We start from the raw sequence: 115,343 nt of genomic DNA, 5'->3' as shown, positions 1-115,343 counted from the left end.
TTAATTACAACAGCGGCTATTTGGGCAAATTGTTCAAAAGTCATACAGGCGAAGCCTTTAACGCTTACCTGGATAAGGTGAGGATCGAGCGGGCAAGGGAACTGCTTGCACAGGGAATCAGGGTGCATCAGGTGGCAGGACGGGTCGGATATGCCAATGCCGATTATTTTCATGGCAAATTCAAAAAATATGCGGGGATGTCGCCTTCCTCCTACCGTAATCGGGTTCAGAAGAACGAAGGGACGGATGGCAGTTGATGGGCTCCCATAGGTTAAATTGATGAAGTCTCTCTTACACATGTCGGAGCAAAAGTCTCCGAACGAAGAGAGGCTTTTTTTCATGGAAAAAATTTGGATAGATCAATCGAAAATGTCACACTAACTAGAAGATTTGAGTTGTTTTCATAAATTTGTCATCATTACGACACAGCTTTGACACGATGTTCACACTTTCGATTCTATTTCCTTCAAAGCGATTCTATATAATGATGATATTCTTAAGCCGGGTCATGAGATTCCGTAATGAAGATGCCTGAGGGGGCTATTCATAAAAAGTGATTGTTCCATATGTAATAATGTGAATACTATCACAAGGATGAAGGAAGGCTTCAGAACCTAATTATTAACATTCATTTTGAAGAGAAGCGCAGGGGGAGGAATAACATCATGGACGTATTAGAATTGGCACGGTTGCAGTTTGCAACCACCACAATTCTTCACTTTGTTTATGTGCCGATCTCCATTGGATTGTCGTTGTTGGTGGCAATTATGGAGACCATGTATGTAATCAAAAAAAATGATTTGTACAAAAAAATGGCTCAATTCTGGGGAACTTTTTTGCTGATTAACTTTGCAGTAGGCGTGGTCACCGGGATTTTGCAGGAGTTCCAGTTTGGGATGAACTGGTCTGACTTCTCCCGTTTTGTCGGAGATGTGTTCGGTACGCCGCTGGCGATTGAGGCACTGCTTGCCTTTTTCCTGGAATCAACCTTTATCGGATTGTGGGTATTCGGCTGGGAACGGCTGTCCAAAGCAGTCCATTTAACCTGTATGTGGCTGGTATCCATCGGTACGATGCTGTCCGCCCTGTGGATTTTGGCAGCCAACTCATTCATGCAGCGTCCGGTAGGATACGAGATTCATAACGGTCGCGCAGAAATGAAAGATTTTTTCGCTCTGTTGACGAACGAACAACTGTTATGGGAGTTTCCACATACGCTGTTTGCAGCTTTTGCGACAGGTGCTTTTCTCGTTGCGGGTATTAGCGCATGGAAGCTGATGCACAAGAAGAATCTGGACTTTTTCAAGCCTTCTTTCAAAGTAAGTATTATTGTCGCATTGATTAGTTCGATGCTGATTCCGATGTTTGGTCATGGACAGGCTCAATATTTGGTGGAAACACAACCAATGAAGATGGCTGCCAGTGAAGGGCTATGGGAAAACAGTAGTGACCCGGCCCCTTGGACGGTTATCGCAGGTATTGACCCTGAAAAGAAGGAAAACAGCTTTGAAATTAAGCTTCCTTATCTCCTGAGTTTGTTGTCCTATAACAAACTGTCCGGCTCGGTACTGGGGATGAATGAGCTTCAGGCACAATATGAACAAGCTTACGGACCGGGCAACTATATCCCACCGGTACGTACTACATTTTGGAGCTTCCGCATTATGATTGCAGCCGGATGTGCCATGATTGTGCTTGCTTTGTACGGAGCTTATCTGACATTCCGTAAAAAATTGGAGGGCTCGCATCGTTGGTTCTTCCGTTTGATGATGCTCGGCATATCTCTTCCATTCATTGGAAATACCGCGGGTTGGATCATGACAGAAGTGGGGCGTCAGCCTTGGACGGTCTTTGGTTTACTTCAAACCAAGGATTCCGTTTCACCTACCGTTGTGGCAGGGGAAGTGCTGTTCTCACTGATCTCGTTTACCGCATTGTATTTAATTTTAACCGGTGTGCTGGCGTTCCTGTTTGTCCGTACGGCTCGCAAAGGTCCGGATATCGAACCACATCAGGAAACGGTAATCCATGATCCATTTGCTCAAGGGGGTGACACCAATGTCGTTAAATGATTTGTGGTTCTTATTAATTGCTGTGCTGTTCACCGGCTTCTTCTTCCTGGAGGGCTTCGATTTTGGCGTGGGTATGGCTACAGGTCTGGTACCGCGTAATGATCAACAAAAACGTTTGATGATCAATACGATTGGTCCATTCTGGGATGCTAACGAAGTATGGCTGATCACAGCAGCAGGTGCGATGTTCGCGGCTTTCCCGCACTGGTATGCGACCATGTTCAGCGGATATTATCTAGTATTTGTACTTATTCTGCTTGGTTTGATTTTACGCGGAGTTTCCTTTGAGTTCCGGGGTAAGGCAGAAGGAAAATGGTGGACAGGGACGTGGGATGCATGCATTCTGATGGGCAGCTTTCTGCCGCCGATGCTGTTCGGTATGGCTTTTGCGGCTTTGATAAAGGGTGTACCTATTCAGCAAAACATGGACTTAAAAGCCGGATTCTCCGATGTGTTTAACGGATATACGGTATGGATTGGACTGACTGTAGTTGGGATGTGCCTGATGCATGGGCTGACGTTTATTTCCCTGCGTACGATTGGAGAAGTGCGGGATCGTGCTCGTGTGATTGCGTCAAAATTCCTTCCGATATTAGGTGTTTTGCTCGCGGGTATGGTGATGTGGACTTATTTTGCAACAGATGTATTCGCACGTCGTGGCCCTTATATGTATGCCGCAGTTGCAGTGGGGATCGTCGCCTATGTGCTGGCATGGTATTTCCTGAAGCAGCGCCGCGAAGGCTGGGCCTTCGGGATGACGGGAGCTATCATTTTGCTGACATTCGTTTCGTTGTTCGTCGGCTTGTTCCCAAGATTTATGGTGAGTTCGATCAACAGTGCATTTGATTTGACGATATATAATGCAAGCTCCAGTCATTACACACTGAAAGCCATGACGATTGTTGCAGCAACGCTTTTACCCTTTGTGCTGGCTTATCAGGCGTGGAGCTACTTTGTTTTCCATAAGCGTCTCAGTGAAAAGGATCATTTGGAATACTAATGGATAAAGCATGGTTTGGATTAAAGGGCATTCGGCCGGTAATGCTGCTGCTGGCCGCCCTTTCCCTGGCCCAGGGGGCCGCTGTGATTGCACAAGCGATTTTTTTGGCAAAGGCTGTTACGATTTTATTTGATAAAAATCTGCTGGTGATGGCTTGGCCGCCACTGGCGTTGTTTTTCGCGGCTTTTGCTGCGAGGCATACGATGATCTGGCTGCAACGCCGGACAGCAGGCCGTTTTGCCGAAGCATCAGGCGCTTCCTTGCGGGAGCGTCTGCTTGCTCGTTTGTTCGAGCGAGGGCCTGTTTTTGCTGCAAAGGAAGGTAGCGGGAAGCTGGTGACGTTGGCGCTGGATGGAGTGGATCGTTTTCGCACGTATTTGGAGTTGTCCATTCCGCGTATGATTGACATGATGTGTGTGACGATACTTGTGCTTGTGTCTGTTTTCACATTGGATATAATTTCAGGTGTGATTTTGACGGCTACGATGCCCATCCTGATTGGCTTCTTTATCCTGCTGGGCTTGGCAGCGCGGAAGCAGGCAGATAAACAGTGGCGCTCCTATCGTCTATTGTCGCATCATTTCACGGATTCGTTGCGCGGCCTGCAGACGCTGCGTTTTTTGGGCCGTAGCCGGGAGCATGGAGAAACGGTCGGGAAGGTCAGCGACCAGTACCGCACGGCTACGATGCGTACACTGCGGGTCGCGTTTCTGTCCTCTTTTGCTCTCGATTTTTTTAGTATGCTATCGGTGGCTTTTGTGGCGGTAGGCTTGGGCTTGCGACTGATTACCGGATCGGTGGGACTGGAAGCGGCACTTGCGGTACTCATTCTGGCCCCGGAATATTTTATGCCTGTACGCCAGTTGGGATCGGACTATCATGCCTCGCTGGATGGCAAGGAGGCTTGGGGTGCAATGCGATCCATTCTCGGTACAGAGGATGAAGCGGCTCAACAAACAGATTCCGTGGATATCCTTACGGGGAGTGGCAGCACAGAACATGCTAAGGGTGACGGCAATGCCCTAAATATCACGGGACAGGATACGATCAGGTTGTCGGATATATGCCTTCTCAACGAGGACGGTTCCGCACGGCTTGACCACATATCCGCGAGTGTTGAGCCGCATATGAATATGATCGGCATCGTCGGAGCCAGCGGTGCAGGTAAAACAACGCTGCTCAGTTTGCTTGGCGGCCTCGCTGAACCGACCTCGGGCGAGCTGAACGTGAATGGATGGGCATTGGCTGGTGATGCCAAAGCCGAATGGCAGCGTCATATTGCCTATATTCCGCAGCATCCGTACCTGTTCAGCGCTTCCTTGGCGGATAATATCCGGTTTTATGAACCGGAGGCATCCAACGAGCAAGTGGAATGGGCGATTGACGCGGTTGGACTGCGTGAGCTGGTGGATGGTCTTCCGAATGGATTGGATGAGCCGATTGGTGAAGCGGGCCGGACGCTGAGTGGAGGACAGGCGCAACGGATAGCGTTGGCGCGTGCTTTACTGAGTAATCGTCCAGTGATTTTGCTGGATGAGCCGACGGCACATTTGGATATTGAGACGGAATGGGAGCTAAAACAGACGATTTTATCTGTTTTGCAACATAAAAGAGTGTTTCTCGCGACCCATCGACTCCATTGGATGCCGGATATGGACTGTGTCTGGATGATGAATCAAGGCCGTCTGGAAGAAGCAGGATCACATAAGCAATTGGTTGCCCGAAAGGGAGGATATTACCGTTTGCTGACGGGAATGACGGAAGGAGGGGACGGACGATATGCGAGCCACGGACAATAGCGGCCAAGGCTGGTTTATATTTTATCTGAGACAATATTTCTGGGCCTTTCTGGCAGCGGCGCTTTTGGGCGCTCTGGCGATTGGCTGTGCAGGCGCATTGCTCTTTACGTCCGGTCATCTGATTACCCGTTCGGCTTTAAAACCGGAAAATATATTGATGGTGTACGTTCCGATTGTGCTTGTACGGACGTTCGGCTTTAGTAAAGCAGTCATTCAGTATCTGGAACGCTTGGTGGGGCATGATGCCGCTCTGCGTCTCGTGTCCCGTATGCGGGTACGGCTGTATCGGGCAGTAGAACCGCAAGCGCTTATGATTCGCAGCAAGTTTCGCACAGGGGATCTGTTGGGTTTGCTGGCCGAGGATATTGAGCAGCTTCAAAACATATATTTGAAGCTGGTTCTGCCCGCGATATCGGCGTTGCTCATCTATGCGCTGGGGATTTCAGCACTCGGGTGGATGGACGGAACCTTTGCCCTGATGATGGCACTGTATGGCGGATTTTTACTTTTTGTCGCCCCGGCCATCTCGCTGTGGACCTCGCTCGCCAAACGGCGAACGTTCAAGCAGGAACGGAGTACAGCCTATCAGGAGCTGACTGATGCATTGTTTGGCATGAGTGATCTGATGCTGAGTGGCCGGACTGGACATTTTCTGGCTTCCTTTACCCAACGGCAAAACAAGGCTGCTGTAGTAGAAAATTCACTTCGGCGAAGAGAATGGCGCTCTCATTGGATCGCACAATGCGTCGTAGGTGGCGGAATTGTGATGATGACCGTATGGGCTGGAGGGCTGGTAGCAGAGAACCGCATAGAGGCAACATGGCTGGCATCTTTTGCGCTTGTTGCTTTTCCACTGTTGGATGCTTTTGTCCGCGCTGGAGAAGCGGTGGTCCATGCGCCGGAATATCAGGATTCGCTTCGGCGCCTGAAAGAGTCAGAGAAGAATACACCTACACATGCTACATCTACATCGTCTTCGGCATCGGCTTCTGTGAAAGCAGGGCAGCAAGCAGCAGGTGGCACAGTAGATAAAACAGAGGTAGAACATGTGACCGCCCAGCTATCTGGCAACTCAAACGAGCTACTGCTGAACAATGTGAGCTACCGCTATACAGCAACGCAAGAATGGAGCGTGCGCGACATTTCCCTGCGTGTGCCGCAAGGAGGAAAGGTTTCACTGCTTGGTCGCAGCGGCGCGGGCAAGTCCACGCTGCTGAATCTGATTCAGGGGGCATTGCAACCGGATGAAGGGAGCGTCACTGTCGCAGGTGCGCCCGTGTATACAGGCGGGGCGTATTCCAGCCTGTTTGCAGTGTTAAACCAGCAACCGTATTTGTTCGATACAACGGTAGCAAACAATATTCGGTTGGGACGGCCCGATGCTACGTTGGAAGAGGTTCGTGCAGTAACCGAGCAGGTAGGACTGGGAACACTGATTGATTCCTTGCCGGATGGCTACGACACCCGGATGCAGGAAACGGGCCTGCGCTTTTCCGGTGGAGAAAGACAACGAATTGCACTGGCGCGGATTTTGCTTCAAAATCACCCCATTGTTCTACTGGATGAGCCAACGGTGGGACTCGATCCGCTGACAGAGCATGAACTAATGCAGACGATGTTTCGTGTGCTGGAGGGCAAAACGCTCATCTGGATTACACATCATCTGACCGGAATGGAGCATATGGACGAGGTGATCTTTATGGAGCAAGGCGGCATTTCGATGCGAGGCAGTCATGAGCGACTTTGGCAGGAGCAGCCCCGATACCGCAACCTGTATGAACTGGATCATCCCGGTCTGTAAAGAAATAGAGAAGATCAAGCCTCGGTAAAAAGATCCTTAACATTGGAGTCGGCATGGATATATGCCGGCTTTTTTCCTTCTCTATCCGCTGTAGGAACGACCTTGTTCCGAATCAGCAAAAAAGTTATGCTTGGAAGGCATAAAGACACTCGGAACGGTTGGTATCACTGATCTGATCTGTTCAGTTCGTTCGTGCAAGTTTCGTGGCGCTGCAAGGAGGACGGTATGACGTATAAACAAATTAAATGGATTATCCTATTTGTACCTACACTAACGGTTGGAGCCTGGGAATATGTGAGACACCAGTTCTTGCTCCCCTATATATCCATGGACCTGGGAAACTGGCTGACTCCGGTCATCTTGTATTTAATCAGTGTGACGCTGTTAACCAAGCTTTTTCATATGCTGGAACGTATTCAGATGGAGTTGCAATACGAACGCGCGGCCAAGGCAGCCCTTGAAGCCAGAGAGGATCTTGCCAGGGAGCTGCATGACGGGATTGCCCAATCACTTTTTTTATTGTCCGTCAAAATGGACCGGCTGGAGCACAACGGCGATCAGGAGCAGTATCATCAGGATATTTATAAAGTCAGGAAGACCGTCCACGAAGTGAACCGTTATGTTCGCCAGGCGATTGCCAATTTAAGATTTGATCCGACCACCGATGAGATGCTGGCAACCAACGAATCACTGGACTACAAGGTGCAGCAAATGATTCACGAAATTCCTGTATATGTAGATATTCAGTGGACCATTCCTGATGATGCGCTGACTCCCAAAGAGAAAGTAGAGCTTCTGGCCTGCATTCGCGAGGCAGTTGTCAATATTGAAAAGCACGCTGGGGCCTCCAAAGGCTGGATTATTGGAGAAGGTGACCACGATCAATGGAAAGTCATCGTCAAGGACAACGGCAAAGGCTTTACGACCGATCCTTTTCAGTTTAAAGACCGATACGGCCTAAATATCATGAAGGAAAGAGCGGAAGATATGAACTGGACGTTGCAGCTTCTGTCGGATTCTTCGTATACCATCGTGGAAATATCCAAAGAGGGAGAACACAAATGACACATACCCGTGTACTGGTCGTAGATGATTCTGTTCATGCTCGCGAGGCTATCTGTGAAATATTGTCTATGGATCAAAGCTTTAAAATCATCGGTGTGGTGGACAATGGCGAAAAAGCAATTGAATTTACCGAGCAATGGCTTCCAGATTTGATTCTGATGGATATTTCGATGCCTGGAATGGACGGGCTGGAGGCTACACAGCGGATTAAGCTCATGTTTCCATATGTCAAAATAGTGATGATTACCGTGTCGGATGACATGATTCATCTACTTGAGGCTTTGAAACGGGGTGCCCAAGGCTACCTGTTAAAAAATATAGCGCCCTCCACATGGCTGGAATACTTGCATTCTATTGTGAATGAGGAAGCGCCGCTGAGCCGGGAACTGGCTTTTCAAATCTTGAAAGACGTCACCATAACAGCGAAAAAGGAACCGCAGGTCCGTCTTACCTCAAGAGAGCAGGATATTTTATATGGGGTGGCGGCAGGGTGGACGAACAAGGAGATCGCCGAAAAATACGGTATTTCCGAGTACACGGTAAAAAACCATTTAAAAAATATTTTGCAGAAGCTGCATGTTCAGAACCGTGTACAACTGACGAGATATGCATTGGAAATGGGGCTTGTTCCTGATGATCCTAAATTCAGGCCATAAGCCTTTTTGTTTTTTTGACACCATTTAGTTCAAAATATAGCTCGAATGAGGTATTTTAAATTTTGATTAACTTTTATATACTGGTTAGAGTTGATGTGTCACATGTGAACGATCAACTGGAGGGGATTGACTTGAATGAAAACATTCATCTCTAAAAATTGGCACTTGATGCTGATTGGTTTTGTAGCGCTGATCGTAGGCGGATTTGTCTTGTTTTATTTTCAGGGGAGCGTGTCGTCGTTTCCGGCTAGCCAACCTAAAACCGTTCAAGAAGAGCCGGACAAAGCCAAGTATGAAATTGTTACGGTAAATGTAGAGGGGGACGGTTTTTATCCTAAAAATATTGAAATAAAAGCTGGTATCCCGACTAAAATTAATTTTAAGAGATCGACATCCTTTACTTGCATAGACGAAGTACAATCGTTGAAGCTTGGAATGGACGTTTTTATGGACCACGAAAATAACTATTTTACCATCAAAGACCTGAAACCGGGTGTATATGAGTATAATTGCGGCATGTACATGTACTATGGGACCATCACGGTGAAATAAATCAATAGTAGCCCTCCAACACATTTTGTGCTGAGGGGCTATTTTTTTGCCTTAATACAAGGGATCTATAATAAAAGTCACAAAATGTTCAAGATTAGTAGGCTGATATAGCTCAAGTGGGTCAGGTCATGACAAGTGACAGGTAAGTATGATGGAAGGAAATGATAGAGAAATGAAGGGGAAGCATGAAAAAAAGAAGATTCACCCAAATGATATGTATGTTTCTGACCGTAGTCTTACTGGCTGCTTGTTCTGGCCCGCAAGAAAGTTCAATGCCAGCAACGCAGCAGCCAAAGAAAGAGCTAACCTTCCTGTTTAACTTCGCCAGTCAGACTGTTGATCCCAGTCTGGATTACACTCCGCTAAGAGCAGGAGTCGTAGAAACGTTGGTCAAACTGGATGAGAACGTAAAGATCCAGCCATGGCTGGCCACCAAATGGTCGAGTAAAGACGGGCAAAACTGGGAGTTTCAGATTCGTGACGGGGTAACCTTTCAAAACGGAAAAAAACTGACGGCAGAGACAGTTAAGCAATCGCTGGAACGCTCGATAGAGCTGAATCCGGGGATTAAGCAGGTATTACGAATTAAATCCATGAAAGCCTCCGGGCAAACGCTGCATGTGGTGACGGAAGAACCATTCCCTCAGTTCCCATCCGAACTGGTTCATCCCAACACAGCCATTCTGGATACAGAAGCAGTCGATCCGGATAAAAAACCAATCGGTACAGGGCCTTTTCAAGTGGAGTCCTTCACCGCAGGCACGTCATTGAAGCTTACCCGCTATGATGGATATTGGAGTGGGGCGGCCAAGCTGGATCGGGCGGTTTTTGCTTTTAACGAGGATGCGAATGCGCGTTTATCCGCCATTTTATCCGGTGACGCAGATATCGTTTATCGCCCGCCTGTTGAAAGCATGGACAAAATGAAGCAAGATGCTCAGCTCAAACTGGATTCAGTGGTTAGTTTGCGCACACATGAATTGATTTTTAACACGAAAAAGTCTTTGTTCCAAAATGCGAATTTGCGCAAAGCATTTGATGCCTTGGTCAATCGTGAGGAGCTGAGGGACGCTATTATGGGTGGACAGGCTACAGTGGCGCAAGGTCCATTTTTGCCGAATTTCCCGTTTGTACCGGAATATCCAACCCGCAAAACCGGGACTGAAGAAGCGCTCAAGTGGTTTAAGGAAGCCGGATTTCAGGTGGAAAACGGCAAAATAACGCAAAACGGGAAGCCACTATCCTTAAAACTGGTGACTTATGCGTCCAGAGCCGAGTTCCCAATCTTCTCACAAGCGTTGCAATCGGAAGCCAAGCAATTGGGCATTACTCTGCAAATTGAGCAGGTTGAAAATTACGAAGACTATTTGATGAACGATACGACTTGGGATCTGGGCATGTACAGTCCGTTGATTGCGCCTCGCGGTGATGCCAGCTACTTTTTGAATGTATCGTTTTTACCAGATGGAACGCTGAATTATGGAAAAATAAACGATGAGTCGTTGAATAAATTGATTTACCAGTTAGATCAAACCGTAGATATAGCAAAACGGAATGAACTGATATCTCAAGTGCTCACGCGAATTAATGACCAGACGTACTATTCCTATCTGGTGCATCCGAACACGCTGGTTGTTTACAAAGACAGTGTGAAAAACTGGGTAACCAGTAAAAGCGAATATTATATGCTCACTAACCAGTTGGATGTTGAAGCAAAGTGATTCCCTTGCTTGGAAAAAGACTAATTGAGTTTTTTCTGTTTATTTTTCTTCTGTCGCTTATCAGCTTCGCGGGAATCAAGCTTGCTCCGGGAGACGCGGTGCGACAACTGCTGCGCGTGGATGATGTGGCGGTTACGAACGAGCAAGTGGAAATCCAAAGGGAGATCATGGGCCTGAATGAGCCGGTTATCGTGCAATATGGGGAATGGCTTTCCAAATTCATTCGTTTGGATTTGGGGGCTTCCTACATGACACATCGCCCGGTAACAGAAGAAATATGGACGAGGATGCCTGCGACGCTTCTTCTGACATTTACCTCCATTGTGGTGTTGATCGGAGTTGCGGTACCGTTGGGCGCTTGTTCAGCTTTATATCCCAAGAAGTGGATTGATCGAGTCAGCCGGGTGCTTTCAATTATGGGAGCATCCATCCCCAGCTTTTGGTTAGGAATTTTACTTATTGAGGGATTTTCGGTGCGCTGGTCGGTCTTTCCATCTATGGGGAACGGCACTTTGATGCATCTGGTGCTGCCTTCGCTGACATTGGGACTGACAATGGCTGCGGTATATGTACGGCTTATTCGTTCCAGCCTGTTAAACAGCTTGAGTCAGGAATTTATCCAGGGTGCGAGGTCCAGAGGGATTGGAAGGAACCGTATTTTTTGGTTACATGCATGTCGCCATAGTTTGACTCCAGTAGTGACCATGTTTGGTATCAGTGTGGGAAGCTTGCTGGGCGGGAGTGTCGTGGTAGAAACGATATTCGCTTATCCAGGGCTAGGAAAATTTATTGTAGAAGCCATTCATAACCGGGATTATCCGATGATTCAGGGATACATTTTATTTATGGGTGCTATCATTACGCTGCTTCACGTGATGACGGATGTAATGGTAGGATGCGTGAACCCTGAAATCCGCCTGAAGGGGGGAGGACATTGAGTAAAACCCGACTTCCTTTATTGTTGTTCATCAGCGGAATAGCTGCACTGTTCATCCTGCCTGAGTTTATGAAAAATGATCCGTTGCTCGTTTCGCTCACTCGAAGACTTCAATCCCCAAGCAGCGAACATTGGCTGGGTACGGATGGTTTGGGCAGAGATTTAATGTCTCGGTTGGTATATGGGGGCAGAAATACGGTTGGTACGAGTTTTTTGATTCTCATTCTCTCTTTGAGCATCGGCATTCCGGCGGGGGTAATCGCAGGGTATGTGGGCAAAGGGATAGACCGATTGTTCATGCGGGTGTCAGATTCCTTTTTGGCTTTTCCCGATTACTTGATTGCCATCGTACTGACAGGCTTGCTTGGGCCGGGTGTCGTCAACTTGATGATTGCGATTGTATCGGTAAAATGGGTGGCATATGCCCGTCTGGTAAGAAGCAGCCTGATGGCTGAAAAAGAGAGGGATTACATCTACAGTGCCCGCTTGAGCGGAGTGCCGACAACTCGATTGGTCATCCGGCATTTGCTGCCTGCTGCTTTCAGAGAAGTTGTGGTCGTAGCCACACTGGATTTGGGCAAAATCATTTTAATGATCGCGGCTCTATCCTATATCGGACTCGGACTACAGCCGCCTACTCCCGAATGGGGAGCGATGCTGAATGAGGGACGGGCCTATTTTCACAGTTCTCCGCTGGCGATGGTCATTCCGGGTGTAGCCATTATGCTGTTCGTTCTTTTATCCAATCTGATCGGGGATCAGCTACGGGATAGTCTGGATCTTCGGCCACGGGGGAAATGAAATGATGAACATTCTTGAAATAACAGGACTGCATTTGAAGTCTGAGCAAGGCATGATTTTGCGTGATTTTCATATATCCATTGGTGCAGGACAGTGCCATGCGCTAATTGGTGAAAGTGGCAGTGGAAAAAGCATGACCTCGCTGTCCATTGGTGATCTGCTTCCTGCAACGGTTTGGGTAGAATCCGGTAAGATCGAATTGTGCGGAAGCTCGTTACTCACTCTGTCCAAGAGAGAAAGAGAACGCCTTCGTGGGCAGGAAATTGCTTATGTTTTTCAAGACTATGCAGGTGTGTTTACTCCGTTTATAACCCTGGGTAAGCAAATGGATGAAACGCTAAAAGCACATCATGTGTTGGAACGAAAAAATCGAAAAGAGCGCATCCAGCAAGTTCTCGAATACGTCCGATTAACGAAAGAAATATACAACCAGTATCCATTTCAGCTCAGTGGCGGGCAGCTACAAAGGGTATCGCTTGCGGTAGCGATCATGCTGGAACCCAAGCTGCTGATTATGGACGAGCCTACGACAGCATTGGATCAAACGAATGCCAACGAAATTTTACGCATTATTTCAGAACTGAAAGAACGTACCCAATGCGGCATTTTGTTCATCTCGCATGATCTGAGAAACGTCAAGCGCTACGCCGATCAAGTCACCGTAATGCGAGAAGGGCAGCTTATGGAGTCGGGGAACACATTACCATTGTTGAACAACCCGAAACAGCCCTACACCCGAAGGCTGATTGAAGCTATTCCATCCTTGCGCCCATCAATGAAATCCGTGCATGAGTCCATATAGAGAGGGCGGTAACATCTTTATGAACCAGAAACTTGTACCTGAACTTTTAGTCGTGCAGGACATTCATAAATCTTACCGCAAAAAAAGACAAGTGCTCGGCGGGGTATCGTTGACGATTCGAGCGGGTGAATGTGTGGGACTGATTGGAGAAAGCGGCTGTGGAAAAAGCACATTGGCACGCTGCATCATGCTCATGCAAGGTATAGATGCAGGAACAATCTGGTTTCAGGGAACGCCCGTTCAAGCAGAAAAAAAGGAATCGTTAAAACGTTATAAAGGACAGATACAGGCTGTATTTCAAAATCCCTCTGCGGCGCTAAATCCAAGGTTTCGTTTACTGGAATCGGTCATGGAGCCACTGGATCAACTGGAACAAAAGATTCCATCCTTTTTGAAAGATTGTGGTTCGGACAGAAGAGAAATAGCAGGAAAATTGCTGGAATATGTGGGCCTATCACCTGAATTGCTGGATAGATACCCTCATGAAATCAGCGGTGGACAAAAGCAACGGCTTTGCATGGCAAGAGCTATCAGCGTGGAGCCTGCACTCATTATTATGGATGAACCAACATCCAATCTGGATACCTTAATCCAGTCAGAAATGTTGAACTTACTCAAGGAGTTACAGAGCAGACTGAGATTTTCGTATTTGTTTATTTCCCACGACTTACCTGTGGTGCAGTATATGTGTGACCGGGTGCTAGTCATGCACGAAGGACATTTGGTGGACGAGTTTGTAAAGGAGGAACTTTTTGCTCCTGACAGACATCCGTACACCCGCCAATTAGTTGCAGAATATGATTGAGAGGTTTGACCAGCTTACATTGCTGGTCTTTTTTGTATCTATAATTTTCAACTCCCTCCCCATATATCTAATTTTGAACTGATTTTTCTCCTAATTCGTTGGGTATCCGCTTTGAAGTCAGCCAAGTATGATAATAGTAACTACATACAAGGAGGAGCTTGTTATGGAATCTTCAACTGAAACCGCTTCCAATGCTGGTGCAATGATTCCTGAACCCAATCGGGGAAGACCGCGCAAGGTACGCGGGCCGAAGCGCGGGCGTGAAGAAAAAGGCTTGTGGGACAGTGTAAAGCAACAAAAGTACCTTTATTTTATGTCCATTCCTTTCGTCATATGGGTGTTTGTTTTCAGTTATCTTCCGCTGTGGGGCTGGACGATGGCGTTTCAAAATTATAAGCCGGCCAAATCTTTTTCGGACCAGAAATGGGTAGGGCTGAATAACTTTATTGAGCTATTTCAGGATGAACGATTTTATCTGGTATTACGCAATACGCTGGCGATGAGCCTGATGGGGATTATCTTTGGTTTTGTTGTGCCAATCTTTTTTGCTATTCTGCTAAATGAGCTACGGGGGATGCTGTTCAAACGATTTGTGCAGACGATATCCTACCTCCCGCATTTTGTATCCTGGGTTGTTGTCGCCGGATTGGTTACGAAAATGCTGTCCATTGACGGAGGGATTGTCAACGATATATTGATAGCGCTTCATATTGTGGATGAGCCGATTCAATTTATGGCGAAGGGTAGCTGGTTCTGGTATATTGTAACCGCTTCAGATATATGGAAAGAGACGGGCTGGAACACGATTATTTATTTAGCCGCAATCACCGGGATTGACCAGGAACAGTATGAAGCTTCTCGTGTGGACGGGGCAAGTCGCTGGAGACAGATGTGGCATATTACGCTACCGGGTATCCGTTCGACCATTGCCGTTCTGTTCATTATGGCGATTGGGCATCTGGTGAGCAACGGTTTTGAAAAGCAGTTCTTGCTCGGCAACAGTCTGGTGACGGATTATTCCGAGGTGCTGGATTTGTATGCGCTGAATTACGGGATTAATTTGGGCCGCTTCTCTTACGGGACAGCGATTGGTATTTTCAATTCGTTGGTCAGCATCCTGCTGTTGTTTACGGCAAATGGCATATTCAAAAAACTGACCAAAGAAAGCATCATGTAGGGAGGGAGAAGCAAAATGACGAATAAGGCATTTAATGCTACTCGGTCTGAAAAGCTGTTTGACCTGTTCAACTATATCCTCATGGCTCTAATCGTGGTGGTGACGCTGTACCCGTTTCTGAACGTACTTGCGATTTCCCTGAACAATTCAACGGACACGGTTCGCGGCGGTATTTATATATGGCCCCGCCAATTTACGCTCGAAAATTACAAAACAATTTTCCAGTACGATGGCCTTCTTCAGGGTCTGCAAATATCTATTCTTCGTACTTTGGTCGGGACAGTACTCGGATTGATATGCGCGTCTATGCTTGCTTTTACATTAAGTCGGGTCGAGTTTCGCGCTCGTAAGTTTATTTCTACGTTTTTGGCGTTGACGATGTATTTTTCCGGCGGGATGGTGCCCGTGTTTATTTTGATGCGGGATCTGCATCTGCTAGGTTCATTTTGGGTGTACATTTTTCCAGGCTTAATTAGCGCATTTAATGTGTTTGTCATTCGTTCCTTTATGGACGGTTTGCCGTATGCGCTACAGGAGTCTGCCAAACTGGATGGGGCGAATGATTTTACGATTTACTGGAAAATTATTTTGCCGCTGTGCAAACCAGTATTGGCAACGATTGCTCTTTTTTTGGCAGTAGGTCAGTGGAATGCTTGGTTTGATACGTATTTGTATAATGGTGGGGCGCCACAATGGACGACGCTGCAGTATGAGCTGATGAAGATACTGCAAAGTACGCAGCAAGGCGGCTCCAGTATGACGAATAGTAACGATATGGCTAAGCAAATGGCTCAAATTTCACCAGAGTCGATCAAAATGGCAATTACGATTACGGTCACGCTCCCCATCCTGCTGGTGTATCCGTTCCTGCAAAAGTATTTTGTAGGCGGCATGACACTGGGTGCGGTGAAATCATAATGCGGTGAAATCATAAAAACCGGGCTTCCGGCGGTAAAGTAACTGCGATTTGCAGGTTAAGTCATCATAAGAATATAGGAGGTTTTGTTCATGAAAAAGGTTTGGTCCAGATTTGCACTCATTCCCCTGCTCGCGGTATCACTTGCTGCACTGGCAGGCTGCGGTGGAGGTGAGAAAGCAGCCAAGGAAGGCTCATCCAGCGGAACCGATCCGATTACGTTTAGCTTCTTCGGAGCAGATACAAGCCCACAATGGAATGGAATGAAGGATGAGATAGGCAAGGAAATCACCAAGAAAACAGGTGTAACCTTGAATGCGGAATTTGATGTCAGCGGCGGAGGTGGAGATGACCGAATTGCTTTGATGGCAGCAAGTGGAGAATACCCGGACTTGGTTTCTCCTAAAGCGAATATTAGCAAGCTCGTGGATGCGGGGGCCATGATTGATCTGACAGATCTGATCAATGATCACGCACCCAATCTCAAAAAGCTATACGGACCCTATATGGATCGTTTGAAATACAGTAATAAAGATCAATCCATCTATGTCCTTCCTACGTATGCAGGTGTGGGACAGGAGAGCTTTGACGCGACGGGGGGATTTGAAATTCAGCATAAGGTGCTCAAGGAATTAGGTTATCCAAAGGTAAAAACGCTACAGGATTATGAAAACGTACTCAAAACCTATGTAGCCAAGCATCCGACGATCAATGGCAAAAAAACGATCCCACTCACGCTGGATGCAGACGACTGGAGAATTATGATTACCGTAACGAATCCTGCCTTCCAGACGACTGGAGCGCCGGATGATGGTGAATATTTTATTGATCCCAAAACATTTGAAGCCAAGCTTCATTACAAACGTCCGGAAGAAAAGGAATATTTCCGCTGGTTGAACCACATGTACAATGAAGGGCTGCTGGATAAGGATTCGTTTGTACAAAAAAGTGATCAATACAAATCGAAAATTGCCAGTGGTCGTGTCCTCGGCCTGATCGACCAGGAGTGGGGTTATCAGGATGCTGAAAATGCGTTAAAAGCGTCAGGTAAATCCGAAGCCAGCTACGCGCATTTTCCAGTTACACTTTCGGAGGAATACAAGGATCGTTCCTTTCAGGATACGGGTTTCACGTCCGGTTATGGAGTAGGTATTACAGAAAATTGCAAGGACCCGGTGCGGGCTATTAAATTCCTTGATTATTTAGCTTCCGATGAAGGACAGGTGCTAGTGAACTGGGGGATCGAAGGCAAGCATTATGAAATTAAAGACGGCAAACGCGTTATTCCTGCTGATGTGCTGGAGCAAAAAACGAACAATACAACCAACTTCAATAAATCCACGGGTATAGATTTATACACGCTCATCAGCGGACACTATGGTGATGGCGTGAAGGATCCTACAGATAACTACTATACTGCCAAATTCCCGGAGCAAATTATCGCGGCTTATTCGGAGCCGGAGAGAGAATCACTTAAAGCGTATGGTGTAAAAACGTGGAAAGAACTGTTCCCGGACAAGAAAGAATTTGATGTAAAGCCTTGGGGTGCCGCCTATAACCTGACAACAGACAATGAATCAAATTATAACGTTACGTTCAAAAAAACGACGGATATTATCCGTAAGCGTATACCGGAGGCTATCTTGGCCCCAACATCCAATTTTGACACCGTATACGACAACATGCTTAAAGAGCTGGATGCTGCCGGAGCGGTACAAATGGAGCAACAATATACTCAATTGGTGAAGGACAGAGTGGAATTGTGGAGCGGCAAGGCTTCTAAATAGCGAGCTGACTTAACGAGGCGCAACAAAATGATGGGTTGTCGGAATGACGGAGCGCTTGTCCTTGTGGTTCATACGGGATTGGCGCTCTGTTTAATCTCAATGGGGGGAGGGTTTGATGTGAGACAACGCGAAAAGCAGAAATCCCTGCGTTTATGGTATCGCCAGCCTGCTAAGGTGTGGGAGGAAGCATTGCCTATCGGCAATGGGAGGCTGGGCGCGATAGTTTTTGGCGGGATCGGGGAGGAGCGTTTGCAATTAAACGAGGATACGCTCTGGTCCGGATTTCCCAGGGATGGCGTTCAGTATGATGCATTGAGATATTTGAAGCCCGTTAGGGGGCTGATTGCGGACGGAAAATACAAGGACGCTGAGCATCTGATCAATAGGAACATGCTGGGTCGAGATACGGAGGCTTATCAGCCTTTGGGAGATTTGTGGATTACACAGCAGGGACTTGGGGAAATTGTGGAGTATGAACGCGAATTGGATTTGACCACCGGAACGGCTGCGGTCATTTTTCATAGCGGGGGTATCCGTTATACCCGTGAAGTCATCGCCAGTGCACCAGATGGAATTATTATGGTATCGCTTACTGCGGATAGGCCTGGAAAGATCAATGCAATCGTGCGTATAACTACACCGCATCCTTGTGAAACCGAGGCTGCCGAGGATGCACATTTTGGTGATTCATCCCCGTGGGATAGTGACAAGGAAGATGGCCCATCTAATGAATCAACGAGGGACGTAATTACGTTAACCGGACGAGCGCCCAGCCATGTGGAGTCAAATTATCGCGGGGATCATCCGCAGTCGGTTGTTTACGAGGATGAATTGGGGATGGCCTTTGCGGTTCAGGCGCGGGCTATCCCTGAGGGGGGAACGCTGACAGAGGATGCTGACGGAGTGCTGAGTGTATCGGGTGCGGATAAACTCACGGTGTATTTGGCCGCAGCTACCGGATTCCGGGGATTTGATACTAGACCGGACAGTGATGCAGCGGAACCGACAGGCGTATGCCAAGCAACTCTGGATAAAGCAGTCTCGCTTGGATACGAGCAGGTGAAGCGACGGCATGAGCAAGATCATCGGGAACTATTTGGCCGCGTTGAGCTAGAGCTTGGGAATGATATCGGGACGGATCGAATGACAAAAAGACAAATTCCGACTGACTTGCGATTGGAGCAGTACCGCGAAGGTCAGACGGACCCGGATTTGGAGGTGCTGTTGTTTCAGTATGGACGCTACTTACTGATAGCCAGTTCGCGTCCGGGCAGTCAGCCCGCCAATCTTCAGGGTATCTGGAATGACCGGGTGCAGCCACCGTGGAACAGTGATTATACAACGAATATTAATACCCAGATGAACTATTGGCCGGTGGAGATATGCAATCTTGCCGAGTGCCATGAACCCTTGCTGCACATGATTGGTGAAGTTAGCCGTACGGGACGCAGAGTTGCTTCGATCCATTATGGCGCTCAAGGCTGGACGGCCCACCATAATGTAGATGTCTGGAGGTATGCCGGACCGTCAGGAGGTCATGCCAGTTGGGCCTTTTGGCCGCTCGGGGGTGTCTGGCTAACCGCCCATCTATGGGAACGGTATCTGTTTACTCAGGATACGGCTTATTTGGCGGAACAAGCTTATCCGCTGATGAAGGGAGCGGCCGCCTTTTGTATGGATTGGCTCGTGGAAGGCCCGGACGGCTGGCTTGTGACCTCGCCTTCTACATCACCTGAAAACAAATTTAAAACCCTGGACGGAGAGGATTGCAGTATATCCATGGGTTCCACGATGGATATGACGCTAATTCGAGAGTTGCTGGGCAACTGCATCCAGGCTGCGGATCTGCTGGAATTAGACCGTGAATTCCGCAACCGCTGTGAAGAGACACTGCAACGCCTGCTGCCCTACCAGATTGGTCGTCACGGACAGTTACAGGAATGGTTTGCCGATTTTGAGGAAGCGGAGCCGGGACATCGACATGTTTCACATCTGTATGGTTTGTATCCCGGACGAGAAATCCATGTTCGTGATACCCCGGAGCTGGCAGAAGCGGCCCGCATATCGCTGCGCCGACGGCTTGATCATGGCGGTGGTCATACCGGATGGAGCTGTGCATGGTTGATTAACCTGTACGCTCGGTTGGAGGATGGCGAAGCAGCACATCGGTATGTGCGCACATTGCTGTCGCGTTCGACCTATCCGAATTTATTCGACGCTCATCCGCCTTTTCAGATCGACGGCAACTTCGGCGCGACGGCGGGGATTGCGGAAATGCTGCTGCAAAGTCGTCCGGGTGAGCTGACCTTACTGCCCGCTCTGCCTTCGGCATGGTCGGAGGGGCGGGTCAGCGGATTGCGGGGACAAGGCGGGATGACGGTCAGCATGGAATGGTCCAGTGCCCGACTCGTTCGCGCGGAACTTGCCGCATACGTCCCGACTGGACGCTGCACGATTCGCAGTGCCCATCCGTTCAGTGCAGATGCTCGGAAGGCTCAGCCTGATCCAGAGCATGGAGGATTCATTTTGTCATGGAATTTTACCAAAGAGCAGGAAACTACGGACAGACATTCGATTATTATTGAGGGAGAGGAAGAAAAAATATGACCATTTTTCAATTTCCGCAGGACTTTATGTGGGGGACGGCAACGGCAGCCTATCAAATCGAGGGGGCCTATGAGGAGGATGGAAGAGGTTTGTCCATCTGGGATACCTTTGCCCATACGCCCGGCAAGGTGTTCAACGGAGATAACGGGAATGTAGCCTGTGACAGCTATCATCGCTACGAAGAAGATATCCGGCTGATGAAGGAGCTGGGCATCCGTACATATCGTTTTTCGGTGTCATGGCCGCGTATATTCCCCAATGGTGACGGTGAAGTCAATCAGGAAGGGCTGGACTATTATCATCGTGTAGTGGATATGTTGAACGAAAATGGAATTGAGCCGTTTTGTACGCTGTATCACTGGGATCTGCCGCAGGTACTTCAAGATGCCGGAGGATGGGAAAACCGTCGCACGATTCAGGCATTCGTCCAGTATGCAGAGACGATGTTCCGTGAGTTCCATGGGAAAATACACCATTGGCTGACGTTCAACGAGCCGTGGTGCATCGCCTTTTTATCCAATATGCTGGGAGTTCATGCCCCTGGTCTGACCAATCTCCAGACAGCCATCAACGTTGGGCACAATCTACTGGTTGCGCATGGCCTATCCGTACGCCGTTTCCGCGAGTTGGGTACCAGTGGCCAGATCGGCATAGCGCCGAATGTCTCCTGGGCTGTACCCTATAGCACTTCCGAGGAAGACAAAGCGGCGTGTGCGCGTACGGTTTCCCTGCATAGTGACTGGTTTCTCCAGCCCATCTATCAGGGTTCGTATCCTCAGTTTCTGGTAGAATGGTTCGCCGGGCAAGGAGCTACCGTACCGATTCAAGAAGGAGATATGGGCATTATTAGCGAACCTATTGATCTGATCGGTATAAACTACTACGCTATGTCCGTCAATCGTTTTAATCCCGAAGCTGGATTCCTTCAATCCGAAGAGATTAATATGGGGCTGCCTGTGACAGATATCGGCTGGCCGGTGGAATCGCGCGGGCTGTATGAGGTCCTGCATTATTTGCAAAAGTACGGCAACATCGATATTTATATTACAGAAAACGGGGCTTGTATTAACGATGAGATTGTGAATGGCAAGGTTCAGGATGATCGCCGTATTTCCTATATGCAGCAGCATTTGGTGCAGGTGCATCGGGCGATTCATGACGGCCTTCATGTGAAAGGCTATATGGCATGGTCGCTCATGGACAATTTTGAATGGGCGGAAGGGTATAATATGAGATTCGGTATGATTCATGTCGATTTTCGTACTCTGACCCGCACCCCCAAGGAAAGCTACTACTGGTATCGAAATGTGGTAAGTAACAACTGGCTGGAGACCAGACGCTAAAAGAGCATGCACTTTGAGATTAAAGCGTACATGGGCCTGTCTCCGCTCCCTTTTGTTTGAACAACAAGCCCTCCGGGGTAATAATACTCAGGATGAATTGCAGGTTGCTAAAAGTATGGTGAGGCTATCAAGAATAAAATCACAGTGATTGTGCATACTGACAAAAATACCTGAAGAGGGCGTTTCAACAATTTTAGACCAAAGGGAGTGGAGGATATGGCTTCGAATTTTAGAAAATCAGGATCGAACGAAAAGCAAATGAGCCGCTCGGTGTCTGTCATCGCCTGGATCGCTTGGATTGTGGGCATTATTCTTATTTTGTTCAATTTAGGTAATCTAAGTGATCGTAATATATATTTAATGGTGGGTATTGGATGTGTCGTTGGCGGATTTTTTATTTATATGATCGGAAAAGGGCTGGTCATTGCCCGCAAGAAGGATGACCAAGAAAACGGACATCGTTAAAACAATTGAAAAAATACTTTAAGAAAACATATAATGAAAACAACAACATGGGGCTTCGAGCAGTGTAGCATGATAACTGTAAGGAGTCCCGTTTTTTGCTTTAATATAGCTTCTTCAAGATACACAATAACGTTTTTAATATGTCATCTTTGAATTAATAAGAAATTTTGAATTTGCAAGAGAAATTTTATTTTAAGAGAGGTTTTTCACAAAAAACGGACAAATAATCGACAATTCTGTTAACAATAAAAAAAGTCCCCGCTTTTCTGATATCTTATATAGGGGCAACATTACAGGAGTTCGTTAGTTTTGAGTAATTTATTATTTAAGGAGAGGGGAACAACATGAACAAAAAACCAAAAGCGATTATTGCGTTGGTTTTGACCGTGCTCACGGTAGCATTGCTCATTTGGACGTGTTTTTATGCTGGCGGAAAATACGTTGTTTTCGATCCGAAAGGACCTATTGGGCAAGCACAAAAAGAGCTGATCATTCTTTCAACGTCTATGGCTGCACTTCTGATTGTACCGGTCATGATTTTGACTTTTTTCATCATTTGGCGATATCGCGACGCACCGGATAACAAAGCCAAGTACCAACCCCACTGGGATGACAGTAAAAAGCTGGAGACCGTATGGTGGGCTATTCCAATCGTAGTGATCTTGATTCTTGCGGTTATAACCGCGAGGTATACCTACTTGCTGGAGCCTTCCAAGCCGTTGGCAAGTACACAAAAGCCAGTAACCATTCAAGTGACTTCACTGGACTGGAAATGGCTCTTCATGTACCCGGAAGAAGGTATTGCTACAGTCAATGAAATTCACATTCCTAAAGGTGTTCCGGTCCGTTTTGAACTGACTGCCGACGCCCCGATGAACTCGTTCTGGATTCCGCAATTGGGCGGTCAGATCTACACCATGTCAGGCATGGCTATGAAACTGCATTTGCAGGCCGACCACGAAGGAACTTACTTTGGTTCGGGTGCAAACTTTAGCGGTGAGCATTTTGGACAAATGCGCTTTGATGTAGAGGTTCAGTCGGATGAAGAGTACAAAAACTGGGTCGCTAACATCAAAAAGCAGTCTAAGCCGCTGACGAAGGACGGCTATTTGGCGCTTGCAAAACCAGGTTTGTCCCAGCCTGATGAGTATTCTTCGATTCCCGACGGCTTGTTCCAAGAAATTGTAACCAAGTACGTAGTAGACGGTGCTTCTAACCCGCATGCAGGACATGGTGAAGGGGCATCCACAGAAGGTTCTTCCAAGTCCGGCACAGAGGATAAAGCTGCAATGGACATGAGTCATATGAATATGAGCGGACACAATTAAATGATTACAGGGAAGGAGGCCCCCAATGCTTGACAAAATAAAAGAGTTTGCATCCACTTTCTTCGTTACTGGAGACCCGATGATCTATGGAGCGGACGTTTCCATCGCACTAGCAACGATCGGGATCGTGTTTGTGCTCACTTATTTCAAAAAATGGGGCTGGCTTTGGAAAAACTGGTTGACTACCGTTGACCATAAAAAAGTCGGTATTATGTATATTCTTGCGGCCATCTTGATGTTATTCCGCGGAGGCGTGGATGCATTGTTGATGCGCCTGCAGCTTGCTACACCGGATGTTACACTTTTGCATCCTGAGCATTACAACCAGATTTTCACAACACATGGCACGATCATGATCTTGTTTATGGCGATGCCGTTGATGTTTGGTTTGTTTAACATCGCCGTACCACTTCAAATTGGTGCGCGTGACGTTGCGTTTCCTTTCCTGAACGCATTGAGCTTCTGGCTTTTCTTTATGGGAGCGATGTTGTTCAACCTGTCCTTCGTTATCGGTGGCTCGCCAGACGCAGGCTGGTTGAGTTATCCACCGCTTTCAGAACTGCAATTTAGTCCCGGCGTCGGTCAGAACTTTTATATCTGGGGTATTCAGATTTCTGGTATAGGTTCATTGGCTACGGGTATCAACTTTATTGTTACCATTATTAAAATGCGTGCACCTGGTATGACCTGGATGAAAATTCCTATCTTTACGTGGTCCGTATTTTCATCATGTGTTATTATCATTTTCGCGTTTCCAATTCTGACGGTTACTTTAGCTTTGCTATTCCTTGACCGCTTTGGAGGAGGACACTTCTTTACCCTTGACTTCGGCGGTAACCCGATGATGTATATCAACTTGATCTGGATGTGGGGTCACCCTGAGGTTTACATTGTAGTTTTGCCTGCCTTCGGTATTTATTCCGAGGTCATCAGCGTATTCTCCAAAAAGAAATTGTTTGGATACAAGTCCATGGTTTACGCCATGTTCATTATTGCTATCTTGTCCTTCTTCACCTGGGCGCATCACTTCTTCACGATGGGATCAGGCGCAGATGTTAATGCATTCTTTGCCATTTCGACGATGGTTATCGCAATACCGACAGGGGTTAAAGTATTTAACTGGCTGTTCACGATGTATCGGGGTAAGATCACATTTAAGACCCCTATGATGTGGTCAATTGCTTTTATTCCGAACTTCCTGATTGCAGGTTTGACGGGCGTCATGTTGTCTGTAGCGCCTGCAGACTTCCAGTTCCATAACAGTTACTTCCTGATCGCTCACTTTCACTCCGCTCTGATTGGTGGTGTAGTGTTCGGTTACTTGGCAGGTCTGTACTATTGGTGGCCTAAAATGTTTGGTTTCACATTGCCTGAAACGCCTGGTAAATGGGCTTTCTGGTTCTGGAATATCGGTTTCTATGTATGCTTTATTCCGCAATATTCTCTCGGTCTGATGGGGATGACGCGTCGTCTGAGCACTTATGGCTGGGATACCGGCTGGCAGCCGCTTAACCTCGTATCCACTGTTGGGGCATTCCTGATGGGAATTGGTTTCTTGTTCCAGGTTCTTCAAATTCTTCTTGGTATCAAGAATTACCGCAAGCTGAAGGATACAACAGGCGACCCTTGGGGTGGTCATACGTTGGAATGGTCGATTCCTTCACCTGCCCCTGAATACAATTTTGCTACCATTCCGCAAGTGGAAGAACGCGATGACTGGTGGGCAGAAAAAGATAAACGTGCAAAAGGTATTTTCAGAAAGCAACCGCCAATTGAAGCGATTCATATGCCGAAAAACTCGGCGATTCCATTCATCATGTCGGTATTCTTTTTCATTGCAGGTTTCGGGTTCGTATTCGGATGGTCGTTCTTCTATATTCCAGGGCTGATCGGTGTGGCAATTTGTATGATTTGCCGTTCGTTCTTCTCCTATGATGGCGACTACTATATCCCTGCGGATGAAGTAAAACGCACGGAAGCGGCAATAAGGGGGTCTGTATAATGGCACAAGCTGCAGCACATCAAAGCCATGATCATGACCACGGGCATCACGATCCGCAAGAGTTGAAGATGCTTGGTTTTTGGATCTTCCTCGTAACGGACGTGATCCTGTTCAGTACCTTGTTCGCAACCTTCGTCGTCCTTCGGAACAACACAGCCGGAGGACCGGGTGGCGCAGAGCTGTTTAACATGACGGGCGTTATTATTGAAACGTTCCTCTTGCTCACGAGCAGCTTCACAAGTGGTCTGGCTGTGTTGGCCATGAACAAAGGTAGCATGAAGGGATTAATCAGCTGGTTAATCGTGACGGCGATCCTGGGTCTTGGTTTTATCGGTTTTGAGGTTTACGAGTTTGTTGAGTTGGTACACGAAGGAGCCAATTTTGGAACCAGTGCGTTCTTGTCGGCATTCTTCACTTTGGTCGGAACGCACGGACTTCACGTTTCGTTAGGTCTGGTTTGGATGATTGGACTCATGTTCCAGTTGAAAAAGCGCGGGCTTACACCAGAGACAAAGGGCAAAGTTTCAGCATTGAGCTTGTACTGGCACTTTTTGGACGCTGTCTGGATCTTCTTGCTGACAGTCGTCTATTTGATGGGGGTGATGTAGATGGCACAGCATCAATCAGGAGCGGGTTCGCATGGTCATGATGATTCTCACGGTTCAGTGAAATCCTATGTTATCGGGTTTATTCTGTCCATCGTACTGACCATCATTCCTCTCGGTGTGGTTATGAATCACATGTTGAGCCGCACTTCGACTATGGTTGTTATTTTAGTCGCGGCAGTGCTGCAATTTCTGGTTCAGCTTTTCTTCTTCATGCACATCCGTGAAAGCAATGGACCACGCTGGAATGTCATGACTTTGATTTTCGGTGTAGTTATCCTGTTGACCGTCGTTGGTGGTTCTGTATGGATTATGGAATACAACATGGTAGCACACTAATAAGTACAAATTAATTAGGTAAGAGGAAGCGGACATAGAGCTGCTTCCTCTTTTTTGTGTGTAGCATATTGGAAATTATAAACTGTGGCTGCTTGAACTTAAGTTTACATATGTGTAAAATGGAATTGTATAACAGTAGAGTGAAGACGATAACACTAGTTGAGAGCGGAGGATGAAAATAATGAATACAGATATCCTATTTAAACCTTTTAAGGTAGGCAATTTATCTCTTCCCAATCGGATCGTTATGGCTCCAATGACACGGAATTTTTCTCCTCAAGGTATCCCAGGCCCTGAGGTTGCCGCGTATTATCGTCGCCGTGCGGAAAATGCAGTCGGGTTGATTATTACGGAGGGGACTGCTATTAATCATCCTGCAGCCGTGGAGCATACGAGCATTCCTAATTTTTATGGTGAGGGATTAAAGGGGTGGGCGAAGGTCGTCGAGGAGGTCCATACGGCGGGTGGCAAGATTATACCCCAGCTCTGGCATGTGGGTGCTGCCCGGAAAATAGGCGCGGCTAACCAACCGAATCCCGAAGCATTACCCGTTGGTCCGTCCGGTATCTCTCCTGCTGGTGAAAAGGTAGTTGAGCCGTTGAAGGAGGCCGAGATTACCAATATTATCGAAGCCTATGCCCAGGCAGCAGCCGATGCTCAGCGGGTAGGTTTCGATGGCATTGAGCTTCATGGTGCGCACGGCTATTTAATTGATCAGTTTTTCTGGGACAAAACCAACAAGCGTACCGATCAATACGGAGGCAATTTGGCCCAGCGTACTCGGTTTGCAGTGGAGGTCATTGAGGCTTGTCGTCGTGCAGTGGGGCCGAATTTCCCAATTGTATTGCGATTCTCCCAGTGGAAGATGTACCATTATGAAGAAAAACTGGCACAGACACCACAGGAACTGGAGCAGTTTCTGGCTCCATTAGTGAAGGCCGGGGTGGATGTTTTCCATTGCTCAAGCCGCCGTTTTTGGGAACCGGAATTTGAAGGGTCTGATCTAAACCTGGCAGCTTGGACCAAAAAGATAACAGGCAAGCCAGTTATTACTGTGGGCTCCATTGGTTTGGAGAAGGCCTTTTTGAGTGATTTGGAAAAAAATAATAATCGTCAGACCGATCAATCAAGTAGTGTACAGGCAAGATTAGAACAACTCGTGGGGCAAGTAGAACGTGAGGAAGCTGATCTGGTAGCGGTTGGACGGGCTTTGCTGGTTGATCCGGCATTTGCGGTGAAGTTACGTGATAAACGGATAGAAGAAATTATCCCTTACAGTGATGAAGTATTAAAAACGTTGAATTAAGCTTTATTTAGTGTAACGCTATATAGAGCGGAGTGCGGATAGCCAGGCATTGAGACTTGAAAATTCTCCGTTACAGGGCAAGCTGTAATATAAGCTATTCGTAAATTCTACGAATTTGCTATAATAGGAGCATCAAGTCGAAATACACGGGGTGAAAAGGATGAATTCTGAAACGGAAGCTTTGGATTGCGAGCCGGCTTGTCACGGTTCAGACAAAGAAATCGAGCACATAAAATCTTCCCTTGTTGAGGATTCCATCGCATACAAAATGTCGGAGCTGTTCAAAGCCTTGGGTGATCCGACACGGATCAAGCTAATCTACGCTTTGGCTCAGAAGGAGCTGTGTGTACATGATCTGACCCAGGTATTGAATATGGGGCAGTCTGCCGTATCTCACCAGCTTCGTTATTTGCGTAATTTGCGGATTGTCAAACGCCGCAAGGAAGGCAAGGCGGTGTTTTATTCGCTAGATGATAATCATGTGGAGCAGATATTTTTGCAAACCCACCAGCACATTTCACATCAATGATTTTTGGATCAAAAAACACCAAAAGAGCGCCAGCGCATGGCGCTCTTTTGGTGTTTGTCTGGGGAATCGGAGCTTTTTTTGGCGAAAAGAGGCTATTGTCATTGACTTTTGACCCTGATCCTGAATATAATGACCTTAATAAATAATATATGAACAGTTGCTCATATATAGTTAATTGGAGGCCAATGATTATGGATGCTCTGAAAAGAACGGAACGGCACGAATGGATTTTGGAAGGCTTGGATTGCGCCAACTGTGCTCTGAAGATTGAAAATGGAGTCAGTAAAATAGAAGGTGTACTCGATTGCTCGGTCAATTTTGTGACGAAAACATTGACGATGACAGCAAGCCCGGATCAAAAAGAGGAGATCCTTCGTCAAACGGAACAGAAGGTTCACAGACTGGAGCCTCACGTCCGTATGATCGAAAAAAGCGCACGTGGACGCTCGAGTGAGATCCATCGCAGTGTGGCGGGTGCCGCACAGGCAGGCAGTTCAGGGGAGCGCACCCATAGTCATCAGCATGGTGAAGGACTTACGCACGAGGACGGCCAACAATATGGAGCTCACAGCCACACGGGTCATACTCATAGCCATGAAGCGCATGCTGAGGAAGTCCATGCCTATGATGGGCACCACGATGGCGAACATGCACATGATCATGGTGATGCTACACATACTCATTCACATTCGCACGGGGATGACAGCCACGCAGGGCATACCCACGATCATGGTACGGCCGGTATGCGCCGGATGATTGCACGCTTGGCTATCGGTGCAGTCGTTGCGGCAGTTGCCTGGTGGTTGCCTGTAGAGGGCCTAGGCAAGCTGGCACTGTTTTTACTGGCATATATCATTGTTGGCGGAGATGTAGTCTTGCAGGCTGTTCGCAGTCTGGTGCGGGGAATGGCTTTTGACGAGTATTTCCTGATGACGGTGGCAACGGTTGGCGCATTTGCAATAGGGCAATATCCGGAAGGCGTAGCCGTCATGTTCTTTTATCAAATCGGTGAGCTATTCCAGGGGATTGCGGTCAATCGTTCGCGCAAATCCATCAGCGACCTTATGGATATTCGACCGGACTATGCCAACCTGAAGACAGCTAATTCCGTAAGTCGTGTGTCACCCGAGGATGTGCGCGTAGGTGATCTGATTGTAATCAAGCCGGGCGAGAAGATTCCGCTGGATGGTAAAGTTGTAGACGGAAAATCGCATGTGGATACCTCAGCGTTGACGGGTGAATCCGTGCCTCGTACCGTGGAGCCGGGAAGCAGTGTGATGAGCGGATTTATCAATACGAACGGACTTTTAACTGTAGAGGTTAGCAAGGAATTCAGCGAATCGGCGGTCTCCAAAATTTTGGAGCTGGTGCAAAATGCGAGCGCCAAAAAAGCGCCGACTGAAAAGTTTATCACCAAGTTTTCCAGATACTATACTCCTGTTGTGGTTATCGTTGCGTTGCTGCTGGCAGTCGTTCCACCGCTCTTCGTACCGGGGGCACTGTTTGCAGATTGGGTATATCGTGCACTTGTTTTCCTCGTCATTTCTTGCCCATGTGCGCTGGTCGTATCCATTCCGTTGGGCTTCTTTGGCGGAATCGGGGCAGCCTCTCGTTCAGGTGTACTGATTAAAGGCGGGAACTATCTTGAAGCACTGAACCATGTAAAATATGCTGTTTTTGATAAAACAGGTACACTCACCAAAGGGGTTTTCCGTGTAACAGGAATTTATCCTGCCGGGGAATTTACGAAGGAAAGCTTACTGGAAACGGCCGCTTTGGCTGAGCTGCACTCCACACATCCTATTGCCACTTCCCTGCGTGAATCCTATGGTGAGGAGCTTCGAGCCGAGCGGGTTCAGCAATATAGTGAAATTTCCGGTCATGGGATTCAGGCACACATAGATGGTCGTCTGGTGTTGGCAGGGAATGCGAAGCTGATGGAGCGGGAACAAGTTGCTTTTAACGATGCACAACGTGCAGGAACAATGGATGAAGGAACGGTCGTTCATGTAGCTGTAGACGGAACGTATGCCGGATGTATCCTGATTTCGGATGAGGTCAAAGAGGATTCGGCACGAACGATTGCTTCACTGAAAAAGCTGGGTATAGTGAAAACGATCATGCTGACAGGTGACAACCGGACGGTTGGAGAGGCCGTAGGACGACAGTTGGGTCTGGACGAAGTACGTGCAGAGCTTTTACCCCAACATAAAGCCGAAGCGATTGAACAACTGTCTGTAAGTAAAAAAGCGGGCGACAAGATTTTGTTCGTGGGCGACGGGATTAATGATACCCCTGTGCTGGCGCTGGCAGATGTAGGGGTAGCGATGGGCGGTTTGGGTTCAGATGCCGCGATTGAGGCGGCGGATATCGTGATCATGAATGACGAGCCTTCGAGACTGGTTACAGCGATTCATATCGCCAAACGTACGCGTCGCATCGTGTGGCAGAATATTATATTTGCGCTCGGTGTCAAAGTCGTGTTTCTCACGTTGGGTGCCTTCGGTATTGCTACCATGTGGGAGGCTGTATTTTCCGATGTGGGCGTAACACTGCTTGCCGTACTAAATGTTATGCGTGTACTGAAAGTACGTTCTTTCGAATAAAAAAATCAGTGCCCTCGGGTTATCATCGGATGTATTCATCCTGTGAGATCCGGGGGCTTTTTTGCGCTCAATGCTGCGGTTTAATCTATGTTTTCCGATCGTTCTACAGATATGTATAAATGTGGGGTGCGCCTAATACGTTAAGGTAGGGACCTTACATGTAAGTCTCATTTGAATTCTGTTTGCCGTCTAATAAGTAAGCGTTCTCTTTTATGGTGGGATACTCGAATTCGTGTGTGCCAACTTGCTGACGGAAGAAAGGATGGATTTGTAGCATGGAGGCTAAACTGATGCATGTATTCGCAGAACTATTGAGTGAAAAAAACAGCCGGGATTGCGAAGATCCCGAGTCGGGGAGTGAGGCTGCTGCTGCACAGAGACTGGCTATCGAGTCGGTGCTCGCAGGGTGCAGTGAAGTATCTGCCTCTCAGGAGGAAGACCCGCTGGGCTGGCTGGTCGGATTAGCCGAACAGGGCATAATCAGTCAAGAGGAGGCGTTGCTGGCTGCGGATTCCGAGCTAATTGGGGAAACGCTGCTGAATAAGGGCAACGATGACAGGGAAGCGATGATCAGACTGCTGGAATGGAGCGATGAATACAGGCGTACATTTATACGTATCTATGCCGATGATCCTGCCCATGTGAATTATACAAACAAAGAGTCAGCGATAGGAGTAAGTATGGGCAACCTTGATGGCTATAGTCTTCTGCACGGCCCTTTGTCGCAGTCGTCCAGCCGTGTGGCTGAATTATGCCGTGCCTATCTGGACGCGGCGGAGTCCGGGCATACGATTCATGGTCCTGACGGGGAGCAAGCCCCCCTCCTTATTCCAGGCTCCCGTGCATCAGACACGTACAAAGCCTTTAATCAGGCATCTGGCTTACCCGGATTGTGTGAGCATCTATCCCGGCGAATTATTGGGCTACTGGAAACAGAGTATGAAGGGTTATTCGAGTCTCTGAACGGATTGCCACTCACGATCGCCCTGATTGAACAGAACAACGCGGTGGGCATTGGAAGCTTGCAAGATATGCAGTTGGAGGCGTTGCTGCGTGCAGCGTTGCGAAGTGTGCAGCAGGGGGGAGAACCGCAGCTGGAGATTATGGTACGCAATCCGGCTGACGTGAACCAATTTCGGGCCACACGGGACTGGATCGACGGCGTTGCGGAGCAGACCTTATGCGGCCGCCTGCGGTGCATTCCATATCGGGTAGGCGTGCTTTTAACAATCGATGCGTCCTCGAAGCTCAACGTAAGCCTAACATGGAACGGGCAGGCCAAACCGTCTCATGAGTCTGCGAGCGCCAATCTCATGCCGGAAGTGAGCGCGCAACAGATCAAGCAGGCGGCTCAAGCCGCAGATATGGCACGTTTTGCCGATACGGTGATTTTGGAAATCGCAACGATTCCATCATATAATGGCGAGGGAGAGCATCGATTGAATCAACCCGTTGCTAGTGGTTCTGAGAACACCAGCGATACGATACAATGCATAACGCACGCTATTCGTGGCGTGAAGTCCGAGCTGCCCGTATGGGTGGCGTTAGATGCTATTCACGAGTCGCTGGATGAAGCTGCAATCTGGGGAAGCGAGCTAACGGGCGTGATTTGCCCTGAAAAAGCAGCTCCTGTTGCACGCCTAGCGGCTGCACGTTTCGGACTGCTGCAACATGTAGAGCAGCAACAAGGCTCTGTTGCTCTACAAAACTCCGCGCAGCGGTTTCCGCTGTAGACCAATCCCGAAGGTAACACGCAATTCATATGACAGCATGCTTCAAAAAACATAGGGTATCTGCGCTGTTTGCGCGGATATCTTTTTTTATTTGGGCGAATGCAGGTTTACAATCGGAAAAGAAAAGGGTTATAATAAAACAAAAGTTTCTCTAAACCAAAATAATTGTATATACGCAAAAATGATTATCATTCTCATTGCTAAACATGCTGCTTCGGGCTTCCCGAAGCAGCATGTGCTATTTTAAGGCACTTAACAATGGATATCATTCTCAATGAGATTCAGTACAACGGACAAAAAACGGAAAGGAACGTGACATGATGCAAGCAGTTCAACAACTTCAAAAGACATTGTCTACCTCTAATCAGATACTTTCAAAAAACAGTGGCAGCGGACGGCCAGGCCCGAATCGCAAACCGCAATTCCAGCTCAAAAGCATGCTGAAAAACAAGGAGATGCAAGCTGCCCTGGGCAGTGGAACGCTTATGCTAATGGCATGGGGCGTCTCGCATTGGTCGCAATGGCTGGCGGTCATGCTGTATGTGGTTTCCTACGCCCTGGGTGGCTGGTCCAAAGCCAGAGAAGGAATTGAGACGCTGATTCGTGAACGTGATCTGGATGTCAACTTGCTTATGATCGCAGCGTCATTGGGGGCAGCGTCTATTGGCTACTGGAATGAAGGAGCAATGCTGATCTTCATTTTTGCTCTCAGCGGTGCGCTGGAGAGCTATACCACCGAGCGCAGCAGCAAGGATATTTCCGAGCTGATGGCGTTGAAGCCAGAAACGGCTTTACGTCTGTCCCCCGAGGGGACGGAGATGGTCGGCATTGAGCAACTGCTGCCGGGTGATCTGCTGCTGGTGAAGCCGGGCGAACTGATTCCGGCGGATGGCCGGATTTCCAAGGGCGTTTCGGCGGTGAATCAGGCATCAATTACCGGGGAGTCCATTCCGGTGAACAAAGCGGCGGGTGACGAGGTATATGCGGGCACCATTAACGGCGAAGGCGTCCTGTATGTGGAGGTAAGCCAATCCTCCGAAGGCACTCTATTTTCAAAAATCATCCGTATGGTGGAGGAAGCACAGACAGAGGTCCCCGATTCCCAACGGTTTATCAAAAAGTTCGAGTCGATTTACGCCCGAATTGTGGTTGCTGTTACGCTGATCGTTATTGCAGGTGCGCCAATGGTATTGGGCTGGACGTGGGCAGCGGCGTTTTACAAGGCAATGGTATTTCTCGTTGTGGCCTCACCCTGCGCACTCGTGTCGTCCATTATGCCAGTAATGCTGTCGGCTATTTCCAACCGTGCCCGTCGGGGCATTCTGTTCAAAGGTGGTGCGCATGTGGAAAATATGGCGCTGACATCTGTCGTCGCCTTTGACAAAACAGGTACGCTGACCATCGGTTCACCTGTTGTTACGGACTGGATTACCGCCACAGGCTACGATGCCGATGAGCTGTTACTCATTGTCGCGGCAGTAGAAAGCTACTCCATGCATCCGTTGGCACGAGCGATTGTAGCCAAAGCCCAAGCCGAATTGGGGCAGCGTGAGCTCCCCACAGTGGAGCAAGTGCAATCCCTGACCGGATGGGGAATGGAGGGCATGGTAGACGGGGTGAGGTGGAAAATCGGGCGCACGGATGTGCTGGATCACACTAGCCCGCTGGCAGAGCCGGAGTGGGTGGAAACACGAGCTCGACTAGAAGCCGAGGGCAAAACTGTATCCATTATCCTCGCCGATGACCGGATTGCCGGGATGCTGGCACTGCGCGACGAGCTGCGGCCGCAGGCGCAGGAGGCGGTGAGACGCCTGCAAGCGCAGGGCATCCGGGTCGTCATGCTGACCGGAGACCGCCCGGAAACCGCCGCTGTGATCGCCGCGCAGGCTGGAGTCGATGCGGTATATGCTGGTCTGATGCCGGAGGACAAAGTCAGTCATATTCGCATGCTTCGGGAGCAGTACGGGCATGTCGTCATGGTCGGCGACGGTGTGAACGATGCTCCGGCACTGGCTGCCGCAACGGTCGGACTGGGCATGGGTATGCATGGCAGTGGAGCCGCACTGGAGGTCGCGGATGTGGTGCTGATGAACGACGGGATCGAAGAGATTGCTCCGACGGTAGCGCTGGCACGAAAGGCACAGCGCGTGGTCAAGCAAAATATGATCTTCGCCGTCAGCGTCATTTTATTGCTCGTCATTAGCAACTTTGTGCAAGATATAGCTCTGCCATTTGGCGTCATCGGGCATGAGGGCAGTACGTTACTTGTGATCTTGAACGGCTTGCGCTTGCTGCGATCATAAAGCAAATAAGATCATGATCCTAAGATGATAAACGAAAAGGAGCATTCACATCCCTTAAAGGACAGGGGGTGGATGCTCCTTTTTTGCGTGCCAGCCTATCGTGTTGCAGGTTTATCTCCGTCGAGGTATAGACCGCCGCAAGAACAGGGAGAACAGCAGTCCCGCCAGTGCGATTCCGGTAGCAATGATAAAGGCATCATTAATGCCGTGGATCGTCGATTCTGTGACGGCACTTCGATATACCTGCTGTAACGCAAGCGCCGAGCCAGTTTCCGTTGAAACCCCCGCCGTTTGCGCGAGGGTTTGCCCCAGCTCAGCCACGCCTTCAGTTAAAGGTACATTGGCGGTGGTAGCCACATTCGCATAATCCGCCAAATGAACCGTAGCCCGGCTGCTCATCACAGTAATGAGCCATGCGGTGCCGATGGACCCGGCGATTTGCCGTATCGTATTGGACATGGCTGTACCGTGGCTGCCGAGATGGGGAGGTAGCTGGTTCAGCCCCTCCGTCTGTACGGACATCATTAACAGCGACATCCCGAAGCTGCGAATCGTGTAGATGAGCATAATGTGTCCGTAGGTGGTGGCATCCGTCAGCAGACTGAATTCCCACGTCGTGACCGCCGTAATAATTAACCCGATAATTGCCAGTGGCCTCGCACCAATACGGTCGAAAATGGCTCCCGATATCGGTGACATGACACCCATCAGCAGTGCGCCCGGCAACAGCAGCAAACCGGATTGCAGTGGTGTAAAGCCGCGTATATTTTGCAGATAGATCGGTAACAGCAGCATTCCGCCAAACATCGTCATATTGACGGTAGCGCCCACCAATGTGGATACCGTGAAAATATCATACTTAAACACACGGAATTCCAGCATGGGCTGCCTCATATTCAGCTCGCGTACGACAAACAATACAATAAACACGAGCCCGGCAGCGAGTGTGAGTACTACTGTATTGCTGCTCCAGCCCTTGTCTCCAGCGGAACTGAAGCCATACAGCAGGAAGCCAAAGCCAAGGGTCGAAAAGATCGTTCCCATCAGGTCAAAATGCGGATACGTCAGCTTGGACACATTTTTGAGCCAGCGTACCGCAAACAGGATATCAATGATCGCCAGCGGAATGACCAGTAAAAATAGCAGTCGCCAGCTGTAATGCTCCACAATCCAGCCGGATAAAGTCGGCCCGATAGCTGGGGCAAACATCATGGCGATGCCCATCGTCCCCATGGCTGCTCCCCGTTTTTCCGGGGGGAATACAGTCAGGAATACATTCATAACCACTGGCATGATAATCCCCGCTCCGCTAGCCTGAATGATGCGTCCGACCAGCATAGGCGCAAAGCCGGTACTGACGGCGCAGACGACAGATCCGGCAGTGAACAGCCCCATCGCGGAAATAAACAGCGCACGTGTCCCGAACGACTCAATCAGGAAGGCTGTAATCGGAATCAAAATCCCGTTGGTCAGCATATATCCGGTGGATAGCCACTGAACGGTAGTTGCGGATACATTGAAGTCATTCATCAAATGTGGAATCGCCACATTCAGCAGGGTTTGATTCAAAATAGAAATGAAGGCGCCTAGCAGCAGTACGGACAGGATTCGTCCGATGGACATTTTTTGTTCCATGACAGCCTCCTACTTGTGTACTCTGATGCTTGCACTCATGCCCGGAATAATGCCCAGTCCTTTGTAGCCTTGAATGGAAATGTTAACAGGCACGACCTGCGTCACCTTGGTATAGTTGGCAGTGGTGTTGGAGGTAGGGAGCAGCGAAAAGGTGGAGGCAGTCGCCAGACCGATCTTTTCGATTTTGCCGCTTAGGGATGTGTCGGGGTATGCATCAATATATACATCCACCGTCTGGCCCACCTGTAGATCCTGCACAGCTGTTTCGTCTATATTGGCGGTAATCCATAAATTGTTCAGATCAAAAGCTTTGGCCAAAGGCGTGCCCGCCCCGACAATCGAGTTGTTGACCGCAGATTGCTGCACAATGGTGCCATCGGTTGGAATTGTAATGCTAACCCGGCTTCCGCCCCCCTCTACACTGCCGAGTGTGCTTCCAGCCGTGTAGGTTTTACCGACTTCAGCGTTCCAGCCTGTAAGCTTACCCGCGCTTGGAGAGGCAATGGTGACTGCTTGTCCGCTCACTTGGGCATTGTCGGTTTTTATGTAGTTAGCGGATTGATTGTAGTAGTAGGCGGCGGCTCCGCCCCCTGCTAGAATAATGATAATAACCAGCAGGTTGACCAATATGGCGCGTGAATTCATGTGTACATGCCTCCCTAGTTCTTGGATTTTCAAAGTATGCGCCAAAAGTTTCACAATATTCAGACGGATTTTGGGGAAGGATAAGAGCGCATGGGAAAAGGATGATTTTGCTGACAAAGGATGATGCGCATAATGACGACCAGAATCATGATTGTATATGACAGTGAAAATGGCCATACGGAGCGTCTTGCCCGTTCAATAGCAGAAGGCGCACGCCATGAGCACACGGAAGTATTGCTGAAGCATGTTGATGAAGCCGATGTGAATGAACTGGTGAACGCGGACGCGATCATTTGGGGATGCCCGGGTCATTTTGGGACGATTAGCAGTGGCTTGAAAAGCTGGATTGATAAGCTCGGGTATCTGTGGGCGCAGGGCAAGCTGGTAGATAAAATCGGCGCGGTGTTCTGCACGACAGCTACCGTTCATGGCGGCTTGGAATCCACACTGCTGAATTTGATTACTCCGATGCTGCATCAAGGCATGATTATCGTAGGGCTGCCCGCCAATATTGCGGAAAATGCGCTCTACGGCTCCTATTACGGCGTAGGGGTGACGTGTCCGGTGGAGACAGACCCGAACAGTCCGGCCAATTTCCCAACGGGTGATGACCTTGCACTTGGTCGGTCTTTGGGCAACCGGGTCGCTGAGACGGCGGAACGGTACCGTAACGCTGGCAGGGAATAGGAGGCCGCTTATGACCATTGCTTTTATCGTAGTAGCTGCGGTTGCTTTTATCTTTTTGCTGGTGTTCAACACGAAAATGGCGCGTAAATCCTCTCCCAAAGCGGTCAGCCCGTCCGATGAGGATTCACGGCAAAGAAGCAAACGTCCTTATCCGGTGGCAGTGGAGCCTGAGGCACGGGAGCTGCCTGATCCTGCACGAGAGATGCAGCATAAGGTTGCGGAGGCGGAGGTTCATCACGAGGAGCCTGACGTAGATACGAATACCAGGCCGATGAGAGAAAGCATACACACCAAAGATTCCTACGGGGATCAGGACTATCGGGCGGCTTTGCGTGGATTTGCCGGAAAGGGCGAAGAAAAGGAAGAACCGCATAAAAATAACCATGGGGAACGTGAGACGCACAAAAGCGAGGACGAGCAATATCGTGAAGCGCTGCGCTCCATGAACCGAAAAAAATGAAGTGCGAACGAGACATCCCTAAAAAGGCTGCTCTTCTGTCTGGACTACAGGCAGAGGGCAGCCTTTTTGTGGTACACAGCTATAGCCATTCGGTTAGACCAATCATCGTAATCAGACCGAGGATAAAAGAGAAGGTTGCGATACGCTGGTTGCCGTCCCCGTGGCTTTCGGGAATTAGCTCCTTGTAGACGATAAACATCATCGCTCCTGCAGCGAAAGCAAGACCGTAAGGAACCAGTCCATTAACCCAACTGCTCAAATAAAATCCAATCAGACTTGTAATAATTTCAACGGCCCCGGTGAGGGTGGCAATGCCCAGTGCCTTGAAGCGGCCAATGTTTTGATTCACGAGGAATAGCGCGACGATAAAGCCTTCCGGGGCATTTTGCAGACCGATGGAAAAGGCAATGAGATTGCCAAGATTTTGAGTTTCGCTCGCATAGCTGACTCCAACGGAAAGTCCCTCGGGCAAATTATGTAGTGTAATAGCTGCGATAATGAGAAAAGATTTGGACTCCAGATGAAAGGTTTTGGAATCCGGGTCCTCCAGATCGGCATGTGGGATATACATTTCCATCACCAGCAGCACAAGACAGCCTAGTAAAATTCCCGCAGACAGCACGAACCAGTTGGAATGATGGATGGCCTCGGGAATGAGGTTGTACACAGATGCAGAAGTCATGATCCCCGCGGCATAAGCCAACAGTACATCACGAAGACGGTGCGTAATTTTACGCATAAACAGTATGGGCACGGCACCGAGCCCGGTGGACAGGGCAGAGATAAGGCTGCCTACAAACACGTCGCTCATAATAGGGATAATCCCTCCATACCTGATTAATCTTTAAGGTTCGCTTCATGAAAACTTCATTTGACTGTTTGCAGCTCTTTCCGCATAATGGAATTAGGATTTAGAATCAGTCTAAGTCATAAAAAGACATTAAATATGTGAATCGTTTTTGCAAGATCCGGGTGTCCACATTTTTGAATGAGCGTCTGGCAGAACTACTTTTAGAGTATATGCATTAGCCCATCTCCCGGTACCGAAAACTCGCTATATCATTCTTATCATATTTTAGGAGGAACAAAGATATGTACAAGTCCATTATTATAGGTACCGGCCCTGCCGGTTTGACAGCTGCTATTTATCTGGCACGTGCAAATATGAGTCCACTGGTGATTGAAGGACCACAACCGGGCGGACAATTGACTACAACAACAGAAGTTGAAAACTTCCCTGGCTTTCCTGAAGGAATCATGGGACCCGATCTGATGGATAATATGCGTAAGCAAGCAGAGCGTTTCGGTGCTGAATTCCGCACAGGCTGGGTGAACAAGGTCGACACAGCCGCTCGTCCGTTCACATTGGATGTGGAGGGCTTGGGCGAACTGGTTACAGATACGCTGATCATTTCCACAGGTGCGACTGCCAAATACCTGGGTATTCCGGGTGAGCAGGACAACATTGGACGTGGCGTGAGCACTTGCGCAACATGTGACGGATTCTTTTTCCGTGGCAAAGAAATTGTTGTTATCGGTGGTGGGGACTCGGCGTTGGAGGAAGCAAACTTCCTGACACGTTTTGCCTCCAAAGTAACGCTGGTGCATCGTCGTGAAGAAATGCGCGCCTCCAAAATTATGCAGGACCGCGCTCGTGCGAACACCAAAATCGAATGGGCACTGAATCGTACTCCAGTGGAAGTGATTGCTGATGAGAACGGGGTAACTGGCTTGAAGGTATTGAATAATGAAACAGGTAAAGAGGAAACCATTACAGTTAGCGGCGTATTCGTGGCGATTGGTCATCATCCGAATACTGGCTTCCTGGGTGGTCAAATCACAACTGATGCGAACGGTTATATCGTCGTAAATCCTGGTACTTCCGAAACAAACGTACCTGGCGTATTCGCTTGTGGCGACGTTCAGGACACACGCTATAGACAAGCGATTACAGCAGCAGGCAGTGGTTGCATGGCTGCTATGGACAGCGAGAAATACATCGAAAGTCTGGAGCACAGCGCACTGGCACTGTAATATTTCGTTTAAGTATGAATAAATATAATTTCTACAAAAATAAATTATGAGGTGATATTCATGGAAAAAGCAATTGTATACACATCTACACACTGCCCGCATTGCCGTCAAGTGAAAAGCTATTTGACTGAGAAAGGTGTAGAGTTCGAAGAACGCAACATCGAAACCAATGATGCTTTCGCTCAAGAAGTTTGGGACATGGGCATTCGTGCCGTTCCATTGACCCTGATCGGAGAAGAACGTATTTCCGGCATGAACAAAACCAAGTTTGAAAAAGTGCTCAACGCTTAATCCAACTTCATAACAGACGACGGTCCTGTGATCGTCGTATGGTTTTAAAACAGGCCCTCGCCGCAGTTACGTACTGCGATGGGGGCCTGTTTACTAGGCTTGGACTATAAATGATGAGTTGTAAAGCAGCCGAAGCTCTTAATCTTTTTGCATAGAGAGAACTTTGTCGAAAAGTGTTGCATCTGTAGATGATCGGTGCTATATTTTAATTGTAAGCGCTTAAAACCCGGGTTGCTTTATGTAAACAGTTAATCTATGAATAATTAATCAATACTTATAATAATAACTAAATAGTACAATATCCAATTAAAGGCGTGTTACTGTTCGGCAGGCAAGACCTAGATTGGGTAGGATATTTTTCCCTACCCTTTTTAGGTCTTTTTTTGTTCCTTATTCTAAGAAGGAAGGTGCAACTCATGAATTACAAAGATATCGCACAAGCCATTTTTAATAAAGTGGGTGGAAACGATAATATCAACAGTATCATTCATTGCTCTACTCGATTGAGAATGACGCTCCGTAAACCGGAATTGGCACGAACTGATGAAATTAAAGCCTTGGACGGGGTTATGGGAGCCGTGAATAGCGGTGGACAATATCAGGTCATCATAGGGAATGATGTAGGCTATGTCTACAATGAGCTGGTCAAATTGCTGGACCCGGATAAATCGTCCTCGGATGAAGCCGAAAAAGTGAAGGCAGACCGAAGCCTTAAGGGATTGTTTAATACCTTTGCGAGCATGATCGCAGGTATTTTCCAGCCCATTATCCCGGCCATTGCCGCTTCCGGGATGCTAAAAGCATTGCTCTTGCTGTGTACAGTAACCGGAATCATGAGCAAGGAAAGCCAAACGTACATGGTTTTAAGTGTGATCGCGGATGCGGCATTTTATTTTCTGCCTATGCTGCTGGCTTTCTCCAGCGCACAGAAATTCAAGACCAATCCATTCGTATCCGTACTCCTTGGGGGTGTGCTGCTTCATCCGAACTTAATTAGTTTGTTAGGAGGTGAGAAGGCAGTCACATTTGCGGGCTTGCCCGTTGCTTCTGTACAGTATGCCACCTCTGTTATTCCCATTATTTTGACCATATGGTTTATGTCCTACATTGAGAAATTTGCCGATAAAATCTCTCCTGGACCTGTGAAAATATTTCTAAAACCATTAATCGTTATTCTGATTGTCGCGCCTGTCGCTCTTATTGCATTAGGACCGTTGGGGACGTATTTGGGTATGGGGATGTCAAACGGTGTATTCTGGATTCAGGAAAGAATCGGCTGGCTTACAGTAGTGTTGATGTCTATCGTGATGCCGCTAATCGTCATGTTTGGCATGCACAAAGTATTTTATCCTATCATATTTGCTGCGCTAGCTTCACCAGGATATGAAACATTGGTACTGATTGCCATGTTGTCTTCCAATATGGCACAGGGCGCTGGTGCATTTGCCGTCTCGCTGAAAACAAAAGATCCTAAGTTCAAACAAATTGCTTTGTCCGCAGGTATTTCAGGGGTATTCGGAATTACGGAGCCTGCCTTGTACGGCGTGCATTTACGCCTGAAAAAAACACTGTTCGCCTGCATGATTGGAGCTGGTGTTGCCGGATTGTTTGCCGGACTTGTGAATCTAAAAGCTTATGCCGCTGTGGGTCCTGGTTTTGCATCACTGCCCATGTTTATCAGTGAAGATCACTCCAACCTGGTGTATGCGCTCATTACGATGGCCATTTCGATCGTTGTGACGTTTATAGCAGTATATGTGATCGGATTTAAGGATACGGTTATCGAACAGGTCAAAACACAATCTCGTCCCGAACCTGTTAAAACGCAAGGTAAGAGCATCAAGTCCAAAACTGTTATTTTCGCACCTATGGAGGGCTCGATTATTCCCTTACAGCAGGTCAAGGATGAAGCGTTCTCTCAGGAAGCGATGGGCAAAGGGATTGCTATTCAACCCAGTAGCGGAAAAGTGGTCGCACCTTTTGACGGCACCGTGGAAACTGTGTTCCGCACCAAGCATTCCATAGGCTTAAAATCGGTTGAAGGCGTGGAGCTGCTCATTCATATCGGTTTGGATACCGTTAAGCTGAAGGGCCAACACTTTACTGTGCTTGTACAAGAAGGTGACGTCATTAAGCATGGACAGCTTCTTATTGAATTTGATCTTGAAGCCATACAAAGGGACGGGTATGATACGATCACTCCGATTATTGTGACCAACACGCAGGATTATCTGGAAATCATGGGTCATGAAGATTCGGGAAAGACAGGGCCAGAGAAGCCTCTGATTACTGTACTTTAACAGTGTGTTTATTGGGGGAATCAAGCCTGGAAAGCGAGAGGTAGTTTGATATGAAAGTAATAAAAGTTCTCAATACGAGTATTGTTCTTGCCAAACGTGAGGATCACAAGGAAATCATAGTGATGGGTAAAGGCATCGGCTTTAAAAGCAAACCTGGTGACTTCGTCGATGAGAACGAGATCGAAAAGATATATGTTCTTGAAAATGAAAGTATGTCTTCCGATTTGACAGCCTTAATGAAGGAAACTCCCAAGGAGTATTTGATTATGGCAGATGAAATCATATCTTATGCGAAAAGCGTTCTGTCCAGTCACTTGAATGAACATCTATATATTTCCCTGACAGACCATCTGTATATGGCAACCAAACGGTTTAAAGATCACATGACAATTCAGAATCGGATGCTTTGGGAGGTCAAAAAGTTCTATCCAGAAGAGTTTGGCATTGGGCTGTATGCGCTCGCCTTGATTGAAAAGCGAATCGGTCTCAAGCTGCCTGAAGAGGAAGCGGCTAATATCGCCTTTCATCTAGTCAATGCCCAACAGACCGATAACAATATGAACCAGGTTTTATTGATGACCAATACGGTCAAAGACATTTTGAATATCATTAAAATTCATTACCGAATCGAACTGGATACCCACAGCATTAACTATTCACGGTTTTTAACACACCTTCAATTTTTCGTTCAGAGATTACTTGAACATAAAATGTTGGATTCTCAAGACCAGGAATTAATGAGTCAAATTGTGAACAAGTATCCGGAAGAAGAGAAGTGCGCGTTAACTATTCAACAGTATATTGAAGCAAAATTTGAGCTTTCTATTCCAGATGAAGAACTAATGTACCTGATCATTCACTTAAAACGAGTCATGAGTAGAAATTAAAGAGGAGGAATTAGATGTGACAGAGATCAAAAGAACATTTCCAGAAGGCTTTCTATGGGGAGGAGCTGTAGCCGCGAACCAGGTAGAAGGAGCCTGGAACGTTGATGGTAAAGGGATATCTACAGCAGATATGGCTATTTACAAAAAGAATGTGAGCAAAAGTGATTATAAAAAACACAATTCAATGACCGAGGAACATATCCAAAAGGCGATGCAGGACACGTCAGATCAAGATTATCCCAAACGCCAAGGAATTGATTTCTATCACCGCTATCCCGAAGATTTGGCGTTGTTTGGTGAAATGGGCTTTAAAACGCTGCGGGTATCTATTGCATGGACGCGCATTTTTCCAAACGGGGATGAGGACAAGCCCAACGAGGCTGGATTGCAATTTTATGATCGGCTGTTTGATGAAATGCATAAAAATGGGATAGAGCCGCTTGTTAGCCTATCTCACTACGAAATGCCGATGTATCTTGTAAACCATTACGGGGGCTGGACCCAACGGAAGGTTGTAGATTTCTTTATCCATTTTTGTAAAACAGTATTTAAAAGATACAAAAATAAAGTAAAGCACTGGATCACTTTTAATGAAATAGATAGTATCGTCCGCCATCCATTTACGAGCGGTGGTATTCTACCGGAGCGTTTTGACAATGTAGAACAAGCGGTTTATCAGGGTTTGCATCATCAATTTATAGCTAGTGCTCTGGCCGTAAAATACTGCCACGAAATCATTCCGGATTCTAAAATCGGCTGTATGTTAACCCGGCTGACAACGTATCCACATACCTGTAATCCGCAGGATATTCTGGCAGCGTTTAAAGATAATCAGTTTAACTATTTTTTCACGGATGTACAGGTTCGCGGAGCGTATCCCCATTATATGAAACGCTTCTTCCGTGAAAAGGAGATTGTTATTGAAAAGCTTGAGGGTGATGATGAAATTCTAAAAACCCATCCGGTGGATTTCATTTCCTTTAGTTACTATATGTCGCTCGTTGCCAGTGCGGATAGTGAAGGCATGGAAAAAGTCAGTGGCAATACGATTGGCGGCGTTAAAAATCCTTATCTGGAAACGAGTGATTGGGGTTGGCAGGTTGACCCGGTCGGCTTGCGACTTTCTCTTAACGAGCTGTACAGCCGCTATGAAGTACCATTGTTCATTGTAGAAAATGGTTTGGGAGCGTACGACAAGGTGGAGGAAGATGGTAGTATTCAGGATGATTACCGTATTGATTACTTCCGTGCTCATTTTGAACAAATGCATGAAGCTATTCTGGACGGGGTTGAACTCATGGGTTACACCAGTTGGGGAGCGATTGATTTGGTCAGCTATTCCTCATCTGAAATGGAAAAAAGATACGGATTTATATATGTGGACAAAGACAATGACGGTAACGGGACACTTGAAAGAAAACGAAAAAAAAGCTTCTACTGGTATAAAGGTGTTATCTCCAATAACGGGTTGTAAGAAAAATGGGCGTACAGGAACTTTAGTGTTTCTGTACGCCCATTTTTATAAAGATACACGTACACGCCCGAGAAAAGGAGCAGTCGCCGCGTAGGCTGCACCCAGCATGGTCGAACGGCTACCAAGCGTAGAGAAACGGATTTGTAATTGCCGACGGTGATAGGGCAGGACACGTTCATCAATCACTTCACGCATACTTTGCTCCAACCAAGGTCTGGCTTCCGCCAGCGGACCACCGATGATGAGCATTCCGGGGTTGAGGCTGTTCACGATGTTGGTGATGCCCACACCCAAATATTGCCCGATATCACGAAAGATGCTTAACGTATTCGCGTCACCTTGCCGGGCAAACGGCAGTAATTCCGCTGTGCTGTGCGCAGGCAGCTTGAAAGTAGACGCTGTATACGCCTTCTCCGAAGCATACAGCTCCCAGCAGCCCCGGCTACCGCAGGAGCAGAGCCGTCCGTTCCAGTCAATGGACATATGACCAGTCTCTCCGGCGTACCCCCAAGCTCCTTGATACGGCTTGCCGTCAATCATAATTCCCGCTCCGATCCCGGACCCTGCACTAATGTAGACCAGATCCCGCACCAGCTGTCGGTGATCGCTGTCCATACCATAGTACAGCTCGCCTTGCGCACCGACATTGGCTTCGTTATCCAGCACCACGGGAAGGCCAAGCTCTGCCTCAAGCTGTTGCCGCAGCGGAACCTCTTCCCAGCCCAGATTGGGCGCGAACAAAACGGTTCCCGTTTCATCCACCATACCCGGAACCCCTAGCCCAATACCGACGATGCCATGAGGGGAGGGAGGGACCGTCTGCATAAGCTCCTGAACCAGCCTTTGAATCTGTTCCATAACAAAAGCAGGATCATGCTGCGCAAGGGGAAGGGTAAGCTCTGTTTCAATGGTTCCTGCCAAATCGGTCAGAGCACCCTTGATATAATACACGCTGACCTCGATGCCGAATACAAAGCCTGCCCGGCTGTTAAACAGCAGCATTAAGGGTTTGCGCCCGCCGCTGGATTCTCCTAATCCCGTCTCATATATAAGCCCGTCGGTGATTAGCTCCGCCACCAGGTTGGAAACGGTAGCCTTGTTTAACCCGGTTTGACTGGATAATTGTGCCCGGGATAAGGGGGCATGAAGGCGAATACGCTCCAGCACAATGGATTTATTCAGCTTTTTGACAAGCGCCTGATCGCCAGTAACATTCATGTTCTTTTCACTTCCTGTTGGTGTAATTCCCGATATTATATCATAAAAATAAACTTAGTTTAAGCAATAGACAAAGTCTTTTGGCTGTGCTAGAATCTTTTTTGTAAACGTTTACTATAAAGGAGGAACTTATAATGGCATATTTTGAGCAGGTTTCTAAAATTAATTTTGAGGGCAAGCAGTCCAATAATCCTTTTGCGTTCAAATTTTATAATCCTCAGGAAATCGTGGCTGGGAAAACGATGGAGGAGCATTTGCGTTTTAGCATGGCCTATTGGCATACACTCGTTGCAGGTGGCTCCGATCCATTTGGGGTAGAGACGGCGGAGCGCCCGTGGTCCAAGTTTACCGGGCTGGATTTGGCGAAGGCCCGTGTGGAAGCTGCTTTTGAACTGCTGGATAAGCTGAACCTGCCTTATTTTGCTTTCCATGATGTGGATATTGCACCAGAAGGCGCGTCGCTCAAGGAATTTTACAGCAACCTGGATACCATCGTGGATTTGATCGAGGAGCATATGAAGGCAACGGGTAAAAAGCTGCTGTGGAACACGGCGAATATGTTCAGCCATCCACGTTATTTGCACGGAGCGGCAACGACCAGCAATGCAGATGTATACGCTCACGCTGCCGCCCAGATTAAAAAAGGCCTAGAAGTGGGCAAACGTCTGGGCGCGGACAACTATGTGTTCTGGGGAGGTCGTGAAGGCTACGATACGCTGCTGAATACAGATTTGAAGCTGGAGCAGGACAATTTGGGACGGATGTTCCATCTGGCCGTAGACTATGCGCGGGAGATCGGCTTTGATGCCCAGTTCCTGATCGAGCCGAAGCCGAAGGAGCCCACCAAGCACCAGTATGATTTTGATGCGGCGACGACAATTGCCTTCCTGCAAAAATATGATCTGGATCAGCATTTCAAGCTCAATCTGGAGGCTAACCATGCGACTTTGGCGGGTCATACCTTTGATCATGAAGTGCGTGTAGCACGGATTAACGGTATGTTGGGATCATTGGATGCAAACCAGGGAGATTTGCTGCTGGGCTGGGATACGGACGAATTCCCGGTTGATCTGTATGATGCAACCCTGACCATGTATGAAGTGCTGCAAAATGAAGGCTTGGGCCGCGGCGGTATCAACTTTGATGCCAAGGTGCGCAGAGCATCGTTTGAGCCAGAAGACTTGTTCCTTGCGCACATCGCAGGTATGGATACGTATGCGAAAGGCCTGAAGGTAGCTGCCAAACTGATCGAGGACCGCGTGTTCGAGGACTTTATCGATAAGCGCTATAGCAGCTTTAAAGAAGGTATTGGAGCAGATATCGTATCTGGTAAAGCAACGCTTGCTTCGCTGGCTGAATATGCACTGGCGAACGAAGCACCACGCAAAAACGTATCCGGTCGTCAGGAGTATCTGAAAGCGACATTAAATCAATACATTTTGGCGGATTAATGCCAGAACCTATATATGAGACAGCGTCTACAAGGTAACAGGAAAGGAGGAACTTCGATGCAGGAAAAGCAGAAACAGGAGCAAGAGCGCTACGTCATCGGCGTGGACTTGGGTACCAGCGCGGTCAAAACGGTGCTGGTCAACCGCAAGGGACAGGTGGCTTTTGAAACCTCCCAGTCTTATCCACTCCATCAACCGAAGGCAGGGTATAGCGAGCAGCATCCCGAGGATTGGGTCAGCGGTACGTTAACAGCACTGAAGCAGCTCGTGGAAAAGGCCGGAATCGGCGGATCAGATGCCGTGGACGGCATTAGCTTTTCGGGGCAGATGCATGGGCTTGTGCTGACAGACAAGGAAGGGCAAGTGCTGCGCCCGGCTATTCTGTGGAATGACACGCGTACAACGGCGCAGTGCCGCCGCATTGAAGAGCAGCTTGGGCCAGAGCTGCTAAGTATCGCACGTAATCGCGCGCTGGAAGGCTTCACGCTGCCCAAGCTACTGTGGGTGCAGGAGCATGAGCCAGACGTGCTGGCCCGTGCGGCCCATTTTATGCTGCCCAAGGATTATGTGCGGTATCGCCTGACGGGAGAGCTGGCGACGGAGTATTCGGATGCGGCGGGCACGCTGTTGCTGGATGTGGCAAAAAAGCAGTGGAGCCAGGAGATCGCCGCTGCTTTCGAACTGCCGTCGTCTCTGTTCCCGCCGCTGGTGGAATCGTTCGATCAGACAGGTACGCTGCTGCCGGAGATTGCGGAGCAGACCGGACTTGCTTCTGAAACGAAGGTGTATGCGGGTGGCGCGGACAACGCATGTGGTGCGATTGGCGCTGGTATTTTGAGCGAAGGACGTACTTTATGCAGCATCGGCACATCGGGTGTTGTGCTTTCCTATGAGGAACGCAAGGACATTGATGTGCAGGGACGGGCGCATTTTTTTAATCATAGTGAGCAGGATGCCTATTATATTATGGGCGTTACGCTCGCGGCCGGGTACAGCCTGACGTGGTTTAAGGATACCTTTGCACCGGAGCATTCTTTTGATGCGTTATTGGAAGATGTGAACTCCATTGAGCCTGGCAGCCGGGGGCTGCTGTTCACGCCATATATCGTGGGTGAACGTACCCCTCACCCGGATGCAACCATACGGGGCAGCTTTATCGGGATGGACGCCGGACATAAGCTTGCGCATTTTACACGCGCCGTGCTGGAGGGAATTACATTTTCGCTCAAGGAATCCATTGATATTCTCCGAGGAACGGGCAAAGCGGTGAACGAGGTCATATCCATCGGCGGCGGTGCGCGTAATGAAGCGTGGTTGCAAATGCAGGCAGACATTTTTAACGCGGATATCATCAAGCTGGAAAGTGAGCAAGGGCCTGCCTTGGGGGCGGCGATGCTGGCCGCTTACGGAAGCGGATGGTTTGAATCGTTGCAAGCATGCGCGAAATCTTTTCTCCGTGAAGCAGCCAGATACTCGCCAGACCCCGAACGTGTGGCTCGGTATGAAGGCCTATATGAGCTGTATCGTGAAGTTTATCTGCACACGCGGGAGCTAAATGAACGTTTGGCGGAGTACCGCTGAATACTGCTGAATACTGCAAATCTCCTCAAACTTCATATGAAATGAAAAAGCGACTTCGGGTGCAGGATAGACCCCAAGCCGCTTTTTCATTTTAAACGTATCTTTCTTTTAAAACTGGAAAATAGTGTTTTTTATCAAATGGTCATTTGTGGTAATATATACCTGTTTATAACTTTAACTAGAAGGGAAAGGATATTTTATATGAACAGGAAAATAGGGGTTAAGGTAGTGAAATGTCTGGTTGTTGGAGCCGCTCTGGCTACCGCACTGCCACAGACTATGATTTGGGAAAGCGTATCCGCAGCTTCGGTCAAGGCCGAACAAGCGTCGTCAGTACAGCAGTTGGAGGGCACAATCTTGCAAGCTATGCTTGCGCGTAATGAATTACTTACTTTTACATACTCCGGCGACATGAGAGACTTCCAGAAGCAATTACAAAATACGATCAATCGGGCGATGGAAAGTGACCCATATGTAAATTTTATACTCAAAACCTACACATTCAATTATACGGGTACATCTACAGGCGTTGATGTGACCATACGTATGAACTTCCGGGAGTCCAAAGCGCAGTCGGATTATGTGGACAATACGGTTCAGGACGTTCTCAGTAACATTATTACGAATGACATGACCGATCATGAGAAGGTGAAGGCTATTCATGACTGGGTTGTTTTAAATTTAAAATATGATGTTCCACAGCAAAAGTACACAGCTTACGAAGGGTTGACCACCGGCAGTACGGTTTGTCAGGGTTATTCGCTGCTCACATACAGAATGCTGGAGCGCGCGGGAATTGAGAACCGTATAGTGCAAGGGGTTGCAGGTGGACAGGACCATACATGGAATCTGGTTCTACTTGATGGTCAGTGGTACCATCTGGATACGACTTGGGATGATCCTGTGCCAGATCGCGCTAATGTGGTAAATACGTCTTACTACTTGCTGACGGATGATGAATTGAGTCAGGATCATACATGGGTTCACAAATATCCAGCCGCTAGCACATCGTACCAGCAGACCTTGGCAGGACTGATCGCGGAGGGTGGTAGCAGGACGGATGCGTATCAAAAACTGTATGATGATCTGAAGTATGCATCGTATGGTGATAGCGCCCCTAAATCTGCGCGTGAGATTTTGGAATTGACCCAACAGGCTGTCCTCAATGGGCAATCCACGGTATCCTTTCTCTATCAGGGGACGGAAAGAAAATTAGTACAGGATTTGACTCCGCTGTATCAGCTAGGTATCAGAAATCTGAATTATCAATATACCGTTGTGCCAAGCACGGGGAACTTACGTGTAAGTATAACTTGGACACGATAAGAAGGGTCATATCCAGAACGAAGAACTATATTACTTTTATCTGATATAAAATATAAAAAAGCTGCTTCGGTTGCAGGATAGATCCGAAGCAGCTTTTATATTTGATGTGGGTTTGATTAGATATTTTCTTTGATTTTCGTATGATCCTCATTCATAGAACTTCCGGCACAGCCCGGACATGACTTGCTTGATGAGCATCCGGCACAAGCACCTTGACGGCTTTTCCGTAAAAAACGAACAAACACCCACGCGCTATAACCGAGAATCACCAATAAAATAATGATATTGATCACGGAATCCACTTCCTTCTATTTTCATAAGGCTCTAACTTAACCCCAACCTAATAACCTGCCACACTGATAGATCACAACGGCAATGAGATACGCAACAGTCAAAGGATAGATCACGGAAAATCCGGTCCAGCGCCACGAAAGGGTCTCTTTACGAATGACCGCTACCGTAGCCAGGCATGGTACATACAACAGAATGAACACCATGAAGCTAAAAGAGGCTAACGGCGTAAAGGCATGCCTTACTTGCATTTCTAGTCCCTGCATGTCCGGAACGTGGTAAATGATATTCATCGTCGATACCACAACCTCCTTGGCCATAAAGCCTGTGAGCAGGGATGCGCCTGCTTGCCAGGTACCGAAGCCGAGAGGGGCCAGTATGGGGGCGAACCATCCTCCAACAGTGGCAAGCAGGCTATCATTCATGTCTGCACCGAACCCTTGTGGGCCGAAATTGGACAAGAGCCAGATGCCAACGGAGCCTGCAAGAATGATCGTTCCGGCTTTCCGGACGAAGCCCTTGACCTTTTCCCACGTGCTACGAAACAGTGTAAGAGCTTGCGGCACACGATAAGGGGGAAGCTCCACGATGAAGAGGGAAGGCTCACCCGATAAAATGGATACTTTGGAAAAGATTTTGGCAAGTATAAGCGATACGGTGATTCCTAACACATACATCAGCATGATGATGCTTGCCGCATGTGTTGGAAAAAATACACCGGCAAACAATGCATATACCGGCAGGCGGGCCGAACATGACATAAAGGGCACCAGCAACGTTGTAATGAGGCGTTCTCTGGGCTGTTCAATGGTGCGTGCCGCCATAATCGCAGGAACATTGCAGCCAAAGCCGATGATGAAGGGAATGAAGCTTTTCCCGTTCAAGCCGACAGCTTGCATGAGACGGTCCATTAATATCGTAACCCGTGCCATATACCCCGAGTCTTCGATCAGCGAAATAATCAGGAACAAAATAGCGATCTGAGGCAGAAAAACGAGCACGCCCCCAACTCCTGCTACGATACCGTCCACGATGAGACTTTGCGTAAAAGCGGACGCGTTCAAGTAAACGAGCAATTCAGTAATCCAACTGCTTAGTGTCCCTGAAAAAAATCCGTCCAGCATATCTGAAAGAACAGTACCCGCCCAATCGAAGGTGAACTTGAAGGTAGCGTACATCAGCAACAAAAAGATGGGAATCCCCAAATACCGATGTGTTAGCAGTGCGTCCAGCTTGTCTGTCAGACTGTGCGGCTTGAGTTTGGACGTATCGAGCGCCTTTGTACACAGATCAGCGATCCACGCTGTACGTACAGAACGGATATGCTGAGCGGGAGTAGCCGAATAGCCTTCACGGAGAAGTTCTTTCTCGCAACGCTGGATGCGTTCAGTTACTTGTTCACGCTGTACCTCATTCGTCATCCATTCCATAACGACAGGATTGTTTTCCAGACACTGTAGAGCTGCCCACCGAGGGCTTGGCACAGGTGTATTCGTCAGCAAACTGCAAATATCTGTAATAGCGGCCTCGACGGCAGGGCCGTAATCCAACTGGAAGGAATTTGGCGCACGTCGTACCTCTCGAAGTGACGCGAGCATTTGCTTACTGCCGCTGCCCGTGCGTGCCACCATGGGAATGATGGGAACGTTCAATTGATCAGTCAACAATTCCTTGTTTACCCGAAGACCGGTGGCATCGGCTACGTCGGTCATGTTTAACCCAAGTACAAGTGGACGGCCATATTCCAGTAGTTGTACAGTCAGGTACAGATTGCGCTGGAGCTGGGAGGCATCCACGATGTTAATCAGGGCCGCAGGCGGTTCTTCCAGCAAATAACGGGTGGCGATGCCTTCATCCAGTGAAAGTGGAAGCAAGGAATAAGCGCCTGGCAAATCCACCAAAACGGCAGACTTGTCGCGCAGCAGGCCTGTTTTCTTTTCCACCGTCACCCCGGACCAGTTCCCTACCTCTGCATACGTACGAGTCAGCTTGTTGAATAATGAGGTTTTCCCTGTGTTGGGATTACCGAATAGAGCGATCATGTCCATGAAGGAACGACCTCCAGTTGTTTTACCTGATTTTGACGGAGGCCGACCAGTTGACCGTTGCATTCAATGACAATAGGGCCACCCAACAGACTGACTTTTTTTAACCGTATAATGGAACCTTCGTCAATCCCCATGTCCGTTAAGCGTCGGCGCAATGAGGGGTGAAGAGAGGCAAGGGATTGCAGCCGCACGGGTTGACCCGGTGGAGTACGAAGGAGCGAGATACATTCTGGCATGGTACTCAGCCTTTCTAATGTAGAATGAGAATCAATATCAATGATTTCCGATGCCAGTACCATATCATGATGATTACTAGATTGCTGTGATAAAATTCTCTGGGGCCGACATGTTTGCCCGTTGTCCGGTCTGTTATATAGCCGAGTATGGTGTCACAACCTGTCTTTAACTGAACCCTTACTCGTCTGTAACCGACAAAACTAGAGCGCTTGGGTTAGCTGTTTTTATGGTAAGATAGAGCTGTTTACAACTATGCTAAGAAGGGCAGGAACGCTCTGTATGAACAGGAAAATCGGGGTTAGGTTTGTAAAATGCCTGGTGGTAGGTGCAGCGCTGGCTGTGTTGCTGCCGCATGCTGTAGAGTGGGGGAACAATGTATATGCTGCGTCGGTCAAGCCGGTTCCGTCCGTATCGTCACAGCAGCTTCAAAATAAGCTTTTACAGGCAATGGCTACGCGGAGTGAAACGCTGACCTTTACATATCAAGGGCGGGTGAACGGTCTTAAGCAGCAGTTACAGACAGCCATCAAACAGGCGATGGAGAGCGACCCGTATGTGAATTATACGATCAAAAGCTACGCATTCAGCTATACAGGCACAACCACGTCCGCTGAGGTTACGATCCGTCTGAGTTACCGGGAGACGAAGGAGCAGACCGCATATGTGGATAGCACGGTTAAAGCGGTGCTGGGGGACATCATTACGAAGGGAATGACAGATCATGAGAAGGTGAAGGCCATTCATGACTGGATTGTGGTTCGTTTGAAGTATGATGAAACGCAGCAAAAATACACGGCATATGATGGCCTGAAAACCGGAAGTACAGTGTGTCAGGGCTATTCATTGCTGGCCTACAAAATGCTGGAACGCGCCGGGATTTCCAACCGGATTGTGGAGGGAAGAGCAGGAGGCCAGTTGCATGCATGGAATCTTGTTTTGCTGGATGGACATTGGTACCACATGGATACGACATGGGATGATCCGACCCCGGATCGTGGCAACGAGGTAAGCACTTCGTATTATCTGCTGACTGATGCCGAAATGCGCCGGGACCACTCCTGGGTTAAACAGTATCCTCAGGCGAACACCTCGTATCGGCAGACATTGTCGGGATTGGTCGCTGCGGGTGGACCCAAGGCTGCTGTGTACCAAAAGCTGTACAATAACCTGGAATATACGCTGCAAGATGGCAAGGGTCTGGTTAAATCATCCGCCGAAATCAAGGAGCAGGTTCGCAAAGAGATCAATAAGGGCGGTGCCACGCTTACCTTCGGCTATCAGGGAACAGAGCGAAGTCTCAAAGAAGATTTACAGTCGTTGTATCAGCTCGGGTTAAAATCTATTTCCTACCAGATCACGGATTTAGGCAGCACCGGAAATCTCCGTGTAACCCTGAAATGGACCTGAACATTTTGTTGCAATAGAAAAAGCTACATTCATAAGGGAGTATTTTATTCATATGCACAAGCGTTCCTTTACTTATCTACTCGGTACACAGACGATGTCGAATGCGGCCGATATTCTTTATATCATGGCACTGGTGTCTCTGGTGTTTCATGAAACAGACTCGATCTTTTCCTCAGTTCTCGTTCCGCTATTGCGGATGGGCGCACAGATGATCAGCGGCTTTTTAGCGCCGCTGATCCTGGCCCGGTTCCAGCTTCCATTTATTCTGTTCGTTTCCCAGTTTGGTCAACTGGCTTTCTTTGCGCTCCTGCTGGGGCATTTGTGGTCAGCGGGCACGAGCCCGGTATGGGTGCTTGTGTTTACATTGGTAGCAGCGATGTCCTTTCTGGACGGCTGGACCACACCTGCACGTAATGCACTGATTCCGCGCCTTGCGTCCGGGGAAGGGCTGATGCGGGCAAACAGTCTCGTATCGGTCAGCGATCAGACCGTGCAATTGGCTGGATGGGGGCTTAGCGGTGTACTGGTAGCCATGATGGGCTCGGAAAAAACACTGCTGGTGGCTTGCGGGCTATATTTGGTGGCCCTGATCTTTACCAGCTTGATCCGTGATCCGCTAGAGGGTAAAGCCCATTATTTACTGCAACCCGGAACTCGGGTGCAAAGCGGAGACGTACTGGCTTCAACCTCCCCTGCACAGTTGGAAGATACACTGTATGGCCCGGAGTCGGAGAGTCCGGTGTTACCTCCCAAGCGCAAAAAGGAAATATTGCGTGAAGGCTGGAGCCTCATCGGAGCCAGCCGAAGGCTCAAAGCTCTTATTTTTATGGATATGATCGACCTGCTGGGTGGTTCGGTTTGGGTAGGAGCATTCACGCTTGCCTTCGCTCAGCAGGTGTTGCACAAAAGCGAGGCATGGTGGGGATACATTAATGCGGCGTATTTTGCAGGCGCGATTGGCGGCGGGATCATTGTTCTCGCTAGTGTCAAGTATTTGCAGCGCAGACTGCTGCCCGCGATGCTGGTGGGGATGGCTTGCTATGGACTGTTAACGGCTTGGTATGCGCTTAACACATTACCGCCGCTGACGCTGCTGATCGTACTGTTGATGGGATTGCCTGCGGAAATGTCCGTCGTATCCCGCCGTACGATGATGCAAATGAGTGTATCTGTGCACGATTTACCCAAGGTGCTATCCGCACAGGCTACGCTGACGAGCATGACGTTTTGCATCTCGCTATTGCTGATGGGCTGGATTGCAGATCATCTGGGCATCGTTAATTTGTACTTGTTTTCTGCACTGCTGACGCTGATTGCTGTGATTTATGGCATCTTTAGCCGTCGTGCCTTGTCTATGTCTTTGACAGCTCCGATTGCTTCTTCTTCCGAATAACAGAAAAAAAGCCCGTCTCCACATATCAGGGAGAAGATGCTGATGAACCTGATCTGATCCATAGGACCATTCATCCGCATTTCCACCTGTATATGCCCGAAGACGGGCTTTTTTATTATTGTTTATTTACCGGAAGATGCATCCGGGTCCAAATCACACTCGTTTAGTGGAACGATTTTGGTACGCTTGATCCATTTGTAGCCGAGCCACAGAAGAAGGAACAGCGGCACACTCATGTACGTAGCGATCATCGTTTTCCAATCAATCGCTTGCCCTGTAAAGGCATCGGCACCTTGCCCGATAATCACGATGATACACAGAGCGAAGGCAAACAAGGGACCAAACGGGAACCAGCGGGCTTTGTACGGAAGCTCACTCAGACTGCGACCCTGTGCTGTAAAGGCACGGCGGAAACGATAATGGCTGACCGCAATACCGACCCATGTAATAAATCCGCACATCCCGGAAGCATTCAGCAGCCAATTGTAGACCACACCGTCCCCATACAGGGAGGCGAGGAAGGCCAGCATACCGACAGCGGTTGTGATCAGCAGTGCATTCATGGGAATGCCGCGCCGATTGATATGTCCGAGGAAACGGGGGGCTTTGCCTTCCCGTGCCAAAGCGTACAGTACACGTGTTGCCGCGTACATCCCGGAATTACCTGCCGACAATACGGAAGTTAAAATAACGGCATTCATGACGGAGGCGGCAATGGCAAGCCCCGCTTTTTCAAATACCAGTGTGAACGGGCTGACCCCGATGTCACTGATATCTCCCCGCAACAAATTCGGATTGGTGTACGGAATAATCAATCCAATGACGAGAATCGCCAGAATATAAAAGAACAGGATGCGCCAAAAGATTTGACGGATGGCGCGCGGCACATTTTCACGCGGATTTTCACTCTCTCCGGCGGCTACCCCGATCAGCTCCGTTCCCTGAAAGGAAAAGCCTGCGGCCATGAACACGCCCAATACGGCAAAAAATCCACCGTGGAACGGGGCATCCCCCACAGTAAAGTTAGCGAAGCCAATCGCTGGACCTCCCATAATGCCGAAGATCATCAGCACACCCACGGTCAGAAAGATAACCACGGTCACAATTTTAATCATGGCGAACCAGTATTCGGATTCACCGTAGCCTTTGACCGTCAGCGCGTTCAGCGCGAAGATCACGGCTAGAAATAACAAACTCCACCAGGCGGAGTGACTTTCGGGAAACCAGTATTTGATCAGCACGGTCGCTGCTGCCAATTCGGCGGCAATCGTCACGGCCCAGTTGTACCAGAAGTTCCAGCCCATGGCGAAACCAAAAGCCGGATCGACGAAGCGACCTGCGTAGGTATTAAAAGAGCCGGATTCAGGCATAAACGTAGCCAGTTCGCCGAGGCTGGTCATCAGGAAGTAAACCATGAGGCCGACCGCTGCATAAGCCAACAGGGCGCCTCCGGGACCGGCTTCTGCAACTGCGCCTCCACTGGCGAGGAACAGGCCCGTTCCGATGGAACCTCCGAGGGCGATCATTGTCATATGTCGGGCTTTGAGACTTTTCCGCAAGGTTGCGGCAGGTGATGCTTTGTGTTGCACGTTCAAACACTCCTTCATGAAATGGTATTTCATGTCAGGGCAAGAGCCAGAAGGAGGGGGATTACAAACGTCAAAAGACCACAGGAAATACGCCTGCGGCCTTGTCTATGCATTCCGCACCATACCTTCTTCTATAACAAGATAGCTCAACACACGTGTCTGTGTTAGGACATCGCGTGACAGTTCTGCTCCTTTCGGTTAGCAGCCCCAGCATTCGGAGTATTACAAAGAGTCGACTCCGCATACTTCGGCGGGTGCACCTTTCCACAGGAATCACAGACGGCTCTTGGCGTCTCCTCCGGTGTACTGATTACATCCGCGACCTCTACCTCATCATAAAACAGGTTTGATGAGGTGTATGACATGATATGTTATTGTATAGCAAACTAAAGTATAGCGTACCTGTACATCTTCTGACAATCGACAATTTTTTGAAGGTCCAGTCGTAAAATCATAAATCAAGAGTTGCGCTTGGCCATCTGCTGCCAAACCGTCCCTGCGGCTTGTTCGCCTGACTCAATGCGCTCCAGCGCCATTTTGGCCTGTAGACTGACCTCGAATTCGGGGTCATCTACAGCCTTCTCCAGCGCGTCACGCGCGTCCTCGGTGCCAACCTCGTACAAAAAACGGGCAGCCCGCCAGCGAACCAACTTGCTGTTATCTGACAAGGCTCCGATCATAGCTCCGGTAGCCGCCGGGTCGCCGATATCCGACAGCGTATCGCCCGCCGTACGGCGTACGGCCGCTGAAGGATCGCGCAGCGCCCCGAACAGCAGCTCCATCGCCTCCGGTGTGCGCAGATCGCCCAAATAGACGACCCCCAGCCGCCGTAGCTGCATTTTGTCGTCATGCAGCGCTTGGCGGATGAGTGGCAAATGCTCGGGCGTCGGCTCCAGCCGATCCAGCGCGGCGTAGCGGGTACGCCAATCCTCGTGCTGTAGGGCCTGCTCCAGCTCGGCATCGCTCCATTCGCGGCGTTCCTCCACGAATTCGCTGTTGTCCGCGCCGTGGGCAATCGCCTGCTGGATAATCTGCTCCAGCCGCTCCTGCGGAAAGGCAGCCTCCAGCTCCTGCTCCACCTCGCGCGCGATATCCGGCAGTTCTCCATAGCGGACGCCGTAATCGCTCAGCTTGCGCTCCTTGATCAGCGTCGCACTGGCTACTCGGGTTACGGCCTGCACGAAACGGTCGGACAAGGAAATCCGTTCCTCCTGCTGGCCCGCTTTGACCCGGATTTGCATCGGAATGCCCCGGAAAAATTGCACAAATACCTGTGCCTCACCAAACGCTTCCCCGGAGGTTTCCTCTGGCAAGTCCCAATTGGCGTCTGCGCCTTCCTCTCCTAGCTGGTCGCGAACCTGACCCAGAATGGTGGACCAATCTGCGTTCCCTTTGCGATCAAGGGCTACAAAATCTGTCGTGTGAAACACGCTTTTGACTCCTTCAATGCCCAGCATACGCCGGATAAAGGGGGGAGCGGAGCGTTCATTATCCCGTGTATATGTTCTGCGAATGCCCGTTTCCAGCCGCTCATCCAGATGCAGCATCATGGTGTTCGGACTGGGAGTTGGCTCGATAGATGTTATTTTCATAGCGCGGTACAGCCTCCTATTCAAAAGTTCTCCATATATAGCTTATCTGTATTGTACCTCATTCCACGAATGTCTCCAAAGAGGGAGTTCGTCATTTTGATGAAAATACAATGATAAATCTCACACTAATGAGGCTAAAAAGTAGCTGCCCAGAACGATTCGACTGCACATGGCAATATCCAAAATGGAATTCTACTAAATTTATAACGTCAGCATGGTTAAAAATAACAAAATTTAGCTAGACTAAGATATGTTCTCCCATGCTCCAAACGACGAGTAAAGGAGGCGTTCCCATGTTCCGCAAGCAGGAAAGGACGCTCATTATTGTGTGTATTGTGATAGCGGCTATTATGCTGTACGCAGTCATTAAAAGCATAGCCCGCCTGACTCCCTAGATCGTAATCCGAAGGAATGTATGCAGGTGCTTTCTATTTAAAATGTGAAATGAAGGAGTGAGTACCATTTGTCTTCACTGGACCCCGTATTGCTAAGCCGGATGTTGACCGGAATTACCCTGTTTGTTCATATTGTATTTGCATCCATTGGCGTTGGCGTACCTTTGATGATTGCACTCGCGGAATGGCGCGGGCTGCGAACTGGTGATCCGCACTATACACTGCTGGCCCGACGTTGGGCGCGGGGGTTTGTCATCACCGTTGCCGTAGGTGTCGTCACAGGTACTTCCATTGGACTGCAACTCAGCTTGCTATGGCCTACCTTTATGCGGGTGGCTGGACAAGCGATTGCGCTGCCCCTGTTTTTGGAGACGTTTGCTTTTTTCATTGAAGCCATTTTTTTGGGTATCTACTTGTACACCTGGGATCGGTTTAAAAGCAAATATTTTCACCTGATGCTGCTTATTCCGGTAGCGATTGCCTCATCTGCATCAGCGGTTTTTATTACAACTGTGAACTCGTTCATGAACCAGCCTCAAGGCTTTACACTTAAAAATGGAGTCATGACAGATATTCATCCCATCCAGGCCATGCTGAATCCGGCCACGCCGACTAAAGTTTCTCATGTGCTGGCTTCCTCGTATACGTTGAGTGCTGGGCTGCTGATGGGATTAGCTGCCTATAGTATGCTGCGGGGGCGTAACCATCCGTATTTCAAAAAAGCGCTGAAGCTGACCGCCACCTGCACCATTGTATTTGCCATCAGCACCGTGATGATCGGAGACGCTTCCGGTAAATTTCTGGCCAAATATCAGCCGGAAAAGCTGGCTGCTGCCGAATGGCATTTTGATACAATGACGCACGCTCCTTTCGTATATGGCGGTTATATGGACAAGAACGGAGACATCAAGTACGCCTTGAAAGTGCCTTATGCGCTTAGTGTTCTGGCCGGGAATCTGCCCAGTACAGAAGTTAAGGGTTTGAATGATTATCCTGTGGATCAGCGACCGCCGTTGTCTATCCACTATATGTTCGATCTCAAAATCACCACCGGGGTGCTGATTCTCGTCATTCCGCTGTTGTATCTGATTCGCAAGCGTCTGCCAGGTCGTAAACCATACCCCAAATGGCTGCTGCTGGCGCTCATTCTGGTGGGGCCGATGGCTATGGTAGCCATTGAGCTGGGCTGGATGTTCGCGGAGGTTGGCAGGCAGCCGTGGATTTTGCGCGGCTATATGAAGGTGTCCGAAGCAGCGACCACCTCCACCAGTGTGGGATGGATGCTCGTGATGTTTATCATTTTGTATCTCGTGTTGTGCTTCTCGGCCATTAAGGTTCTCAGCAAGCTGTTCCGTAATAAAGATGCAGTGGAAGAGCTGAAGCAGCTGGGTCTGGAAGGGGCTGAAGGGAAGTGAGCTATGAAATTGTCGGTATCGCCATTTTATGGACCTTCCTGTTCGGTTATTTGATTGTGGCATCTATTGATTTTGGCGCAGGCTTTTTCAGCTTTTACAGTGTGCTGACAGGTCACCAGAACAAAATCCACAACATTATACAGCGGTATTTATCGCCGGTGTGGGAGGTAACGAACGTATTTCTCATTTTTTTCGTGGTGGGACTGAATGGTTTCTTCCCGGATGCGGCTTATTATTATGGCACAGCGTTGCTCGTTCCCGGCAGTATTGCCATTGTGCTTCTCGCGATCCGCGGGGTGTACTATGCGTACAACACGTATGGACATTCCGGTACAAATAATATCGTCTACATGGCATTGTACGGCGCGACAGGGCTGCTGATTCCGGCGGCGCTATCAACGGTTCTCGCCATTTCGGAAGGCGGCATTATTGTGGAAAACAGCACAGGTGTTCATCTGCGATGGGGTGAGTTATTAAGTAATTCCTATACGTGGGCGGTTATTTTCCTGGCGCTGGTGAGTGTGCTGTATATCTCGGCGATGTTTTTGTCGTACTATGCCAAAAGGGCAGGGGACAAGGTCGCTTTTGAAATCGTGCGCGGGTACGCGCTACTCTGGAGCGGTCCTACGATTGTGGCGAGTCTGCTCGCATTTTTTCAGATTAACAAACAAAATCCAGACCACTTTGCCAATATGCTGAACATGGCCTGGATGTTTGTCGCCTCCTTCGTCTGCTTTGTCGGAGCTGTTTATCTGGTATGGCGGCGGCGTCATCTCGGAACCTCCTTTATTCTGGTTATGCTGCAATTTGCATTTGCCTGGTATGGCTATGGCCGCTCGCATCTGCCGTATGTTTTGTATCCCTACATTAATGTGCACCACAGCTTTACGAACTCCGCCATGGCATATGCATTGATTACGGCGTTTAGTGCGGGACTGCTGGTGCTGATTCCGTCACTGATCCTGATCTTGAGACTGTTCCTGTTCGATGCGGATTATGTGCGAGGACAAGCGAGGAAGAAAGGGTGAGTACAAATGGCTGCTTTCGAGCATTTTACGATCATGTATGAGTCGCCTATTATTATTGTGGTGGCGATTGTGTTTCTGTTTATGTACTCGGCACGCTTTAAAAATCCACAGGACTGACAGCAGCATCTGAGATGGCCCTTCCTGATTGATAGGGGAGGGTCCATTTTTGCATGTAAAAGGCGGATTGAATTATACTTTACATACACCAGCATGTTGCATCATTGGATGTTCACACTCGCGTGTAATATATAAATGAATTAATCCGTTTCGATCTCTTTGGAGAACGGGTCCGTCAGGGGAGGAGTTACATCATGCCCAAAGTTCGTTTTAACAACATGGATCATGTCAACACCGATAAAACACTCAAGCAATTCAGACAGTGGCGGCAGGAGCGCCGCAGCAAAACGAAGGATTATACGTTCGTTGTTCCGAACCATCCCCCGGAGCTGGAGTTTTTGCACAGTAACCGGGAAACGACGACGGCGACCTGGGTAGGGCATTCTACCTTTTTTATTCAGTATCTCGGACTGAACATCGTTACGGATCCGGTGTGGGCTGAGCGTATGGCTTTCGACAAAAGACTGGCTCCGCCCGGCATCCGCATTCAGGATGTACCGCCGTTGGACATCATTCTGCTGTCTCATTCGCATTATGATCATTTGCATATGGAATCGTTGCGCAAATTGTATCGTGCAGATACGCTGATGCTCGTACCTTCGGGATTGAAGTCGAAAATGGTCCGCAAAGGCTTCCGTAACTGCCATGAGCTGAAATGGTGGGATCATTTTACGGTAGGCGGGGTGCGATTCACATTTGTTCCGGCCCAGCATTGGACGCGGCGTACGCCGTTTGATACAAATACTTCGCATTGGGGTGGGTATGTGCTGCAAAGCGAGCAGCAGGTGATTGGCTCTGCCACGTCTGTCACAGAATCGCATACTCATTCTAATTCAGATACAGCAGTTGCACCGACGTTGTACTTTGTAGGAGATACCGGGTACTTCCGCGGCTTTAAGGAGGTTGGCGAGCGCTTTGACATTGACCTGACCTTTATGCCGATTGGTGCGTATGAGCCAGAATGGTTCATGACCTCGCAGCATGTGACACCGGAGGAGGCATTGCAAGGGTTTGTGGATTGCGGCGCGGATCAGATGATCCCGATGCATTACGGAGCTTTTAAGCTGGCGGATGATACGCCGAGAGAGGCGCTGGATCGTCTCGAAGCGGAGCGTGAACGCTTGGGCATCGCCAAGGAGCGCATTCATATACTGGGACACGGTGAGACGCTGAAAATTCAAAGCCTTTGTTCAACTATAATCTGAGGATTCTATATAAAAAGCGACTCTGCGGACAAAGGTCTGCGGAGTCGCTTTTTATGGTTGTTTTGAATGAGTAAAAAGGTACAGGCAGACAAGTCTGTCGCTGTGTTACAGGATTAAACCGCTTCGCTATCGCTCACCAGCGAGGATTCGGAGTCATTGTTGGCAATGGGGTGACGCACGATTTTGACTTCATAGAATGTGATTTTATTATCTAAAATATAGTCTGGAATTTGGCGGTGGCTGTGTGATTCACGGAAAGCTTCGCTTTTGGTCCAGCCCTGGAAGTTTTCTTTTTCCTTCCAGCGTGTGCTGATCGTTACTTCATCATAATCTTTTGTATTTTCAGTGAGTAGCACTTCCAGACCGAGGAAGCCTTCCATTTTCTCCACTTTACCTTCTTTGTTAAAGCGTTCGATGAGCAGGTGGGCATTGCCCGGGGTGATTTTAGATGTGTTTGTAACGATAACCATATTAAATTCCTCCTGAATGATGTGGTATGGTCGGTATAATGACCGGATAGCCACCCTCAAATTTGATTGTAGCGTTCATTTCATAAATGTCACGAAGAAAAGCAGACGTCAAAATCTGACGGGGTTCGCCGGCAATGGCAATTCGTCCCCTTTTAAGCGCAATCATATGATGACAATAGGCCGCAGCTTGCTGCAAATCATGCAGTACCATAACAATCGTCAAGCCGGACTCGTGATTGATACGCCTCAGCATATCCATAACCTCAAATTGATGGGCGATATCCAGAAAAGTGGTAGGTTCATCGAGCAAAAGAATGCCCGTTTGTTGGGCCAAAGCCATTGCAATTCGCGCTTTTTGTTGTTCACCTCCCGATAGAGTATGGAACATCCGATCCGCATAGGGCTTCATGCCTGTGATTTCCATGACATGGTCCACAATATGCTGATCCTGTCCGGTATGCCGTGTCCTCAAGCCTTTGGCATGAGGGGATCTTCCGTAAGCGACCAGCTCACGAACCGTTAATAACGGCAGCATATCCTTCATTTGCGGCAGCATTGTAATCGTCTGGGCAAAATCACGCCGCCTGTACTCCTGCACGGGCTTGCCCAGTACAGAAACCTGTCCCTGATCCTGCTTGAGCAGCCGTGTAATAATCCGCAAAAGCGTGGATTTGCCCGAACCGTTGGGCCCGACAATTGCGGTGAGCTGTCCGGTGGGTAAGGTAATGTTTACATCGTCCAGCTTGAAATACCCGCGCTGCAAGGAGATATGCTCACCCTGAATGGCTGTCATCCGAAATTCCCCCGTTTCTTGAGCAGGATTAAGAAGAACGGCGCTCCGATGACGGCCAGCAAAATACCTACAGGCAGTTCAATCGGATCAAACCAGGACCGTGCCACCGTATCCGCCAGTACGACCAGTGTCCCGCCGCCCAGAATGGAAAGGGGAAGGAGGAAGCGATAATCCTCCCCGATCAGCAGGCGGATAACATGAGGAACGACCAGTCCTACAAAACCGATCAGCCCCGCTACGCTGACTGCCGTACCGGCGAGCAGGGCAGAGAGCAAGATAATGAGCAGCCGCTGGAGCTCTACTCGCTGTCCGAGCAGTTGTGCTGAATCATCGCCCAGCAGCAGCAAATTGGCAGGCTTGATCGTAAACAGGGAGGCGATTAAGCCGATGATGGCGTAAGGCGCCATGAACTCCAGATGATGCCAGCTTCGTCCGTTCAATCCGCCGGATAGCCAAGGCAGAACTGCTTGCACGCGGTCGCTGTACATGACCATCACGCCGTTGGTGAGCGCGCCCAGCAGCGCATTGATGGCAACGCCAGCCAGCACGATTTTGACCGGAGAAGCCCCCCGGTCCCAAGCCAGCAGGTAAATGACAATAGCACTCAGAAAGGCTCCCAAAAAGGCCGTTACCGGAAGAAGATAACTGAGCTGCGGAAGCATGACCATCGTGATGACCGCAGCGAGTCCACCACCGGCCGATACGCCAATAATGCCGGGATCAGCCAAGGGATTTTTCATCACTCCCTGAAGAAGTGCCCCGGAAGCTGCCAGACATGCTCCTACAAGCAGACCCACTAGTACTCTGGGGAGCCGGAGATCCATCAGAATTGTGCGATATATTGAGTCATCGTTATACATCAAAACCTGATTGATTTCTCGTAGTGGAATCGACACCGATCCATAAGCCAGGCCGTACACGGATACGGCTAGCAGCAGGATCGGAAGCGTAATCCAGGCGATGGTGCGTCTTCTTGTGCGTTGTAGTTTGTTCATCGCTTATTTCGCCGGATACAGCTTTTGATGCATCAAATCCAGCGCTTTAGTAACCCGTGTGCCCGGATTTGTTCCGAACAGATCGGAGGGTAATACTTCAACCTGATTGTTTTTGACTGCCCGAATTCCGCTCCAAGCTGCATTTTCCTGCATTTCCTTGATAAAAGCGGCTTTGACCTCATCCGTATTGCCGTGGGTCATAATCAGGATGTAGTCAGGGTCGGCCTGTACGATGCGTTCCGTATTTAGCTGTGCATATTGCGGGAAATTTTGCAGGCCCGGAAAATCAGCGGCAATATTAGAACCGCCAGCCATTTCCAAAATATTTCCGCCTAATGAATTTGGCAATGCCGCCATATATGTGGCCGGGGCTCCGTAGACAAGCAGCACTCTAGGTTTGGAGGCAGAGGCTGTTTCCTTTTGTAATGTGGCTACCTGTTGGTCAATTTGCTGATTCAGCTTCACGGCCTGAGTCTGCTTTTGCAGTAATTGTCCGAAGAGTGTAATTTGCGACTGAATATCTTTGACTGAATTGGCCCCTGTCAGCAGCAACTGCGAACCGACACCTTCAATAGCTGGAATGTCTTTCTCATTCATAGGGTAATTGCCCAATACGACATCCGGTTTGAGCATCGTAATTTTCTCCAGATCAACTTCATGAGTAGAGCCTACTTGTTGAACGTTTTCAGCAGCAGGCACGACGGAAGGTCCATTCGAGTTGGGTCTGCCAACGGCTGTCCCGCCCAAAGCATATATGATATCCAGATCGCCATTGCTGAGCGCAATGATATGTTGAGGGACACCTTGGAACGCCAACGTCCGTTTTGAAAAATCAGTAACCTGAATCGTCACATCGCTTGTTGTGCCGGAAGTGGCAGATACAGATGCAGTGGTTGGTTTGTGATCTGCGGCCGGAGTACCATTACTACATCCGGTAACTGCCAATAAAAGCGCTGCGGATGACCACAACACATAAGATTTCATGTCATTCCTCCTGCAATTTTAAGTTAAACAATAATGATAATCATTTTCATTTATGTATAAGAGAATGATAATGAATATCAACGAGGATTGTCAATTAAAAAAACCAAAATTTTAAATAATTTATTTACTGAAATGGAGTAGATGGGATTCATGGTATAGAGGAAGGTATCCTAAATTTTTCTTAAAAAATAGCATATATCAAGGGGTTATATACACGCAAATACATATTGACATATTCGAAAAGTGTAAGATATATTGGTGATGGGTTCACTTGGTTTTGCGAATTTCTGGATGGAAAGGTGGGAGACAAAGCTCAAGAAGAGCTATTTTTTTTAGAATTCAATTGAGAATGATAATCAATTAATTATATTCTCGTGGGGAGGGACTGCTGTCAAAATGAGGAAGGGTTATTCTGCAATGATTGCTGTGTTTCTGCTGGTCAGTGTGCTGAGCTTTTGGCCAACTTCATCATCTGTGGTAGCCGCTACGGCTTCTACAAAATTGGCGGATGGTACATACACGCTTAAATACAATATTCTCAAGGCCGAAAACGATTCTGTATCCATGGCTAATGATTATTTTGAGAAGCCAGCCAAGCTGTATGTGAAAAAAAGCCAAATGACCATGCAAATTAAGCTGAATCACAGCGAATGGACAACCGGGTTTAAAGTGGATTACAAAGGCAAAATTATCGACACAAAGGTCATTCACAAGGACACCAAAACCGATACCCGTACTGTACAATTTCCAATTACAACTGTGAACAGCCCGCTGATTTCAAAAATTCATGTTACCGTCCCTGCGTATAACTACGATCATGACTATACCATTCGCTTCGCTTTTGATTCCAAAAGTGTCAAAAAAGTAGCGGCCGTCCAGTCAACGAAATCAACCAAATCTTCTAAGAAGTAAATTCAAGCAATCTTATCGTTCATAAAATCAACATAAATTCAAGCATAAAAAATGGAGGAGTGTGTGTAGATATGAATATGGTAATGAATCGCTTTGAGCAGTTTTCTTTCAAAAAGGTACTCGTTGCATTGATCATGACAGCGCTTGTTTTTGCAGTTATTGCTCCGTTCTCTGCTAAAGCGGCAGCAGCCGACGGCACGTATGCAGTAGACTATACCGTTCTGAAAGATCAAACGAATGAAACCTCCCGTCTGGATAGCTATTTAACGAAACCAGCTCAGGTTATTGTAGCTAATGGCAAAAATGTTGTTCGTTTGACTGTGAAAAGCAGCAATCTGATCACAACGTTCAAAGTGGAACAAAACGGCGTACTGCAAGATGCGACTGTGGTAAGCACTGATACTGCCAGCAACACTCGCGTAGTGGAATTCGAAGTTGCTGACCTGAATGCTAAAGTCAACGCTTACGCTGAAATCACCATTCCAGTCATTGGCTACACAGGCAAGTATGACGTACAACTGCAATTCGACGAAATCTAATCCACAATAAAACGTAAAAGGAGACTGAGAACATGAACATGATCATGAACCGTATGGATTTGAAAAAAGTAATGCTTACTGTATTGATGGCTGCTCTGGTATTTGTTGTACTAGCCCCGTTTTCTGCAAATAAAGCGAATGCGGCTTTGCCTAATGGTACGTACACCATTGATTACACTGTGTACAAAGATGGTACAACTTCCCCTTCCTACATGGATACAGGCGGTTATGTGGCGAAGCCAGCTGCCTTGATTGCTGCTAATGGTCAGTACAAGGTTAGAGTGACGATTACCAAAAGCGCTTGGGTCACTGAATTCAAGACACAACAAAATGGTCAATATGTGAATGCAACTGTAGTCAGCACATCCGGTGATACAAGAGTGGTTGAGTTTCCGGTGAGCGATTTGTCCGCGCTATTGAACGCTAAACTTCACGTAAGCGTGCCGAAAGAATACACTGGCGGTGTGCCATACGATCACGATTACATCGTTCAATTTGGTTTTGATGAAGATACGATTAATTAGTACAGAGACATTGCATTGATTTGAATACTCATTTGAAGTTCGGGAGAGCTTCAAATGAGTATATTTTAAGTAGGGGGATTAATACACTTGAAGAGGCAATTTAGAAAATACTTAATAACGTTAGCGACCTTTGCCATGCTGCTTTCGGTTGTGTTCCCGTTTGCACCAGTTGTATCTGCCGAAGATACTGTCACATCAACTGAATCTGGTGTGTCTGCAACTTCTGTGAGTGAGGATGTATATTCGACAGAACCAAGTATGGCGGAAACAACCCCGACAGAGAACGAAACGGCACCATCGGGAGGTGTGGTTTCAGTAGCAGAGGTACAGAGCCCCAGCGTCGTTCAGGACTCCAATAAATATTCAATTGAATATGCAGTGAAGAACAGAAAGACAGGCAACAATTCACCACAAGCTCTCTATTTTGTGAAACCAGCTACTTTTAAAGTAGAGTATAATGCGTCAGTCGGACAAGCTACGTATCATGTTTCTTTGAATATTGATAATCCAACAGAACCATTATTAACAGATTTTGAATTTAAACAAAATGGAGAAGGTATTTCTGCTCATGTTTCAGATTTGATCCAAACAGGAGACAAGTATAATCAAAGATCTGTAACATTTGACGTGTATGATTTAACTCAGAAAATTGATGTGGATTTTAATTTCAAAAATATAAAGAGAGAAAACTCGATTGAATTTGATCCATCTACAATAAAGGTTGCAGAGGAGACGACTCCGCCTGTAACATCACCAGAACCCGAAGTTCCTTTACAACCAGGAAGCCTTGACTTCACGATTTTGACAGATAAATCGCAAGATGTTTCCGTTATGGACGGCTATGCTGTAAAACCAGCTAAACTGGTTCAAAAAGAGAACAAATGGTACGTTCAACTGACACTTAAAAACAGCAGTTGGATTCCATCTTTCCAAACAGAACAGAATGGAAAATATGAAGAAGCGGCTACGGTATCCACTGAGGGTGACCAACGTACAATCGAGTTTGAAGTAGGCAATCTGTCTAATAAAGTAAATGCTCATACCCACGTTATCGTGCCTGGTTTGGAATTGGGCGGAGTACCATACGATCATTGGTACTATGTTCAAATCCAGTTTAACGGCAGTGTTACCCCTGATCCGGGTTCTTCTCTGCAATCGGGAAGTATTGACTTCTCTGTTTTAAAGGATAAGTCGCAAGATATGTCCGTTATGGACGGATATACTCTAAAGCCAGCTAAAGTGGTCCAAAAAGGAAACAAATGGTATGTTCAACTGACGATTAAAAACAGCAGTTGGATTCCTTCCTTCCAAACAGAGCAGAATGGAAAATATGAAGAAGCGGCTACGGTATCCACTGAGGGTGACCAACGCATAGTGGAGTTTGAAATAAGAAGTCTGTCTAACAAAGTAAATGCTTATACTCACATTATCGTACCTGGTTTGGAATTGGGCGGAGTACCATACGATCATTGGTACTATGTTCAAATCCAATTTAACGGCAATGTTACACCTGATCCGGGTACACCTTCGACTTTGGTAGATGGTACGTATTCCATTAACTTTGATGCGCTGCACGCAACCAAGGATCAAGCCTCTTCGATGGCACGGTACTTGGTGTCGCCAGCAACACTGACAGCGACGAAAGGCAAGTATGAAGTGTCCTTCCAGATCAAGGATAGCGCAACGATTACGAAGTTCAAAACCGAACAAAACGGAACATTAACGGACGTGGACATTGTGAGTGAGGATAAAGCATCCGATACTCGCATTGTGAAGTTCCCATTGGCTGATTTGGATGCCATTTTAAATGCGCAGGTTCATGTTAGTACCAGCTACAACGGAACCCCTTATGAAATGGACCATACGATCCGTCTCAAATTTGATAGAAATAGTGTAACACTTAAAGATTCGACACCAACAAATCCAGGTACACCATCGACTTTGGCGGACGGCACATACTCCATCAACTTTGATACGCTGCATGCTACCAAGGATCAAGCATCCGCGATGGCACGATACTTGGTGTCGCCGGCAACATTGACAGCGACTAAAGGCAAATATGAAGTGTCCATCCAGATCAAGGACAGTGCAACGATAACGAAGTTTAAAACCGAACAAAACGGAACGTTAACGGACGCAGGCACTGTGAGTGAGGATAAAGCAGCCGATACTCGCATTGTGAAGTTCTCAGTGGCAGATGTGGATACCATTTTAAACGCGCAAGTTCATGTAAGTACCAGCTATAACGGAACCGTTTATGAAATGGATCATGCGATCCGCCTCAAATTCGACCGTAGCAGCATTGCGGTTAAAGGAACGGATGGCGGTACAACTCCTGGAGCTGAGAACGGCAGATACAGCATTGATTTCTCCGTACTCAAAAACGGAAGCAATGAAATATCTGTGATGGATGGTTATATGCAAAAACCAGCCACTCTGTTGAAGCAATCCGGCAAAAATTTGATCCAGATCAAAATGGACAAGAGTAGCTGGATTAAAACGTTCAAGGTAAACGGTGCAGAGGCTCAGGTTATTGATCAATCGACCTCCGCAGACACAAGAACCGTACAATTTGAAGTTGCAGATTTATCGGATAAAGTTACGGTTAATACACATGTCATTGTACCGGGTCTGGAATTGGGTGGCATCCCTTATGACCACGTATATGATGTGCAGTATCAATTCGAGCCTGCTACCATTCGCAGCTTTGTCGAACCGTCCTCTACAGGAGCGGCAGATCCAATCGTGAAATTGGATTTTGACAAGCTCGCTAATGGTAAATATGTTTTGAAATTCAGCATTGTTTTAGCGGATGGAACAACAGGAGAGGATTCTCCAGTTCAACGCTTTATTGCCAATGAACCAGCGCAATTGGTCGTGGAAGGCGACAAACGGTTTATTGGTCTGAAGCTGCAAAACAGCAACGAAGTGAAGGCATTGCGCATTTGGGACACAGCAAGCGGAGGCTACAAAGACGCAGAAGTGACCCAGGAAGATGCAGCAAGCAATACCAAGAACGTTCGTTTTGGCGTAAGCGACTTTAAGAACAACGTAAAAGGACAACTGGTTGTTTACGAAGCTCCGAAGGTAGCGAGTGCTACTCCTATGGTCTTCAAAGCTGAGGATCGTGCAGAGAAGGTATACGATTTTGAATTCAAATTCGATACTAGCGATGTAACGTATTACAACGATAAAAAGACAAGCGAAGTTGAAAAAGGGAAAAGCAATTTAGCGGATGGAGAGTATACAGCAAGCTTCCGTTTGCTGGCGAACGGAACAGACAAGGAATCCCTTGTGGCTCCTTTTGTACAGAGTCTCGCGAAGCTGGTTGTGAAGAATGGCAAAGTGCAAGCACATCTGACCGTTACGGACAATCAGGCTCTGAAGTTGTTCCAAACGGATTTTGAAGGCCGTTATGCCAATCCAACCGTTGTGGGTTCCAACACGAAAGGTGACACGCGCACCATCGCTTTTGAAGTGCCTGATCTGGACAAAAAGCTGAGCGTGTACACACAGGTATACTTGCCTGAGAAATTTATTTTTAATGAGAAGTTCGGCGGACAAATTCAATTTGACCGTGCATCGCTTAAAGGTGAGGGAGTAAATGTAGCTTCTACGGACAAGGCAGCAGAACCGACTACACCTGTAGCTGAAACAAAACCTGTAGTGGAGCAGCCGGCTCAAACCTTAGCTTCCGAAAAGCAATACACAATCAACTACGATGTATTTAAAGATAAAACGAGCGAAGCTTCCGTCATGGATGGATACCTCGATAAGCCTGCTACATTGATTGAAAAGGGAGACAAGCGTTATATTCAAGTTACATTGAAAAATAGCTCTTGGATGCCTGTTCTTCAAGTGGAGCAGAACGGTAGCCTGAAAGATGTGGAGGTCATCTCGACATCTGGCGATACGCGTGTCGTTCAATTTGAAGTCGGGGACTTGTCTCAGAAAATCAGTGCCTACACCCACGTCATTGTGCCAGGATTGGTTCTTGGCGGCGTGCCGTATGATCACTGGTATACCGTTCAATTCAAATTTGACGAAGCGAGCCTGAAAGCAAAATAACATCAGGACGCAGGAGCATCATACCTGCTTCAATAACAGAATAGCTTATATGCAAGCAAGTCTTGGTGCCCTGGCATCAAGACTTGTCAGCATTTCATTACCCAAAAAGTTGAGGCTCACGCAGCTTCTATATTTTGAATTGAGGTGATTTGGCTTTCATGAAACGATATACAGCGTTGGTACAAGGAAAATCATTCTGCTTTTATATGTTGATGGGTCTGGTGTTTTTGTTGCTCGCCGGATGCTCGGGAGGAGCAGCGGCTGGACAGAACGATAATGAAGGCGCAAAATCAGCAGCAACGTCCGGTGATAAAACACAGCCGCGTATTGTGGCTACAACGGTAGCCATTGCAGAAATTACGGATGCGCTGGGCCTGGATTTGGCAGGCAAGCCGACAAGCATGAAAGCACTGCCTGACCGTTACAAGGATGTACCTGATGTGGGTAATCCGATGAGTCCTGATATGGAAAAAGTGATGTCGTTGAAGCCAACGGACGTACTGTCGGTTACGACACTGAAATATGATTTGGAGCCAAAATTTAAAGATTTGAAAATCAATGCCGAATTTATGAATTTTGAAAGTCTCGCGAATATGCAAAAAGAAATTCAAAAGCTGGGAGATACGTTTGGTAAAGCCGAAAAGGCCAAGGAGATTAATGGAGCCTTGGACGCCAAAGTAGCCGAGATTCAACAAAAGATCAAAGGGAAGAAATCCCCTAAAGTATTGATCTTGCTGGGGGTACCGGGAAGCTATCTGGTGGCTACCGAGCATTCCTACATTGGGGATCTGGTTAAAATTGCAGGCGGGACGAACGTAGTCCAAGGTGAGAAAGTGGAGTTCATTGCCCACAATACCGAAGCCTTGCAACAGTCCAATCCAGATATTATTTTGCGTGCTGCACACGGGATGCCGGATGAAGTGGTCAAAATGTTCGACGAGGAGTTCAAAACTAACGATATTTGGAAACATTTTAACGCTGTGAAAAACGGACACGTCTATGATCTGCCAGAGCCGCTGTTTGGAACAACAGGAAATTTGGCGGCAAACTCGGCGATGGATGAGCTAGTAAAAATGTTGTATCCTTCGAATTAAAGGAAGCTGATGACATGTCGAAAAAAGGTTGGAGTTTTATCGTTGTAATCGCCTTGCTCATCGGTGTCATTCTCTATTCAGCGATGACAGGAAGTCTCAAGGTGAATTTGAGCCAATTGGTGACCGGATTATGGACAGGGACGGATGATCAGGTCAATGTGGTCAAGGATCTGAGGCTTCCGAGAATTATCGTAGCCGTGATGGCGGGAGCCGCGCTTGCGGTGGCGGGTGTTTTGCTGCAAGCCGTGATGAAAAACCCGCTGGCTGATGCCGGGGTTATAGGTATTTCTTCAGGGGCGGCTCTGGTTTCGCTGATTGCGGTTACGATCTTTCCGGCACTCTATTTCTGGATGCCCTTCTTTTCTTTTATCGGTGGTGCGCTGGCCTGTCTCATGGTTTACGGATTTTCATGGAAATCCGGCCTGCATCCGATTCGTCTGATCTTGATCGGGGTCGCTGTGAATGCGATTTTTTCGGGTCTGGGGCAGTCGTTTAATTATCGGGGGAGTTATGCGGTCACCAGCATTAATCAGGTTACAACCTCAACCTTGTCCATGAAAAAATGGGTCGATGTCGAGGTTATTGTGACCTATGGCGGGATTGGGCTGATTTTAGCCATGCTCGTGTTTTCCTGGTGCAATTTTTTGTCTTTGCAAGATAAAACGGCTAAAAACCTGGGATTCAATGTGACGCGTGCGCGGCTTTTGATCTCCGTCATTGCGGTGCTGCTTGCGGCAACGGCTACAGCCATTGCCGGAGTTATTGCCTTTATTGGCCTGCTCGTTCCGCATTGTGCCCGCTACTTGGTGGGTTCGGATCACAAATGGCTGATTCCGTTCTCTGCTTTATGCGGGGGATTGCTGCTACTGCTCGCGGATACACTGGGCCGGACAGTACTTGCTCCCAATGAAATTCCGGCTTCTATTATTATGGCCGTCATTGGCGGGCCGTTCCTGATATTCCTGATCAGAAAGGCGGATCGCACTTATGGATATTAAGGATATTACCTTTTCATATGACCGAAAAACGGATCGTCTTCACGCCATCAATGCTGTCATTGATCCGGGACGGATTACAACCATCATTGGTCCCAACGGCTGTGGCAAATCGACACTGCTTAGCGTCATGTCGAACAATGTGGCTCCCCGCCTGGGTCAAGTGATTTTGGACGGTAAAGAGATTGCCCACTACAAGCCCAAGGAACTAGCCCGTCAACTGGCGGTAGTTCATCAGCAGAATGAGGCACCTTCTGACTTGACCGTAGAAAAGCTCGTCAGTTTCGGAAGGCTTCCTCATAAGAGCATGTTCACAGCGAGACGTGAGGAGGATGAGCAGGCGGTCGAATGGGCAATAGCCTGTACGAATCTGGAGGAACGCAGAACACGCACGCTGGACCAGCTATCCGGGGGAGAACGGCAGCGTGTGTGGATTGCAATGGCCTTGGCACAACGGACACCGATTTTATTTTTGGATGAGCCGACCACCTATCTAGATATGTACTACCAGCTTGAAATTTTGGAACTCATCCGGCAGTTAAATCAGGAACACGGCCTGACGATCGTAATGGTGCTGCATGATATCAATCAGGCTATTCGTTATAGCGACGTTATGATTGCCATGAAGGAAGGGCGCATTATAACGAACGGTCCGCCCGCTAAGGTCGTCACATCCGATATGATTCAGGCAGTATACGGCGTGGAAGTAGTCGTAAGACATGACGCTGAGGCGGGAATGTATCTTATTCCGATTGGTGTGGGAGCTTCCGTACATTTACAAGCACAGGGAGTGTAGATACTGCCTACTGAATGGCTCGTCGTCTCCTGGTGGCATCGAATTTGAAAACAAGAAAAAATGGTTCTGGCCTGCGGTTTTGTCAGGAGACAATCGTGGGGATGGAAGCATTTTTTATTTTATTTTTAGAATATCGACGGAGGATTCAGGGTTGTTCGGTTGACACACGGTTCGATTCCGATCCGTTGTGTGTTATACTATTGCCGTCGGTAATTTTGTGATTAGCACTTTACTAATGATAAGGATGGTATGCTCATATGATCAGTACAAGCGGCGTAACGCTTCGTTATGGTAAACGCCCACTTTTTGAAGACGTAAATATCAAATTTACTCCTGGAAACTGCTACGGCCTGATTGGGGCGAATGGCGCGGGCAAATCTACCTTTTTGAAAATTCTTTCTGGTGAAATCGAAGCCAATTCAGGTGAGGTTCACATGACACCGGGCGAACGGATGGCAGTGCTCAAGCAGAACCATTACGAATACGATGAATTCCCAGTTCTGGAAACCGTTATTATGGGTCATACGCGTCTGTATGAAATCATGAAGGAAAAAGATTCGCTGTATGCTAAATCAGAATTCACAGAGGCAGACGGCCTGCGTGCCGGCGAGCTTGAAGGTGAATTTGCGGAGCTGAACGGATGGGATGCCGAGCCGGATGCGGCTTCATTGCTGATCGGTCTTGGGATTCCGCGCGACCTGCATGACAAGAACATGTCTGAGCTGAGCGGTAATGACAAGGTACGTGTTTTGCTGGCTCAAGCGTTGTTTGGTCGTCCGAACAACTTGCTGCTCGATGAGCCTACCAACCATTTGGACCTCGAATCCATTCAATGGCTGGAAAATTTCTTGATGGACTATGAAGGCACCGTCATCGTCGTATCCCATGATCGTCACTTCCTGAACAAGGTATGTACACATATTGCGGATATTGATTTTGGCAAAATCCAGATGTACGTCGGCAACTACGACTTCTGGTATGAGTCCAGCCAGCTTGCGCTTGCCTTGACTCGTGATGCCAACAAGAAAAAGGAAGAGAAGATCAAGGAACTGCAAGCCTTTATTCAGCGCTTTTCCGCGAATGCTTCCAAGTCCAAACAGGCTACTTCACGTAAAAAACAATTGGATAAAATTACGCTGGACGATATTCGTCCGTCGAACCGTAAATATCCGTTCCTGAACTTCAAGCCCGAACGCGAAGCGGGCAAACAGCTGTTGACGGTAGACCGTCTCAGCAAATCCATTGAAGGCGAGCAAGTGCTGAATGAGTTCAGTCTGGTTGTGAACAAAGGCGATAAAATCGCGTTTGTCGGCCCGAACGGTTTGCCTAAATCAACGCTCTTTCAGGTATTGATGAACGAAACTGAAGCGGATAGCGGTGAATTCTCTTGGGGGATTACCACCACTCAGGCTTATTTCCCGAAAGACAATTCCACCTATTTTGAAGGTGTGGATATGAATCTCGTGGAATGGCTGCGCCAATATTCCAAGGATCAGGACGAAACGTTCCTGCGTGGCTTCCTGGGACGTATGCTCTTCTCAGGTGAAGAAGCGCTTAAGAAAGCAAGCGTGCTGTCCGGAGGCGAGAAGGTTCGCTGTATGCTGGCCAAGATGATGCTGAACGGCGCCAATGTGCTGCTGCTGGATGAACCGACCAATCACTTGGATCTGGAATCCATTACAGCGCTGAACAATGGTCTGATCGACTTTGACGGTACCGTGTTGTTTACATCTCATGACCATCAGTTCATTCAAACCATCGCGAACCGTATCGTAGAAATTACGCCAAACGGTGTAATCGACCGTACGATGAGCTATGATGAATACTTGGAAAACGATGAAATCGCAAAATTGCGTGAACGTATGTATCCGGTAGAAATCGGCTAAAACCAGCTAATTTCAGTAAATAGATAAACGAAAAGAGGAGCTCCTTCAGGCCATTTATGATGGCGGGGGAGACTCCTCTTTTTCGTTTGCGCCATTACCAATGGCTTACACCGGTAAGGCTACAGGGCAAAGATAATCCTGCCTGAGTCCGGTGCAGCTAGCCTAACGGGTTGGCTTATGATCCGCCTGTACGACGGCGTTGGTTGTTCGGCTTCTTCGTATTTTGGCTTTTCAGTGTTTTGGCGGAACCGCCTTGAAAGCCGCCCTGCTGTGAAGCGCCGGACTGCTGTTTTTTTTGTGCCAGCTTTTCCCGAATGGCATCTGCGAGATTAACTTTACGTGGTTCATTAGCATCGCTCATGAATAAATTCCTCCTGTTGCCGCCAAATTCATGTCAATCATGCTGGATTGAAGGAAAACGCGGCTGTGTCCCCATTTTATACGTTTTTAAAAGATGGGACAAGGGCAACAATGATAACATGACGACGGGGCGGACGGGAAGAGGGAATGCCTATTTTTTGCATAAAGGAAAAAATGTTTTATACACCCCACAGGGATGGAGCTTGGCAATACTTTTTCGTTGTTCCTACAGCAATGCGGAGCGGAAAGACTGTTTCTCTAGACCCACACAAAGAACGTCTGCTATCCTAGAAATAGCCGTTATCCAAAGGGCAAATGGTTATTTTTAGGGCAGCTATGCTGCTGTTTTGGAAAAGCACTGTTTACCGTAGAAGTGCAGATCGTTTGATAGGTTTATTTTCAAGCAGCTATGCTGCTATTTTTATTTTTGGGTTGGCGCAGCATGGAACGGTATAAGTGTTTATCCTGACTTTTATGGTTCTCCCGTGACTATGGTGGTGAGATCGTTCTGTCGGGAACTCTAATTTTGAAGGAGTGTTCCCCGTTGTGGTGAATGTGTATGATGAAATACGAAAAGGTGAGCGAGGGGCATGGGTGAGCATTATCGCCTACCTTTTTCTGTCTGCCTTTAAGCTGATTAGCGGATATATATTTGCTTCCAGTGCGTTACTGGCCGATGGATTTAACAATGTCACTGATATTGTGGTGTCCGTTGCCGTACTGATCGGTCTGCGAATATCTCAAAAACCGCCGGACTCCGACCATGCCTATGGACATTTTAGAGCGGAAACGATAGCGGCGTTGCTGGCATCCTTTATTATGACTGTCGTCGGTCTTCAGGTGCTTATTGACGGAATCGGAAGTATTTTCAGAGGGGGCAAGCAGACGCCTGATGTTACTTCCGCAGGAGTAGCGGTAATATGTGCAGTCATTATGCTGGGAGTATACATGTACAACAACAGACTGGCCCGGAAAATTAACAACAAGGCGTTACTGGCGGCAGCCAAGGATAATCTGTCAGATGCGCTCGTCAGTATCGGTGCAGCGGTTGGTATTATTGGGGCACAATTTGGATTGCCATGGCTGGATACGGTTGCGGCTATAGCGGTAGGATTTATAATCTGTAAAACGGCGTGGGATATTTTCAAGGACTCTACACACAGCCTGACGGATGGTTTTGATGAGCAGGAGCTGTCAGACTTACGTAGTACGATTGCTCATATACCCGGTGTAGAGGGGATTCGTGATGTCAAGGCACGGGTACACGGCAATCATGCTTTGGTGGATGTTGTCATAGAGGTGAACCCGCAACTCAGCCTGATTGAAGGACATCGGATCAGCGACCGGATTGAGGAACGCCTGCAAGAGGTTCATAATACGATGCATGTACATGTCCATGTAGAACCCAAATTATAGATTATTTATTTAATAATTAGTAGTAAAAATGACTTTAGACCTATGTATAAAAGGTGTATACGCTGCCTTTTGTGACGTTTGGATTATATCTCTCTTCCTGTTGCTTTTACTATAATGAAAGCATGTCCGGCTATATTCGTCGGAATTGGACTTGCTCTTCAAATTCGTAAAAACAGCCAGGAGGTGCAACATTGAGAAGACGCGTGATGGGAATGCTCATGACGTCAGCCGCGCTGTTGGCAGCAATTCATATGGCGCCGGGTCAGGTTGACGCAGCGGCATCGACAGCATCTACGGGACAGAAGGCGGTTATTCAGGCGGCTGTAAAGCTTAGATCCGGCCCTTCGACTACGGGAGATGTAGTCAGCTTTATGAAGCAGGGAGAGGCCGTAACGGTATTGGAGAAAACAAACAGCTATTGGTATAAGATCAAGACGTCTGATGGGGTAACTGGATACACAAGCAGCTCCGACAAGTACATAAAAGTAGGCGCTACCAGCGTCGCTGCTGCTGTCACCGAGCCTGCCGTCCGTAAACCGGAAGCCAAAGAAGTGCTTAAAACTAACAGTTCAGCCAAAGAGGCTCCAGCCTCAGTGAATAGTTCTGCCGGTCAAACGAAAGCTACGATTCAAACGTCCGTTCGTTTGCGGGCGGAGGCATCCACTTCATCCGAGGTTTTGGGCTATTTGAATGCAGGAGATATCGTCACCATTACAGATCCAAGTAACGCCTATTGGTTTAAGATTACCAATGCTGATGGCACGGTGGGCTATGTCAGCTCGTCTCCACAGTATATTCGTATTGGTGAGGGTGTTGTTGTGCAGCAGCCTGTGGCTGCTCCAGTAACATCTGCTCCTGACACTACCGTGATTCCTGCGGCAGCATCTCCTGCGGAAGCCATAAACTTGCCTTCTGGTGACGCAGCGGCTGCCATTGAACAGGTTATTAACACAGGGATGACTTATCTCGGTACTCCATATGAATATGGTTCCGATCGTAACAGTACGGCTACTTTTGATTGCTCGGCATTTACCCGTCAAATTTTCCGTCAGGCTGCAGGTATTCAGCTTCCGGCGGATTCACGTTCACAGGGTGAGTGGATCAAGCAGAATAGTCAGCCAAACACAGACATGACCACGCTGAAGCGTGGCGATCTGCTTTTCTTTACTAATTACAACGCGTCTTCAGGGGCGTATACGTCCTTGGATAATTCCTCCCAAACGATTACACACGTAGCTGTATATCTGGGAGACAACAAGCTTCTTCATACGTTTTCTGTAGCGGGTGGCGGTGTGAAAGTTACGGATTTCAGCAAGCCTTGGCAGGATCGTTTCCTGTTCGGGGGTAGCGTAATCCAATAAAAGCGCCATTAGCCTTAAAAAATTACGCATTAAAAATAGGATGTTCCACAACCCTGTAATTGGGGCGGGAACATCCTATTTTTAAAGCTATATAATGATATATCTTCACTACACTTGTTTCAGACTTCTTCTATTACGCCTATGGCGCTCGTCTTCTTCCGGTAAAGAGTGAAATGACGAACAACACCAAAAATAACACAAACAATATTTTGGCGATTGTAGCAGCTATGGATACAACGATACCAAAAAAACCTAAAATCCCGGCGATCACGGCAAAAACTAAAAATAAAGCGGACCATTTCAGCATGTTCTGCATCCTCCTTCAATTGTATATAATGTGGCATACTCACGCCCGATAGAGCGTGGCTGCGAATGATGGCTGAATCATTTGAATCTTTCGTGGCTGTGCCATCGTTATATGTTGTTTTAAACCGTGTCCCAATCCGTGAAACATAGCGTAAGGAGTGGAGGAAAAGCCGAGCTGTGACGTTGTTTCGTGTCTGAACGTAAGGGGTAACTATGCAGTAATCATAAACATCATCGTGAAAAACGAAAGAGAGGTTAGGCCATGTTAACACAGGTCAGTATTTTTATTATCGCTATCGCATTTGCAGTTCTCGTTATTTTCCTCATTAGAACACTTAAAGCAGCACAAGGCTCTCTTGAAAAGGTAACTCAGACTCTGCAGGATGTACAAAAAACAGTAGATGAGCTGAGCTATGAAGTAAAGCAAACGGTTCGACATGCCAATGACATTACCGCAGACGTTGATCATAAATTGAAGCAGGTGGAGCCTGTGATGGAATCGGTTAGAAACTTGGGCGAGGTGCTTAACGAAGTCACTCTAGCTGCGAAGCAGGCTTCCGCGGCATTAATCACCCGGTTTCAGAAGCCGCATCATACAGTGGATAAAAAGACAGGTACGGAAACCGCGATCAAGTCAGTTGCTTCGAACAGGCCGTTAACTTCAACGGAACGGACGGTTCAGAGTTACAATGCGACCTACGAGGAGCCTGCGGCAAAGCCGGCTAAAAACTGGTTGGGTTATGTAGATATCGCTGCCGGGGTGTGGCAGAAAATGCGTCAGTAGCATAGCGACTGAACCGTAAACTATAGGAAATTCATTGAAAGGGTGAGATTTATGATGAAGATTTTATGGCTAGCTGCTGGTTTGCTCACTCCCTTTTCCGGACAGGATACGGTTCAGCAAGCCGTTTCCCCGCATACGGCGGGGCATGTAGTAAGGGCTGTGCAGACGATTCCCGCCAAAAATGCCGTACCGGCTGATTTTCATACGTTAAACGGCATATCTCTGGACGATACGCGTATGGATGTATTGAAAAAACTGGGCAAGCCCCTTCGAGTGAAAAAGGATATGCTGCTGCTTTCTACGGAATATCAATATCCTGACGTGGTGGTTGGTTTGCGAGATGATATGGTTTCTTATGTGCATGTAGATCCTGCTGCCGGACGGATCAAGGTCAATGACGAGTGGCTGCCGCTAAAACGGCAAACGCTGGATAAGGCGCTGGGTGGCTCGCAATTTACAGCGGAGGATGGCGAGGTATACGTTCGTGGACAGCGTGCGATCAAAGTGTTTATGGATGAGACGTCCGATCAACCCCAATATGTTGAGTTTTTTGATGAAACGGAGTGGTAATGTCTCTAATTTTAAGAGCATGACATAACATGGAAGTTTCAAACGAATGTACAGCGTGTAATAGTCAGAGAAGTCAATCCTAATAAGGAGCGTGAGAAACATGAATCAGACCCATCATAAATCTTATGCCAAAGTGGTAGAGAACGGTGTACAAGCCGTCGAAGCGGTGAATGAATTGCGCAACACGGGCTATCGTTATGAGGATGTGTTCGTGCTCGCTCATGATCAGGACCGGACGGATCGTATTGCAGATACGGTGGATGCCAAGGAAATCGGGATTAAGGAAGAGGGCGTTTTTGACTCATTAGCCAATCTGTTCCGTTCCCGTGGCGACGAGCTTCGCGCTAAAATTACTTCCTTGGGATTTACAGATACGGAAGCTGATTTTTACGAAAAAGAACTGGATCAGGGCAAAGTTCTGGTCATTGCCAAAAAAGCTTGATAACGCCAGTTAAACAGGAAAATAGATTGGCATTAGAGCTGAAAAAGAGGATGCTGACCGCCGCACAAGTGCTTCGCGGTTCCTCCAAAAACATAGATAAGGAATGGGGCGAGGGCCTCATTCCTTATCTATGTTTTTGGAATACCTTCTTATGGAGACGCTATTTCAGGTTCAGATCCATAAGAGTGTTGCCGCTTAAACAGGTATAGTATAATACATGGGTTACAGATAAGGAGAGAGAAATGAGAATCCTAATTGTTGACGATAATCCGACCAATGTCATTATTATTCGTGAAATATTAAAGAAAGAAAATTATAGGGATGTTATCTCTGCCAGCTCAGCCGCAGAAATGTTAGAGCATTTGGGGATCGGCGACCGTACCATTAGTCTGCGCCCCCGACCTTCCGATATTGATTTGGTTCTGCTGGATATGATGATGCCTGAAATGGATGGTATTGAAGCTTGCAGCATCGTGCAGGAATACGAGCATCTGAAAGATATACCCATCATTATGGTAACTGCTGTAGGCGATTCCAAGAAACTGGCACAGGCGCTGGACGTGGGGGCCGTCGATTATGTCACCAAGCCTATTAATAAGGTAGAATTAATGGCCAGAATACGGCTTGCCTTGCGTCTCAAGCAGGAAAAGGACTGGCATAAAGATCGGGACCAGCGGATTCAGGACGAACTGAAGCTGGCCGCGATGGTACAGCAGGCGGTGCTTAGTCCTGCCATCCAAGATCCTGTACTGCAAGTCAATGCCCTGTATCAGCCTTCCTTTGAACTGGCGGGAGACTTGTATTCCTGGTATCCGCTCGGGGAAGGAAGATATGCGATCATTTTGCTGGATATGATGGGTCATGGCATCTCTTCTTCACTGTTCTGCATGTTCATTGCATCTGTGCTCAAGGATACCGTGACCACCTACGTAGAGCCGGAAAAGGTGATTCAGGAGCTGAATCGTCGCTTTAACCAACTGGATTTGGGAAAGCAGCTCGTACAGTATTATTTTACGGCGATTTATATGGTCATTGATACCCGTTCTCGGCGGATTGATTATGTGAATGCAGGGCATCCGCCCGGCTTATTGTTCAGCCAAGATGGCAGCATCACCAAATTTGACCGTGCATGCAGTCCAGTAGGTTTGTTTGATAAAATTGATGCGGAGATGCACACGATCCATTATGAAGGAACGGGGCATATCGCTCTGTATACCGATGGCTTGCTGGAGGCTGTAGAGGGCGAATATGAAGAGCAACTGGAGTATTTGACCGCATGTCTGCGCAAGCATGAGGAATGGAATGAAGAAGCGATGCTGGATGCTTTTTTTCGTAAAGAAGCACCGCAGGATCGCGATGATGATAAGTGCCTGATCTGGATTTCATTGAAAGAGGGAGAGAGCTTGCATGAAAATCAGAAATAAACTGCTGATCGGCTTTGGGTCGCTAATGGCGATCCTCCTTGTGCTGACGCTAATCAGCTATGATCGAATGGGGAGTCTGAATGAGCAGCTAAATCAGGTTTACCAGGACCGCTATATGAAGGTCCGAAAAACGACGGCCATTCGCGGTCAGGTGAACGATATGGCGAAGGTTATGGCTAATCTGATCCTGAATCCGGGAGCCTCTGTCAGTGAGGCCAAACGCGAGCTTGATGGTATTACCGCTTCCGGAACTAAGGTGCTGGAACAACTGGAATCCGGTTCTGGAACCAGTGAGGAGCAGCAGCAAGTGGATCGGGTAGCGGCCGCCTGGAAGGACTTCCTGAGCTATGAGCAAAGGCTGATTTCCTTGTTGAATCAAGACCGTATTGAGGAAGCGAATGCATTCCGTAATAGTACGGGGTTACCTGCTCAACAGGAGGCGCTGGACAGTGTTTCTACACTTGCCGTTTTTCAGGATCGGGAAATCGATCATGATATGGAGCAAGCCAACCAGGCTTATCAGGAATCCGTACAGATTACCACAATTCTGATGGTCGCCGGTCTGCTTATGGGGTTATTGGTTATTTTGTGGGTGCTTCCAAGTATTGCGAAGGGCCTGAATATCGTTAACCTCATGATTAACGGCTTTGGCAAAGGAAAATACAGGGCGATCAGCCGAATGAATGTAGCCTCCAAGGACGAGATTGGGGAGGTTGCCCGCGTATTTCAACAAATGGCTGGAGACCTGGAGGAAAAACGCAAATTTGAGCATTCCGTTCTTCAGACGCAGAAAGATCAAGCCTGGCTTAATGCCAACACGGCACGAGTAACAGAGCTGTTCCGAGGCGTGAATTCACTGGAGCAGGTCGCACAGATGTTTATCAGTGAGTTTACGCCCATTTTGGGAGGCAGCTACGGAGCGATTTATTTGCAAGGCAAGGAAGTGGAGGATGCCCAATTTAAGCTGTACGGCTCCTATGCGAAGGAGTCTGGTGAAGATTCGATCAAGGACGTTATCCATGTTGGCGAAGGCTTGCTTGGACAAAGTGTTCAGGATCGTAAGCCGATCCTGATTACAGAAGCTCCTGATGGATACTTGTCCGTCGGCTCCGCATTGGGGGCGAGTAAGCCGGTGGGAATTATGATTTTCCCTATTTTGTTCGAGGACGATTGTATCGGTGCTGTGGAAGTAGCGTCGCTGGACCGCTTTAGTGATCTGGAAACGAAGCTATTTGCTCAATTAGTCGAGAGCTTGGGGATCATTTTGAACAACATTAAGGGACGGATGCGGGTAGAGCAACTGCTGCGCGAATCGCAGGCGTTGACCGAGGAATTGCAGTGCCAGTCCGAGGAACTTCAAACCCAGCAAGAGGAGCTCAAGCGTTCTAACGAAAATTTGGAGGAGCAGACGGAGGAGCTTAAACGTTCTGAAGAATTGCTACAGCGTCAGCAGGAGGAACTGGAGCATTTTAACACCGAACTGATAGCCAAGACGAGAGCGCTGGAAGAGCAGGTTCGGGAAGGGGAAGAAAAGAACGACGAGATCGAACGTGCGCGTGGCCAGTTGGAGCAGCAGGCGATGCAGTTGGGCATCACGAGCAAATACAAATCCGAGTTTTTGGCGAATATGTCGCATGAACTGCGTACTCCGCTGAATAGCTTGCTCATTCTATCCCAGCTTCTGTCTGAGAACAAGGACGGCAATCTTAAGCCCAAGCAGGTTGAATATGCACAGACCATTTATATGTCAGGCGCAGATTTACTGAAAATGATTGATGAAATTCTGGATTTATCCAAAGTGGACGCCGGGAAAATGGATATTAACCATGAAGCCGTCAATCTGAAAGAACTGGAGATGTTTGTGGAGCAAAATTTTGCTCCAGTCGCAGCCAAGCGTGAACTTCAACTTCATACCGAGATAGAAGAAAACTTGCCGGAAGCCATTATCAGTGACGGGTATCGTCTTAAACAAATTTTACGCAATTTATTGTCCAATGCATTCAAGTTTACGACAGAGGGATCTGTTTGTTTTAGTGTTTCAAGGGCAACTGGTGACCAGCTTCCTGGCTTTCTAAATCCGCATAAATCCTATCTGGCCTTGTCTGTACATGATACGGGCATCGGCATTGCTTCGGATAAAACGGATCTCATTTTTGAGGCTTTCCAGCAGGTAGATGGAACAACCAGCCGTAAATACGGTGGAACCGGACTTGGCTTGTCGATCAGCCGCGAGCTTTCAAGATTACTGGGAGGTGTCATTACAGTAGAATCCGAGCAGGGGCAGGGCAGTTGCTTCACGTTGTATCTGCCGGAACAAACGCAAACAACAGAGGGTGCGGAGTCGCAATCGGGCGCGGAACTGGATACTGGTGGTGTGGCAGCATCCGCAGAGTCGAATTCTCCTATGCTTGTTCCCGCTGAGCAGTTGCCTATGTATCAGATGCCTTCAAAGGAAAAATCGGAGAACATCGTGCACCCAGGCGACGACCGGAACGAGATTGCCTCGAAGGATAAGGTATTACTGATCATAGAGGATGATGTTAAATTCGCTAAAATCCTGTACGATATGGCTCGTAGCCGTGACTTTAAGGCACTTATCGCTCTACAGGGAGACGATGGGCTGGACATGGCCAGATCCTATTTGCCGGACGCCATTATTATGGATATTCAATTGCCTGTTATGGATGGCTGGTCCATTTTGGGCGAGCTGAAAGGAAATTCATTTACACGGCATATTCCGGTACATGTTATTTCGGTCATCGACGATGTGAAGCAAGGCTTGATGATGGGTGCGATTGCCTATCTCAAAAAGCCATCTTCAAAGGAAAGTCTGGATAAGGCATTTTCACATATTAAATCATATACAGATAAAATGGTGAAACGTCTTCTCGTGGTCGAGGACGACGAGAATCAGCGTAAATCCATTATTGAGCTGATTGACCATGACGATGTTGCTATTACGGCGGTGTCCACCGGGCAAGAAGCACTGAATGAGCTGGGGGTACAGCGATATGACTGTATGGTGCTGGATCTTATGCTTAACGATATGACAGGCTTTGAATTGCTCGACCGCATTCGGGACAATGAGGAACTGACCGATCTGCCGATTATTATTTATACGGGTAAAGACCTGGACAGCAAAGAAGAAACGCAACTGCGCAAATTTGCGGAGTCCATTATTATTAAGGATGTCAAATCGCCCGAACGGCTTTTGGATGAAACGACCCTGTTCCTGCATCGTGTCGAAGCGAATCTCCCTGAGGACAAACGTAAAATTTTGCAGAAGCTATATAACAAGGAAGAATTGTTTGAAGGTAAAAAAATATTGTTGGTGGATGATGATATCCGGAACGTATTCGCCCTGTCCAGTGTGTTGGAAAGTTACCGCATGGAGGTTACCTTTGCGGAAAATGGTAGAGAAGCGCTGGAAATGCTGGAACAGACACCTGATTTTGATCTGGTGCTGATGGATATGATGATGCCGGAAATGGACGGATATGAAGCCATGCGGCGAATTCGGCTGATGCCGCAATTCGAGAAGCTGCCTATTATTGCCCTCACAGCCAAGGCTATGAAGGATGATCGTTCCAAGTGTATTGAGGCAGGCGCTTCCGATTATGTGAAGAAGCCGATTCAAACCGAACAGCTTTTGTCATTAATGCGGGTATGGCTGTATTCGTAGCCCGAAAAAATGGGTAATATAAATCAACACATGATTGGAGCGGTACTGGAAAACCTATTCAGGAATTGGAGAGAGATTATGACATCAAAGGATACGGCGGATAATGCTGCTATTGAACTGAAATCGAATGAAACGGAGCGGGAAATGATTGAGATTGAGCTGTTGCTGGAAGGCATTCATCGGCTGTACGGCTACGATTTTCGTAACTACGCTCTGCCTTCGATCAAGCGGCGTATTTATTATCATGCACAGTCCGAGAATGTTAGCACGATATCAGGGCTTCTGGAGAAGGTGCTGCATGATCGCAGCGCCTTCGACAGACTGGTGCAAAGCCTTTCGATTCCAGTGACCGAGATGTTCCGTGATCCTGAGCTGTTTCTGAATTTCAGGCGGAAAATAATACCGATTTTACGGACATATCCGTATATTCGAATATGGCATGCAGGCTGCTCGACAGGTGAGGAAGTATACTCGATGGCGATCATGCTGCATGAGGAAGGCTTATATGATAAAGCCCGTATTTATGCGACGGATATGAATAACCTGTCTTTACAGCAGGCGAAGGAAGGCGTATACGGGATTGATCGAATGAAGCTGTATACCAAAAATTATTTGGAGTCAGGAGGTACGCAATCGTTCTCCGAATATTACACAGCCAAGTATGATTCAGTGATGTTTCATCCTTTTTTACGTAAAAACATTATTTTTGCGGAGCACAACTTGGCGACAGACCGGTCCTTTAACGAGTTCAACGTTATTTTTTGCCGGAATGTCATGATTTATTTTAACGATGAACTTCGCAACCATGTACACGGGTTGTTTTATGATAGCTTGAGCCATTTTGGCGTATTGGTGCTTGGGGCCAAGGAATCCATACATTTTACCGATTATAGTGATTCCTACGAGCCGCTGGACCGGGTAGAAAAAATATACCGGAAGATAAAATAGAGATGCTTAGGAGGATCCCATGGGGCTTCATGAACCGATTCATATACTGCTGGTAGATGACAGACCTGAGAACCTGCTCGCTCTTGAAGCGGTGCTGGAGAGTGAACAATATAATTTGGTAAAGGCAACATCCGGGGAAGAAGCACTGCGATGTCTGTTAAAAGATGAATTCGCACTGGTAGTCCTTGATGTGCAAATGCCGGGTATGGATGGAATTGAGACTGCAAAGCTGATTAAGGCCAGAGAGAAGACGAAAGATATTCCGATCATCTTCATTTCCGCTAACAGTAAGGAAGCGGAGCATTTGTTTGCCGGTTATTCAGCGGGTGGTATTGATTATATGGTGAAGCCATTCATCCCTCAAATTCTCAAGTCCAAAATTGAAGGCTTTGTGCAAATGTATCTGACCAACAAACGCCTGAAAACACAGTCCATGCTGCTTCATCAGAAGACGCATGAGCTGGAGAAGATGAATAGCGAACTGATTGCCGCCAAGGAGGCAGCCGAAATCGCAGCCAATGCCAAAACGGAGTTCCTGGCTATGATGAGCCATGAAATTCGGACACCTATGAACGGTGTGATTGGCATGATTGACCTGTTGATGGAAACAGAGCTGCAAAGCGATCAGCAGGAATATGCCGATATCATCCGCCGCAGTGCAGATGCGCTCGTAGCGGTCATTAACGATATTCTGGATTTTACCAAGCTGGAGTCAGGCAAAATGGAGATAGAGGAATATCCGTTTGATCTGGTTTCCTGTATCAAGGAAGTTTTCAGCCTGTTTACGGTGGAAGTAAATCGAAAGAATCTGGAGATGGATTATTTTCTGGATGAGCAGCTACCGCCAGTGTTATACGGTGATATGGGAAGACTGCGTCAGGTTCTCATTAATCTGGTATCCAATGCCGTCAAATTTACAGATCGTGGTGGTGTATATGTCTTTGCATCGGTCAAAGAGCGTAGCGACGAAGGACTTACCGTTGAATTTTCCGTGAAGGATACAGGCATTGGTATTGAGCCAGCCAAGGTTGGAAGGCTGTTTCAGCCCTTTTCCCAGCTTGATTCTTCGATGACGCGCAAATATGGTGGAACCGGTTTAGGACTCGCTATTTGCAAAACATTGGTGAACATGATGGGCGGCGATATCCGTGTGGATACAAGTGGAGAGCAAGGGGTAACATTCCATTTTACAACGAAGCTTGGCTTTGCTCAGGAAAATGAACTGGAGGGAGAGTCCAGTCACGAATGGGAAATTCTCCATCAGAACTCCTCAAGCCGTAAACCTGTACTGGTCGTGGATGACCATCCGATTAACCAGAAGCTGATGGTCAATATACTGGATAAGCTCGGTTTGGCTTCGGATGTGGCAGCAGACGGGCAGCAGGCGCTTGATATGGTCATGGCTAACCAGGATTATGACTATATCTTCATGGACCTGCAAATGCCTGTGATGGACGGATTAGAGTGTACGGGCAAGGTGCGTGAACAATTGGCGGGAAGGTCACAGCCTGCTATTATCGCCATGACAGCGAATGTGATGGATGGTATTCAGCCCCGATGTATTGAAGCCGGAATGAACGATTATATTAGCAAACCCGTGAAAATCAGCAGTGTAAAACAGGCTCTACTGCGGCATTCTCCGGATCATTTTCCAATGCAATCAGGCAAAGACCAAATTCACGAGGCGTAGCCTGATGTGTAGATGGTGACATTTGGAAGGTGCAGAAAGCATCATGCGGTGATTCAAGCGATCGTATAATGGGTTAGTATGTAAGGAAATCTTTTTTCGGGAGAGTTGGCCTATGAATACTAATAAAAATGAGAAGTTCAATGCGATTACTGAAACAAACGATGGAGTAAATACCGTGTATCTTAGCGGAGAGCTGGATCTTTCGGTGGCACCTGATTTTCGTCTGGTGATGGAGCCTTTGGTGGGGAAATCCGGCCAGGACTTGATTATTAACTTAAAAGAGCTTAAATACATTGACAGTACAGGTATCGGTATTTTGTTATCTATTTTGAAGGCAAGGCATGGGATGGAGTCCCGGTTTGCCGTTCAGGAGGTACCCCCTCAAATTCAAAAACTGTTTGATATGACCGGTATTGCCAAATTCTTTGTCCCCCAGGAGAATTCCCAATAGGAAAGGAAAGAAAAAGAAATGAATGCTCAAATTCAAAAAGTAGTTCTTAATTTGCCGGCAACTGCTGACTTTGTCGATATTGTAAGATTAAATTTGTACGGAATTGCCGCGAAAATGGGATTCTCTTACGAGGATATAGAAGACATGAAAGTGGCTGTATCTGAAGCCTGTAATAACTCTGTTCTTTATGCTTACGGTCATGAAGGCGGAGTGGTGGAAGTAACATTCGAATTTGACGAAGCTTCGTTGTCCATCCGTGTCAAAGATGAAGGGGAGAGCTTTGAACGAATGGAGAACCCGTCCCGACTTGCATCCTTGCATGACAAAGAGCTGAATGATGCGCAGGTAGGCGGACTGGGATTCTATCTCATGCAGGCGCTTATGGACGATGTCCATATCTTGAATGAGACTGGAAAAGGCACGGAAGTCGTGCTTGTAAAGCGTCTGGTCAGAAGCGAGGAAAAAGTATGAATGAAAAGGTAACTCCCCCGGAGTCGATGGATGAAGCCGTTGGTCTAATCTGGGAGTACCAGCAAACCAAAGATAACGAGATTGCTACCGTGCTAATCCGCAAGTATGAGCCAATGGTCAAGATGGCTGCCGGGAAAATCTCCCGTAACCGCCCGGACTTATACGAGGATTTATACCAAACCGGTCAGATGGCTTTGATACGTCTGCTTCAGCAATACGATATCAGCTTGGGAATCCCCTTTGAACCGTATGCTATGAAAAGTATGCTGGGACATATGAAAAATTATTTGCGCGACAAATCCTGGTACATTCAGGTTCCTCGCCGCATCAAGGAAAAGGGTGCGCTCGTTCAGCATGCTATCGACGAACTAACCGTCAAACTGGAACGTTCGCCGAATGTGAACGAGATTGCGGAGTATTTGGACCTTACCGTAGAGGAAACGATCGAAGTGCTCGCAGGTCGTGAGTGCTACCATTATGTGTCACTGGATTCCCCTTTATCCCAGGAGGAGAGTGCGGCTACGTTAGGCGAGCTTATCAGCTCAGATGCCAACGACTATGACACTGTGGAAAAACGAATGGATTTACAGCAAGCCCTAAGCCAACTGAAAGAGCAGGAACAGAAGGTGCTTCTTCTGGCATTTCAGGATGGTCAATCTCAACGTGCGATTGCGCAGACCTTGGGCGTATCGCAGATGAGTGTATCCCGCATCCAGAAGCGGGCAACCGAGAAGCTGAAACAAATCATGTCTAATTCTTCTATCTCATGATAGGAAGACGGCCTTCATGGTTTCGATTACTGGACGTCACATCGTAAGGACACGCCATTCCATCAGGGAAGCGTGTCCTTTTTTAAAGCGGAAAAGGAGGGGGAGGAAGGGTGAAATCCACGACAGCATTTGAACAGATTTCCTCCTTTCGCGGAGGGTGGGAATGGTGGGACATCAGCGCTACAGGCTGGCAGTCCCCCGTCATACAAGAGCTAAAGGATAAGCTCCCGGACGCTCAGGAATGGCTGGACAAGGTAGAGGATATCCCGTCCAGTTTTATTTCTGTACGCTTTCCGGATGGCGATCAACCTTTGATATGCGGCTCGCTAATCTATTCCATTCAGGAGGAAATCAACAGTCAACGCGATTGTAACAAGTTCTATTTTCTCGTGCTGGACCAGAAATTAGTAACCTTAAACCTGGATCAGAATACCCGCGAAATCATGCACACGGTTGAACGTCAAAAAATGCTTGACCGATGTGAAAGTGCGGCTGATGGAATGTTTGTGCTGGCGAGGGCCGTTCTTCATTATTTTCATACGGGAATGGACAAATTCGAGATTAACCTCAGAAAACTGGAAGAGGGTATGGAGAAAAGAAATGCCCGGACGCTGATGGATTCTATATTGAATGCGCGTTTTGAGCTGCTGTATTGGAGCAATATGTTCATTCCTTTTTCAGAGCTGGTGACGGCTTCCCGGGAGGCATATCTTGATGAACTGGAGGAAAATCGCTTTTTCAAGCAACTGCTTCACCGTGTCAATCGAATGGAAGGGCTGTTCCGGCATTATGAAAAGGAAATTGACACGCTGATCTCCATTGACGATGCCATTTCAGCATTCAGGGGAACTGAGATTACGAAGACGCTCACCATTGTAACGGCTGTATTTACACCGGCCACTGTAGTGGGCGCCATTTGGGGCATGAACTTCGAGAATCTGCCATGGATCAAAACAGGCTGGGGTTTTACGGCCGTGATTGCGGCGACCCTGTTAAGTATGGTGGGGATGTACGGCTGGCTGATGATGAAGGGATGGACAGGAGATTTGCTGAAAGCTAACAAGCGCAACAAGCTCTAGCGCAGTCATCCAAAATGTACAGATCAAAACGATCCATAGTAATGGGTTGCGTGTACGCACGAACCTCTGGTTACTATGGATCGTTTTGCTGTCTAATTTCCGCCTTGGCTCATTTTGATATAGCTTAGCAGCTCGGCAATGAAATCTCCGATGATCGGAAGATTCAGTTGTACAAGGAAGCTGAGCAGCCAAGCGAGTAGCGCGAGTATGACAACCGTCCCCAGCGTAAGGCCAAGACCCCTTGCAATGCCTGCGGTCAGGTTACTGATGATTCTTTTTTTGGGATTGGAATAGGTTTCTAGTACATCGCGAAATTCTACTTTTTCCAGCATGTCGGCTATTTGATCTAAACGGGTATTAAGCCGTTTCACTTCATGACGCAATTCAAAAGGATGCTCATCCACGTCAAAATCCCTGGATTCATCCTGACCCTGCCGGGGATGAAAGGTCCGTTTGTTGTTTACGCTAAGATCATCTCCATACGAGTTTAGCTTGCTCATCGTCATCCCTGCCTTTCTGTCATCTAAAAAACAGCCAGCTTCGTGCATGCTGGCTGTTCAGTGTTTTAAGGTCTATTCTTGTTGTAAACAGAATTCCCTGTCATTAGGAAGTCGCGTTTAATTGTTTTTGCGTTTCCTTGGCAGCCTGAGCCGTTGCATCCATAACCTCTTTATCCGCTTTGGCCGCTTCATCAGCGACATCGGCAGAAGCTTTGGTTACACTGGATACGATGTTGTCTTTGCTCTCGGCTACCGTTTTGGCTACATCTGCTGTCTTGGAGGAAACGGTTTTAGCCAGATCTGTTGCTTTGCTGCTCACTACGGATGCAACATCTTTTGTTTTATCGGAAACAACCGTAATTTTATCAGACAAATCGCTACGCAAATCGCGGCCTGGCTTCGGCGCGAATAGTAGGGCTGCCGCAGCACCAATCAAACCTCCGATGAATAGACCCTTTGCAAAGCTTGAAGTATTACCTACCGTATTTTGATTATCAATGTTACTCATGTCATATCACTCCTCTTATAGAATAAAAAATATATATAAATGTTAGGTAGCCCTTCTTAAAAGCCTGGACACAAGTCCGAGCAGGAACACAAATAATGCGGTTCCAAGTATGGCCGGAATGACTGCAAAATCACCGATGACCGGACCCCAGTTTCCCAGCAGCGTGGCACCAAGCCAAGCTCCTACAAATCCGGCGATCATAGAGCCTGCGATACCCCCAGGCATTTCATGGCCAGCGAGCGCGTCGCCAATCAATCCAATAATAATAGCCATTACAATACTTAATACAATTCCCCACACAAGGATCGCCCCCTTAATCTTCAGTTTAGCAGAAACGTCTGTCTAACAGAATCATAACGCTTTTTGTGAGTGATAAGTTTAAAGTGCTGCGTTATGTTGCTTACTTCGTATATAAACGCCGTAACTCCGTGTGAAACAAAAAAACGTCTCAAGCCACTTACGAACCGGGAGTCGATGAAAACAAAGAACACGGCAGCTATGCTCGCCGATAGATAACAGGAACGGTAAACACCAGCCAAATGATTCCGGCGATATAACCACCCACGATGTCAGTTGGAAAGTGAACCCCCAGATAGACCCGGCTTAGCCCGATCAGGAGAATCAAAAGTGCGCCAAGAACGCAGGGAAGGAAGATAGAGCGCTCATGAATTTTTCGTTCTATCGCCCAAATGGCAAAAACCATACCGTAAAATCCCATGGAAATCATGGCGTGCCCGCTGGGAAAACTATAGCCGCCGACTTCTACCAAATGCTGAAGTGCTGGGCGCTGCCGTTGCAAAATTTCTTTAATGAGCGTGTTCAACACCCACATCGCCGTAAAGCTGCTTATTACTGCAAAGACATAAGCTCTCGAACGGAGATATACCCAGCACAAGGTGGCAATACCCAGGGCAGTGAGTAATGAGACACGGAAGGAACCGAAAGACGTAATGAATACAGCGACAGGCAGAAGCTTGTGATGAGCCGCCGTTGTGTCTGGAAAGATTGCAGCCTGAATGCGTTCATCCCAATATAGAAAAGGAGCTGTACCGATCCATCGAGCAGTGTAGGCAATAAGAAGCAAAACGCCAATCATGACGATGGACGCGTACAGACTGCGACGTAAATAGTATGAAAAAAAATGGAATGTGTGAGGTTCTTGGGACCACATATGTAGAGAATCTCCTCCTTATGGCTGTGTACATCAATTTATCTTTTCGTACTATAAACTTAACCAATATTGAACCTGAGGGCAAAACCTGACCGGAACACCGCTCTGATTAACCCTTATAAGCCAAGGGTAAAAGGATCGTATCACAGCGTTTGCAATGCCGGGCCGGAAGTGGCTTAGGAAAAATGAAGTAAGGGCTGCTTTGCGGAACTGGAATCCATGGAGGTGTTAGATATGATTAAAATAGTGACATCGGCAGAGAGGCATACCTCAAATAAAGGGTGGATCCATAGTGAGTTTAGCTTTTCATTTGCGGATTATGAAGATCCGAGCAACGCGCATTTCGGCTGTATGCTGGCCCATAATGACAATGAGCTTAAACCGCAGCAGGGCTTCAAAAGACATCCGCATCATGATCTGGAAATTGTCACCTACGTGATTGAAGGCCAACTGCACCATAGTGACAGTCTGGGTCATGAACAGGATTTAAAAAGCGGCACGATTCAGGTTCTTAGTGCAGGCACAGGGATTGAACACGAGGAGCGAAATACAAGGGACGAGAAGCCGGTTCGTTTTTTGCAAATGTGGTTTTTGCCAGAGAACCCCGGTATTCAGCCTTCTTATCAGGTGCAAAACTTCAAACACAGCGAGCGTCTAAATCACTTACAGCCCGCCATATCTGGATCAGGACTTGAAGGAACACTGTCCATCGCTCAGGATGTAAATCTGTATCTCAGCAGATTGGAAAAAGGTCAACAGCTTGATTTACCTCAGCAGGAGGAACGGCGGACTCATATTTACGTTGTTAGTGGTCATGTGGAGGTTACTTGCCAGGATGGCAATTTTCAGTTGGGACCCGGTGATGCCGCACGAATCCACAAAAGCTGTCATTTAAAATTACAAGCTACAGGGAATGAGGATGTGTCTGAACTGGTGTTGGCGGATTTACCTTAAAGGCATCTGCGAAGAAACGCATAAGAGATGGATAAAAATAAAGCTCGTATCCCGTTACGCGTCTGTTAATGCGAACGGAGATACGAGTTTTATTTACGGGAGGCACTACCATGAACAGTGTCACCCAAGATGTTAGGCTGTAAGTAAGCTAAACGGTGAGCATCCGTCTTCTGATCAGGAGGGGTTACGTAATCTGCCCAGCTCGGAGACGATGGCCTCGACTTCTGAAATACTCAGATTAGGCTTGTTTATCACCATATCATAGACATCACGGAGATCCTCGTATTGCTCCAGAGAGAAAGCGGAGGACTGCATAGCAGCGCCACTCGCCATACGAAGCTTGGTTTTGATGCCTTCAATCATATGTTCAATGTTGGCATGAGACGGTACAGACAAATCCATTGTTAATGTTCCATCCTTTCATAATCAGGGGAAGTTGCCTGTATTGTACCATGTTTTTGTTGTAGAATGTACTGAAAGTCAGATTATCGGTCAACGGCCGGATCAAGGAGGATGGACGAAGGTGTCTTTGTATAATCGGGCTTCCGTATCTGGGCGCTCTCCTTTAGACAGTAATGCGGAAAAAACAGATCGCAAAGGGCTCGTACCGTTTTTTCGGGAAATTCATTCTCTTCATGAGGTGAATAAGCTGACCTTTGTTTGTATCGGCACGGATCGTTCGTCAGGCGATTCACTGGGACCGCTGGTCGGCACCATGCTTATGGAACAGGGCTTTCCACATGTGATAGGCACCATGACTGAGCCGTGCGACGCGGATCATCTGGTTTCGTATTTGAAGCGTATTCCCGAGGACCATCATGTGATTGCCATCGACGCTTGTCTGGGGCAGCAAGGCTCGGCGGGGATGTTTCTCGTTGCCCGTGAACCGCTGACTCCGGCACGTTCGGTCGGACTGGCACTGCCGTCTGTCGGAGATTACAGCGTCGCTGCCATTGTGAACGAGCGCAGTCCCAAACCCTACTGGACATTGCAAATGACATCACTGCATCTCGTCATGACGATGGCTACACATATAGCCCATGCTGCGGCTTGCGGGTTTGGTTTAAGAGCAGATTCGCAAGAATTTCCAGAGAGCTATCGTTTCAGATATTGATGGTCTGCTTAATAATATACATCAGCATGTTCAAATCATAATATATTCGCTCCAATAGATTATATACAGAGAAAGAAGGGTTCAACATGGAAAAGGTACTATGTGAAGGAACGACAATCTGCTATGCCGAACAGGGAAAAGGAGAGCCCATCATCCTGCTGCACGGATTTTGTGGAAGCTCCTCCTATTGGGATAAGGTTGTTCCATTGCTGTCCCAAAGCTATCGCTGCATTGTTCCGGACTTGCGTGGTCATGGACGTAGCGATGCTCCGCTTGGAGCCTACACGATTGATCAAATGGCGAATGATGTGCTTAAGCTTCAAGAGCAACTGGACATTCCACAGGCTGCCTGGTTCGGCCATTCCCTCGGGGGCTATTTGACGCTTTCTGCGGTACAGCGCCATCCCGAGCGACTTACAGCCTTCGGGCTGATTCACTCCACCGCCTATGCGGATACAGAGGAAGGAAAAGAAAAACGGAACAAGGCCGTATCCACCATTCAAACAGAGGGAATCACCGCATTTGTAGATGGACTCGTTCCCGGACTTTTTGCTCCACAACACGTAGAGTCCTTTTCGGATCAGGTGCTCAAGGTCAAAGAAATCGGTTATAAAACGCCGCCACAAGGAGCCGTAGGCACATCTTTGGCGATGCGTGAGCGTTCTGACCGCCGTGACGTGCTGTCGGCTTCCACCTTGCCCACTCTGTTAGTGGCGGGGGAGCAGGATCAGGCGATTCCTCCCGCCCGGACGTTTACGACAGATCGGGCCGGGGTCACTCAGGTCACAATACCTGAAGCTGGTCATATGAGTCTGTTCGAAGCGCCGGAACAACTGGTACATGCCATCTTGGCATTTTTACAACAAAACATCCAGCAGTAAACTTGAACAACAAAGCCAAAAAACCGGAACCATCTGGTACCAATACAGAGGGGGGCCGGTTTTTTGGCGTTTTAAATTGATTTTGATTGTTACCAAACGGTTTCCGTCTTGACCGAGCCATTTGGCTTTTGCACAAGGATGACTTACAATCAGAAGTGAAATAGTTCCTGGTTGTCGAGGCATCGGGATGGAAAGAAGGGAACGGCTTGCTCAGAAAAGATTATTTGCTCAGTATGATGGAAGAAATGACATCGGCAGTAGCATCGGTGCTTGGTCTAAGGCGTGAAAATAAACACGTCGAAGCGCTGAAACAACTGGATGACCTGCTTAACAAGCAGTTTCGCCTTCGTTCAGATTTGCTCAGACGATTGCCGCCGGAACAAATTATAGAGCTTTTCCGACTGGGCCCCGGTATTGAAGCGGACAAGCTTCAGCAGGTGGCTCGCATTTTGGAAGAAGAAGCCGCTATTTACCTGGAAACCGACAGAACAGACGAGGGCATACGAATCTTGATAAAATCCCTTCATCTATATTTGTACAGTGATGTGAATGGTGCGACCCGTGACATCCAGGTTCTGCCTGAGCGAATTGCGTGTATCGTCAATTTGGTTCAGGAATATGAGCTGCCAGCCGAAACAAGCAAGCTGCTGGCTGTTTATTACGAACGAGAGGACAGACTGGACGAGGCCGCTGATGTTTGGTTCGGACTGGCATGGGAGCAGCCGGAGCTGCTGCCGGATGCGGAGGCATTTTATACTCAATTGCTGGATAAGACGGATGCGGAGCTGCAACGGGGTGGACTTTCACGCCTGGAAGTAACCGAAGGTCTGGTCGAGATTACCCAACTACATGGAAGAAAGTGAGATGTACCTTTTGGATTCACTGCGTGAACTTATATACCAACTAACTACAGGAGGGTCCCTCATAACCGCGACGCTGAGTCAGCTTCGCAAACGGGAGGATGCTTCCTTTACTAAAGTGCAAATCAAGCCTGTGGAATTGAAGAACAAACTGCATTACCAGTTTGCTTTTCATTACAGCAACAAGGTCATTCATGAAAACCTGACCCCTGATGAAGCTAATGAGCGCATGACTACCTTGTTTGAGGATACGTTCCGTCAAGGGCTCTTGTGTGCGAAGAATGCGGACTATCAGGTGCTGATCAGTAAAAAATATAAAGTGTCCATTTTGACAAAATCACCGAGCAAAAGCTCAGCCGACCTGTCACATAACCGCAAAAAGCAATACGTGCTGGAAGAAGGTGAACGGATTCCTTTTCTGATTGAACTGGGGATCATGAATGAGGACGGCAAGGTACTGGCCCGCAAGTATGATAAGTTCCGCCAAATCAACCGTTTTCTCGAAATGGTGCAGGATGTACTGCCTAACCTTCCCGTAGGCCGCCCGTTAACCATTGTGGATTTTGGCTGCGGCAAATCATATTTGACCTTTGCGCTGTATCATTATTTGGCAGTACAGCAAAAACGACCTTTGCAGATCGTGGGTCTGGATTTGAAGGCAGATGTTATTGAAACCTGTAATCTTCTGGCTCAAAAGCTGCAATACCGCCAATTGGAGTTTTTGGTCGGTGATATTGCGGACTATAACGAGCTGGAGCAGGTGGATATGGTCGTGACTTTACATGCCTGTGATACCGCAACGGATGCTGCGCTGGAGAAAGCTGTCCGCTGGGGAGCGTCCGTTATTCTGTCGGTTCCGTGCTGCCAGCATGAGCTGTTTAGCCAGTTGGAAAATCCGGTGCTGGAGCCATTGCTTTCCCATGGTATTTTGAAGGAGCGCTTTTCAGCGCTGGCGACAGACGGTATCCGGGCCAAGCTGCTGGACATGATGGGATACCGGACACAGTTACTGGAATTTATCGACATGGAGCATACGCCTAAAAATATTTTGATCCGTGCCGTCAAAGGCCAAGCAGGGGAACGTTCTGTTTTATGGCGTGAATACACGGCATTTCGGGATTTTATTCATGCTGATCCTTATTTGGAGCGTGCCTGTGCGGATCTGCTTCCCGAGGGAGCAGGGCAGACAAAGAAACAGGAATAGAGATATAGCAAAAGTGGGGCCACTGCGAAGTGGCTCCACTTTTATTGTGATTCACAATTTACAGTTTGCAGTTACAGATTGAGTTGCTTCCCTTGCTTCGCATATCCTTGGATGCGCAGAACTATCCGCCAAAGGCACTTCTAAAGGCAGTGCACAAAACGGCGCGATCCACCTGCCACAATGCTGCGAGTTCCTCGCTGACATCTTCATCCCACCAGTCGCACAGTAGTCTGCGGTTGCTGTGGTTTTCGGCAATCCAGATGAGGTGTTCGGCGACCTTGCGGCAGTACAGCTCTTCGCCCTGCTTGACCAGATCGGGAGCAATGTGAACGGGCAGACGCTTACAGGTTCGGTACAGCTCTTTGCTGCATGCACGTCGGATACCGCGAGCCGTGGGTAGACGGGATTGCGGATTGTTATGCTTGGGGATTTTGCCGGGAGGCATATCGTACCCCCTCCTCTCTCTCTCTCAACTTATGCGGGCAGAAGAGCGGGGGTCACTCACCTCCCTGTTTGGGCGAAGTGGCGACTTGTTCTGCCGCTGTGATACACTAATGAAAATAGAGAACAGGCAGGGAGTGGGAAGTAAAATGGACCATATATCTAGTATCATTAATTATTTGTTTGAGATCATTCGTAGTCTTGGGTATTTTGGTATTATGCTAGGCTTGATGGTTGAGGTCATTCCAAGTGAAATTGTCCTCGCTTATGGCGGTTTTTTAGTGTCCTCAGGTCATATTAACTTCTTTGGCGCGGTTGTTTTTGGAACTATCGGCGGGGTGCTGGCACAACTGTTTATTTACTGGATTGGACGCTATGGCGGCAGACCAGTATTGGATAAGTACGGAAAATACATACTTATCAAGAAAAGTCATGTCGACCACGCCGAAGCCTGGTTTAACAAATACGGTACAGGGGTGATTTTCACAGCCCGCTTTATCCCTGTTGTGCGTCACGCAATCTCAATTCCTGCCGGGCTGGCTCGCATGAGCGTATGGCGTTTTATTATTTTGACGACGCTGGCAGTTATACCTTGGTCTGTTCTGTTTATATATTTAGGAATGCTGCTTGGAGACAAGTGGGAGCAGATTGACGAAGTGGCAGCACCTTATATCAAACCAATTTTGCTGGTTGCCCTCGCGCTCTTGATCATTTATTTTGTTATCAAATGGATTATGTCCAAAAACAAGAAAGGGAGTGTATAACATGAGTCGTATTAACGTATCGCAATATTTTGGAAAAGGTCTGAGCCCCGAACAGTTTATGGAGGGGATGGAAAAGAACAAGGAAGCCTTCCGCTCCGGGTATGATCAGTTTGTGTGGAACCGTGAAGAGGACCGTGAGTATTTTGAAAGCCTGAACCATCGGGACGACCTGCGTGTACTCATTTTGGCCGCCGACTGGTGTGGAGATGTAGTTCGCAACGTGCCGGTTGTATTCCGTGCGCTGGAGAATAGCGGGATTCCGACTGAAGTATTGATTTTGGAAAATCATCAGGCGCTGATGGACAACTTCCTGACAATGGGCGGACGTGCTGTGCCGATTGTAATTTTTGCGGATACAGGGGGCCATGTACTGGGTCATTGGGGACCACGTCCTGCGCATGTCCAACAAATTATGATCGGGTTCAAACGTGAAAATCCGGATCGGGAAGCCGATGATTATCAGGAAAAAATTGCGGTGGCCCGTAAAGAAATGGCTGAGAAATATGGGGAGGGAACCGAGGTTCATCCTGTGATTGTTCAGGAATTGCGCGAGCTCATCTCGGGATTTTAAAATATGACGTTGTCTATTCGCAGCTTTAATTTGGGCCCGCTCCAAACGAACGCCTATTTGCTTCAGGGGGATGACCCGCAGCGAGCCGTTATCATTGATCCTGGTATGAATCCGGGTCCTTTGCTGAGAGCCATTGAGTCACTGGAGATTGAAGCCATCTTGCTGACCCATGCTCATTTTGATCACATCGGTGGAGTAGATGAGATTCGCAAAGCGAAGGGCTGTCCGGTGTATCTGCACCCTTTGGAGCAGGACTGGCTTGCATCCCCTAAATTAAACGGCTCTTTGATGTGGCCGGAGGCATCCCCGCCGATCTCGACGGAGCCTGCCGAATACGATTTGGCGGAAGGTCAGCAATTGGACCTGATCGGGCATACATTCAAGGTATTCCATACACCTGGGCACTCACCCGGAAGCGTCAGCTTTTTGTGTGTTAAGGACTTGTTCTCCGGGGATGTATTATTCCGTCAGGGTGTCGGCCGCACAGACCTGACCGGTGGGCGGGAACGGGACTTGTACGATTCGATTCAGAACAAATTGTTCCCGCTCGGGGATGACGTTACGGTGTACTCCGGACACGGTCCCAAAACGTCTATTGGTTATGAAAAAGCCAATAATCCGTATATCCGGTAAAACGTGATGAATGTTTTCAGTTGGGGCAGAATCAAAGCTGTGACAGGTTCTGCCTCATTTCGACAATAAATTATCAATAATGTATAGACAAAGGTTTTTATTTTTGTTAACATACACATATTGAAGTTACATACTAAACTCGCGAAGCACGCAAGCTGTGGATGAATCCCGGTTTGCGTTCTTTTTTTTGCCCATTAAGAGGATAAAGAGGCATTTGGCCGTCAGATCACAAGGGGGAGCATGAATGAAAAGGAAGTATATATCTGGGTTACATCGTGAGAATGGAGATAGCCGCCATTTTTCCATAAAGACAGGAGATAGAGCTTCTGTGCAAGGTTCTGAACCGAAGGTAATTACCTGGAAAAAGGTAACAAAACAAGGCGGAACCATTGCACAGAATTGGCACACAAGGCTGAATGAGCACAGGCTGGGACGTGGAGATGGACAGTTTTGAAGATACATAGATGATATAGACAAGCTACTTTTTTTTTAGTAGACTTAGCAGATAAGTTCAGACAAACGGGGGGGCTAACGATGCATCATTTAGGAACTAGAATTATGATCGTCGCGGATGCTTTTGAGCAGAATCTTCCTGTGGGCGAACATGGTTATATCATTGCTTACGACCGTAATGCGGACAATGCTTTTGACTATGTCATTCGCGTCCCGAAGGTGAATCGCAATTTTTTCGTACCATCCGGGGACATTGAGCTGGAAGAAAGTATTTTGAAGCTGGAAGCCGAGCGGATTGAGCGTGAAGCGCTGATAGATTATGCTCTTGCTACGCATAACGAGAAGCTGTTCAGACATGTGATGAACGGTGGTCTTGATTCGGTAGAGGCTGAGGAAGAAGAAACCGCGACAGAATTGTTGTCACAGGCTGATTTTATTAGACAAGTTAATTTACGTGCTTGGATATAGGGGTCGGCTCATGCCGACTCTTTTTAAAAATATATAATTGGCACGTTCTTAGCTCCTATCGCTTTTCGAAAGAGCACCGAGAGGTGCTTTTTTTATATACATTTAGTAGCATTTTACCGCCAGGTAACACAGTTTGCTTCTGTACCGCGTCAAAGATTGAATTGTAAAGGGTTCTATCCTATAATTAAAAACGTTATTTCAAAGTTCGGTGCAGCATTTTTGATATCAGGATTTTGCAAAATTCGATTCCAGTCGCTCCGAAGTGCAATATATAGACGAACTAGACCATTTCGATCTATATATTGTTCATTGGAAGTCGCTTATTGGATTTTTGCAAAATCCTCTTATACACGAGGAGGTTTTTGAATGAACATTTCCACGGAAGATGTCCGTCACGTAGCCAAGTTGTCCCGGTTGAATCTGACCGCAGCCGAGGAAGACACGATGACAGGGCAATTGAACGCCATTCTCCACTATGCGGAGAAGCTGAATGAGCTGGATACGGAACAGGTAAAACCGACCACTCATGTGCTGCACGTCAGCAATGTCATGCGGGACGACGAAGTTCGCGAAAGTTTGACACACGAGCAAGTGATGCGCAACGCGCCTGAAGAAGAAGAAGGACAGTTTAAAGTTCCTGCTGTTCTGGAATAGATTTCACATTTGAAAGGAGGATGCAAATTGAGCTTGTTTGATAGCACATTGCCGGAAATACATAACAAGCTGCATCAAAAGGAAATTTCCGTGAGTGACCTGGTAGGACATGCTCTGGAGACGATTGGTGCGCGGGAAGACAAGATCAGGGCCTATATTACGGTTGACGAGGAGCAGGCACGTGCATCCGCACGTCAGCTTGATGATCATCTGATCTCGGGAGAGGAACGCGGGCTGCTGTTTGGCCTGCCGGTCGGCATTAAGGATAACATCGTGACAGAAGGGCTGCGTACAACGTGCGGCAGTCAGTTTTTGAAGAATTTTGATCCCGTGTACGATGCAACGGTTGTCGGCAAATTGCGTGCGGCGCAAACCGTGACATTGGGCAAAATGAACATGGACGAATTCGCGATGGGCGGCTCTAACGAGAATTCCAGCTTCTTCCCAGCACGAAATCCTTGGGATCTGGAACGCGTTCCCGGAGGCTCCAGCGGCGGCTCGGCTGCAGCTGTAGCAGCGGGCGAGGCTTACTTCACCCTCGGCTCCGATACAGGCGGCTCCATTCGCCAGCCCGCTTCTTATTGCGGCGTAGTCGGCTTGAAGCCAACGTATGGTCTGGTATCACGTTTTGGTTTGGTGGCCTTTGCTTCTTCTTTGGACCAAATTGGACCGATTACGAAAAATGTTCAGGATTCGGCGTACATACTGCAAGCCATTGCAGGCTATGATCAGAAGGACTCCACTTCTGCGAAGGTAGACGTTCCTGATTACTTGAACGCTTTGACCGGAGATGTAAAAGGACTTCGTATTGCTGTACCAAAGGAGTATCTGGGTGAGGGTGTGGATCCACAGGTCAAGGAAAAGGTGCTGGACGCGCTGAAAACACTGGAAGGACTGGGCGCGGTATGGGAAGAGGTCTCTCTTCCACACACTGAATATGCGGTAGCCACATACTATCTGCTGGCTTCATCCGAAGCATCGTCCAATCTGGCCCGTTTTGACGGTGTACGCTATGGCGTACGCGCAGACAATCCGGACAACCTGCTGGATCTGTACCATCAGTCCCGCACGCAGGGCTTTGGCCCCGAGGTGAAGCGCCGGATTATGCTGGGCACCTATGCGCTGAGTTCCGGGTACTATGATGCTTACTACCTGAAAGCACAAAAAGTGCGTACACTGATCAAACAGGATTTTGATCGTGTGTTTGAACAATATGATGTCATTATTGGACCTACTGCGCCGACAACAGCTTTTAAAATCGGTTCGCAAGTGGATGATCCATTAACGATGTATTTGAACGATATTTTGACGATTCCAGTGAGTTTGGCTGGAGTGCCGGCCATCAGCATCCCTTGTGGCCTTGCGGATGGATTGCCGGTTGGACTGCAAATTATCGGAAAAGCCTTTGACGAGTCTTCCGTGCTGCGTGTAGCACATGCCTTTGAACAAAATACCGAATTTCACAAGCAGCGTCCGCAACTGTAATTTGCCGAAAAGGAGGGAACCCATTCATGTCTACAACTACATCCAAATATGAGACGGTCATCGGACTGGAAGTCCATGTGGAACTGCATACGAAGTCTAAAATATTTTGCGGATGCTCGACATCCTTCGGAGCACCGCCAAACTCGCATACATGTCCTATTTGTCTTGGGCATCCGGGGGTACTGCCGGTATTAAACCGTCAAGCCGTTGATTATGCGATGAAAGCGGCGATGGCGCTTAATTGCACGATTGCTGATGTGAGCAAGTTTGACCGCAAAAACTATTTTTACCCTGATTCACCCAAGGCTTACCAAATTTCGCAATACGATCAGCCGATCGGAGAACATGGCTGGATTGATATTGAAGTGAACGGCGAGACAAAGCGTATCGGCATTACCCGACTGCATCTGGAAGAGGACGCAGGCAAATTAACACATGTCGATGGCGGCTATGCGTCTTTGGTTGATTTTAACCGTGTCGGTACACCGTTGGTCGAGATCGTTTCGGAACCGGAAATATCTTCACCGGAAGAAGCCAAGGCTTACCTGGAAAAAATACGTGCGATCATGCAGTATTGTGACGTATCCGATGTGAAGATGGAGGAAGGCTCGCTTCGCTGCGACGCGAACATCAGCCTTCGTCCGCATGGACAGAAAGAGCTAGGTACTAAAGCAGAGCTAAAAAACATGAACTCCTTCCGTGGCGTACAGCGCGGATTGGAATATGAGCAGTTCCGCCAGGAACAAACGCTGGAGGAAGGCGGAACGATTGTACAGGAGACACGTCGTTGGGATGAGGCCCAAGGTAAAACTCTGTCTATGCGCGGTAAGGAACAGGCGCATGACTATCGTTATTTCCCGGACCCGGATCTCGTTACGCTGCATATTGATGCAGAATGGAAAGAACGCATCCGTACTTCGATTCCTGAACTGCCTGACCAGCGTAAAGCACGCTACACCTCGGAATATGGATTGCCTGAGTATGACGCACAGGTCATTACGTCTTCCAAGCCACTGGCCGATTTGTTCGAGGATAGTCTTCAATACACGAAGGATGCCAAAGCAGTATCCAACTGGATGATGGGGGATTTGCTCGGCTATTTAAATAGTGCCGGTGTGGAGCTGTCGCAGGTTAAACTGACAGGTCGAGGCTTGGGTGAAATGATCGGACTGCTGGAGAAGGGGACGATCAATAGTAAAATCGCCAAAACGGTCTTCAAGGAAATGCTGGAGAGTGATAAACTGCCCCAGCAAATTGTTGAAGAAAAAGGGCTAGTGCAAATCAGCGACGAGGGCGCGATCCTGACGATCGTCGAACAGGTAGTAGAGGCTAACCCGCAATCGGTTGAGGATTACAAAGCTGGCAAGCAGAAGGCCATTGGCTTCCTGGTTGGTCAAGTGATGAAGGAGAGCAAGGGCAAAGCAAACCCTGGCCTCGCCAACAAGCTGCTGACGGAAGTGCTAAACCGCTAATGGCATAGATTTGAAAGGGGCTTGTCTTATAGGGACAGGCCCCTTTTTGTATAGGCTCTGATGAGAGCTGCTGTACAGAGTTTGGAAGCGCAATGACATGTTACGAGTTTTTCTATAGAAAACAGCAGCGTAGCTGCCCTAAATAAAAGGAGGGATACAGCATGATTAGCATATGTTCACTGGAAGACGATGAAATGGTCAGCCAGATATGGCGTCTTCAGCACATCGCCTACAGGCTGGAGGCCGAGCGAATCGGTTTTGATGAAATACCACCCCTTATGGATACGTTTGATACGCTGCGAAGCTGCGGAGAGACATTCTATGGCTGGATTGAGGACGGCGACCTGTTAGGGGCGCTGGCGGTGCAGTCTGAGTCACCCGATTCACTCACTCTTACACGTATGATGGTTCATCCGGATCATTTTCGCAAAGGGATTGCCGACTCCTTAATGAAGCATGCTTTGAACGAATATCATCATATACCGCTGTTCAGCGTATCTACAGGAACTTTAAATGCTCCTGCGGTGGCCCTTTATCGAAAACACGGCTTTCGCCCCGTATCGGCGGTAGAGGTGGCTCCAGGCGTGGAATTAACCACATACCACCTGCATAACGTGAAATAGCACTCCAATAGCCTTAATAGCACAGAAACCACGAACCCGGCGAGGGAAGCACAACATAACCGGAGAAAGGAGCTTTATGGATAATCCTTGGGTTTTAGACAATTGGCATATCATTTTACGTCTTTTACTGTCCATGCTCCTCGGCGGATGCATTGGCTTTGAGCGCGAGCATTCAAAGCATGCGGCTGGTTTGAGGACTCATATTATGGTCAGTCTCGGTTCGACGCTTATTATGCTGCTCTCCATTTACGGCTTTGCCGATTTTATCAAGGAAGCCAATGTACGTATTGATCCGGCTCGCTTGGCTACGGCTGTGATTACGGGAGTGGGTTTTTTAGGCGCTGGAACTATTATATTTACAGGCAAGTCCATCACTGGTTTAACGACAGCCGCCTCCATCTGGGTCGTAGCAGCCATTGGCCTTGGAGTCGGAGCTGGGTTTTATTTTCCATCTATTGCGGCAACTGTGCTTGTATTTCTAAACTTATGGGTGTTTAACAAAATCGAATTGCGGTATATGCGTGGACGACAACGTCATCTTATAACACTGTACGGATTGTCATCCCATAGATTGCTGGAGCAAATTTCGACTTATTTAGAGCAAGAAAAAGTGGAAATACGTAAAATAGTGATTAAAGAGCATGAGAATGTCCCTTTTCACGAACTGCATCCAAATCGGCAGAGCATGGAGGTTTCCTTGGAAGTACTGGCTCGCCGCGATTTTAATCCAGTGCGTATTGCAGCCGATCTCAGGCAGTGGGAGGATGTAGCGGCAGTTTCCGTGGAATGAGGGTTTACCACATTTTTTCCAGTTACTCTTGAATCCGATTGGGGTACTATCTAACCATTGGAGCATTTGCTGCGGATCACGCATGGAATTCAAAGGGGAGGATGGCATGAACTCGGAACAACCGTTACTGTCTGGAGAGGGACAACAGTCACCGGAGCCGGAACAGCGGGAACACCCCAAACAGGGTAAACGTTTTAAATACGCTAAATTTCGCAAAGTGATTGCCATTATCATGGCAGCATTGTTACCCGGCCTGGGCCATCTTTTTTTAGGGCTGTTCATTAGAGGGCTTACATTTATCGTATTGCTTCTGTTAGATATTTTTGCGATGCTGTATGTCGCTTCTGACGGCTTGAGAATTAACATTCCGTTGCTTATTTTGCTCGGTTTGTTCATTCCTGTTTTATATTTTTATAATGTATATGACGTGTTACAATCAGCGGATTATATGGTCCGCTATCGCCGTAAGCCGGATCGTTATGCACAGATGGACGCACGAGGGCAGCAGAGCAGCCCATTTTATGTCTGGGAGAGAGGTTTGTCTTTTGCCGTGCTGCTCGTGGCGGGTGGCGGACTTATGATTCTGTTTCGTATGAAACCACGCTGGCTGGGCAACTTTTTCGAGGACTATGGCTTTTTGACGTTAGCTATTTTATTAATGCTGATCGGACTATTAGTCTTCTTGCGAGAAGTCGGCTTGTCGGTCAAACGTAAAAAGGTAAAGGAAAGAGGGTGAAGCTGGCGTGCACCGCAAAATAAGAGTCGGGCGCTACACCTCTTCGCTTCTGTTGATGGCTGTAGGCGTTCTGCTTATCTTGGATGTTGTCCAACATACCGAATATATGCTTCAGCTCCTCGTATGGTGGCCCATTATCTTTGTGCTGTGGGGACTGGAGTATCTGATTTTTTTTGGCGTGTACTACCGCAAGGAGGGCAGGCCCGACAACGGACGACGTTTCAGACCTGATCTGAAGGGAATTGTCTCCGCATTGGTTGTGGCCGCCGCTGTTTTTATCGTGACCCAGCAAAATCATTATATGTATCTGTGGAACAGGGTAAGTTTGAATCTGACCGCGGCGTCCATGGATTTTAGTCAGGCGAAAGGAAATCGATATGATATGGGCGGCGTACTGGTGCCTGTAACGATGCAGACGTCCGATTTGGTAGTTGATTCGGTCAATGGAGATGTAACGCTGATCAGACGTCCTGTGTCCAATGTAGAGGTACGTGCGACCCTGTGGGTGGATCAAGCGCCTGCTGCCGAAGCGGACAAGATTGCTCAAGCTTCCTCGCTGACTTCTACTGACGGCAAGACTATTCAGATTCGTCCAGAGGTGCAGTCATACGGAGCATCGAGCAGACGCCAGCCCCGTACGAACATGCTAATTACAGTGCCGGAGGATCGGCGATTTAATATGCAGATCAGAACCTCCAACGGGGATATTACCCTCAACGGAGTAGATGCCATCGACAGCATCCGGCTGGAGAGCGGGAACGGGAATTTGACGGTTAATGATGCTATCGGCAATGTCAAAGGAGTCACCTTGAACGGTCGGATCAAATTGCATCGTATCACCGGAGATGTAGATATGCGAACCAATCGCGGTGATATGCAGGCAGGGGATATTGAAGGAACGGTTTCGCTACGCACGATGGTAGGCGACATTCAGCTTGCCCGCTCGGAAGGTGATATTACGGTTGATACCCAAAATGGTGACATGAACGTTCTGAATCCCACAGCCAAGCTGAATGCAAATTCGCTCAATGGCGGGATCAAGGTGCACAGCGAGCAGGTAGGTGGAGATTGGAAAATATACAGTGCTGTCGGTGATATTGCGTTGGATCTTCCGTCGAATGGTGACTTTCAGCTGGAGGGGTCCAGCAGTTACGGCAATCTTCGATCAGACTTCCCTTTTAAAATAGATAGTAAAAGTATCTCAGGCCAAAATGGGACAGGTAAGTACTCGATCAACGTGGAAGGCAACAGTAATTTAACGATCAAGAAGCTACTAATGCCATCGCTGCCTGGCTTGGACGAGTCGGCAGGAACGAATGTGCCTAATGCTTCAGGAACGCCTGCGGCTCCATCTGAATCTCCCGCTACCGGAGCCTCTAACGGGTCATCCAGCGATAATGCGGCGCGTTGACAAGAAACTTGAATTGACCGTACAATGTGAATAGACGTACAACGTGAATAGAATGTAAAATAGTTGTAATAAAGCAAATCGTAAGTAAGGGATAAGGCGGTGGACATATATGGCAGCTCGCGTCCAGCATGCTTTGGAACTTCTAAAGAAGACAGGTGTACGCATAACACCCCAGCGCCATGCCATATTAAACTATTTGATGGAATCTATGGGACATCCGACCGCTGATGAAATATATCGTGCGCTCGAATCCAAGTTTCCAAGCATGAGTGTGGCTACGGTTTATAATAACTTAAAGATGTTTATAGAAGCGGGTATGGTACATGAGTTGACCTATGGAGATAACGCCAGTCGTTATGATGCCAATGTTTCGGAGCACTATCACATCATTTGCGAAAAATGCGGAAAGATTGAAGATTTCAGTTATCCGTATTTGGCAGTTGTGGAACACCATGCCTCGTTAGAGACAGGTTTCGAAGTGCATGGACATCGTATGGAGTTATACGGAGTGTGCAAAGCTTGCATGAACAAGGAAATTCAGCAAAATAAGGAATAGAAGTTTTTCGGTGCGGTATGTATATATTGTAATGGGTTGGAAACGTGAGAAATTCCCCACAAGCGGGGATTTACCGCGTTTTTTTGTTTAAATAACTTGTCTGTCAGCAACCAGTTCAGTTTACGTTATCCTGTAATTCAAAGTTCCGACAATGGAGGTTGAATATTGGCCAGAAATCATTCCAGACGCCGCCGTAAACGTTCACGTTTCAAAGGGGCTACAAGCTTGCTGTTGTTCGCAGCGATCATCTGCGCAATTACTGTCGTATGGTTCGGTAATCCACTGCATGAAAAACCCGATTGGCAAGGCAGTATCCGCCCCATTTTTATCCAGGGAAAGCTAACCGGGTATGAAGCTCAAAACTCTGGCAAGAACATGCTGGTACCACTCAAATTTGTGCAAAGTAAAATCGATCCAGCGATTCGTTACGAGGATGACAGCCAAACTATCATTTTGGCTACGAGGCAAAATTTGCTACAAATGACCGTTTCCAAGCCGCAGGGGGAATTGAATGGAACATCATATATGCTCAGCGCAGCTCCCCAGATTATTAGTGGATCGGTTTATATACCTATGCAAGCTGTCCGTGAAGTATATGGTATATCCGTTCATGAAGACACAGTGACGGGTGCAGTCATCCTGATGAAAGCCGGAGAGAAAGTCAAACAGGGGAACGTGGAGAAGAAGGATGGACGACAGGATGCCAAAATTGCTTTGCGTAAAGAAGCCTCCAGCCTGTCTTTTATTTTGACGGATATACCTCAACAAACGAAGGTGCGCATTTGGTCCAAACAGGCTGATTGGTATTTTGTTCAACTGGATAACGGCTACGCTGGATATGTGCAGGCGGCCAACATCTCTGAAGGGGAGGAGCTTACGGTCGCCCCGGCTAAAGATACTCCATCTATCTCGGAGAAGCACTGGGAGGGAAGACCTGTGAACCTCGCCTGGGAGGCTGTTTACAACCGTAAACCCGATCCTTCCAAATTTGACCCTATGCCTGGAGTGAATGTGGTGAGTCCCACCTGGTTCAGTGTCATAGATAATGAGGGCACCGTACAAAGCAAAGCCGACCCTGCCTATGTCAGTTGGGCGCATCGCAAGGGGATGGAAGTATGGGGCTTGTTGAGCAACAGCTTTAACCCTGAATTAACGACGGAGGCCTTGTCTACCTTTGAACGACGAAAATCAATTATAGAACAGATGATTACACTTGCCGAGAAAAATGGTCTAGACGGTATCAATATTGATTTTGAAAATGTTCATACGAAGGATGGACCCAATGTTACCCAGTTTTTGCGGGAGCTTAAGCCGATGGCACGTGAACATGATTTGATATTATCTATTGATGTGACACCTAAATCTCAAAGTGAGATGTGGTCTGCATTTCTGGATCGAAAATCATTGGGGTCGATTACGGATTATCTCATGGTTATGGCCTATGATGAGCATTGGGCTGCCAGTCCGAAGGCTGGTTCTGTCGCCTCACTGCCATGGGTGGAAGCATCAATCAAGCGAATCATTCAGGAGGATGAAGTACCGCCTCAAAAGGTCGTCTTGGGCATTCCGTTATACACTCGTGTATGGTCTGAAACACCTAAAGGAGACACCGTCAAAGTTAGCTCCAAGTCGCTTGGTATGGAATCAACAGCGGGGATTATCGAGAAATTTAAGCTGAAGCCTAAATTCAGAGCCTCGGAAGGCCAGAATTATGTCGAGTATACTGAAGACGGTATTGTCAAAAAGATTTGGCTGGAGGATCGTGTGTCTCTGGAAGCGAGGGTGCAACTTGCCAAGTCATTGAAACTCGGGGGAATCGGTGTATGGAACCGAACCTTTGCAGATCAGACCGCCTGGAATACGCTAAAAGAAATAAGTAAATAAAACTTAAAATTTTTAGAATTGAAGAAGGAAGTTTCTTTTTTATGTAGAAATGTTCACATATATCCAAATTTAGCGGTAGTAGCCGCCTTACAGGTATGGAGGGTGAAGTGCAGCTAACCAAATTAAGCTTGATGTATGATGAATTGTTGCAGGAAGATTCGATCGGCATTATTTCGTATAGAAAGCCGGGCGAATATTTTCATGGAGCCACGCTGTACGATTTTGATGAACTCATTCTAATTATTGGAGAAGGCCAGAAGCCAGCCCGTGCCATTCAGCATTTACTGATTAATGGATTAAGATGCCAGGTGTTGCACGTAACACTCAGTTGTTTGAAAGGCTGGATTATCGCTGGTGAACATGCCAACATAATAGATTATTTACTGGAAGGCCGTATTCTGTGGGAACGGGACGAGAGAGTCAGTCTGTTAAGGCGGGAAATCATCGAATTCAACGACCCGTTACGGGAGCAAAAGCAATTTCATGAGTTCGCCCGTTTTCTGGTTAATTACGTTCATGGTAAAAGAGCAATGCGAGAAGGTCGGATTATTGACGCTCACCAAAGTATTTTGAAGGCGTTGGATCATTGGGCATCCATTGAGCTTATTAAACGGGGAATTTATCCGACGGTTCACTTGTGGGTTCAGATACAGCCGTTGGATCGAACGATCTACAAGCTGTACAACGAACTCACGTTAAGTACGGAAACCCTTGAGCAGCGGGTTGAGCTTGTGTTGCTTGCTTGCGAATTTTCAGTGATGTCTAAAATGGAGGAGTGCTCAGCACCACTATTCCGCATACTAGGCAGCAGACGGGAACCTTGGTCCATAGATGAGCTTATTAATCATCCTGAGCTAAAAAATCTCCAACTGGATCTTACTGTAGTGCTACGCAAGCTCGTATACCGCTCACTGATCAGGGAATCGGTTGGCGGGAATCTCAGAGATCGCGGACACCATAGTGAATTACGTTATTCCCTTATTTAATTGATGCATCGAATCAGCGGGAAGAAGGTCCGTTAAAACGGATTTTCTCCCTTTTTTTATGTGTGACTGACTCGAATTGAGGCTCAAAACATAAAATTTGTCGTTAAAGGTTGACGAGTTTATAAAAGATATGCTAAGTTATAACTCGCCCCATTAAGCGGCATGAATAATTTAGACCTGTTTACAGCAGGATAAATATGTTGCAAACAAGCATGAAAATAAATTTTTAAAAAATGCTTGACGTAAAATGAGGTTATGTGTTACATTATTTAAGTCGCCGCTGAAACGCGGTGGTGAAACGAAGTAAGGCAAAAGCAAGGCATCATATAGGTTTGATCTTTGAAAACTGAACAACGAGTGAGTAAATGATTTTGTTCGCAAAATCAACCACTAAGATTTCGATATATACCGCAAGGATGTATGAAATCGGAGTGAAAAAGAGATATTTTATCTCGTCAGTTTCAAAATGAGCATATCGCTCTTTCTATATACCAACTTCGGTTGGTTTTTAATGGAGAGTTTGATCCTGGCTCAGGACGAACGCTGGCGGCGTGCCTAATACATGCAAGTCGAGCGGGGTTATGTTAGAAGCTTGCTTCTAACATAACCTAGCGGCGGACGGGTGAGTAACACGTAGGCAACCTGCCCATC

Annotated in this window: 106 protein-coding genes, 1 rRNA gene and 1 riboswitch (1 of these 108 running past the window's edge); of the genes, 86 read left to right on the top strand and 21 right to left on the bottom strand. The window is 47.7% G+C overall.

Annotated features, from left to right (window positions below):
- From ACWXW9_RS09880 to ACWXW9_RS09745, 28 genes are all read left to right on the top strand, one after another.
- Positions 1 to 257: the final stretch of a response regulator gene (locus tag ACWXW9_RS09880; protein WP_494929258.1), read on the top strand. The gene continues 1,312 nt to the left of window position 1, outside the view; the window shows 257 of its 1,569 coding nt (coding positions 1,313-1,569); its start codon lies off the left edge, out of view; its stop codon occupies positions 255 to 257.
- A gap of 408 nt (positions 258 to 665) precedes the next feature.
- A complete protein-coding gene (locus ACWXW9_RS09875) occupies positions 666 to 2,072 on the top strand; it encodes a cytochrome ubiquinol oxidase subunit I (RefSeq protein ID WP_494929257.1) in 1,407 nt (468 codons plus the stop codon).
- Entirely contained in the window at positions 2,059 to 3,072 is a 1,014-nt protein-coding gene (gene cydB / locus ACWXW9_RS09870; RefSeq protein ID WP_494929256.1) for a cytochrome d ubiquinol oxidase subunit II, read from the top strand. Before ACWXW9_RS09875 ends, cydB begins: the two co-directional genes overlap by 14 nt.
- Complete coding sequence (cydD, locus tag ACWXW9_RS09865; RefSeq protein WP_494929255.1) at positions 3,072 to 4,871, top strand: thiol reductant ABC exporter subunit CydD; 1,800 nt, start codon at positions 3,072 to 3,074, stop codon at positions 4,869 to 4,871. The genes cydB and cydD overlap by 1 nt, the downstream gene beginning before the upstream one ends.
- A complete protein-coding gene (cydC, locus tag ACWXW9_RS09860; protein WP_494929254.1) occupies positions 4,852 to 6,672 on the top strand; it encodes a thiol reductant ABC exporter subunit CydC in 1,821 nt (606 codons plus the stop codon). The genes cydD and cydC overlap by 20 nt, the downstream gene beginning before the upstream one ends.
- A 225-nt stretch (positions 6,673 to 6,897) precedes the next feature.
- On the top strand, positions 6,898 to 7,737 hold the full coding sequence (locus ACWXW9_RS09855; protein ID WP_494929253.1) for a sensor histidine kinase: 840 nt from the start codon (positions 6,898 to 6,900) through the stop codon (positions 7,735 to 7,737).
- Positions 7,734 to 8,393: a response regulator gene (locus tag ACWXW9_RS09850; protein WP_494929252.1), complete on the top strand. Its 660-nt coding sequence runs from the start codon at positions 7,734 to 7,736 to the stop codon at positions 8,391 to 8,393. Before ACWXW9_RS09855 ends, ACWXW9_RS09850 begins: the two co-directional genes overlap by 4 nt.
- A gap of 135 nt (positions 8,394 to 8,528) precedes the next feature.
- Positions 8,529 to 8,945 (top strand): cupredoxin domain-containing protein, encoded by a 417-nt coding sequence (locus ACWXW9_RS09845; RefSeq protein ID WP_494929251.1) that lies wholly within the window; start codon positions 8,529 to 8,531, stop codon positions 8,943 to 8,945.
- Between the two features lie 185 nt (positions 8,946 to 9,130).
- The gene (gene nikA, locus ACWXW9_RS09840; protein ID WP_494929250.1) at positions 9,131 to 10,666 is read left to right on the top strand and encodes a nickel ABC transporter substrate-binding protein; all 1,536 of its coding nucleotides are present in this window, start codon (positions 9,131 to 9,133) and stop codon (positions 10,664 to 10,666) included.
- Complete coding sequence (gene nikB, locus ACWXW9_RS09835) at positions 10,663 to 11,604, top strand: nickel ABC transporter permease (protein ID WP_494929249.1); 942 nt, start codon at positions 10,663 to 10,665, stop codon at positions 11,602 to 11,604. Before nikA ends, nikB begins: the two co-directional genes overlap by 4 nt.
- The gene (nikC, locus tag ACWXW9_RS09830) at positions 11,601 to 12,404 is read left to right on the top strand and encodes a nickel transporter permease (protein WP_494929248.1); all 804 of its coding nucleotides are present in this window, start codon (positions 11,601 to 11,603) and stop codon (positions 12,402 to 12,404) included. The genes nikB and nikC overlap by 4 nt, the downstream gene beginning before the upstream one ends.
- Position 12,405: 1 nt before the next feature.
- Positions 12,406 to 13,206, top strand: coding sequence for an ATP-binding cassette domain-containing protein (locus tag ACWXW9_RS09825; protein ID WP_494929247.1), 801 nt, complete (start codon positions 12,406 to 12,408; stop codon positions 13,204 to 13,206).
- Positions 13,207 to 13,225: 19 nt separating this feature from the next.
- The gene (locus tag ACWXW9_RS09820; RefSeq protein WP_494929246.1) at positions 13,226 to 14,011 is read left to right on the top strand and encodes an ABC transporter ATP-binding protein; all 786 of its coding nucleotides are present in this window, start codon (positions 13,226 to 13,228) and stop codon (positions 14,009 to 14,011) included.
- Between the two features lie 163 nt (positions 14,012 to 14,174).
- Positions 14,175 to 15,188, top strand: coding sequence for an ABC transporter permease (locus tag ACWXW9_RS09815; protein ID WP_494929245.1), 1,014 nt, complete (start codon positions 14,175 to 14,177; stop codon positions 15,186 to 15,188).
- A gap of 15 nt (positions 15,189 to 15,203) precedes the next feature.
- A complete protein-coding gene (locus ACWXW9_RS09810; RefSeq protein ID WP_494929243.1) occupies positions 15,204 to 16,106 on the top strand; it encodes a carbohydrate ABC transporter permease in 903 nt (300 codons plus the stop codon).
- 90 nt (positions 16,107 to 16,196) lie between these two features.
- Positions 16,197 to 17,891, top strand: coding sequence for an ABC transporter substrate-binding protein (locus tag ACWXW9_RS09805; protein ID WP_494929242.1), 1,695 nt, complete (start codon positions 16,197 to 16,199; stop codon positions 17,889 to 17,891).
- A 117-nt stretch (positions 17,892 to 18,008) separates the two neighbouring features.
- Positions 18,009 to 20,498, top strand: a complete 2,490-nt coding sequence (locus tag ACWXW9_RS09800; protein ID WP_494929241.1) for a glycoside hydrolase family 95 protein — start codon at positions 18,009 to 18,011, stop codon at positions 20,496 to 20,498.
- Entirely contained in the window at positions 20,495 to 21,841 is a 1,347-nt protein-coding gene (locus tag ACWXW9_RS09795) for a GH1 family beta-glucosidase (RefSeq protein WP_494929240.1), read from the top strand. Before ACWXW9_RS09800 ends, ACWXW9_RS09795 begins: the two co-directional genes overlap by 4 nt.
- A gap of 216 nt (positions 21,842 to 22,057) precedes the next feature.
- Positions 22,058 to 22,306, top strand: a complete 249-nt coding sequence (locus tag ACWXW9_RS09790) for a hypothetical protein (RefSeq protein ID WP_494929239.1) — start codon at positions 22,058 to 22,060, stop codon at positions 22,304 to 22,306.
- 344 nt (positions 22,307 to 22,650) lie between these two features.
- Positions 22,651 to 23,634, top strand: coding sequence for a ubiquinol oxidase subunit II (gene cyoA / locus ACWXW9_RS09785; RefSeq protein ID WP_134912589.1), 984 nt, complete (start codon positions 22,651 to 22,653; stop codon positions 23,632 to 23,634).
- Between the two features lie 25 nt (positions 23,635 to 23,659).
- Entirely contained in the window at positions 23,660 to 25,636 is a 1,977-nt protein-coding gene (locus ACWXW9_RS09780; protein ID WP_494929238.1) for a cbb3-type cytochrome c oxidase subunit I, read from the top strand.
- Entirely contained in the window at positions 25,636 to 26,244 is a 609-nt protein-coding gene (cyoC, locus tag ACWXW9_RS09775; protein ID WP_192511417.1) for a cytochrome o ubiquinol oxidase subunit III, read from the top strand. Before ACWXW9_RS09780 ends, cyoC begins: the two co-directional genes overlap by 1 nt.
- On the top strand, positions 26,245 to 26,580 hold the full coding sequence (gene cyoD / locus ACWXW9_RS09770) for a cytochrome o ubiquinol oxidase subunit IV (RefSeq protein ID WP_134912595.1): 336 nt from the start codon (positions 26,245 to 26,247) through the stop codon (positions 26,578 to 26,580).
- 181 nt (positions 26,581 to 26,761) lie between these two features.
- A complete protein-coding gene (locus tag ACWXW9_RS09765) occupies positions 26,762 to 27,886 on the top strand; it encodes an NADH:flavin oxidoreductase (RefSeq protein WP_494929237.1) in 1,125 nt (374 codons plus the stop codon).
- 160 nt (positions 27,887 to 28,046) lie between these two features.
- Positions 28,047 to 28,415 (top strand): ArsR/SmtB family transcription factor, encoded by a 369-nt coding sequence (locus ACWXW9_RS09760; RefSeq protein WP_494929236.1) that lies wholly within the window; start codon positions 28,047 to 28,049, stop codon positions 28,413 to 28,415.
- 191 nt (positions 28,416 to 28,606) lie between these two features.
- Positions 28,607 to 31,021, top strand: a complete 2,415-nt coding sequence (locus ACWXW9_RS09755; protein WP_494929235.1) for a heavy metal translocating P-type ATPase — start codon at positions 28,607 to 28,609, stop codon at positions 31,019 to 31,021.
- Between the two features lie 275 nt (positions 31,022 to 31,296).
- Positions 31,297 to 32,754: a PEP-utilizing protein gene (locus ACWXW9_RS09750; protein WP_494929234.1), complete on the top strand. Its 1,458-nt coding sequence runs from the start codon at positions 31,297 to 31,299 to the stop codon at positions 32,752 to 32,754.
- A gap of 320 nt (positions 32,755 to 33,074) precedes the next feature.
- Complete coding sequence (locus tag ACWXW9_RS09745) at positions 33,075 to 35,057, top strand: heavy metal translocating P-type ATPase (protein ID WP_494929355.1); 1,983 nt, start codon at positions 33,075 to 33,077, stop codon at positions 35,055 to 35,057.
- 111 nt (positions 35,058 to 35,168) lie between these two features.
- On the opposite strand, the gene ACWXW9_RS09740 is transcribed toward ACWXW9_RS09745, so the two are convergent.
- Together ACWXW9_RS09740 and ACWXW9_RS09735 are read right to left on the bottom strand one after the other, a co-directional pair.
- Positions 35,169 to 36,692 (bottom strand): DHA2 family efflux MFS transporter permease subunit, encoded by a 1,524-nt coding sequence (locus ACWXW9_RS09740; RefSeq protein ID WP_494929233.1) that lies wholly within the window; start codon positions 36,690 to 36,692, stop codon positions 35,169 to 35,171.
- A 9-nt stretch (positions 36,693 to 36,701) separates the two neighbouring features.
- A complete protein-coding gene (locus ACWXW9_RS09735; RefSeq protein ID WP_494929232.1) occupies positions 36,702 to 37,337 on the bottom strand; it encodes an HlyD family secretion protein in 636 nt (211 codons plus the stop codon).
- Between the two features lie 132 nt (positions 37,338 to 37,469).
- On the opposite strand from ACWXW9_RS09735, the gene ACWXW9_RS09730 reads away from it, so the two are divergent.
- Together ACWXW9_RS09730 and ACWXW9_RS09725 are read left to right on the top strand one after the other, a co-directional pair.
- Complete coding sequence (locus ACWXW9_RS09730) at positions 37,470 to 38,024, top strand: NAD(P)H-dependent oxidoreductase (RefSeq protein ID WP_494929231.1); 555 nt, start codon at positions 37,470 to 37,472, stop codon at positions 38,022 to 38,024.
- Positions 38,025 to 38,034: 10 nt separating this feature from the next.
- Positions 38,035 to 38,484, top strand: coding sequence for a hypothetical protein (locus ACWXW9_RS09725; protein ID WP_494929230.1), 450 nt, complete (start codon positions 38,035 to 38,037; stop codon positions 38,482 to 38,484).
- Positions 38,485 to 38,563: 79 nt separating this feature from the next.
- On the opposite strand, the gene ACWXW9_RS09720 is transcribed toward ACWXW9_RS09725, so the two are convergent.
- Complete coding sequence (locus ACWXW9_RS09720) at positions 38,564 to 39,295, bottom strand: ZIP family metal transporter (RefSeq protein ID WP_025684090.1); 732 nt, start codon at positions 39,293 to 39,295, stop codon at positions 38,564 to 38,566.
- Positions 39,296 to 39,576: 281 nt separating this feature from the next.
- Between ACWXW9_RS09720 and trxB the strand changes: the two genes are divergently transcribed.
- The 5 genes from trxB (at position 39,577) to ACWXW9_RS09695 (ending at position 45,470) form a co-directional block, all read left to right on the top strand.
- On the top strand, positions 39,577 to 40,518 hold the full coding sequence (gene trxB, locus ACWXW9_RS09715; RefSeq protein WP_494929229.1) for a thioredoxin-disulfide reductase: 942 nt from the start codon (positions 39,577 to 39,579) through the stop codon (positions 40,516 to 40,518).
- A gap of 60 nt (positions 40,519 to 40,578) precedes the next feature.
- Entirely contained in the window at positions 40,579 to 40,809 is a 231-nt protein-coding gene (locus tag ACWXW9_RS09710) for a glutaredoxin family protein (protein ID WP_452486643.1), read from the top strand.
- A 416-nt stretch (positions 40,810 to 41,225) separates the two neighbouring features.
- Positions 41,226 to 43,109 (top strand): beta-glucoside-specific PTS transporter subunit IIABC, encoded by a 1,884-nt coding sequence (locus ACWXW9_RS09705; protein ID WP_494929228.1) that lies wholly within the window; start codon positions 41,226 to 41,228, stop codon positions 43,107 to 43,109.
- 50 nt (positions 43,110 to 43,159) lie between these two features.
- Positions 43,160 to 43,996, top strand: a complete 837-nt coding sequence (gene licT, locus ACWXW9_RS09700; protein WP_134912637.1) for a BglG family transcription antiterminator LicT — start codon at positions 43,160 to 43,162, stop codon at positions 43,994 to 43,996.
- Between the two features lie 16 nt (positions 43,997 to 44,012).
- On the top strand, positions 44,013 to 45,470 hold the full coding sequence (locus ACWXW9_RS09695) for a glycoside hydrolase family 1 protein (protein WP_494929227.1): 1,458 nt from the start codon (positions 44,013 to 44,015) through the stop codon (positions 45,468 to 45,470).
- A gap of 45 nt (positions 45,471 to 45,515) precedes the next feature.
- Here the strand turns inward: ACWXW9_RS09695 and ACWXW9_RS09690 are convergent, their stop codons facing one another.
- Positions 45,516 to 46,688: an ROK family protein gene (locus ACWXW9_RS09690; RefSeq protein ID WP_494929226.1), complete on the bottom strand. Its 1,173-nt coding sequence runs from the start codon at positions 46,686 to 46,688 to the stop codon at positions 45,516 to 45,518.
- A 134-nt stretch (positions 46,689 to 46,822) separates the two neighbouring features.
- On the opposite strand from ACWXW9_RS09690, the gene xylA reads away from it, so the two are divergent.
- The 3 genes from xylA (at position 46,823) to ACWXW9_RS09675 (ending at position 51,046) form a co-directional block, all read left to right on the top strand.
- Complete coding sequence (gene xylA / locus ACWXW9_RS09685; RefSeq protein ID WP_494929225.1) at positions 46,823 to 48,139, top strand: xylose isomerase; 1,317 nt, start codon at positions 46,823 to 46,825, stop codon at positions 48,137 to 48,139.
- Between the two features lie 57 nt (positions 48,140 to 48,196).
- Positions 48,197 to 49,720 (top strand): xylulokinase, encoded by a 1,524-nt coding sequence (gene xylB / locus ACWXW9_RS09680; RefSeq protein WP_494929224.1) that lies wholly within the window; start codon positions 48,197 to 48,199, stop codon positions 49,718 to 49,720.
- A 201-nt stretch (positions 49,721 to 49,921) separates the two neighbouring features.
- Complete coding sequence (locus ACWXW9_RS09675; RefSeq protein WP_494929223.1) at positions 49,922 to 51,046, top strand: transglutaminase domain-containing protein; 1,125 nt, start codon at positions 49,922 to 49,924, stop codon at positions 51,044 to 51,046.
- 116 nt (positions 51,047 to 51,162) lie between these two features.
- On the opposite strand, the gene ACWXW9_RS09670 is transcribed toward ACWXW9_RS09675, so the two are convergent.
- From ACWXW9_RS09670 to ACWXW9_RS09660, 3 genes are read right to left on the bottom strand one after another with little or no spacing between them, the layout of a single operon-like run.
- Positions 51,163 to 51,339 carry a FeoB-associated Cys-rich membrane protein gene (locus tag ACWXW9_RS09670; protein ID WP_014278129.1) on the bottom strand — a complete coding sequence of 59 codons (177 nt, stop codon included), beginning with the start codon at positions 51,337 to 51,339 and terminating at the stop codon, positions 51,163 to 51,165.
- Positions 51,340 to 51,375: 36 nt separating this feature from the next.
- The gene (feoB, locus tag ACWXW9_RS09665; protein ID WP_494929222.1) at positions 51,376 to 53,385 is read right to left on the bottom strand and encodes a ferrous iron transport protein B; all 2,010 of its coding nucleotides are present in this window, start codon (positions 53,383 to 53,385) and stop codon (positions 51,376 to 51,378) included.
- Positions 53,376 to 53,621 (bottom strand): FeoA family protein, encoded by a 246-nt coding sequence (locus ACWXW9_RS09660; protein WP_494929221.1) that lies wholly within the window; start codon positions 53,619 to 53,621, stop codon positions 53,376 to 53,378. The genes feoB and ACWXW9_RS09660 overlap by 10 nt, the downstream gene beginning before the upstream one ends.
- Before the next feature lie 280 nt (positions 53,622 to 53,901).
- On the opposite strand from ACWXW9_RS09660, the gene ACWXW9_RS09655 reads away from it, so the two are divergent.
- Together ACWXW9_RS09655 and ACWXW9_RS09650 are read left to right on the top strand one after the other, a co-directional pair.
- Complete coding sequence (locus ACWXW9_RS09655) at positions 53,902 to 55,029, top strand: transglutaminase domain-containing protein (RefSeq protein ID WP_494929220.1); 1,128 nt, start codon at positions 53,902 to 53,904, stop codon at positions 55,027 to 55,029.
- A 52-nt stretch (positions 55,030 to 55,081) separates the two neighbouring features.
- The gene (locus tag ACWXW9_RS09650; RefSeq protein ID WP_494929219.1) at positions 55,082 to 56,422 is read left to right on the top strand and encodes an MFS transporter; all 1,341 of its coding nucleotides are present in this window, start codon (positions 55,082 to 55,084) and stop codon (positions 56,420 to 56,422) included.
- Positions 56,423 to 56,544: 122 nt separating this feature from the next.
- Here the strand turns inward: ACWXW9_RS09650 and ACWXW9_RS09645 are convergent, their stop codons facing one another.
- On the bottom strand, positions 56,545 to 58,011 hold the full coding sequence (locus tag ACWXW9_RS09645; RefSeq protein ID WP_494929218.1) for an amino acid permease: 1,467 nt from the start codon (positions 58,009 to 58,011) through the stop codon (positions 56,545 to 56,547).
- Between the two features lie 134 nt (positions 58,012 to 58,145).
- Positions 58,146 to 58,347, bottom strand: a riboswitch (Lysine riboswitch).
- 122 nt (positions 58,348 to 58,469) lie between these two features.
- The gene (locus ACWXW9_RS09640) at positions 58,470 to 59,603 is read right to left on the bottom strand and encodes a virulence factor (RefSeq protein ID WP_494929217.1); all 1,134 of its coding nucleotides are present in this window, start codon (positions 59,601 to 59,603) and stop codon (positions 58,470 to 58,472) included.
- Positions 59,604 to 60,066: 463 nt separating this feature from the next.
- Here ACWXW9_RS09640 and ACWXW9_RS09635 point away from each other — a divergent pair, with 463 nt between their 5' ends.
- The 4 genes from ACWXW9_RS09635 to ACWXW9_RS09620 all read left to right on the top strand — a co-directional run bounded on the left by ACWXW9_RS09635 (position 60,067) and on the right by ACWXW9_RS09620 (position 63,763).
- Positions 60,067 to 61,413 carry a cytochrome ubiquinol oxidase subunit I gene (locus tag ACWXW9_RS09635; protein ID WP_283653311.1) on the top strand — a complete coding sequence of 449 codons (1,347 nt, stop codon included), beginning with the start codon at positions 60,067 to 60,069 and terminating at the stop codon, positions 61,411 to 61,413.
- On the top strand, positions 61,410 to 62,441 hold the full coding sequence (locus ACWXW9_RS09630) for a cytochrome d ubiquinol oxidase subunit II (protein WP_494929216.1): 1,032 nt from the start codon (positions 61,410 to 61,412) through the stop codon (positions 62,439 to 62,441). The genes ACWXW9_RS09635 and ACWXW9_RS09630 overlap by 4 nt, the downstream gene beginning before the upstream one ends.
- 6 nt (positions 62,442 to 62,447) lie before the next feature.
- Entirely contained in the window at positions 62,448 to 62,558 is a 111-nt protein-coding gene (gene cydS / locus ACWXW9_RS09625) for a cytochrome bd oxidase small subunit CydS family protein (protein ID WP_404520786.1), read from the top strand.
- A 194-nt stretch (positions 62,559 to 62,752) separates the two neighbouring features.
- The gene (locus ACWXW9_RS09620) at positions 62,753 to 63,763 is read left to right on the top strand and encodes an MBL fold metallo-hydrolase (protein ID WP_494929215.1); all 1,011 of its coding nucleotides are present in this window, start codon (positions 62,753 to 62,755) and stop codon (positions 63,761 to 63,763) included.
- 113 nt (positions 63,764 to 63,876) lie between these two features.
- On the opposite strand, the gene isdG is transcribed toward ACWXW9_RS09620, so the two are convergent.
- From isdG to ACWXW9_RS09600, 4 genes are read right to left on the bottom strand one after another with little or no spacing between them, the layout of a single operon-like run.
- Complete coding sequence (gene isdG / locus ACWXW9_RS09615; RefSeq protein ID WP_494929214.1) at positions 63,877 to 64,233, bottom strand: heme oxygenase; 357 nt, start codon at positions 64,231 to 64,233, stop codon at positions 63,877 to 63,879.
- A 1-nt stretch (position 64,234) separates the two neighbouring features.
- Entirely contained in the window at positions 64,235 to 65,026 is a 792-nt protein-coding gene (locus ACWXW9_RS09610) for an ABC transporter ATP-binding protein (protein WP_494929213.1), read from the bottom strand.
- Positions 65,023 to 66,021 carry a FecCD family ABC transporter permease gene (locus ACWXW9_RS09605; RefSeq protein ID WP_494929212.1) on the bottom strand — a complete coding sequence of 333 codons (999 nt, stop codon included), beginning with the start codon at positions 66,019 to 66,021 and terminating at the stop codon, positions 65,023 to 65,025. Before ACWXW9_RS09605 ends, ACWXW9_RS09610 begins: the two co-directional genes overlap by 4 nt.
- A gap of 3 nt (positions 66,022 to 66,024) precedes the next feature.
- Entirely contained in the window at positions 66,025 to 67,005 is a 981-nt protein-coding gene (locus tag ACWXW9_RS09600) for an ABC transporter substrate-binding protein (RefSeq protein ID WP_494929211.1), read from the bottom strand.
- Positions 67,006 to 67,401: 396 nt separating this feature from the next.
- Here ACWXW9_RS09600 and isdC point away from each other — a divergent pair, with 396 nt between their 5' ends.
- From isdC to ACWXW9_RS09560, 8 genes are all read left to right on the top strand, one after another.
- Positions 67,402 to 67,917 carry a heme uptake protein IsdC gene (gene isdC, locus ACWXW9_RS09595; RefSeq protein WP_494929210.1) on the top strand — a complete coding sequence of 172 codons (516 nt, stop codon included), beginning with the start codon at positions 67,402 to 67,404 and terminating at the stop codon, positions 67,915 to 67,917.
- A gap of 71 nt (positions 67,918 to 67,988) precedes the next feature.
- Complete coding sequence (locus tag ACWXW9_RS09590; protein WP_342415535.1) at positions 67,989 to 68,456, top strand: NEAT domain-containing protein; 468 nt, start codon at positions 67,989 to 67,991, stop codon at positions 68,454 to 68,456.
- A gap of 32 nt (positions 68,457 to 68,488) precedes the next feature.
- The gene (locus ACWXW9_RS09585; protein ID WP_494929209.1) at positions 68,489 to 68,980 is read left to right on the top strand and encodes an NEAT domain-containing protein; all 492 of its coding nucleotides are present in this window, start codon (positions 68,489 to 68,491) and stop codon (positions 68,978 to 68,980) included.
- Positions 68,981 to 69,067: 87 nt separating this feature from the next.
- On the top strand, positions 69,068 to 73,048 hold the full coding sequence (locus ACWXW9_RS09580) for an NEAT domain-containing protein (RefSeq protein WP_494929208.1): 3,981 nt from the start codon (positions 69,068 to 69,070) through the stop codon (positions 73,046 to 73,048).
- Positions 73,049 to 73,206: 158 nt separating this feature from the next.
- Positions 73,207 to 74,142, top strand: coding sequence for a heme ABC transporter substrate-binding protein IsdE (gene isdE, locus ACWXW9_RS09575; protein ID WP_494929207.1), 936 nt, complete (start codon positions 73,207 to 73,209; stop codon positions 74,140 to 74,142).
- Between the two features lie 14 nt (positions 74,143 to 74,156).
- Positions 74,157 to 75,140: a FecCD family ABC transporter permease gene (locus ACWXW9_RS09570; protein WP_494929206.1), complete on the top strand. Its 984-nt coding sequence runs from the start codon at positions 74,157 to 74,159 to the stop codon at positions 75,138 to 75,140.
- Positions 75,130 to 75,933: an ABC transporter ATP-binding protein gene (locus ACWXW9_RS09565; RefSeq protein WP_494929205.1), complete on the top strand. Its 804-nt coding sequence runs from the start codon at positions 75,130 to 75,132 to the stop codon at positions 75,931 to 75,933. The genes ACWXW9_RS09570 and ACWXW9_RS09565 overlap by 11 nt, the downstream gene beginning before the upstream one ends.
- Positions 75,934 to 76,190: 257 nt before the next feature.
- The gene (locus tag ACWXW9_RS09560; RefSeq protein WP_494929204.1) at positions 76,191 to 77,819 is read left to right on the top strand and encodes an ABC-F family ATP-binding cassette domain-containing protein; all 1,629 of its coding nucleotides are present in this window, start codon (positions 76,191 to 76,193) and stop codon (positions 77,817 to 77,819) included.
- Positions 77,820 to 77,994: 175 nt separating this feature from the next.
- On the opposite strand, the gene ACWXW9_RS09555 is transcribed toward ACWXW9_RS09560, so the two are convergent.
- Positions 77,995 to 78,180: a hypothetical protein gene (locus ACWXW9_RS09555; protein ID WP_013311941.1), complete on the bottom strand. Its 186-nt coding sequence runs from the start codon at positions 78,178 to 78,180 to the stop codon at positions 77,995 to 77,997.
- A 545-nt stretch (positions 78,181 to 78,725) separates the two neighbouring features.
- On the opposite strand from ACWXW9_RS09555, the gene ACWXW9_RS09550 reads away from it, so the two are divergent.
- Both ACWXW9_RS09550 and ACWXW9_RS09545 read left to right on the top strand, forming a co-directional pair.
- On the top strand, positions 78,726 to 79,595 hold the full coding sequence (locus ACWXW9_RS09550; protein WP_149095160.1) for a cation diffusion facilitator family transporter: 870 nt from the start codon (positions 78,726 to 78,728) through the stop codon (positions 79,593 to 79,595).
- Between the two features lie 191 nt (positions 79,596 to 79,786).
- Positions 79,787 to 80,956, top strand: coding sequence for a C40 family peptidase (locus ACWXW9_RS09545; protein WP_494929203.1), 1,170 nt, complete (start codon positions 79,787 to 79,789; stop codon positions 80,954 to 80,956).
- Between the two features lie 139 nt (positions 80,957 to 81,095).
- On the opposite strand, the gene ACWXW9_RS09540 is transcribed toward ACWXW9_RS09545, so the two are convergent.
- Entirely contained in the window at positions 81,096 to 81,263 is a 168-nt protein-coding gene (locus ACWXW9_RS09540; RefSeq protein WP_494929202.1) for a DUF1328 domain-containing protein, read from the bottom strand.
- A 261-nt stretch (positions 81,264 to 81,524) separates the two neighbouring features.
- On the opposite strand from ACWXW9_RS09540, the gene ACWXW9_RS09535 reads away from it, so the two are divergent.
- From ACWXW9_RS09535 to ACWXW9_RS09485, 11 genes are all read left to right on the top strand, one after another.
- Positions 81,525 to 82,046: a DUF948 domain-containing protein gene (locus ACWXW9_RS09535; RefSeq protein ID WP_431086952.1), complete on the top strand. Its 522-nt coding sequence runs from the start codon at positions 81,525 to 81,527 to the stop codon at positions 82,044 to 82,046.
- A 51-nt stretch (positions 82,047 to 82,097) separates the two neighbouring features.
- The gene (locus ACWXW9_RS09530) at positions 82,098 to 82,616 is read left to right on the top strand and encodes a hypothetical protein (RefSeq protein ID WP_494929201.1); all 519 of its coding nucleotides are present in this window, start codon (positions 82,098 to 82,100) and stop codon (positions 82,614 to 82,616) included.
- A gap of 100 nt (positions 82,617 to 82,716) precedes the next feature.
- Entirely contained in the window at positions 82,717 to 83,058 is a 342-nt protein-coding gene (locus ACWXW9_RS09525; RefSeq protein ID WP_025684488.1) for a YflT domain-containing protein, read from the top strand.
- A 242-nt stretch (positions 83,059 to 83,300) separates the two neighbouring features.
- Positions 83,301 to 84,482: a PP2C family protein-serine/threonine phosphatase gene (locus tag ACWXW9_RS09520; RefSeq protein ID WP_494929200.1), complete on the top strand. Its 1,182-nt coding sequence runs from the start codon at positions 83,301 to 83,303 to the stop codon at positions 84,480 to 84,482.
- Positions 84,466 to 88,164: a response regulator gene (locus ACWXW9_RS09515; protein WP_494929199.1), complete on the top strand. Its 3,699-nt coding sequence runs from the start codon at positions 84,466 to 84,468 to the stop codon at positions 88,162 to 88,164. The genes ACWXW9_RS09520 and ACWXW9_RS09515 overlap by 17 nt, the downstream gene beginning before the upstream one ends.
- 78 nt (positions 88,165 to 88,242) lie before the next feature.
- Positions 88,243 to 89,112 (top strand): CheR family methyltransferase, encoded by an 870-nt coding sequence (locus ACWXW9_RS09510; protein ID WP_494929198.1) that lies wholly within the window; start codon positions 88,243 to 88,245, stop codon positions 89,110 to 89,112.
- Positions 89,113 to 89,131: 19 nt separating this feature from the next.
- A complete protein-coding gene (locus ACWXW9_RS09505; protein ID WP_494929197.1) occupies positions 89,132 to 90,802 on the top strand; it encodes a response regulator in 1,671 nt (556 codons plus the stop codon).
- A 112-nt stretch (positions 90,803 to 90,914) separates the two neighbouring features.
- On the top strand, positions 90,915 to 91,253 hold the full coding sequence (locus tag ACWXW9_RS09500) for an STAS domain-containing protein (RefSeq protein ID WP_494929196.1): 339 nt from the start codon (positions 90,915 to 90,917) through the stop codon (positions 91,251 to 91,253).
- An 18-nt stretch (positions 91,254 to 91,271) separates the two neighbouring features.
- Entirely contained in the window at positions 91,272 to 91,724 is a 453-nt protein-coding gene (gene rsbW / locus ACWXW9_RS09495) for an anti-sigma B factor RsbW (RefSeq protein WP_044644457.1), read from the top strand.
- Entirely contained in the window at positions 91,721 to 92,494 is a 774-nt protein-coding gene (locus tag ACWXW9_RS09490) for a sigma-70 family RNA polymerase sigma factor (RefSeq protein WP_014278091.1), read from the top strand. Before rsbW ends, ACWXW9_RS09490 begins: the two co-directional genes overlap by 4 nt.
- A 110-nt stretch (positions 92,495 to 92,604) precedes the next feature.
- Positions 92,605 to 93,573, top strand: a complete 969-nt coding sequence (locus ACWXW9_RS09485; RefSeq protein ID WP_494929195.1) for a magnesium transporter CorA family protein — start codon at positions 92,605 to 92,607, stop codon at positions 93,571 to 93,573.
- A gap of 92 nt (positions 93,574 to 93,665) precedes the next feature.
- On the opposite strand, the gene ACWXW9_RS09480 is transcribed toward ACWXW9_RS09485, so the two are convergent.
- From ACWXW9_RS09480 to ACWXW9_RS09465, 4 genes are all read right to left on the bottom strand, one after another.
- On the bottom strand, positions 93,666 to 94,079 hold the full coding sequence (locus ACWXW9_RS09480; protein WP_494929354.1) for a DUF5665 domain-containing protein: 414 nt from the start codon (positions 94,077 to 94,079) through the stop codon (positions 93,666 to 93,668).
- A gap of 97 nt (positions 94,080 to 94,176) precedes the next feature.
- On the bottom strand, positions 94,177 to 94,581 hold the full coding sequence (locus tag ACWXW9_RS09475) for a YtxH domain-containing protein (protein WP_494929194.1): 405 nt from the start codon (positions 94,579 to 94,581) through the stop codon (positions 94,177 to 94,179).
- A 42-nt stretch (positions 94,582 to 94,623) separates the two neighbouring features.
- The gene (locus ACWXW9_RS09470) at positions 94,624 to 94,881 is read right to left on the bottom strand and encodes a GlsB/YeaQ/YmgE family stress response membrane protein (RefSeq protein ID WP_134912704.1); all 258 of its coding nucleotides are present in this window, start codon (positions 94,879 to 94,881) and stop codon (positions 94,624 to 94,626) included.
- A gap of 196 nt (positions 94,882 to 95,077) precedes the next feature.
- Complete coding sequence (locus ACWXW9_RS09465; protein WP_494929193.1) at positions 95,078 to 95,752, bottom strand: phosphatase PAP2 family protein; 675 nt, start codon at positions 95,750 to 95,752, stop codon at positions 95,078 to 95,080.
- A 234-nt stretch (positions 95,753 to 95,986) separates the two neighbouring features.
- Here ACWXW9_RS09465 and ACWXW9_RS09460 point away from each other — a divergent pair, with 234 nt between their 5' ends.
- Positions 95,987 to 96,706, top strand: a complete 720-nt coding sequence (locus ACWXW9_RS09460) for a pirin family protein (RefSeq protein WP_494929192.1) — start codon at positions 95,987 to 95,989, stop codon at positions 96,704 to 96,706.
- A gap of 174 nt (positions 96,707 to 96,880) precedes the next feature.
- Here ACWXW9_RS09460 and ACWXW9_RS09455 read toward each other — a convergent pair whose 3' ends face one another.
- Positions 96,881 to 97,108: a DUF1128 domain-containing protein gene (locus ACWXW9_RS09455; RefSeq protein ID WP_044644451.1), complete on the bottom strand. Its 228-nt coding sequence runs from the start codon at positions 97,106 to 97,108 to the stop codon at positions 96,881 to 96,883.
- 121 nt (positions 97,109 to 97,229) lie between these two features.
- On the opposite strand from ACWXW9_RS09455, the gene yyaC reads away from it, so the two are divergent.
- The 4 genes from yyaC (at position 97,230) to ACWXW9_RS09435 (ending at position 100,765) form a co-directional block, all read left to right on the top strand.
- The gene (gene yyaC / locus ACWXW9_RS09450; protein WP_494929191.1) at positions 97,230 to 97,820 is read left to right on the top strand and encodes a spore protease YyaC; all 591 of its coding nucleotides are present in this window, start codon (positions 97,230 to 97,232) and stop codon (positions 97,818 to 97,820) included.
- A gap of 86 nt (positions 97,821 to 97,906) precedes the next feature.
- Entirely contained in the window at positions 97,907 to 98,701 is a 795-nt protein-coding gene (locus ACWXW9_RS09445; RefSeq protein WP_494929190.1) for an alpha/beta fold hydrolase, read from the top strand.
- 206 nt (positions 98,702 to 98,907) lie between these two features.
- On the top strand, positions 98,908 to 99,564 hold the full coding sequence (locus ACWXW9_RS09440) for a DUF6483 family protein (RefSeq protein WP_494929189.1): 657 nt from the start codon (positions 98,908 to 98,910) through the stop codon (positions 99,562 to 99,564).
- Positions 99,551 to 100,765, top strand: coding sequence for a class I SAM-dependent methyltransferase (locus ACWXW9_RS09435; RefSeq protein ID WP_494929188.1), 1,215 nt, complete (start codon positions 99,551 to 99,553; stop codon positions 100,763 to 100,765). The genes ACWXW9_RS09440 and ACWXW9_RS09435 overlap by 14 nt, the downstream gene beginning before the upstream one ends.
- Positions 100,766 to 100,886: 121 nt before the next feature.
- Here ACWXW9_RS09435 and ACWXW9_RS09430 read toward each other — a convergent pair whose 3' ends face one another.
- Positions 100,887 to 101,210 carry a dehydrogenase gene (locus ACWXW9_RS09430; RefSeq protein WP_494929187.1) on the bottom strand — a complete coding sequence of 108 codons (324 nt, stop codon included), beginning with the start codon at positions 101,208 to 101,210 and terminating at the stop codon, positions 100,887 to 100,889.
- Between the two features lie 145 nt (positions 101,211 to 101,355).
- Between ACWXW9_RS09430 and uptA the strand changes: the two genes are divergently transcribed.
- The 16 genes from uptA to ACWXW9_RS09350 all read left to right on the top strand — a co-directional run.
- On the top strand, positions 101,356 to 101,970 hold the full coding sequence (uptA, locus tag ACWXW9_RS09425) for an undecaprenyl phosphate transporter UptA (protein ID WP_494929186.1): 615 nt from the start codon (positions 101,356 to 101,358) through the stop codon (positions 101,968 to 101,970).
- A gap of 1 nt (position 101,971) precedes the next feature.
- The gene (locus tag ACWXW9_RS09420) at positions 101,972 to 102,541 is read left to right on the top strand and encodes a thioredoxin family protein (protein WP_494929185.1); all 570 of its coding nucleotides are present in this window, start codon (positions 101,972 to 101,974) and stop codon (positions 102,539 to 102,541) included.
- A gap of 3 nt (positions 102,542 to 102,544) precedes the next feature.
- Complete coding sequence (locus ACWXW9_RS09415; protein WP_494929184.1) at positions 102,545 to 103,174, top strand: MBL fold metallo-hydrolase; 630 nt, start codon at positions 102,545 to 102,547, stop codon at positions 103,172 to 103,174.
- Between the two features lie 244 nt (positions 103,175 to 103,418).
- The gene (locus tag ACWXW9_RS09410; protein WP_494929183.1) at positions 103,419 to 103,628 is read left to right on the top strand and encodes a hypothetical protein; all 210 of its coding nucleotides are present in this window, start codon (positions 103,419 to 103,421) and stop codon (positions 103,626 to 103,628) included.
- Between the two features lie 80 nt (positions 103,629 to 103,708).
- On the top strand, positions 103,709 to 104,095 hold the full coding sequence (locus ACWXW9_RS09405) for a hypothetical protein (RefSeq protein ID WP_025684465.1): 387 nt from the start codon (positions 103,709 to 103,711) through the stop codon (positions 104,093 to 104,095).
- A gap of 366 nt (positions 104,096 to 104,461) precedes the next feature.
- Positions 104,462 to 104,749 carry an Asp-tRNA(Asn)/Glu-tRNA(Gln) amidotransferase subunit GatC gene (gene gatC, locus ACWXW9_RS09400; protein WP_494929182.1) on the top strand — a complete coding sequence of 96 codons (288 nt, stop codon included), beginning with the start codon at positions 104,462 to 104,464 and terminating at the stop codon, positions 104,747 to 104,749.
- Positions 104,750 to 104,776: 27 nt separating this feature from the next.
- Entirely contained in the window at positions 104,777 to 106,234 is a 1,458-nt protein-coding gene (gene gatA, locus ACWXW9_RS09395) for an Asp-tRNA(Asn)/Glu-tRNA(Gln) amidotransferase subunit GatA (RefSeq protein ID WP_494929181.1), read from the top strand.
- A 26-nt stretch (positions 106,235 to 106,260) separates the two neighbouring features.
- Positions 106,261 to 107,706: an Asp-tRNA(Asn)/Glu-tRNA(Gln) amidotransferase subunit GatB gene (gene gatB, locus ACWXW9_RS09390; RefSeq protein WP_494929180.1), complete on the top strand. Its 1,446-nt coding sequence runs from the start codon at positions 106,261 to 106,263 to the stop codon at positions 107,704 to 107,706.
- A gap of 161 nt (positions 107,707 to 107,867) precedes the next feature.
- The gene (locus ACWXW9_RS09385) at positions 107,868 to 108,329 is read left to right on the top strand and encodes a GNAT family N-acetyltransferase (RefSeq protein WP_494929179.1); all 462 of its coding nucleotides are present in this window, start codon (positions 107,868 to 107,870) and stop codon (positions 108,327 to 108,329) included.
- Positions 108,330 to 108,405: 76 nt separating this feature from the next.
- Positions 108,406 to 109,119: an MgtC/SapB family protein gene (locus ACWXW9_RS09380; RefSeq protein WP_494929178.1), complete on the top strand. Its 714-nt coding sequence runs from the start codon at positions 108,406 to 108,408 to the stop codon at positions 109,117 to 109,119.
- 82 nt (positions 109,120 to 109,201) lie between these two features.
- Complete coding sequence (locus ACWXW9_RS09375; protein ID WP_025684458.1) at positions 109,202 to 109,855, top strand: hypothetical protein; 654 nt, start codon at positions 109,202 to 109,204, stop codon at positions 109,853 to 109,855.
- A 7-nt stretch (positions 109,856 to 109,862) separates the two neighbouring features.
- On the top strand, positions 109,863 to 111,266 hold the full coding sequence (locus ACWXW9_RS09370) for a DUF4097 family beta strand repeat-containing protein (protein ID WP_494929177.1): 1,404 nt from the start codon (positions 109,863 to 109,865) through the stop codon (positions 111,264 to 111,266).
- 109 nt (positions 111,267 to 111,375) lie between these two features.
- Positions 111,376 to 111,822, top strand: a complete 447-nt coding sequence (gene perR, locus ACWXW9_RS09365) for a peroxide-responsive transcriptional repressor PerR (RefSeq protein WP_283653263.1) — start codon at positions 111,376 to 111,378, stop codon at positions 111,820 to 111,822.
- A 165-nt stretch (positions 111,823 to 111,987) separates the two neighbouring features.
- Positions 111,988 to 113,706 carry a glycosyl hydrolase family 18 protein gene (locus ACWXW9_RS09360; protein WP_494929176.1) on the top strand — a complete coding sequence of 573 codons (1,719 nt, stop codon included), beginning with the start codon at positions 111,988 to 111,990 and terminating at the stop codon, positions 113,704 to 113,706.
- A gap of 131 nt (positions 113,707 to 113,837) precedes the next feature.
- A complete protein-coding gene (locus tag ACWXW9_RS09355; RefSeq protein ID WP_494929175.1) occupies positions 113,838 to 114,692 on the top strand; it encodes a nucleotidyltransferase-like protein in 855 nt (284 codons plus the stop codon).
- Positions 114,693 to 115,200: 508 nt separating this feature from the next.
- Positions 115,201 to 115,343: ribosomal RNA gene (locus ACWXW9_RS09350) — 16S ribosomal RNA — on the top strand; the annotation flags it as partial.

The sequence above is a fragment of the Paenibacillus sp. LT-B23 genome (assembly GCF_059417685.1).
This window is presented reverse-complemented; position numbering and strand designations above follow the sequence as displayed.

Excerpts from the sequence above, each read along its gene's own strand:
- ACWXW9_RS09875 (WP_494929257.1), top strand. The coding sequence starts at position 666 with ATGGACGTATTAGAATTGGCACGGTTGCAGTTTGCAACCACCACAATT.
- cydB (WP_494929256.1), top strand. The coding sequence starts at position 2,059 with ATGTCGTTAAATGATTTGTGGTTCTTATTAATTGCTGTGCTGTTCACC.
- cydD (WP_494929255.1), top strand. The coding sequence starts at position 3,072 with ATGGATAAAGCATGGTTTGGATTAAAGGGCATTCGGCCGGTAATGCTG.
- cydC (WP_494929254.1), top strand. The coding sequence starts at position 4,852 with ATGCGAGCCACGGACAATAGCGGCCAAGGCTGGTTTATATTTTATCTG.
- ACWXW9_RS09855 (WP_494929253.1), top strand. The coding sequence starts at position 6,898 with ATGACGTATAAACAAATTAAATGGATTATCCTATTTGTACCTACACTA.
- ACWXW9_RS09850 (WP_494929252.1), top strand. The coding sequence starts at position 7,734 with ATGACACATACCCGTGTACTGGTCGTAGATGATTCTGTTCATGCTCGC.
- ACWXW9_RS09845 (WP_494929251.1), top strand. The coding sequence starts at position 8,529 with ATGAAAACATTCATCTCTAAAAATTGGCACTTGATGCTGATTGGTTTT.
- nikA (WP_494929250.1), top strand. The coding sequence starts at position 9,131 with ATGAAAAAAAGAAGATTCACCCAAATGATATGTATGTTTCTGACCGTA.
- ACWXW9_RS09825 (WP_494929247.1), top strand. The coding sequence starts at position 12,406 with ATGATGAACATTCTTGAAATAACAGGACTGCATTTGAAGTCTGAGCAA.
- ACWXW9_RS09820 (WP_494929246.1), top strand. The coding sequence starts at position 13,226 with ATGAACCAGAAACTTGTACCTGAACTTTTAGTCGTGCAGGACATTCAT.
- ACWXW9_RS09815 (WP_494929245.1), top strand. The coding sequence starts at position 14,175 with ATGGAATCTTCAACTGAAACCGCTTCCAATGCTGGTGCAATGATTCCT.
- ACWXW9_RS09810 (WP_494929243.1), top strand. The coding sequence starts at position 15,204 with ATGACGAATAAGGCATTTAATGCTACTCGGTCTGAAAAGCTGTTTGAC.
- ACWXW9_RS09805 (WP_494929242.1), top strand. The coding sequence starts at position 16,197 with ATGAAAAAGGTTTGGTCCAGATTTGCACTCATTCCCCTGCTCGCGGTA.
- ACWXW9_RS09795 (WP_494929240.1), top strand. The coding sequence starts at position 20,495 with ATGACCATTTTTCAATTTCCGCAGGACTTTATGTGGGGGACGGCAACG.
- ACWXW9_RS09790 (WP_494929239.1), top strand. The coding sequence starts at position 22,058 with ATGGCTTCGAATTTTAGAAAATCAGGATCGAACGAAAAGCAAATGAGC.
- cyoA (WP_134912589.1), top strand. The coding sequence starts at position 22,651 with ATGAACAAAAAACCAAAAGCGATTATTGCGTTGGTTTTGACCGTGCTC.
- ACWXW9_RS09780 (WP_494929238.1), top strand. The coding sequence starts at position 23,660 with ATGCTTGACAAAATAAAAGAGTTTGCATCCACTTTCTTCGTTACTGGA.
- cyoC (WP_192511417.1), top strand. The coding sequence starts at position 25,636 with ATGGCACAAGCTGCAGCACATCAAAGCCATGATCATGACCACGGGCAT.
- cyoD (WP_134912595.1), top strand. The coding sequence starts at position 26,245 with ATGGCACAGCATCAATCAGGAGCGGGTTCGCATGGTCATGATGATTCT.
- ACWXW9_RS09765 (WP_494929237.1), top strand. The coding sequence starts at position 26,762 with ATGAATACAGATATCCTATTTAAACCTTTTAAGGTAGGCAATTTATCT.
- ACWXW9_RS09760 (WP_494929236.1), top strand. The coding sequence starts at position 28,047 with ATGAATTCTGAAACGGAAGCTTTGGATTGCGAGCCGGCTTGTCACGGT.
- ACWXW9_RS09755 (WP_494929235.1), top strand. The coding sequence starts at position 28,607 with ATGGATGCTCTGAAAAGAACGGAACGGCACGAATGGATTTTGGAAGGC.
- ACWXW9_RS09750 (WP_494929234.1), top strand. The coding sequence starts at position 31,297 with ATGGAGGCTAAACTGATGCATGTATTCGCAGAACTATTGAGTGAAAAA.
- ACWXW9_RS09745 (WP_494929355.1), top strand. The coding sequence starts at position 33,075 with ATGCAAGCAGTTCAACAACTTCAAAAGACATTGTCTACCTCTAATCAG.
- ACWXW9_RS09740 (WP_494929233.1), bottom strand. The coding sequence starts at position 36,692 with ATGGAACAAAAAATGTCCATCGGACGAATCCTGTCCGTACTGCTGCTA.
- ACWXW9_RS09735 (WP_494929232.1), bottom strand. The coding sequence starts at position 37,337 with ATGAATTCACGCGCCATATTGGTCAACCTGCTGGTTATTATCATTATT.
- ACWXW9_RS09730 (WP_494929231.1), top strand. The coding sequence starts at position 37,470 with ATGACGACCAGAATCATGATTGTATATGACAGTGAAAATGGCCATACG.
- ACWXW9_RS09725 (WP_494929230.1), top strand. The coding sequence starts at position 38,035 with ATGACCATTGCTTTTATCGTAGTAGCTGCGGTTGCTTTTATCTTTTTG.
- ACWXW9_RS09720 (WP_025684090.1), bottom strand. The coding sequence starts at position 39,295 with ATGAGCGACGTGTTTGTAGGCAGCCTTATCTCTGCCCTGTCCACCGGG.
- trxB (WP_494929229.1), top strand. The coding sequence starts at position 39,577 with ATGTACAAGTCCATTATTATAGGTACCGGCCCTGCCGGTTTGACAGCT.
- ACWXW9_RS09710 (WP_452486643.1), top strand. The coding sequence starts at position 40,579 with ATGGAAAAAGCAATTGTATACACATCTACACACTGCCCGCATTGCCGT.
- ACWXW9_RS09705 (WP_494929228.1), top strand. The coding sequence starts at position 41,226 with ATGAATTACAAAGATATCGCACAAGCCATTTTTAATAAAGTGGGTGGA.
- licT (WP_134912637.1), top strand. The coding sequence starts at position 43,160 with ATGAAAGTAATAAAAGTTCTCAATACGAGTATTGTTCTTGCCAAACGT.
- ACWXW9_RS09690 (WP_494929226.1), bottom strand. The coding sequence starts at position 46,688 with ATGAATGTTACTGGCGATCAGGCGCTTGTCAAAAAGCTGAATAAATCC.
- xylA (WP_494929225.1), top strand. The coding sequence starts at position 46,823 with ATGGCATATTTTGAGCAGGTTTCTAAAATTAATTTTGAGGGCAAGCAG.
- xylB (WP_494929224.1), top strand. The coding sequence starts at position 48,197 with ATGCAGGAAAAGCAGAAACAGGAGCAAGAGCGCTACGTCATCGGCGTG.
- ACWXW9_RS09675 (WP_494929223.1), top strand. The coding sequence starts at position 49,922 with ATGAACAGGAAAATAGGGGTTAAGGTAGTGAAATGTCTGGTTGTTGGA.
- feoB (WP_494929222.1), bottom strand. The coding sequence starts at position 53,385 with ATGGACATGATCGCTCTATTCGGTAATCCCAACACAGGGAAAACCTCA.
- ACWXW9_RS09660 (WP_494929221.1), bottom strand. The coding sequence starts at position 53,621 with ATGCCAGAATGTATCTCGCTCCTTCGTACTCCACCGGGTCAACCCGTG.
- ACWXW9_RS09655 (WP_494929220.1), top strand. The coding sequence starts at position 53,902 with ATGAACAGGAAAATCGGGGTTAGGTTTGTAAAATGCCTGGTGGTAGGT.
- ACWXW9_RS09650 (WP_494929219.1), top strand. The coding sequence starts at position 55,082 with ATGCACAAGCGTTCCTTTACTTATCTACTCGGTACACAGACGATGTCG.
- ACWXW9_RS09640 (WP_494929217.1), bottom strand. The coding sequence starts at position 59,603 with ATGAAAATAACATCTATCGAGCCAACTCCCAGTCCGAACACCATGATG.
- cydS (WP_404520786.1), top strand. The coding sequence starts at position 62,448 with ATGGCTGCTTTCGAGCATTTTACGATCATGTATGAGTCGCCTATTATT.
- ACWXW9_RS09620 (WP_494929215.1), top strand. The coding sequence starts at position 62,753 with ATGCCCAAAGTTCGTTTTAACAACATGGATCATGTCAACACCGATAAA.
- isdG (WP_494929214.1), bottom strand. The coding sequence starts at position 64,233 with ATGGTTATCGTTACAAACACATCTAAAATCACCCCGGGCAATGCCCAC.
- ACWXW9_RS09610 (WP_494929213.1), bottom strand. The coding sequence starts at position 65,026 with ATGACAGCCATTCAGGGTGAGCATATCTCCTTGCAGCGCGGGTATTTC.
- ACWXW9_RS09605 (WP_494929212.1), bottom strand. The coding sequence starts at position 66,021 with ATGAACAAACTACAACGCACAAGAAGACGCACCATCGCCTGGATTACG.
- ACWXW9_RS09600 (WP_494929211.1), bottom strand. The coding sequence starts at position 67,005 with ATGAAATCTTATGTGTTGTGGTCATCCGCAGCGCTTTTATTGGCAGTT.
- isdC (WP_494929210.1), top strand. The coding sequence starts at position 67,402 with ATGAGGAAGGGTTATTCTGCAATGATTGCTGTGTTTCTGCTGGTCAGT.
- ACWXW9_RS09590 (WP_342415535.1), top strand. The coding sequence starts at position 67,989 with ATGAATATGGTAATGAATCGCTTTGAGCAGTTTTCTTTCAAAAAGGTA.
- ACWXW9_RS09585 (WP_494929209.1), top strand. The coding sequence starts at position 68,489 with ATGAACATGATCATGAACCGTATGGATTTGAAAAAAGTAATGCTTACT.
- isdE (WP_494929207.1), top strand. The coding sequence starts at position 73,207 with ATGAAACGATATACAGCGTTGGTACAAGGAAAATCATTCTGCTTTTAT.
- ACWXW9_RS09570 (WP_494929206.1), top strand. The coding sequence starts at position 74,157 with ATGTCGAAAAAAGGTTGGAGTTTTATCGTTGTAATCGCCTTGCTCATC.
- ACWXW9_RS09565 (WP_494929205.1), top strand. The coding sequence starts at position 75,130 with ATGGATATTAAGGATATTACCTTTTCATATGACCGAAAAACGGATCGT.
- ACWXW9_RS09560 (WP_494929204.1), top strand. The coding sequence starts at position 76,191 with ATGATCAGTACAAGCGGCGTAACGCTTCGTTATGGTAAACGCCCACTT.
- ACWXW9_RS09555 (WP_013311941.1), bottom strand. The coding sequence starts at position 78,180 with ATGAGCGATGCTAATGAACCACGTAAAGTTAATCTCGCAGATGCCATT.
- ACWXW9_RS09540 (WP_494929202.1), bottom strand. The coding sequence starts at position 81,263 with ATGCTGAAATGGTCCGCTTTATTTTTAGTTTTTGCCGTGATCGCCGGG.
- ACWXW9_RS09535 (WP_431086952.1), top strand. The coding sequence starts at position 81,525 with ATGTTAACACAGGTCAGTATTTTTATTATCGCTATCGCATTTGCAGTT.
- ACWXW9_RS09530 (WP_494929201.1), top strand. The coding sequence starts at position 82,098 with ATGATGAAGATTTTATGGCTAGCTGCTGGTTTGCTCACTCCCTTTTCC.
- ACWXW9_RS09525 (WP_025684488.1), top strand. The coding sequence starts at position 82,717 with ATGAATCAGACCCATCATAAATCTTATGCCAAAGTGGTAGAGAACGGT.
- ACWXW9_RS09520 (WP_494929200.1), top strand. The coding sequence starts at position 83,301 with ATGAGAATCCTAATTGTTGACGATAATCCGACCAATGTCATTATTATT.
- ACWXW9_RS09515 (WP_494929199.1), top strand. The coding sequence starts at position 84,466 with ATGAAAATCAGAAATAAACTGCTGATCGGCTTTGGGTCGCTAATGGCG.
- ACWXW9_RS09510 (WP_494929198.1), top strand. The coding sequence starts at position 88,243 with ATGACATCAAAGGATACGGCGGATAATGCTGCTATTGAACTGAAATCG.
- ACWXW9_RS09505 (WP_494929197.1), top strand. The coding sequence starts at position 89,132 with ATGGGGCTTCATGAACCGATTCATATACTGCTGGTAGATGACAGACCT.
- ACWXW9_RS09500 (WP_494929196.1), top strand. The coding sequence starts at position 90,915 with ATGAATACTAATAAAAATGAGAAGTTCAATGCGATTACTGAAACAAAC.
- rsbW (WP_044644457.1), top strand. The coding sequence starts at position 91,272 with ATGAATGCTCAAATTCAAAAAGTAGTTCTTAATTTGCCGGCAACTGCT.
- ACWXW9_RS09490 (WP_014278091.1), top strand. The coding sequence starts at position 91,721 with ATGAATGAAAAGGTAACTCCCCCGGAGTCGATGGATGAAGCCGTTGGT.
- ACWXW9_RS09480 (WP_494929354.1), bottom strand. The coding sequence starts at position 94,079 with ATGACGATGAGCAAGCTAAACTCGTATGGAGATGATCTTAGCGTAAAC.
- ACWXW9_RS09475 (WP_494929194.1), bottom strand. The coding sequence starts at position 94,581 with ATGAGTAACATTGATAATCAAAATACGGTAGGTAATACTTCAAGCTTT.
- ACWXW9_RS09465 (WP_494929193.1), bottom strand. The coding sequence starts at position 95,752 with ATGTGGTCCCAAGAACCTCACACATTCCATTTTTTTTCATACTATTTA.
- ACWXW9_RS09460 (WP_494929192.1), top strand. The coding sequence starts at position 95,987 with ATGATTAAAATAGTGACATCGGCAGAGAGGCATACCTCAAATAAAGGG.
- ACWXW9_RS09455 (WP_044644451.1), bottom strand. The coding sequence starts at position 97,108 with ATGGATTTGTCTGTACCGTCTCATGCCAACATTGAACATATGATTGAA.
- ACWXW9_RS09445 (WP_494929190.1), top strand. The coding sequence starts at position 97,907 with ATGGAAAAGGTACTATGTGAAGGAACGACAATCTGCTATGCCGAACAG.
- ACWXW9_RS09435 (WP_494929188.1), top strand. The coding sequence starts at position 99,551 with ATGGAAGAAAGTGAGATGTACCTTTTGGATTCACTGCGTGAACTTATA.
- ACWXW9_RS09430 (WP_494929187.1), bottom strand. The coding sequence starts at position 101,210 with ATGCCTCCCGGCAAAATCCCCAAGCATAACAATCCGCAATCCCGTCTA.
- uptA (WP_494929186.1), top strand. The coding sequence starts at position 101,356 with ATGGACCATATATCTAGTATCATTAATTATTTGTTTGAGATCATTCGT.
- ACWXW9_RS09420 (WP_494929185.1), top strand. The coding sequence starts at position 101,972 with ATGAGTCGTATTAACGTATCGCAATATTTTGGAAAAGGTCTGAGCCCC.
- ACWXW9_RS09415 (WP_494929184.1), top strand. The coding sequence starts at position 102,545 with ATGACGTTGTCTATTCGCAGCTTTAATTTGGGCCCGCTCCAAACGAAC.
- ACWXW9_RS09410 (WP_494929183.1), top strand. The coding sequence starts at position 103,419 with ATGAAAAGGAAGTATATATCTGGGTTACATCGTGAGAATGGAGATAGC.
- ACWXW9_RS09405 (WP_025684465.1), top strand. The coding sequence starts at position 103,709 with ATGCATCATTTAGGAACTAGAATTATGATCGTCGCGGATGCTTTTGAG.
- gatC (WP_494929182.1), top strand. The coding sequence starts at position 104,462 with ATGAACATTTCCACGGAAGATGTCCGTCACGTAGCCAAGTTGTCCCGG.
- gatB (WP_494929180.1), top strand. The coding sequence starts at position 106,261 with ATGTCTACAACTACATCCAAATATGAGACGGTCATCGGACTGGAAGTC.
- ACWXW9_RS09385 (WP_494929179.1), top strand. The coding sequence starts at position 107,868 with ATGATTAGCATATGTTCACTGGAAGACGATGAAATGGTCAGCCAGATA.
- ACWXW9_RS09380 (WP_494929178.1), top strand. The coding sequence starts at position 108,406 with ATGGATAATCCTTGGGTTTTAGACAATTGGCATATCATTTTACGTCTT.
- ACWXW9_RS09375 (WP_025684458.1), top strand. The coding sequence starts at position 109,202 with ATGGAATTCAAAGGGGAGGATGGCATGAACTCGGAACAACCGTTACTG.
- perR (WP_283653263.1), top strand. The coding sequence starts at position 111,376 with ATGGCAGCTCGCGTCCAGCATGCTTTGGAACTTCTAAAGAAGACAGGT.
- ACWXW9_RS09355 (WP_494929175.1), top strand. The coding sequence starts at position 113,838 with ATGTATGATGAATTGTTGCAGGAAGATTCGATCGGCATTATTTCGTAT.